This window comes from Mycolicibacterium pulveris, assembly GCF_010725725.1.
Taxonomy (GTDB): Bacteria; Actinomycetota; Actinomycetes; order Mycobacteriales; family Mycobacteriaceae; genus Mycobacterium; species Mycobacterium pulveris.
Map to the genome: position 1 here is coordinate 3,627,135 of NZ_AP022599.1, position 115,343 is coordinate 3,742,477.

General features: G+C 66.9%; 110 protein-coding genes and 2 pseudogenes (2 of these 112 cut by a window edge). 69 read left to right on the forward strand and 43 right to left on the reverse strand.

The annotated features are described in order from the left end of the window. Window positions 1–511: the 5' portion of a nitroreductase family protein gene (locus tag G6N28_RS17610; protein WP_163902445.1), read on the reverse strand. It extends 149 nt beyond the left edge of the window; only the first 511 of its 660 coding nucleotides appear in the window; the start codon lies at window positions 509–511; its stop codon lies off the left edge, out of view. Between the two features lie 48 nt (window positions 512–559). Between G6N28_RS17610 and G6N28_RS17615 the strand changes: the two genes are divergently transcribed. Further along, complete coding sequence (locus tag G6N28_RS17615) at window positions 560–706, forward strand: DUF1059 domain-containing protein (RefSeq protein ID WP_163902447.1); 147 nt, start codon at window positions 560–562, stop codon at window positions 704–706. Between the two features lie 81 nt (window positions 707–787). Here the strand turns inward: G6N28_RS17615 and G6N28_RS17620 are convergent, their stop codons facing one another. Then, a complete protein-coding gene (locus G6N28_RS17620; RefSeq protein WP_163902449.1) occupies window positions 788–1,771 on the reverse strand; it encodes an Rv1157c family protein in 984 nt (327 codons plus the stop codon). A 59-nt stretch (window positions 1,772–1,830) separates the two neighbouring features. Then, entirely contained in the window at window positions 1,831–2,403 is a 573-nt protein-coding gene (locus G6N28_RS17625) for a hypothetical protein (protein WP_163902451.1), read from the reverse strand. Between the two features lie 130 nt (window positions 2,404–2,533). Between G6N28_RS17625 and G6N28_RS17630 the strand changes: the two genes are divergently transcribed. Next, the gene (locus G6N28_RS17630) at window positions 2,534–3,748 is read left to right on the forward strand and encodes a mannosyltransferase (RefSeq protein WP_163906362.1); all 1,215 of its coding nucleotides are present in this window, start codon (window positions 2,534–2,536) and stop codon (window positions 3,746–3,748) included. Here the strand turns inward: G6N28_RS17630 and G6N28_RS17635 are convergent. Then, window positions 3,729–4,010, reverse strand: coding sequence for a 4a-hydroxytetrahydrobiopterin dehydratase (locus G6N28_RS17635; RefSeq protein WP_163902453.1), 282 nt, complete (start codon window positions 4,008–4,010; stop codon window positions 3,729–3,731). The genes G6N28_RS17630 and G6N28_RS17635 overlap by 20 nt on opposite strands. Before the next feature lie 27 nt (window positions 4,011–4,037). On the opposite strand from G6N28_RS17635, the gene G6N28_RS17640 reads away from it, so the two are divergent. Then, complete coding sequence (locus tag G6N28_RS17640) at window positions 4,038–4,424, forward strand: (deoxy)nucleoside triphosphate pyrophosphohydrolase (RefSeq protein WP_163902455.1); 387 nt, start codon at window positions 4,038–4,040, stop codon at window positions 4,422–4,424. 15 nt (window positions 4,425–4,439) lie between these two features. Here G6N28_RS17640 and G6N28_RS26760 read toward each other — a convergent pair whose 3' ends face one another. After that, window positions 4,440–4,607 carry a hypothetical protein gene (locus G6N28_RS26760; RefSeq protein ID WP_170307903.1) on the reverse strand — a complete coding sequence of 56 codons (168 nt, stop codon included), beginning with the start codon at window positions 4,605–4,607 and terminating at the stop codon, window positions 4,440–4,442. A 56-nt stretch (window positions 4,608–4,663) separates the two neighbouring features. On the opposite strand from G6N28_RS26760, the gene typA reads away from it, so the two are divergent. Further along, entirely contained in the window at window positions 4,664–6,553 is a 1,890-nt protein-coding gene (gene typA, locus G6N28_RS17645; protein ID WP_179962104.1) for a translational GTPase TypA, read from the forward strand. A gap of 3 nt (window positions 6,554–6,556) precedes the next feature. Here typA and G6N28_RS17650 read toward each other — a convergent pair whose 3' ends face one another. After that, the gene (locus tag G6N28_RS17650) at window positions 6,557–7,213 is read right to left on the reverse strand and encodes a GntR family transcriptional regulator (protein WP_163902459.1); all 657 of its coding nucleotides are present in this window, start codon (window positions 7,211–7,213) and stop codon (window positions 6,557–6,559) included. A 109-nt stretch (window positions 7,214–7,322) separates the two neighbouring features. On the opposite strand from G6N28_RS17650, the gene G6N28_RS17655 reads away from it, so the two are divergent. After that, window positions 7,323–9,212, forward strand: a complete 1,890-nt coding sequence (locus G6N28_RS17655) for an ABC transporter family substrate-binding protein (protein ID WP_163902462.1) — start codon at window positions 7,323–7,325, stop codon at window positions 9,210–9,212. A gap of 76 nt (window positions 9,213–9,288) precedes the next feature. Here G6N28_RS17655 and G6N28_RS17660 read toward each other — a convergent pair whose 3' ends face one another. Further along, a complete protein-coding gene (locus tag G6N28_RS17660; RefSeq protein WP_163902464.1) occupies window positions 9,289–10,584 on the reverse strand; it encodes a hypothetical protein in 1,296 nt (431 codons plus the stop codon). A gap of 500 nt (window positions 10,585–11,084) precedes the next feature. Next, window positions 11,085–12,176, reverse strand: coding sequence for a hypothetical protein (locus G6N28_RS17665; RefSeq protein ID WP_163902466.1), 1,092 nt, complete (start codon window positions 12,174–12,176; stop codon window positions 11,085–11,087). Window positions 12,177–12,991: 815 nt separating this feature from the next. On the opposite strand from G6N28_RS17665, the gene G6N28_RS17670 reads away from it, so the two are divergent. Beyond that, entirely contained in the window at window positions 12,992–14,320 is a 1,329-nt protein-coding gene (locus G6N28_RS17670; protein ID WP_163902469.1) for a hypothetical protein, read from the forward strand. A 432-nt stretch (window positions 14,321–14,752) separates the two neighbouring features. Here G6N28_RS17670 and G6N28_RS17675 read toward each other — a convergent pair whose 3' ends face one another. Further along, the gene (locus G6N28_RS17675; RefSeq protein ID WP_163902471.1) at window positions 14,753–16,135 is read right to left on the reverse strand and encodes a hypothetical protein; all 1,383 of its coding nucleotides are present in this window, start codon (window positions 16,133–16,135) and stop codon (window positions 14,753–14,755) included. A gap of 515 nt (window positions 16,136–16,650) precedes the next feature. Between G6N28_RS17675 and mshB the strand changes: the two genes are divergently transcribed. After that, the gene (mshB, locus tag G6N28_RS17680; RefSeq protein WP_163902474.1) at window positions 16,651–17,526 is read left to right on the forward strand and encodes an N-acetyl-1-D-myo-inositol-2-amino-2-deoxy-alpha-D-glucopyranoside deacetylase; all 876 of its coding nucleotides are present in this window, start codon (window positions 16,651–16,653) and stop codon (window positions 17,524–17,526) included. 107 nt (window positions 17,527–17,633) lie between these two features. Beyond that, window positions 17,634–18,062 carry a hypothetical protein gene (locus tag G6N28_RS17685; RefSeq protein WP_170307904.1) on the forward strand — a complete coding sequence of 143 codons (429 nt, stop codon included), beginning with the start codon at window positions 17,634–17,636 and terminating at the stop codon, window positions 18,060–18,062. Here G6N28_RS17685 and G6N28_RS17690 read toward each other — a convergent pair. Beyond that, on the reverse strand, window positions 18,059–19,051 hold the full coding sequence (locus G6N28_RS17690) for a hypothetical protein (RefSeq protein ID WP_163902478.1): 993 nt from the start codon (window positions 19,049–19,051) through the stop codon (window positions 18,059–18,061). The genes G6N28_RS17685 and G6N28_RS17690 overlap by 4 nt on opposite strands. Window positions 19,052–19,234: 183 nt before the next feature. On the opposite strand from G6N28_RS17690, the gene G6N28_RS17695 reads away from it, so the two are divergent. After that, window positions 19,235–21,814 carry a bifunctional FO biosynthesis protein CofGH gene (locus tag G6N28_RS17695; protein WP_163902480.1) on the forward strand — a complete coding sequence of 860 codons (2,580 nt, stop codon included), beginning with the start codon at window positions 19,235–19,237 and terminating at the stop codon, window positions 21,812–21,814. 22 nt (window positions 21,815–21,836) lie between these two features. Here the strand turns inward: G6N28_RS17695 and G6N28_RS17700 are convergent, their stop codons facing one another. The 4 genes from G6N28_RS17700 to G6N28_RS17715 form a co-directional block, all read right to left on the reverse strand. After that, window positions 21,837–22,244, reverse strand: a complete 408-nt coding sequence (locus G6N28_RS17700) for a hypothetical protein (protein ID WP_163902483.1) — start codon at window positions 22,242–22,244, stop codon at window positions 21,837–21,839. A gap of 296 nt (window positions 22,245–22,540) precedes the next feature. Further along, on the reverse strand, window positions 22,541–23,152 hold the full coding sequence (locus G6N28_RS17705; RefSeq protein WP_163902485.1) for a DUF1353 domain-containing protein: 612 nt from the start codon (window positions 23,150–23,152) through the stop codon (window positions 22,541–22,543). Between the two features lie 84 nt (window positions 23,153–23,236). Then, the gene (locus G6N28_RS17710; RefSeq protein ID WP_163902487.1) at window positions 23,237–25,246 is read right to left on the reverse strand and encodes an NADPH-dependent 2,4-dienoyl-CoA reductase; all 2,010 of its coding nucleotides are present in this window, start codon (window positions 25,244–25,246) and stop codon (window positions 23,237–23,239) included. Next, a complete protein-coding gene (locus G6N28_RS17715; RefSeq protein WP_163902489.1) occupies window positions 25,243–25,797 on the reverse strand; it encodes a PadR family transcriptional regulator in 555 nt (184 codons plus the stop codon). The genes G6N28_RS17710 and G6N28_RS17715 overlap by 4 nt, the downstream gene beginning before the upstream one ends. Before the next feature lie 212 nt (window positions 25,798–26,009). On the opposite strand from G6N28_RS17715, the gene fdxA reads away from it, so the two are divergent. Both fdxA and dapC read left to right on the forward strand, forming a co-directional pair. After that, window positions 26,010–26,333 (forward strand): ferredoxin, encoded by a 324-nt coding sequence (gene fdxA, locus G6N28_RS17720; protein WP_163902491.1) that lies wholly within the window; start codon window positions 26,010–26,012, stop codon window positions 26,331–26,333. 26 nt (window positions 26,334–26,359) lie between these two features. Next, on the forward strand, window positions 26,360–27,448 hold the full coding sequence (gene dapC, locus G6N28_RS17725) for a succinyldiaminopimelate transaminase (protein WP_179962106.1): 1,089 nt from the start codon (window positions 26,360–26,362) through the stop codon (window positions 27,446–27,448). A 72-nt stretch (window positions 27,449–27,520) separates the two neighbouring features. Here dapC and G6N28_RS17730 read toward each other — a convergent pair whose 3' ends face one another. Together G6N28_RS17730 and G6N28_RS17735 are read right to left on the reverse strand one after the other, a co-directional pair. Next, window positions 27,521–28,078, reverse strand: coding sequence for an MPT63 family protein (locus tag G6N28_RS17730; protein WP_235674615.1), 558 nt, complete (start codon window positions 28,076–28,078; stop codon window positions 27,521–27,523). A gap of 126 nt (window positions 28,079–28,204) precedes the next feature. Beyond that, window positions 28,205–29,776 (reverse strand): PucR family transcriptional regulator, encoded by a 1,572-nt coding sequence (locus tag G6N28_RS17735; protein ID WP_163902496.1) that lies wholly within the window; start codon window positions 29,774–29,776, stop codon window positions 28,205–28,207. Window positions 29,777–29,859: 83 nt separating this feature from the next. Between G6N28_RS17735 and pruA the strand changes: the two genes are divergently transcribed. Both pruA and G6N28_RS17745 read left to right on the forward strand, forming a co-directional pair. Next, on the forward strand, window positions 29,860–31,488 hold the full coding sequence (gene pruA, locus G6N28_RS17740; RefSeq protein WP_163902498.1) for an L-glutamate gamma-semialdehyde dehydrogenase: 1,629 nt from the start codon (window positions 29,860–29,862) through the stop codon (window positions 31,486–31,488). Continuing rightward, window positions 31,488–32,450, forward strand: coding sequence for a proline dehydrogenase family protein (locus G6N28_RS17745; protein ID WP_163902500.1), 963 nt, complete (start codon window positions 31,488–31,490; stop codon window positions 32,448–32,450). The genes pruA and G6N28_RS17745 overlap by 1 nt, the downstream gene beginning before the upstream one ends. On the opposite strand, the gene G6N28_RS17750 is transcribed toward G6N28_RS17745, so the two are convergent. The 4 genes from G6N28_RS17750 to G6N28_RS17765 form a co-directional block, all read right to left on the reverse strand. Further along, window positions 32,447–32,950 (reverse strand): Rv2253 family sensor-like surface protein, encoded by a 504-nt coding sequence (locus tag G6N28_RS17750; protein ID WP_179962107.1) that lies wholly within the window; start codon window positions 32,948–32,950, stop codon window positions 32,447–32,449. The two genes, G6N28_RS17745 and G6N28_RS17750, sit on opposite strands and share 4 nt — an antisense overlap. A gap of 58 nt (window positions 32,951–33,008) precedes the next feature. After that, complete coding sequence (locus tag G6N28_RS17755; RefSeq protein WP_163902502.1) at window positions 33,009–33,689, reverse strand: cysteine hydrolase family protein; 681 nt, start codon at window positions 33,687–33,689, stop codon at window positions 33,009–33,011. A 123-nt stretch (window positions 33,690–33,812) separates the two neighbouring features. After that, window positions 33,813–34,613 carry an SDR family oxidoreductase gene (locus G6N28_RS17760; protein ID WP_197745793.1) on the reverse strand — a complete coding sequence of 267 codons (801 nt, stop codon included), beginning with the start codon at window positions 34,611–34,613 and terminating at the stop codon, window positions 33,813–33,815. 5 nt (window positions 34,614–34,618) lie between these two features. Beyond that, window positions 34,619–35,326 carry a TetR/AcrR family transcriptional regulator gene (locus tag G6N28_RS17765; protein WP_163902504.1) on the reverse strand — a complete coding sequence of 236 codons (708 nt, stop codon included), beginning with the start codon at window positions 35,324–35,326 and terminating at the stop codon, window positions 34,619–34,621. Window positions 35,327–35,466: 140 nt separating this feature from the next. Between G6N28_RS17765 and G6N28_RS17770 the strand changes: the two genes are divergently transcribed. From G6N28_RS17770 to lipA, 19 genes are all read left to right on the forward strand, one after another. Then, window positions 35,467–35,742, forward strand: a complete 276-nt coding sequence (locus tag G6N28_RS17770; RefSeq protein ID WP_163902506.1) for a helix-turn-helix domain-containing protein — start codon at window positions 35,467–35,469, stop codon at window positions 35,740–35,742. Between the two features lie 3 nt (window positions 35,743–35,745). Beyond that, on the forward strand, window positions 35,746–36,528 hold the full coding sequence (locus G6N28_RS17775) for an IclR family transcriptional regulator (protein ID WP_163902509.1): 783 nt from the start codon (window positions 35,746–35,748) through the stop codon (window positions 36,526–36,528). A 94-nt stretch (window positions 36,529–36,622) separates the two neighbouring features. Next, the gene (locus G6N28_RS17780) at window positions 36,623–38,233 is read left to right on the forward strand and encodes an AMP-binding protein (RefSeq protein ID WP_235674616.1); all 1,611 of its coding nucleotides are present in this window, start codon (window positions 36,623–36,625) and stop codon (window positions 38,231–38,233) included. Continuing rightward, a complete protein-coding gene (locus tag G6N28_RS17785) occupies window positions 38,230–39,432 on the forward strand; it encodes a thiolase C-terminal domain-containing protein (RefSeq protein WP_170307905.1) in 1,203 nt (400 codons plus the stop codon). Before G6N28_RS17780 ends, G6N28_RS17785 begins: the two co-directional genes overlap by 4 nt. Before the next feature lie 28 nt (window positions 39,433–39,460). Then, the gene (locus tag G6N28_RS17790; protein ID WP_163902513.1) at window positions 39,461–40,684 is read left to right on the forward strand and encodes an acetyl-CoA acetyltransferase; all 1,224 of its coding nucleotides are present in this window, start codon (window positions 39,461–39,463) and stop codon (window positions 40,682–40,684) included. A 105-nt stretch (window positions 40,685–40,789) separates the two neighbouring features. After that, window positions 40,790–42,001, forward strand: a complete 1,212-nt coding sequence (locus tag G6N28_RS17795; protein ID WP_163902515.1) for an amidohydrolase family protein — start codon at window positions 40,790–40,792, stop codon at window positions 41,999–42,001. A gap of 29 nt (window positions 42,002–42,030) precedes the next feature. After that, on the forward strand, window positions 42,031–42,459 hold the full coding sequence (locus G6N28_RS27325) for a Zn-ribbon domain-containing OB-fold protein (RefSeq protein WP_264072913.1): 429 nt from the start codon (window positions 42,031–42,033) through the stop codon (window positions 42,457–42,459). Between the two features lie 97 nt (window positions 42,460–42,556). Continuing rightward, window positions 42,557–43,768: an amidohydrolase family protein gene (locus G6N28_RS17805; protein WP_163902519.1), complete on the forward strand. Its 1,212-nt coding sequence runs from the start codon at window positions 42,557–42,559 to the stop codon at window positions 43,766–43,768. A 38-nt stretch (window positions 43,769–43,806) separates the two neighbouring features. Next, on the forward strand, window positions 43,807–44,247 hold the full coding sequence (locus tag G6N28_RS27330) for a limonene-1,2-epoxide hydrolase family protein (protein ID WP_163902521.1): 441 nt from the start codon (window positions 43,807–43,809) through the stop codon (window positions 44,245–44,247). An 85-nt stretch (window positions 44,248–44,332) separates the two neighbouring features. Next, window positions 44,333–45,778: an aldehyde dehydrogenase family protein gene (locus tag G6N28_RS17815; protein ID WP_163902523.1), complete on the forward strand. Its 1,446-nt coding sequence runs from the start codon at window positions 44,333–44,335 to the stop codon at window positions 45,776–45,778. 25 nt (window positions 45,779–45,803) lie between these two features. Next, entirely contained in the window at window positions 45,804–47,459 is a 1,656-nt protein-coding gene (locus G6N28_RS17820) for a long-chain fatty acid--CoA ligase (RefSeq protein WP_163902526.1), read from the forward strand. Window positions 47,460–47,488: 29 nt separating this feature from the next. Then, on the forward strand, window positions 47,489–48,631 hold the full coding sequence (locus tag G6N28_RS17825; RefSeq protein ID WP_163902528.1) for an acyl-CoA dehydrogenase family protein: 1,143 nt from the start codon (window positions 47,489–47,491) through the stop codon (window positions 48,629–48,631). 165 nt (window positions 48,632–48,796) lie between these two features. Further along, window positions 48,797–50,122 (forward strand): aromatic ring-hydroxylating oxygenase subunit alpha, encoded by a 1,326-nt coding sequence (locus tag G6N28_RS17830; RefSeq protein WP_163902530.1) that lies wholly within the window; start codon window positions 48,797–48,799, stop codon window positions 50,120–50,122. Between the two features lie 48 nt (window positions 50,123–50,170). Beyond that, a complete protein-coding gene (locus tag G6N28_RS17835; protein ID WP_235674617.1) occupies window positions 50,171–50,479 on the forward strand; it encodes a 2Fe-2S iron-sulfur cluster-binding protein in 309 nt (102 codons plus the stop codon). Further along, the gene (locus G6N28_RS17840; RefSeq protein WP_163902535.1) at window positions 50,476–51,360 is read left to right on the forward strand and encodes an SAM-dependent methyltransferase; all 885 of its coding nucleotides are present in this window, start codon (window positions 50,476–50,478) and stop codon (window positions 51,358–51,360) included. Before G6N28_RS17835 ends, G6N28_RS17840 begins: the two co-directional genes overlap by 4 nt. Window positions 51,361–51,464: 104 nt before the next feature. Then, window positions 51,465–52,439, forward strand: a complete 975-nt coding sequence (locus G6N28_RS17845) for a thiamine pyrophosphate-dependent dehydrogenase E1 component subunit alpha (protein WP_163902537.1) — start codon at window positions 51,465–51,467, stop codon at window positions 52,437–52,439. 21 nt (window positions 52,440–52,460) lie between these two features. Further along, window positions 52,461–53,486 carry an alpha-ketoacid dehydrogenase subunit beta gene (locus tag G6N28_RS17850; protein WP_163902539.1) on the forward strand — a complete coding sequence of 342 codons (1,026 nt, stop codon included), beginning with the start codon at window positions 52,461–52,463 and terminating at the stop codon, window positions 53,484–53,486. A gap of 31 nt (window positions 53,487–53,517) precedes the next feature. Next, window positions 53,518–53,727: a biotin/lipoyl-containing protein gene (locus G6N28_RS17855; RefSeq protein ID WP_235674618.1), complete on the forward strand. Its 210-nt coding sequence runs from the start codon at window positions 53,518–53,520 to the stop codon at window positions 53,725–53,727. 8 nt (window positions 53,728–53,735) lie between these two features. Beyond that, window positions 53,736–54,674 (forward strand): lipoyl synthase, encoded by a 939-nt coding sequence (gene lipA / locus G6N28_RS17860; protein ID WP_163902543.1) that lies wholly within the window; start codon window positions 53,736–53,738, stop codon window positions 54,672–54,674. Between the two features lie 265 nt (window positions 54,675–54,939). Here lipA and G6N28_RS27375 read toward each other — a convergent pair whose 3' ends face one another. The 6 genes from G6N28_RS27375 to G6N28_RS17890 all read right to left on the reverse strand — a co-directional run bounded on the left by G6N28_RS27375 (window position 54,940) and on the right by G6N28_RS17890 (window position 62,942). Continuing rightward, a complete protein-coding gene (locus G6N28_RS27375; protein WP_163902546.1) occupies window positions 54,940–57,606 on the reverse strand; it encodes a PGRS repeat-containing protein in 2,667 nt (888 codons plus the stop codon). Between the two features lie 257 nt (window positions 57,607–57,863). Continuing rightward, window positions 57,864–60,011: a 3-hydroxyacyl-CoA dehydrogenase NAD-binding domain-containing protein gene (locus G6N28_RS17870; protein ID WP_163902548.1), complete on the reverse strand. Its 2,148-nt coding sequence runs from the start codon at window positions 60,009–60,011 to the stop codon at window positions 57,864–57,866. Between the two features lie 35 nt (window positions 60,012–60,046). Further along, window positions 60,047–61,258 (reverse strand): acetyl-CoA C-acetyltransferase, encoded by a 1,212-nt coding sequence (locus tag G6N28_RS17875; protein ID WP_163902550.1) that lies wholly within the window; start codon window positions 61,256–61,258, stop codon window positions 60,047–60,049. Window positions 61,259–61,412: 154 nt separating this feature from the next. Further along, window positions 61,413–61,916 (reverse strand): CAP domain-containing protein, encoded by a 504-nt coding sequence (locus G6N28_RS17880; RefSeq protein WP_163902552.1) that lies wholly within the window; start codon window positions 61,914–61,916, stop codon window positions 61,413–61,415. 14 nt (window positions 61,917–61,930) lie between these two features. Further along, window positions 61,931–62,437: an Rv1363c family protein gene (locus G6N28_RS17885; RefSeq protein ID WP_163902555.1), complete on the reverse strand. Its 507-nt coding sequence runs from the start codon at window positions 62,435–62,437 to the stop codon at window positions 61,931–61,933. Next, window positions 62,418–62,942 carry an Rv1363c family protein gene (locus G6N28_RS17890; RefSeq protein ID WP_163902557.1) on the reverse strand — a complete coding sequence of 175 codons (525 nt, stop codon included), beginning with the start codon at window positions 62,940–62,942 and terminating at the stop codon, window positions 62,418–62,420. The genes G6N28_RS17885 and G6N28_RS17890 overlap by 20 nt, the downstream gene beginning before the upstream one ends. A 279-nt stretch (window positions 62,943–63,221) precedes the next feature. On the opposite strand from G6N28_RS17890, the gene G6N28_RS17895 reads away from it, so the two are divergent. Genes G6N28_RS17895 through G6N28_RS17935 form a run of 9 tightly spaced genes read left to right on the forward strand, consistent with a single transcriptional unit; the run spans window position 63,222 to window position 73,007 of the window. Continuing rightward, window positions 63,222–63,989, forward strand: coding sequence for an MlaE family ABC transporter permease (locus G6N28_RS17895; protein WP_163902559.1), 768 nt, complete (start codon window positions 63,222–63,224; stop codon window positions 63,987–63,989). After that, window positions 63,989–64,843, forward strand: coding sequence for an ABC transporter permease (locus tag G6N28_RS17900; RefSeq protein WP_163902561.1), 855 nt, complete (start codon window positions 63,989–63,991; stop codon window positions 64,841–64,843). The genes G6N28_RS17895 and G6N28_RS17900 overlap by 1 nt, the downstream gene beginning before the upstream one ends. A 4-nt stretch (window positions 64,844–64,847) precedes the next feature. After that, entirely contained in the window at window positions 64,848–66,302 is a 1,455-nt protein-coding gene (locus G6N28_RS17905) for an MCE family protein (protein WP_163902563.1), read from the forward strand. 42 nt (window positions 66,303–66,344) lie between these two features. Further along, on the forward strand, window positions 66,345–67,373 hold the full coding sequence (locus tag G6N28_RS17910; RefSeq protein ID WP_163902565.1) for a virulence factor Mce family protein: 1,029 nt from the start codon (window positions 66,345–66,347) through the stop codon (window positions 67,371–67,373). After that, entirely contained in the window at window positions 67,370–68,668 is a 1,299-nt protein-coding gene (locus tag G6N28_RS17915) for an MCE family protein (protein WP_163902568.1), read from the forward strand. Before G6N28_RS17910 ends, G6N28_RS17915 begins: the two co-directional genes overlap by 4 nt. Next, window positions 68,665–70,008 carry an MCE family protein gene (locus G6N28_RS17920; protein WP_163902570.1) on the forward strand — a complete coding sequence of 448 codons (1,344 nt, stop codon included), beginning with the start codon at window positions 68,665–68,667 and terminating at the stop codon, window positions 70,006–70,008. The genes G6N28_RS17915 and G6N28_RS17920 overlap by 4 nt, the downstream gene beginning before the upstream one ends. Further along, the gene (locus tag G6N28_RS17925; RefSeq protein WP_163902572.1) at window positions 70,005–71,138 is read left to right on the forward strand and encodes a virulence factor Mce family protein; all 1,134 of its coding nucleotides are present in this window, start codon (window positions 70,005–70,007) and stop codon (window positions 71,136–71,138) included. The genes G6N28_RS17920 and G6N28_RS17925 overlap by 4 nt, the downstream gene beginning before the upstream one ends. A gap of 1 nt (window position 71,139) precedes the next feature. Beyond that, complete coding sequence (locus G6N28_RS17930; RefSeq protein WP_163902575.1) at window positions 71,140–72,621, forward strand: MCE family protein; 1,482 nt, start codon at window positions 71,140–71,142, stop codon at window positions 72,619–72,621. Between the two features lie 32 nt (window positions 72,622–72,653). Further along, window positions 72,654–73,007 carry a hypothetical protein gene (locus tag G6N28_RS17935; RefSeq protein ID WP_163902577.1) on the forward strand — a complete coding sequence of 118 codons (354 nt, stop codon included), beginning with the start codon at window positions 72,654–72,656 and terminating at the stop codon, window positions 73,005–73,007. On the opposite strand, the gene G6N28_RS17940 is transcribed toward G6N28_RS17935, so the two are convergent. Further along, the gene (locus tag G6N28_RS17940; RefSeq protein WP_276001373.1) at window positions 73,004–73,483 is read right to left on the reverse strand and encodes an NUDIX domain-containing protein; all 480 of its coding nucleotides are present in this window, start codon (window positions 73,481–73,483) and stop codon (window positions 73,004–73,006) included. The genes G6N28_RS17935 and G6N28_RS17940 overlap by 4 nt on opposite strands. Before the next feature lie 78 nt (window positions 73,484–73,561). On the opposite strand from G6N28_RS17940, the gene G6N28_RS17945 reads away from it, so the two are divergent. The 3 genes and pseudogenes from G6N28_RS17945 to G6N28_RS17955 all read left to right on the forward strand — a co-directional run bounded on the left by G6N28_RS17945 (window position 73,562) and on the right by G6N28_RS17955 (window position 75,931). Then, the gene (locus G6N28_RS17945) at window positions 73,562–74,962 is read left to right on the forward strand and encodes an acyl-CoA synthetase (RefSeq protein WP_163902582.1); all 1,401 of its coding nucleotides are present in this window, start codon (window positions 73,562–73,564) and stop codon (window positions 74,960–74,962) included. Next, window positions 74,959–75,309 carry a VOC family protein gene (locus G6N28_RS17950; protein ID WP_163902584.1) on the forward strand — a complete coding sequence of 117 codons (351 nt, stop codon included), beginning with the start codon at window positions 74,959–74,961 and terminating at the stop codon, window positions 75,307–75,309. Before G6N28_RS17945 ends, G6N28_RS17950 begins: the two co-directional genes overlap by 4 nt. 80 nt (window positions 75,310–75,389) lie before the next feature. Further along, window positions 75,390–75,931: pseudogene (locus G6N28_RS17955) on the forward strand (M15 family metallopeptidase). A gap of 85 nt (window positions 75,932–76,016) precedes the next feature. Here the strand turns inward: G6N28_RS17955 and dapD are convergent. Beyond that, the gene (dapD, locus tag G6N28_RS17960; RefSeq protein WP_163902586.1) at window positions 76,017–76,961 is read right to left on the reverse strand and encodes a 2,3,4,5-tetrahydropyridine-2,6-dicarboxylate N-succinyltransferase; all 945 of its coding nucleotides are present in this window, start codon (window positions 76,959–76,961) and stop codon (window positions 76,017–76,019) included. A gap of 121 nt (window positions 76,962–77,082) precedes the next feature. Between dapD and dapE the strand changes: the two genes are divergently transcribed. The 4 genes from dapE (at window position 77,083) to G6N28_RS17980 (ending at window position 81,629) form a co-directional block, all read left to right on the forward strand. Beyond that, entirely contained in the window at window positions 77,083–78,150 is a 1,068-nt protein-coding gene (gene dapE / locus G6N28_RS17965; protein WP_163902588.1) for a succinyl-diaminopimelate desuccinylase, read from the forward strand. A gap of 77 nt (window positions 78,151–78,227) precedes the next feature. Continuing rightward, the gene (locus tag G6N28_RS17970; RefSeq protein WP_163902590.1) at window positions 78,228–79,820 is read left to right on the forward strand and encodes an ABC-F family ATP-binding cassette domain-containing protein; all 1,593 of its coding nucleotides are present in this window, start codon (window positions 78,228–78,230) and stop codon (window positions 79,818–79,820) included. Between the two features lie 66 nt (window positions 79,821–79,886). After that, window positions 79,887–81,005, forward strand: a complete 1,119-nt coding sequence (locus G6N28_RS17975) for a hypothetical protein (RefSeq protein ID WP_163902593.1) — start codon at window positions 79,887–79,889, stop codon at window positions 81,003–81,005. A gap of 18 nt (window positions 81,006–81,023) precedes the next feature. Beyond that, entirely contained in the window at window positions 81,024–81,629 is a 606-nt protein-coding gene (locus G6N28_RS17980; RefSeq protein WP_163902595.1) for a hypothetical protein, read from the forward strand. A gap of 16 nt (window positions 81,630–81,645) precedes the next feature. Here the strand turns inward: G6N28_RS17980 and G6N28_RS17985 are convergent, their stop codons facing one another. Beyond that, window positions 81,646–81,948 (reverse strand): ESX-1 secretion-associated protein, encoded by a 303-nt coding sequence (locus tag G6N28_RS17985; RefSeq protein WP_163902597.1) that lies wholly within the window; start codon window positions 81,946–81,948, stop codon window positions 81,646–81,648. Window positions 81,949–82,006: 58 nt separating this feature from the next. Beyond that, the gene (locus tag G6N28_RS17990; protein WP_163902599.1) at window positions 82,007–84,097 is read right to left on the reverse strand and encodes an ATP-binding protein; all 2,091 of its coding nucleotides are present in this window, start codon (window positions 84,095–84,097) and stop codon (window positions 82,007–82,009) included. 28 nt (window positions 84,098–84,125) lie between these two features. Here G6N28_RS17990 and G6N28_RS17995 point away from each other — a divergent pair, with 28 nt between their 5' ends. From G6N28_RS17995 to G6N28_RS18025, 7 genes are all read left to right on the forward strand, one after another. After that, a complete protein-coding gene (locus G6N28_RS17995) occupies window positions 84,126–84,686 on the forward strand; it encodes a cytokinin riboside 5'-monophosphate phosphoribohydrolase (RefSeq protein ID WP_163902601.1) in 561 nt (186 codons plus the stop codon). A 57-nt stretch (window positions 84,687–84,743) separates the two neighbouring features. Beyond that, a complete protein-coding gene (fadD6, locus tag G6N28_RS18000; RefSeq protein ID WP_163902603.1) occupies window positions 84,744–86,522 on the forward strand; it encodes a long-chain-acyl-CoA synthetase FadD6 in 1,779 nt (592 codons plus the stop codon). A gap of 74 nt (window positions 86,523–86,596) precedes the next feature. Then, window positions 86,597–87,472, forward strand: coding sequence for a dihydropteroate synthase (gene folP / locus G6N28_RS18005; RefSeq protein ID WP_163902605.1), 876 nt, complete (start codon window positions 86,597–86,599; stop codon window positions 87,470–87,472). A gap of 28 nt (window positions 87,473–87,500) precedes the next feature. Continuing rightward, on the forward strand, window positions 87,501–88,460 hold the full coding sequence (locus G6N28_RS18010; RefSeq protein WP_163902607.1) for a glucosyl-3-phosphoglycerate synthase: 960 nt from the start codon (window positions 87,501–87,503) through the stop codon (window positions 88,458–88,460). Window positions 88,461–88,490: 30 nt separating this feature from the next. Further along, entirely contained in the window at window positions 88,491–88,850 is a 360-nt protein-coding gene (locus G6N28_RS18015) for a DivIVA domain-containing protein (protein ID WP_163902609.1), read from the forward strand. Continuing rightward, complete coding sequence (locus G6N28_RS18020; RefSeq protein WP_407664973.1) at window positions 88,847–89,476, forward strand: DNA-3-methyladenine glycosylase I; 630 nt, start codon at window positions 88,847–88,849, stop codon at window positions 89,474–89,476. Before G6N28_RS18015 ends, G6N28_RS18020 begins: the two co-directional genes overlap by 4 nt. Before the next feature lie 156 nt (window positions 89,477–89,632). Further along, the gene (locus tag G6N28_RS18025) at window positions 89,633–89,800 is read left to right on the forward strand and encodes a DUF3117 domain-containing protein (RefSeq protein WP_064891434.1); all 168 of its coding nucleotides are present in this window, start codon (window positions 89,633–89,635) and stop codon (window positions 89,798–89,800) included. Window positions 89,801–89,811: 11 nt separating this feature from the next. Here G6N28_RS18025 and glgA read toward each other — a convergent pair whose 3' ends face one another. Beyond that, window positions 89,812–90,975 (reverse strand): glycogen synthase, encoded by a 1,164-nt coding sequence (glgA, locus tag G6N28_RS18030; protein WP_170307906.1) that lies wholly within the window; start codon window positions 90,973–90,975, stop codon window positions 89,812–89,814. Window positions 90,976–91,088: 113 nt separating this feature from the next. Here glgA and glgC point away from each other — a divergent pair, with 113 nt between their 5' ends. Continuing rightward, a complete protein-coding gene (gene glgC, locus G6N28_RS18035) occupies window positions 91,089–92,303 on the forward strand; it encodes a glucose-1-phosphate adenylyltransferase (protein WP_163902611.1) in 1,215 nt (404 codons plus the stop codon). A 37-nt stretch (window positions 92,304–92,340) separates the two neighbouring features. On the opposite strand, the gene G6N28_RS18040 is transcribed toward glgC, so the two are convergent. From G6N28_RS18040 to G6N28_RS18065, 6 genes are all read right to left on the reverse strand, one after another. After that, window positions 92,341–92,943 carry a DUF4126 domain-containing protein gene (locus G6N28_RS18040; protein ID WP_163902613.1) on the reverse strand — a complete coding sequence of 201 codons (603 nt, stop codon included), beginning with the start codon at window positions 92,941–92,943 and terminating at the stop codon, window positions 92,341–92,343. A 61-nt stretch (window positions 92,944–93,004) separates the two neighbouring features. Then, window positions 93,005–93,679: a methyltransferase family protein gene (locus G6N28_RS18045; RefSeq protein WP_163902615.1), complete on the reverse strand. Its 675-nt coding sequence runs from the start codon at window positions 93,677–93,679 to the stop codon at window positions 93,005–93,007. A gap of 19 nt (window positions 93,680–93,698) precedes the next feature. Beyond that, window positions 93,699–95,315 carry an ABC transporter permease gene (locus G6N28_RS18050; protein WP_163902617.1) on the reverse strand — a complete coding sequence of 539 codons (1,617 nt, stop codon included), beginning with the start codon at window positions 95,313–95,315 and terminating at the stop codon, window positions 93,699–93,701. Then, window positions 95,312–96,226, reverse strand: a complete 915-nt coding sequence (locus tag G6N28_RS18055; RefSeq protein WP_163902619.1) for an ABC transporter ATP-binding protein — start codon at window positions 96,224–96,226, stop codon at window positions 95,312–95,314. Before G6N28_RS18055 ends, G6N28_RS18050 begins: the two co-directional genes overlap by 4 nt. Further along, window positions 96,201–96,863: a TetR/AcrR family transcriptional regulator gene (locus G6N28_RS18060; protein WP_163902621.1), complete on the reverse strand. Its 663-nt coding sequence runs from the start codon at window positions 96,861–96,863 to the stop codon at window positions 96,201–96,203. The genes G6N28_RS18055 and G6N28_RS18060 overlap by 26 nt, the downstream gene beginning before the upstream one ends. A 116-nt stretch (window positions 96,864–96,979) precedes the next feature. After that, on the reverse strand, window positions 96,980–97,639 hold the full coding sequence (locus tag G6N28_RS18065) for an O-methyltransferase (protein WP_163902623.1): 660 nt from the start codon (window positions 97,637–97,639) through the stop codon (window positions 96,980–96,982). Between the two features lie 199 nt (window positions 97,640–97,838). On the opposite strand from G6N28_RS18065, the gene sigE reads away from it, so the two are divergent. The 4 genes from sigE to tatB all read left to right on the forward strand — a co-directional run bounded on the left by sigE (window position 97,839) and on the right by tatB (window position 101,032). Then, entirely contained in the window at window positions 97,839–98,597 is a 759-nt protein-coding gene (gene sigE, locus G6N28_RS18070) for an RNA polymerase sigma factor SigE (RefSeq protein ID WP_163902625.1), read from the forward strand. 74 nt (window positions 98,598–98,671) lie between these two features. Next, a complete protein-coding gene (gene rseA, locus G6N28_RS18075; RefSeq protein ID WP_163902627.1) occupies window positions 98,672–99,067 on the forward strand; it encodes an anti-sigma E factor RseA in 396 nt (131 codons plus the stop codon). A gap of 68 nt (window positions 99,068–99,135) precedes the next feature. Continuing rightward, window positions 99,136–100,626, forward strand: a complete 1,491-nt coding sequence (gene htrA, locus G6N28_RS18080; RefSeq protein ID WP_163902629.1) for a serine protease HtrA — start codon at window positions 99,136–99,138, stop codon at window positions 100,624–100,626. 1 nt (window position 100,627) lies between these two features. Continuing rightward, window positions 100,628–101,032, forward strand: a complete 405-nt coding sequence (gene tatB, locus G6N28_RS18085) for a Sec-independent protein translocase protein TatB (RefSeq protein WP_163902631.1) — start codon at window positions 100,628–100,630, stop codon at window positions 101,030–101,032. Between the two features lie 15 nt (window positions 101,033–101,047). Here the strand turns inward: tatB and G6N28_RS18090 are convergent, their stop codons facing one another. The 5 genes from G6N28_RS18090 to G6N28_RS18110 form a co-directional block, all read right to left on the reverse strand. Continuing rightward, complete coding sequence (locus tag G6N28_RS18090) at window positions 101,048–101,695, reverse strand: VldE C-terminal domain-containing protein (RefSeq protein WP_163902633.1); 648 nt, start codon at window positions 101,693–101,695, stop codon at window positions 101,048–101,050. A 54-nt stretch (window positions 101,696–101,749) separates the two neighbouring features. Then, window positions 101,750–102,889: an Mrp/NBP35 family ATP-binding protein gene (locus G6N28_RS18095; protein WP_163902636.1), complete on the reverse strand. Its 1,140-nt coding sequence runs from the start codon at window positions 102,887–102,889 to the stop codon at window positions 101,750–101,752. A 33-nt stretch (window positions 102,890–102,922) separates the two neighbouring features. After that, a complete protein-coding gene (locus tag G6N28_RS18100) occupies window positions 102,923–104,368 on the reverse strand; it encodes a lytic transglycosylase domain-containing protein (RefSeq protein ID WP_163902638.1) in 1,446 nt (481 codons plus the stop codon). 93 nt (window positions 104,369–104,461) lie between these two features. Beyond that, window positions 104,462–105,007 carry a DUF1003 domain-containing protein gene (locus tag G6N28_RS18105; RefSeq protein WP_163902641.1) on the reverse strand — a complete coding sequence of 182 codons (546 nt, stop codon included), beginning with the start codon at window positions 105,005–105,007 and terminating at the stop codon, window positions 104,462–104,464. Then, window positions 105,004–106,296, reverse strand: coding sequence for a magnesium transporter MgtE N-terminal domain-containing protein (locus tag G6N28_RS18110; RefSeq protein WP_163902643.1), 1,293 nt, complete (start codon window positions 106,294–106,296; stop codon window positions 105,004–105,006). The genes G6N28_RS18105 and G6N28_RS18110 overlap by 4 nt, the downstream gene beginning before the upstream one ends. 25 nt (window positions 106,297–106,321) lie before the next feature. Here G6N28_RS18110 and G6N28_RS18115 point away from each other — a divergent pair, with 25 nt between their 5' ends. After that, the gene (locus G6N28_RS18115) at window positions 106,322–107,290 is read left to right on the forward strand and encodes an HpcH/HpaI aldolase/citrate lyase family protein (RefSeq protein ID WP_179962212.1); all 969 of its coding nucleotides are present in this window, start codon (window positions 106,322–106,324) and stop codon (window positions 107,288–107,290) included. A gap of 10 nt (window positions 107,291–107,300) precedes the next feature. Here the strand turns inward: G6N28_RS18115 and G6N28_RS18120 are convergent, their stop codons facing one another. After that, the gene (locus tag G6N28_RS18120) at window positions 107,301–107,948 is read right to left on the reverse strand and encodes a DUF4190 domain-containing protein (RefSeq protein ID WP_235674619.1); all 648 of its coding nucleotides are present in this window, start codon (window positions 107,946–107,948) and stop codon (window positions 107,301–107,303) included. A gap of 97 nt (window positions 107,949–108,045) precedes the next feature. On the opposite strand from G6N28_RS18120, the gene G6N28_RS18125 reads away from it, so the two are divergent. From G6N28_RS18125 to G6N28_RS18160, 8 genes and pseudogenes are all read left to right on the forward strand, one after another. Next, window positions 108,046–108,573 carry a general stress protein gene (locus tag G6N28_RS18125; protein ID WP_163902649.1) on the forward strand — a complete coding sequence of 176 codons (528 nt, stop codon included), beginning with the start codon at window positions 108,046–108,048 and terminating at the stop codon, window positions 108,571–108,573. 236 nt (window positions 108,574–108,809) lie between these two features. Then, the gene (locus G6N28_RS18130; RefSeq protein WP_163902651.1) at window positions 108,810–110,207 is read left to right on the forward strand and encodes an ABC transporter substrate-binding protein; all 1,398 of its coding nucleotides are present in this window, start codon (window positions 108,810–108,812) and stop codon (window positions 110,205–110,207) included. Beyond that, a pseudogene (locus tag G6N28_RS18135) lies at window positions 110,204–111,140 on the forward strand (carbohydrate ABC transporter permease). The gene G6N28_RS18130 and the pseudogene G6N28_RS18135 overlap by 4 nt, the downstream one beginning before the upstream one ends. 13 nt (window positions 111,141–111,153) lie before the next feature. Further along, window positions 111,154–111,978: a carbohydrate ABC transporter permease gene (locus G6N28_RS18140; RefSeq protein ID WP_179962213.1), complete on the forward strand. Its 825-nt coding sequence runs from the start codon at window positions 111,154–111,156 to the stop codon at window positions 111,976–111,978. A gap of 4 nt (window positions 111,979–111,982) precedes the next feature. Further along, complete coding sequence (locus G6N28_RS18145; RefSeq protein ID WP_163902655.1) at window positions 111,983–113,176, forward strand: ABC transporter ATP-binding protein; 1,194 nt, start codon at window positions 111,983–111,985, stop codon at window positions 113,174–113,176. Next, window positions 113,173–113,778, forward strand: a complete 606-nt coding sequence (locus G6N28_RS18150; protein ID WP_163902657.1) for a suppressor of fused domain protein — start codon at window positions 113,173–113,175, stop codon at window positions 113,776–113,778. Before G6N28_RS18145 ends, G6N28_RS18150 begins: the two co-directional genes overlap by 4 nt. Window positions 113,779–113,869: 91 nt before the next feature. Beyond that, window positions 113,870–114,859, forward strand: a complete 990-nt coding sequence (locus tag G6N28_RS18155; RefSeq protein ID WP_163902660.1) for a malate dehydrogenase — start codon at window positions 113,870–113,872, stop codon at window positions 114,857–114,859. A gap of 42 nt (window positions 114,860–114,901) precedes the next feature. Further along, a protein-coding gene (locus G6N28_RS18160; protein WP_179962109.1) for an NAD(P)-dependent malic enzyme crosses the window boundary here: on the forward strand, window positions 114,902–115,343 show its 5' end (the start). 743 nt of this gene lie beyond the right edge of the window; only the first 442 of its 1,185 coding nucleotides appear in the window; the start codon lies at window positions 114,902–114,904; the stop codon falls past the right edge of the window.

Here is a 115,343-nt window from a genome sequence, read left to right on the forward strand (position 1 = left end):
GGATGCGTGGTTCCTCGGCCACCGCGGCGGTGGTGAGCACGCCGCCGTAGCCCTCGTTGCGGGCCGCCAGCAGGATGTTCCAGACGAACGGATACACCGATGCGCCCGCGATCAGGCCGACGCGGTCGAGATGCTGGTCGAACGCCGCGACCACGCCGAGGTCGACGCAGACGACCAGCACGACGTCGGCCCCGCGCAGCGGGGATTTATTGGGCACCTCGACAGCGGCGATGGTCTTCTCGTCAACACCGGTCGGCTGCAACGGGTTCCACGGGCTCTCCCCGTTGCGCAGTTGGGCGATGTAGCGCTTGGTCCCCGGAATCGTGCATTCGATCAGCGATTCGCGAGTCTGGCGGTCGCGGACAGCGATGACGCGGTTGCCCTGCCGGTTGCCGCCACTCGGCGCGAACCGCGCGTTGTCGAGGATGCGGATCAGGACGTGGTCGGGCAGCGGATCGCCGGTGAACTCGCGGACGGCGAATGTGGAACGCATGACGTTATAGAGGTCCATGGCCTACATCTATACGTCGGCTGCACGGGCCTGTGCCAAAGTGATCATATGAAGACGCATCTGAACTGCCCGTGCGGCGAAGCGATCACCGGCAAGGACGAAGACGATCTGGTCGAGCAGGCGCAGGCGCATCTCGCCGAGAAGCACCCCGGTCTGGAATACGACCGCGACGCCATCCTCTTCATGGCCTACTGACCCACCCTTTGTCCGCGAAATAGCATTCCGGGCTGCGTAAGGGGCCCGGACGCGACCCGGAATGCTATTTCGGCGAAAAAGTCACGGCACCACCGTGGAGCCGATCGTCGGCATGAACTGACACTGCTTCTCGGTGGTGGTGACCTGCCCGAAGATCGTCGACAGGATGCTGCCCGAGCCGGTGTCGACGATCGCGGTCAGCGTGGTCGGCCCCTCGGGGTTGATGTCGGGACGCGGCGTGAGCGTCGCGGTGCCGGACTTGCCCGTCGACAGATTCACCCAGGTGACATTGAGCGGCAGTTCCTGCTTGGCCGCGGGGCCCGGGGTGCCGACCGCGGTGAACACGTAAGCGGTCTGGCCCGGCCCCGGACCGGGGGTCGGAATCGCGGCGGGCCCGGCCACCGAGATCGCGGTGGCGAGCACGTTTCCGCCGTCCTTCAGGCAGCCGTTGCTGATCGACGGATACAGGAAGTCCTGCGTCGGCGGCGCATCCGGGCCGAACGCCGGCGTCGACGCGGCTGCGGGGGCAGCCGCCGGCGGGGGAGCATCGGCGGGGGCCGGTGCCGGGGCGGGCGTAACCGCCCCCTCAGGCGCGGGCGCGGCTTCCGGCGCAGGCGCGGGCTCAGGCGCGGGCGCGGCTTCGGGCGCCGGGGCGGGAGCGGCCAGCTCGGCCGCGTCCGGGACCGGCCCGACCGCGTGTGCGGGGTTGACGCCGGCGGGCAGATGCGCCTGGGTACCCGGCACCGCGCCGGGAGCCGGAACGTGCGCGACGAACTCGTTGACCGCCGTCGCGACCTTCCGTGAATCAGCCGGGACCACGGCGTCACCCGCGAACACCGCCGCGGCGGCCATCAACGTCGACGCGGCATTGGTCGGATCGGCGGCGGCCTGCTGAATGGCCGGGCCGATATTCTGCACCGCCGACAACCCGGGGGCTTGCAGCCCGTCGATCGGTTGCGGTGGCGCGGGTTGGGCGTTGGCCACACCGGTCACGCTGCCGAACAGCAACGTGGCCGATGAGCCGAGCGCGGCGGCGACGGTAACGAACATCGTCCTAGATGACATGGTTCCCCCAAGCTGTGGTGGTCGTGGTCCGGTCGTGGGCTACCGTCGCCGCCGCTCCGTCAGGGCAGCGCCGAGAGCGGGGTGAACACCGGCGGAAGGCTCGCGCCAGGGGCAGGGGCCGCCGCGGGTGCCAGAGCGGCCGGCGCCGGAGCCACCGGCGCGGTCGCCGGTGCCGCGGTGGAACCAGGAGCAGGCAGCAGACCCACCAACGGTGTCCCCTCGGGCAGCAGCGACGCCAGGCTGGTCGGGATGGTGGTCAGCAGATCCTGCGGCGGCAGCGCCGTGGCCGTCGGCGGGACCGCGGTGGGCGCCGCCGGCATGCCGGGCAGGTTCGACGGCGGCTGCGGCAAGGTGACCGACGCGGTCGCCGACGGCGTGGTGGCTGTCGGTGCGGTCGCCGTCGCGGAAGGAGCCTGCGCGCTGCCGAGCAGGGACGTGACGCCCTGCATGATCTGCGACGCGGCACCCGGATTGGTGGCGAGTTGCTGAATGAACGGCAGGCCCGGCACGCTGGGCGCGGGCGCGGGCGCCGCCGGCTGGGCTCCGGCGGTGGCGCTCAGCGCGAGCGCCGCAGAAGCCGCCCCGGCAGCAGCGATCGTCGAGGTCGCGAACAGTTTTGCGATCTTGTGCATGGTTTATCCAATCCGTTGTGGGCACGCCTCCGCCCGAAGCTAGGCCTGTTACTACTGAGGCTTGTGTGACACGTGGGGCGTTTATTCAACCGTTACGGTTGCGAAGGGTTTTGGTGACCACCGATCGACGCTGGATAAAGTCGGACGGATCGACATAAAAAGCGCTCCACCACCGACCGCGTCGCGCATCGCAGCCCGACTGGCCGCCGCGGCGCCGGTCGTGCTTCTGCTCAGCATCGCCGCGCGGCTGGCGTGGACCTACCTGGTGCCCAACGGCGCCAACTTCGTCGACCTGCACGTGTACGTCGGGGGCGCTGGAACGCTGGACGGCCCCGGTGGGCTTTACGACTACGTCTACGCCGAGCAGACGCCCGACTTTCCGCTGCCGTTCACCTATCCGCCGTTCGCCGCGGTGGTGTTCTACCCGCTGCATCTGGTGCCGTTCGGGGTCATCGCGTTCGCGTGGCAGCTCGGGACCATCGCCGCGCTGTACGGCGTGGTGCGAATCAGCCAGCGGCTGTTGGGATCCGGTGACCGGCGCGTCGCAATGCTCTGGACGGCCGTCGGCATCTGGACCGAACCGCTGCGCAGCACCTTCGACTACGGACAGATCAACGTGCTGCTGGTGCTGGCGGTGCTGTACGCGGTCTACAGCACGCGATGGTGGCTGTCGGGGCTGCTGGTGGGCCTGGCGGCGGGGATGAAGCTGACGCCGGCGATCTCCGGGCTGTACTTCCTCGGCGCGCGACGCTGGGGTGCCGCGGTGTTCTCGGCCCTCGTCTTCTTTGCCACCGTGGGGGTTTCGGCGCTGGTGATCGGCGAACCGACGCGGTACTACTTCACCGAGCTGCTCGGCGACGCCGATCGTGTCGGCCCGATCGCGACGTCGTTCAACCAGTCCTGGCGTGGCGGCATTTCGCGAATCGTCGGCCACGACGCGGGATTCGGGCCCGCGGTCCTGATCGCGACCGCGGTGACGGCGGTGTTGGCGATCTTCGCGTGGCGCGCGATCGGCGGCGCCACCGACCGGTTGGGTGCGATCCTCGTCGTGCAACTGTTCGGTCTGCTGCTGTCGCCGATCTCGTGGACCCACCACTGGGTGTGGTTGATTCCGCTGATGATCTGGCTGCTGCACGGCCCGTTGGCAGACCGGCTGGGCGCGCGGATCCTGGGCTGGGGATGGCTGGTGCTGACCTTGATCGGAGTGCCTTGGCTGCTGAGCTTCGCCCAGCCGACCATCTGGGACATCCCCCGCCCGTGGTACCTGGCCTGGGCAGGGCTGGTGTACATCGTCGCGACGCTGGCGACTCTTGGGTGGATCGCCGCTAGCCGACGATCGCGTTGATCTCGCGGGCCATCTCGACGTCCTTGTCGGTGATGCCGCCCTCGGAATGCGTGACCAACGCGAACGTCACTGTCCGCCAACGGATATCGATATCGGGGTGATGATCCTTCTCCTCGGCCTTCCCGGCGACGCGCCGTACCGCGTCGATGCCGTCGAGGAATGCGGGGAATTTGATCGAGCGACGTAGGGCACCGTCGGCTCGTTCCCAGCCGGGAAGGTCGGGCAGTGCGGCGTCCACTTGTTCGTCCGTTAACACAGCCATGGTTTCGACCGTATACCGTCACCAGCGATGCGAAACCAGATCGTCGTCGCCGGTGCGCTGATCTCCGGTGCCTCGCTGCTGGTCGCCCAGCGCGCCCGGCCGCCCGAGCTGGCCGGGCTGTGGGAGCTGCCCGGCGGCAAGGTCGCCCTCGGCGAGACCGACGAGACGGCGCTGGCACGCGAACTGCACGAGGAGCTCGGCGTCGAAGTGTCGGTGGGCGCGCGCCTCGGCGCCGATGTCGCGCTCAATGCGACGACGACGTTGCGGGCCTACCGCGTCACGCAGACCGGCGGCACCCTGCATCCCAACGACCATCGCGCATTGCGCTGGATCGGCGCCGACGAGCTCGACGAGCTGGCGTGGGTGCCGGCCGACCGGACGTGGCTGGCGGAACTCCGGGAAGCATTGGGCTGAGGGCGCCCCGCTGAGTCACCGGCGCCGTGCCCGCTTGAACACCTTGACCAGGTCCTTACCCCGGACGCCGTGCCGCTCGGCCTTGCGCACCTTCGCGACCACCACAGGGCAGCGCTTGCATCGCGGGTTGCTGTCGCAGCACTTCTTCTTCGGTTTGAGGGCGGCGATCTTGCTGGCCTTCAAGTGAGCTGGCTCTCTCGTTTTCGCGATGGGCGGTTTGCGCTGGGACAATGTCTGACGTGAATTTTCGGAACGTCGCCATCGTGGCACACGTCGACCACGGCAAGACGACACTGGTCGACGCGATGCTGCGGCAGTCGGGGGCATTGACGCATCGGGGCGACGACTCCACCGAGCGCATCATGGATTCCGGCGACCTGGAGCGGGAAAAAGGCATCACGATCCTGGCCAAGAACACCGCCGTGCACCGCCACCACGCCGACGGCACGGTGACGGTCATCAACGTCATCGACACCCCGGGGCACGCCGACTTCGGCGGCGAGGTCGAGCGCGGGCTGGCCATGGTCGACGGCGTGGTGCTGCTGGTCGACGCGTCCGAGGGGCCGCTGCCGCAGACGCGGTTCGTGCTGCGCAAAGCGCTCAGCGCGCACCTGCCGGTCATCCTCGTGGTCAACAAGACCGATCGGCCCGACGCGCGCATCACCGAGGTTGTCAACGCCAGCCACGATCTGCTGCTCGACGTCGCCGCCGACCTCGACGACGACGCGCAGAAGGCCGCCGAACACGCGCTGGGCTTGCCGACGCTGTACGCCTCCGGTCGCGCCGGCGTGGCAAGCACCGTGCCGCCGGCCGACGGCCAGATCCCCGACGGGGACAACCTCGACCCCCTGTTTGACGTTCTGCTGGAACACATTCCGCCGCCCAGCGGGGACCCCGACGCACCGTTGCAGGCGCTTGTCACCAACCTCGACGCGTCGGCGTTCCTCGGTCGCCTTGCGCTGATCCGCATCCACAACGGCAGGTTGCGCAAGGGCCAGACCGTGGCGTGGATGCGTCAGGTCGACGGCGCGCCGGTCATCACGAACGCGAAGATCACCGAGTTGCTCGCCACCGTCGGCGTCGAACGCAGCCCCACCGATGAGGCCGTGGCCGGCGACATCGTCGCGGTGGCCGGGCTGCCCGAGATCATGATCGGCGACACGCTGGCCGACCCCGAGCACGCCCACGCGCTGCCGCGCATCACCGTCGACGAGCCGGCCATCTCGGTGACGATCGGCACCAACACCTCGCCGTTGGCGGGCAAGGTGTCCGGGCACAAACTCACCGCCCGGATGGTGCGCAACCGGCTGGATCAGGAACTGGTCGGCAACGTGTCGATCCGCGTCGTCGACATCGGCAGGCCCGACGCCTGGGAGGTGCAGGGCCGTGGCGAGCTGGCGCTGGCCGTGCTGGTCGAACAGATGCGCCGGGAAGGCTTCGAGCTCACGGTCGGCAAACCCCAGGTGGTCACCAAGACGATCGACGGCAAGCTGCACGAGCCGTTCGAGGCGCTGACCATCGACTGCCCCGAGGAGTTCGTCGGCGCCATCACCCAGCGGATGGCCGCGCGCAAGGGCCGGATGGAGGAGATGGCCAACCACGCCGCGGGATGGGTGCGGATGGACTTCATCGTGCCCAGCCGCGGGCTGATCGGGTTCCGCACCGACTTTCTCACCGAGACGCGGGGCACCGGGATCGCCAACGCCGTGTTCGACGGCTACCGGCCGTGGGCGGGTGAGATCCGCGCCCGCCACACCGGCTCGCTGGTGAGTGACCGCTCCGGGACGATCACACCGTTCGCGCTGATCCAGCTGTCGGATCGCGGGCAGTTCTTTGTCGAACCGGGCGATGACACCTATGAAGGCCAGGTCGTCGGGATCAACCCGCGCGCAGAGGATCTCGACATCAACGTCACTCGGGAGAAGAAGCTGACGAACATGCGTTCGTCGACCGCGGATGTGATCGAAACCCTCGCCAAGCCAATCCAATTGGATCTCGAGAAGGCGATGGAGTTCTGTAGTCCCGACGAATGTGTCGAGGTCACACCGGAAGTGGTCCGGGTGCGCAAGGTCGAGCTGAACGCCGCTCAGCGACTGCGCGCCAAGGCCCGCGCCAAAGCCCGGGGCTAGCCGTCAGCGCTGGGCGTCGAACACACCGGTGGCGGTCAGCTCGTCGACCATGATCTTCGCCATCAGCTCGGCGCGTTTCTCGCAGGCCAATCGGGCGGCGTCGGGGTCGCCGCGGCGGATCGCCAAGATTTCCTCCTCGTAGACCGGTCCGAAGTCCGTTCGGTTGCCGGGGTACTTCCAGAAACTGTTGGGCACGAAGCTCTGTGACGCGCGAATCGCCGCCTGCAGCCGCGGACCGGCGTACTCCGCGTTGAGGATGTTTCGGTAATCCCAACATGCCTGTTGGAATTGCAGCGAGTCCGCCGCCTCCCGGAACGCCCGCAGTGAGGAGTCGAGGTGGGCGAGGATCCGCGGGGTCGGGTTGGTCGCCGCCCTCGAAGCGACGACGCCGGTGAGAATGCCGTACAGCTCGTGGTGTTCGCGGACGGTCGCCTCGTCGAACCGCTCCACGAACGCGCCCCGGTGATAGCGCGTGGACAAAATGCCGTCGTGCTCGAGCTGCAGAATGGCTTCCTGCACCGGGATGCGACTCAGGCCGAGTTCCTTGGTGATCTTGGTGCGGTCGATCCGGTCCCCGGTGCGCAGCCGACCGCTGAGGATCATGTCGATGATGTGATCGACCACCTGATCCTTTTCCTTGACCCCGTAAACCTTCGGCATTTCACGATCCCCCAGGAGTAGCTGAGCAAGTTTCTCACCCTCGGGCCGACTTTGCGTCCCCAACGTCACCGAAAACGGGATTGCACCCCGTGCCGATACCCTGAACACCGTGCCGGGACCCGTACGCGTCATTGTCGCGATATCTGCGCTGGTGGCAGCGGTAGCGGCGTGCACGGTCAGCCCGCCGCCGGCGCCCCAGAGCACCGACACCACCGAGGTGGCGGCCCCGCCACCACCTCGGCTGACCCAGATCATCATGGCCATCGACTGGATCGGACCCGGTTTCAACCCTCATCTGTTGTCCGACCAGTCCCCGGTCAACGCGGCGATCAGTTCATTGGTGCTGCCCAGTTCGTTCCGCCCGATCCCGGACCCGAAGAGCCCGACGGGCTCGCGATGGGAACTCGACACCACCCTGCTCGAATCGGCGGAGGTGACCAACGAGGATCCGTTCACCGTCACCTACAAGATCCGGCCCGAGGCGTCCTGGACGGACAACGCCCCCATCGCCGCCGACGACTACTGGTATCTGTGGCGGCAGTTGGTCAGCCAGCCCGGGGTGGTCGATCCCGCAGGCTATGACCTGATCACCGGCGTGCAGTCGGTGGAGGGCGGCAAGACCGCGGTGGTGACCTTCTCCCAGCCGTATCCGGCGTGGCGCGAGCTGTTCAACGACATCCTGCCCGCCCACATCGTCAAGGACATTCCCGGCGGTTTCGCGGCGGGACTGGCGCGGGCGCTGCCCGTCACCGGCGGACAGTTCCGGGTCGAGACCATCGACCCGCAGCGCGACGAGATCCTGCTGGCCCGCAACGATCGCTACTGGGCTCAGCCCGCCAAACCGGATCAGATCCTGTTCCGCCGCGGCGGCGACTCCGCTGCGCTGGCCGACTCGATCCGCAACGGCGACACCCAGGTGGCCCAGGTGCACGGCGGGGCCGCCGCGTTCGCGCAGCTGTCCGCGATCCCCGACGTGCGCACCGCCCGCATCGTCACCCCTCGGGTCATGCAGCTGACGCTGCGGGCCCAGCAGCCCGCACTCGCCGACACCCAGGTGCGCAAGGCGATCCTGGGTCTGCTCGACGTCGATCTGCTCGCCTCGGTCGGCGCGGGTGACGACAACACGGTGACGTTGGCGCAGGCGCAGGTCCGCTCGCCGTCCGATCCTGGCTATGTGCCCACGGCGCCGCCGGCGATGAGCCGGGACGCGGCGCTGGAGCTGCTCTTCGACGCCGGCTACAAACTCGAGCCGAGCCAGCCCCCCTCGCCGGCCCCAGGCGCGCCGGCTCCCGACGAGGGCCGCGGACACATCACCAAAGACGGCGTGCCGCTTACCCTCGTACTCGGCGTGGCGGCCAACGATCCGACGTCAGTGGCGGTCGCCAACACCGCCGCCGACCAGTTGCGCAATGTCGGCATCACCGCGTCGGTGCAGGCGCTGGATCCGGTCGTGTTGTACGGCGAGGCGCTGGCCAACAACCGCGTCGACGCCGTGGTCGGATGGCGCCAGGCCGGCGGTGATCTCGCGACCGCGCTGGCGTCGCGCTACGGCTGTCGCGCGCTGCAGGCCACCGCGGTGGCGACGGCCCCCGAGAACCCAACCCCGGCACCGCCCACCAGGGGTGAACCGACCGAGCCGGCCACGACCGCACCGCCGCCGGAGCCGCCGTCGACCACGCCGACCGCCACGACCGCCGCACCGAGCCCGGAACCGCAACCGGAACCGGGTGAGCTGGTGCAGGCGCCGAGCAACATCACCGGCATCTGCGATCACAGCATCCAGCCGAAGATCGACGCGGCGCTCGACGGTGGGGAGGACATCGGCGACGTGATCACCGCCGTCGAACCGCGGTTGTGGAACATGGCGACCGTGTTGCCGATTCTGCAGGACACCACGATCGTCGCCGCGGGGCCCAGCGTGCGCAACGTCAGCCTGTCCGGTGCGGTGCCGGTGGGCATCGTGGGCGACGCCGGCAACTGGATGAAGTCACCGCAGTAGCCCGAGCCAGGTGACCGCCGAGTGTGCGCAGATCGGCCCCCGTCCGCGGGGGAGGGGGGCCGATCGGTTCCGCGGGCTACTCGCTGTCGGAACCACCCCTCGAGTCGCTGCCGCTGTCACTCGAGTCGCCGCTGCTGTCGGCGCCACTGCTGCTGGGGTCGGTGTCGTCGGCGGCGTCGGAGTCCGCAGACGAGTCACCGCTCTGAGTGCCGGAACCCGCACCGGTGGTGTTGCCCGGAGTCACCTTGTTGCCATCGGTGAGATCAGTTCCGCCGCTTGCCAACTCGGTTTCCTCCGTGGCCGCGGAATCATCGGTCTCGGCTTCCTCGTCGACGGCGGACTCGGTGGCCTCGTCGGCTGTTGCTTCCTCTTCCGTGACGTCTTCCTCGCTGGCATCGGTCGCCGTTGACGCGCCGTCCTCATCACCGCCGGCTCCCGATTCCGTGGCAGTCTCGACTGCGACAGCGTCTTCAGACGCCGCGGTGCTCGTGGACGCCGGGGTGACGTCGAGGCTCACCGTCCGGGCCGCCGAAGTCGCGGTCGCCGTGATGGCCGCCGTCTCCGCCGTCTCGGGCGTCGCCTCAGTCTCGGTTTCGGTTGCGGCCGCGGCCGTGGGCGGTGTGATCGCGTCGAGGATCCTGTCGCGAATACTCACGATCACGCCGATGGCGCCGCCGTTCGGGCCGATCAACCCCGGAAAACCATTGGCGGTATAGCCGTTGATCACACCGTCGAGGATGGTGGCCGGTGCGTTGATGAACGCGTTGACCACGCCGTTGAAGTCGCCTGCGGCGAAAGCGTTTACAGCGTCCTGTACCGCCTCCGCGGTGGCCTGGAAAAGGCCGAGCGGCGGACTGATCAGACCGATCCCGAGCAGAGGTATTGCTTGCGGGATGACGTTGATGACGGCCACCAGATTGTTGATCGGCGTTTGCAATGGCGGTAGCAGCGGCAGCGCGGCCAGGATGACGCCGGTCGACAATATTTCGGCGGCCTCTTGGAACTGTCCAGCGGCCAGTTGTTCAAGAGCCCTGTCGAAGGTAGCCGGGATACCGATGGGGTTGCTCGCCTCGAACAAGCCGTGTATCGCTGAGCCGAGATTCTGGACCATGGTGAGTTGGTTCACCGCGATCTGCTGCAGAATCGGCGCGATGCCTTCCTCGAAGATGTCGTTGTAGAGGAATCCCAGATTGGCCAGGGTGTTGTCCAGCAGCTCAGCGTATGTAGCGGTCAGGGTTACCGGCGCGGAGTAAACCGTTGCTGCACTCTCAGGAATATCCGTTGCGGGCGGCGCTACCGGCGATACTGCAATGACGCCGGCGCTAATTAATGCAACACCTGTGGTGACGGTTGAGCGAACAGCGACTTGCATAGTCATCTCCTTCTGATAGCGCCGGTGACTGAGGCTTCACGGGAATAGTCAGAAGCGTAGAGCAAATAGATGTAAATCGAAAGTGCAATGGGCTCTTAGAGTTTCGTTTATCCAGCCAATACCTGACACACCGTCCGCAGCATGCAATTTAGGCAAACAATCGCTGGAATTCGGGCGTACCCGCAGGGATGCTTGCGGGAAGGAATCTCATTCTTGGCGTTGAGTTGCTGGATTTGCACGACGCTTCGAAAATCAACAGCGGGTCCCGCAGTAGTGCGCTAAAGAATGAATTGCTGTCAGTGGAGCCTTCGGTGCTCGGGCAGGAGGTGTTCTCGACCTCGCGCTCACGGACAGTCAATATCGGCAATCGCGCGGAGGGGTGACTACGCCAACCGCCGACGAGGCGGGTTCGTGTGGATCAAGCCCGCTGGAAACGCGACCCACCCAGCAGTAGGCCTCCTCGCGATGCGAGGAGGCCTACCGTGGTCAGGATTGGGTGGTTATTCGCTTGCACCCGAACCGGATCCGCCGTCGTCGCCGGCGTTCTCGGTGTCGGTGTCGGCGTTACCCGTGTCGGCACTACTAGCGTTGCCAGCGGCGCCGACTTCGGCAAGCACTCTATTGGCCACATCGCCGAAGGTCACCTTGTCCGTGGAGTCGGCATCTTCAGGCGTACCGCTGATGCCGCCGCCCGGCACCGCTTTCAAGCTCTCACGGATGTCGGTTGTCGTTCCGTCAGTGGCGTCTTCGGCTGGTTCCTCACTGTCGAGGTCCTCGGCTTGGTCGACCGATAGGGCGCTGACGTCGTCCGAACCGCTATCGCCTGCTGCGCCCTCTTGCGCGGCGACTTCCTCGACGTCGCCGGTTTCTTGATCTTCACTGCCGGCGCTCTGTGTCAACGGTGCCGGATCCTCCTCCTGCACAGCCGGTGCTGCCAGCGGGAAGTCGAAATCGGGCGGGCCGCCGATCGCGCCGAGAATGGTGTCTCGGATGGTCACCGGCACGGTAAGCAGTCCGAGGTTGCCCAACAGTCCGGGCGTGAAGGTCGGGTCGTAACCGTTGATAACTGCGTTGGCGATCACTGCAGGCCCAGCGACAAGGGCGCCCAAGACCCCCGCCGGATCGTTGGCTTGGGCCGCGTCGATTACGCCTTGGATCGCTTGTCCTGTCCCCTGGAAGAGAGCGAAGGGCACCCCGATCAGTGGCAGCGCGCTGAGTGCGATCATTGTCGGGAGGGTGTCGACGACTGCGACCAGATTTAGTATCGGGTTGAGGAACAACGGAAGAACGGGGAACAGAAAGCCTGCGAACGCTGATGAGAGAGTTTCAAAGGCATCTTGGACCTCGGCGTTCTGGAGTTCGCCGATCGCGGTCTGCAGCTGAGCCGGGAAGCCGAACGGATCGTTGGGATCGAGGTAGTCAGCCAGGGCTGTTCCGGCGTCTTGCAGGTTTTCGATCTGGTTCTGCAAGATTCGCAGCGGAATCGGCAGCAGGCCCGGTTCGACGAAGTCTTCAAGTAGCGACTGCAGGTTGGCCGCGGTGTTCGTGAAGAGCAGCTCGTAGGCCTCGAGCGGGTTGGCCATCAGCGCCACGGGAGGGCAAACGATAGTGAGCCACATGGTGCGCGTTCGCTCCCATGTAGAGCACGTGATGTCCGACGCTTGAGGCCGCCACGACCGGTGTAGATTCCGGTCATGGCGCTTGATTGGCTCCCCTCACGCATGTCCTGCCGGTTACTTGGTTTGTAGGCGTGACACATGCGCAGCGCGCGGCGACAGCGAACAGGGCAAGCTTGCCAAGCCGGAATGGGGACCCGGCCAGTGAAGCGGGGCGTCTGCTGCCGATGGGGACGAATCAACGCGATGGCTTTTCGCGCGGACGAACTGGCCTCGTGCACGCGCTAGACCTGTCCCGCCCTGCAGGCGCCTCGCACCACACCGCGGTCTGATACGCGGCTGCAGGGGGCGGGATTCTCCCGACACTGGGGGCTTGCGTGGTGGGCAACGAGCATTCTCCGCACGCAGAGATCGGCGCACGCAGTCCTTTGCTCAGGAACGGATTATGGATTCAAGATTTTGTAAAGGCAACGGAAGAGCGGCGAAATTTTAAGCCGCATCCGGACGATCCCGTCTCAGAGCATTTGCTAGCGAACGACCTCGGCGGGGCCTACGGAGCAGAGGGCGACTTGAGCCACGAGGCCTGGAGGCGGGCAGGTTCACCGGATGATTCGGCAAGGCGGTCCGTACCTGCGCATAGCGAGGGCAAAAGCGACCGGTGAGGTGCCCCCACCCCGCCAAGACGGCTCGAGATAATTCCGAGAGGAAATTTTTACCAAAGCGTTAACAGTTAACTGACTCTGCGGTAACGTGTGCTTGACACAGTCGTCGTCTACGTAAAAGGAGAAGCCATGCAGGGAGCCATTCGCCCCTATCTCACCGCAGGGGTGGCTTTGGTTGGAGCCAGCGTGATCGCCGTCAGCCCGGTGGCGCCGCCGGTGCCAGACATCAAGGTTGGCGCAACGCCGAGCGTGAGTTCAGCGATGCAACTCGCCTCGGCCACCAACCCACTGGCCGCGTTGGGCGATCTCTTCGGGAACACCGGAAACAGTCTTAACGGGCTCGTGCAGCAGGTCGCCGCAGATCCGGCGCCCATCCTGGCGCAGTTGGTCATCAACCAGGGCCATGCCCTTCAATATTTCGTCGATTTGGCTCAAGAAGTCGGGGGGTTGCTTCCCGACATCGCCCAACTCATCCAACAAGCCGCCCAAACGATCGTCACGCAGCTGGGTGAGGGTGATATCACCGGCGCGGGACAGACGCTGAGCCAGACTCTGGTCTTCTCTGCACTTCCGCTGGCCGCCCTGTTAGTACCGCCGCTGAACTTCGCGTCGAACATCACGCAGAACATCGCCAACGTGGCCGCGGCTGTGAACGGCGAATTTATCTTCCAAGTGCTGTTGCCGGTCATCTATCCGGTCATGGGGTCGATCAACGGCGGGGCCGATATCCTTCAAACTGCCTACGATGCCGTCCGCGCGGGCGACCTCGTTGGCGCTGTCGGGGCGTTGGTCAGCGCCCCGATCGTCATGACCGACACCATTCTCAACGGCTTCGGCGATTTCGCGGGCCTGTTGACTCCGCACAACGCATTCGGTTTCAACGGCGGGATCGTCGCGTCGTTGTTGGGCTTCAGAACCTCGATCGCGGACGCGTTGAAGCCGATCTCGTTCCCTTACACGCCGCCTGATGTGCAATACCCGTCGGCGCTGGCCGCGGCGACGGACGTCACCCTCAGTACCGAGGTCGAAGAGAAGGCCCCAGAGGCCGTCGGTGCATCCTCGGGTGAAGCCGAGAGCGGGGTGACCTCGCTGGCCAACACCGGCGGCACCGACGAGTCCGGAGTAGCCGGCGCCGAAGAGCAGGAAGGCGAGGCGCCCGAGGCAGAGGCGCCCGAGGAAGAGGCGCCCGAGGAAGAGGCGCCCGTGGACGACTCGGACGTCGATGGCTCCGAGGAAGACGCGGACGAAGACGAGAACGCCGGCAGCGGACAGATCCGCGAGAGCCTGGTGGCCGTTCCCGGCCAGACGGGTCTGGGTACCGGCGGCGACGACGGCGGCGAATCGGAGACAGCCAACACGCCGGCGAACACTGCCGGCGGCTCCGGTGACGACGGCGGCTCGGAAAACGACGGTGACGCTGGCGGCTCGGAGTCCGGCGGATCCGGCGGCGACGAGTAACCACGACAGGAACAGATCGGTCCCCCTCCTGGTGACAGGAGGGGGACCGATTGCTGTGACCTGATCGGGTGGGCTGTGTAGCCCCCGACAGCTGTGATGCTCGGCTGAGCGTTTGCAGGGAGGTTGATGCCGCAAAGGGAAAGTCGGCACTACGCTGCGGCCTTCTTGATTGGTCACACTCGAAACGTCAGCTTCAACAGCAAAGTTCAAGTCCTCGAGTAAAAGGCTGCTAAGCCCACGCTTCAAGCACACGGCATCGCTGACGGCTACATAGCCATATCGCGCGTCGTCCAAAGCCAGCGGGTGAAGCCAGGGTATTCATCGACGATCCGTGCACGGCCAGCGGTGCGCTACGCGCCGCCGGAACACCGAAAAGTAGGGGCCCCAAGCTTCAAAAGGAAAGGGCCCCTACCTGTCTGCTACGGGATGCGGTTACTCGCCTCCGCCCGATCCGTCGTCGCCGCCGGAACCGGGACCGGAGTCGCCGCCCTCGCCGCCGTCAGTCGGTTCTGATGGGTCGGTGTCGACCGCGGTTTCGTCCAGATCGGCGCTCGCCTCGTCGGTGGGCGCAGAGTCCGACGTGATCGAACCGGCGTTCTCGGCGCCGGCCGGCGTCACCTTGTTGCCGTTGGTCAGCTTGTCACCGCCATTCGCAGTCTTGGTGGCGTCCCCGCGTTCCTCCTCGCCCTCGGATTCTGGCGACGCGGCGACGCCATCATCAGAGGACGTATCGTCCGCAAGACCGGCGTCGACGCTGGCGAACTTGGCGCCCTCATTGACCAGTGAATCTGCGGCCGTCAGGCCTTCGTTCGCGCCGGTATCGTCGGCGGCGGCGGGGGCCTCAGGCTCCGATGCGTTCGCCGTCGCCATGATCGTCGGGCTGATGGCGTCGGCGATGGCCTCACGCAGCGCGAGGAAATAGCCAATGGGTCCGGGTGGTGGTGCCAGCAAGAGGCCGGGAGGCGTGAGGAGCCCGGGCGTCTCGGGGAGGTAGCCCCCATTCAAAAAGCCGTCGGCCACCACGCCCGGCGCGTTGATCAGAGCGTTGACGATCTCCGTCGGATCGCCGCTTCCCGCCCCATCGATGACGCCCTGGATCGCGACCCCTACCGCGCTCGCCGTGCTGAGGAAGGGGCCGAACGTTGAAAGGAGGCTCCTAGCGCTGGTCAACTGACTTAGGGCGAGCTGGACGACGTTGTTCAGATTGTTCGAGGCGATCGCGAGCGGTGCCAACCCGGCGCCGACAACGGCGAGGAATGGCTCTGTGAGCAGCAAGGGCACGCCCAACAAGCGGTTGACTGCAACCGCGACATCACCCTGGGCGAGGTCATCGAGCACCGTCTGGAGCAGTGTCGGTATCGCCTGGGTCAGCAAGATCAAGTACTCATCGCCCGCCGTAATCAGGGCCTCGACAAAACGCTCGGCGTTTTCCTGTTGGTTGGTGAGGATCTGCAGAAGGACCGGCGTCGGGTTATCCAGGTACATCTCGGCCAGAGTCCCGACGTTGTCGATCGATCGTTCGAAGAGTTGTGTGTAGAACTCGACGGGATCAGCCATAAGGTTCACCGCGGTCGATGCCGCCGGGGGCGTCGCAACTTTGACGTCGGGCGGTGCGACTTGAATGGGTGCGACGGCGATGGCGCCGGCGCCGAGGAGCGCGACCCCCGTCGTCAGAAGTGGCTTCGTGGCAACTTGCATGATGTGCTCCTTGCTAGACACGGTCTCAGGTACAGCAAAATTTACTCGTTCGTAAGTGGCTAATAGGAAAAACACGCGGAGTTTGTTGATGAACTTTCGACGGTTCTGCTTGAACATAGGTAACTGACACGTTCGTTTGGAGGTCGTGGGCGAATTACTTGGTGTTGGTGCATGCCCTCTCGACCGCCTCTCGGGGCGCCGCCGGCGTGAAGTTAGTCATTTCGTCACAAAGCAGAAATCAGCCCTTCAAGTAGGTGTTCTGCGCTGAATGTGCGTGGCTAATGGTCGGGTCTGATCCGGCAAAGTTGGACCGCGCTTCTCCGGCTAGGCGACTGCTGGCCTAACAGGCAAAGCGCAGATCTGGCGAGTCGGCCTTTGCTTTCGTCGCACCCGGCCGTGGTGAACAATGTCGAAAGCTCCGGGTGGACTATCCGTCTCGGTCGTTAGTGCTAACGAGACATGTCTATCCGAGCTAGTTCACAGCCAACGTGGTGACGATGGTGCCGTGCTAGAGCCCGGAGGCTCCAGCGAATTGTTTCGGTGCATCGCTGCGGGGCGGCGCCCAGGCGGAACTCCGCGATGGGTCGTGACTACGGGTGAATCGATGTCGCTCAGCGGGCAAAGTGGTGCGAATGGAAACCCCGCGGTTGTTGTTTGTCCACGCTCACCCCGACGACGAGACCATCGCCACCGGCGCGACGATCGCCCACTACGTCGCGCGCGGAGCCCAGGTGCGGGTCGTCACGTGCACGTTGGGCGAGGAGGGCGAGGTGATCGGCGAGCGGTGGGCACAGCTTGCCGTCGACGAAGCCGATCAGCTCGGCGGCTTTCGAGTGGCCGAGTTGACCGCCGCGCTGCGCGCGCTCGGCCTCAACGAGCCGATCTATCTCGGCGGCGCGGGCCGGTGGCGTGACTCCGGCATGCCCGGTACGCCCCCGCGGCACAGGCAGCGGTTCATCGACGCCGATCCGCACGAGGCCGTCGGCGCGCTGGTCGCCCACGTCCGTGAACTGCGCCCGCACGTCGTCGTCACCTATGACCCCCAGGGCGGCTACGGCCACCCCGACCACATCCACACCCACGAGGTGACCATGGCCGCCGTCGCCGCCGCGGCCGGCCCCGACTACCCGGGCGAGCCGTGGAGCGTGTCGAAGGTCTACTGGTCGGTCTTCGCCAAATCCGCCATGGCCGAGGGCTTAAGCGCGATGGGCGACGTGCCGTCTGACTGGATCCGGGTCTCCGCCGACGACATGGGCTTCGGTTACCCCGATGAGGGGATCGACGCGGTCATCGACGTGGAGGAGCAGCTGCCTGCCAAGGTCGCGGCGCTGCGTGCGCATGCCACACAGGTCACCGTCGCCCCCGACGGGCGGTCCTTCGCGCTGTCCAACAACATCGCACTGCCGATCGGCGCGATCGAGCACTACATCCTCGCCGCCGGTACCGCGGGCGAGCGTGACGCCCGCGGCTGGGAAACCGATCTGCTCGCGGGACTCAACCTCCGATAGCCGAGACGGTAAGCTGCCGACATCGGCCGCGCGTGGAAGGGACGACACATGGACCAGGACCTCGATCCCAACCTGCAGCACTGGCAGGACCGGTTCGACAACTTCCAATGGGTGATCGGTTCCATGGTGTCGCTGCTCGACAGCATCCCGACCTGACCCCACCGGCCGCCACCACCGGCGCTCTGCGCGGGGTGGTTCTGACATTGCTCGCGCTCGACGGCGTGCTCTGCGCGATCGCCGCGGCGTTCTTCCTGCCCATGCGCATCGGTTCGATTCCGTTCCCCGTCAGCGCGGTCATCGCCGGCGTGGTCAACGCGGCGTTGGTCTGGGCCGCGCTGCCGTGGACGTCCTCGCCCCGGGTCGCCGCGCTGCCGCTGTGGACCTGGCTGGGCACGATCGCCGTGATGACCCTGGGCGGGCCCGGCGACGACATCATCTTCGGCGGCGCCGGCGTGATGGCATACGCGGTGTTGCTGCTCCTGGTGCTCGGTGCGCTACCGCCCGCCCTCGTGCTGCGGCGACATATGCGGCCCTAAGCCTGGCCGCCATCCCCGCCGTCGCCGGTGTCTCCGGCATCGGCGTCGTCGCTTGGCGTATCCCCAGCAGCGCCGCCGGCTTCGGCGCCGTTGTCGCCCACCGAGGTGTCGTCGGTGTCGTCGGTCGCCTCGTCGTCGGTGGCGTCGACGTCCGAACCGCGGACCTCGCCTTGGGCGGCCACCGTTCCGGTCGTGGACGTCGTCGGCTCGATCTCTGCGAGCTCGTCGGTCTCGTCGGTCTCGTCGAGTTCGGGGGTCTCTTCGCCCTCGACGGTCTCGGTGGTTTCCTCGGTCTCTTCGGTGGTGTCAGTGCCCTCGACCGCCGTCTCTTCGGTGGTGTCAGTGCCTGCGGTGCCTTCAGAGACCGTCGTCTCGTCCTCGGTTGCTGCGGCCGTCTGCGCCATCGCTTCCGTCGCGGGAGCCTCGACCGCCGTTTGCAGCGGTGGAATCGGCGGAAGGGGCGGGATGAGCCACCCGAAGAAGTACCAGAACTCGGCGACCGCGAAGTCCCGCACCGACATCACCGTCGTCGAGGTCACCGACTGCACACCGGTGATCCAGGTGTCGAGGTTGAACGGGTCGTTGACCACCGGGGCGACGAGATCCACGACGAAGCTGTTGGCGATCGGCCGAGTCAGCGTGTAGTAGACCATGTAGATCTGATCGGCGATTTCGAAGCCGAAGCCGAACGGGATGAAATCGACCAGGTACGCAGCGAGATCCACCCAGTAGTCCAGCCAGGGCAGCGCCCGGTACCACGCCTCGAGGATGGCGTCGCTGGCGGCGCTGAGCGCGACGGGTTCCGTGGGGGCGGGCACCGGTTGGGCCGCGGCCAGCAATTGGACGAACTGATCGGACACCGCGCGAACCGGACCGGCGGTGTGGGCGGTGGTCTCGGGTGGCGGCGCGTGTACGGGAGCAACCGCGATGGCGGTGGCTCCGATGACGGAGACCCCCGACATCAGGACAGACCTGACGGATACGGCCATGCGAGCTCCTAAGGTGCGTCGGCACGTCAACTGACGTTGCTGTAAATGTAGCGGGATTATTGCGCAGGACGGGGTGCGCGGCACGGCGAACTGGTGGGACTACTGTGGCCGGTATGTCAGGCGTAGGCGTTTCACGATGTGAGACACGCGGATGATCCGGACCGACGCCGGAGTTACACGAGAGTGGCTCTGAACCCTCAGCGCGGCACCGACCTGCCCGATCCGGTGGTCCCACCGAACCCCGACGTGCCGAGTGCCACGGCCCTGCGCCGGGTGTTGCGCCGCGCCCGCGACGGCGTGGCGCTCAACGTCGAGGAAGCCGCGATCGCCATGACTGCCCGCGGCGAGGATCTCGCGGACCTGTGCGCCAGTGCTGCCCGGGTTCGTGACGCGGGCCTCGAAGCCGCTGGTCGACGCGGGCCCAACGGGCGTCTGCCGGTGACGTATTCGCCCAAGGTGTTCATCCCCGTCACGCACCTGTGCCGAGACACCTGCCACTACTGCACCTTCGTCACCGTGCCCGGCAAGCTGCGCGCCGCAGGCATGGGCATGTACATGGAACCCGACGCGATCCTCGACGTGGCACGCCAAGGCGCCGAATTGGGTTGCAAGGAAGCGTTGTTCACCCTCGGTGACCGTCCGGAGGCGCGCTGGGACGAGGCTCGGCAGTGGCTCGACGAGCGCGGCTACGACTCGACGCTGGACTACGTGCGGGCCATGGCGATCCGGGTGCTGGAGGAGACCGGCCTGCTGCCACACCTGAACCCCGGCGTGATGAGCTGGTCGGAGCTGTCCCGGCTCAAGCCGGTGGCCCCGTCGATGGGCATGATGCTGGAGACCACGTCGCGGCGACTGTTCGAGACCAAGGGAATGGCGCACTACGGCAGCCCGGACAAGGACCCCGAGGTTCGGCTGCGCACGCTGGCCGATGCGGGTCGACTGTCCATCCCGTTCACCACCGGGCTGCTCGTCGGCATTGGGGAGAACCTGACCGAGCGCTCCGAGACCATCCACGCGATTCGCCGCGTGCACAAGGAGTTCGGGCACGTGCAGGAAGTCATCGTGCAGAACTTCCGCGCCAAGGACCACACCGCGATGGCGTCGTCACCGGATGCCGCCTTCGAGGACTTCATCGCGACGGTGGCGGTCACCCGCCTGGTGATGGGGCCCAAGATGCGCGTGCAGGCCCCACCGAACCTGGTGTCGCGCACGGAGTGTCTGGCGTTGGTCGGCGCCGGTGTCGACGACTGGGGTGGGGTATCGCCGGTGACACCCGATCACGTCAACCCGGAACGGCCGTGGCCGGGCTTGGACGAGTTGGCCGCCGTCACCGCCGAGGCCGGCTACGACCTGGTGCAGCGGCTCACCGCGCAACCGCAGTACGTGCAGGCGGGCGCGGCGTGGATCGACCCACGGGTGCGTGGGCACGTCGACGCGCTCGCCGACCCCGACACCGGGCTGGCGTTGGACATCAATCCAACCGGGCGGCCGTGGCAGGAGCCCGACGAGGCATGGGAGTCATTGGGCCGCACCGATCTCCATTCGGCGATCGACAGCACCGGCCGGCTGACCGACACCCGCAGCGACTTGGGCAGCGCGTTCGGTGACTGGGAGTCGATCCGGGAGAAGGTGAACGAACTCGCCGCCCGCGCACCTGAGCGCATCGACACCGACGTGCTGGCCGCGCTGCGCTCGGCCGAGCGGGATCCGGCAGGCCTCACCGACGACGACTACCTGGCGCTCGCCATGGCCGACGGGCCCGCACTGGATGCCGTTGCCGCCCTGGCAGATTCGCTTCGGCGCGACACCGTCGGCGACGACGTCACGTACGTCGTCAACCGCAACATCAACTTCACCAACATCTGCTACACCGGATGCCGGTTCTGCGCGTTCGCCCAACGCAAGGGTGACGCCGACGCGTACTCGCTGTCCGTCGAGGAGGTCGCCGACCGGGCGTGGGAGGCGCACGTGGCCGGGGCCACCGAGGTCTGCATGCAGGGCGGGATCGACCCCGAACTACCGGTGACGGGCTACGCCGACCTGGTGCGCGCCGTCAAGGCCCGGGTGCCGTCGATCCACGTGCATGCGTTCTCCCCGATGGAGATCGCCAACGGCGTGACCAAGAGCGGGCTTTCGATACGCGAGTGGCTGACCGCGCTGCGGGAGGCCGGTTTGGGGAGCATCCCGGGAACCGCGGCCGAGATCCTCGACGACGAGGTGCGCTGGGTCCTGACCAAGGGCAAGCTGCCGACGTCGATGTGGGTCGAGATCGTCACCACCGCACACGAAGTCGGCCTGCAGTCAAGCTCGACGATGATGTACGGGCACGTTGACAGCCCACGGCACTGGGTCGGGCATCTGCGGATACTGCGTGAGATCCAGGACCGCACAGGGGGATTCACGGAGTTCGTGCCGCTCCCGTTTGTGCACCAGAGCTCGCCGCTGTACCTGGCCGGCGGCGCACGGCCGGGGCCCACGCACCGCGACAACCGAGCTGTCCATGCGCTCGCGCGAATCATGCTGCACGGCAGGATATCCAACATCCAGACCAGCTGGGTCAAGCTGGGCACCGAGCGGACACAGGTCATGCTGCGCGGCGGGGCGAACGACCTCGGTGGAACGCTGATGGAGGAGACGATCTCGAGGATGGCCGGCTCGGAGTTCGGTTCGGCCAAGACCGTCGAAGAGCTCACGGCGATCGCCGCGGGGATCGGGCGCCCCGCGCGGCAGCGCTCCACGACCTACAAGCCGCTGGCGGCCTAGGGGTTTCGCGGCCGCGGCGGCCTCAATGCACGGCCAGGCAGTTCACGTCGTCGCCGGATCCGGCGGTGCCCTGCTTCTCGGTCACTACCCGGCCCGTGGCGTCCTCCACGACACGGCAGAACACGTTCGTTCCCCAGATCGCGTGTGGCTTCACCCCGACATGCGCGGGCGCGCCGGCGGGCACGACGTGATGAAACGTCTTGGGTGCCGGATCGTCGAAGTTACACTGATGGTCCGGGCGGGTGCCGCCGTTGACCTCGGCGACCTCGACGGCCATGCAACTCGGCGGGGTCCACGACAGTTCGGTGGTGTAGCTGCGCTCGATCCAGATGGGGTCGTCGGCACCGGCGATCGGGGCGGCGGCCATCGCGGATGAGGTGGCAAGCGCGCTGCAGGCCAACGCGAAGAATGCTTTGCGTGTGTTCGTCATTCGACCATTCGTATCGTGACCGGGGGGTCTGCCGTCAAGTCGGTGAACAGCCCAATTCGCTTGGACGGTCAGGCTTTTTCTTTGCCCTGTTCGGTGCGCGGCGAACTCTTCTTCGTAGCCCACGGCAGCCGGCTGCCGCCGCTTCGATTCGTGTGGGCTCGGCGTAAGTTGTGCGAGGCGGAAATAGCTGCGCGAACCGCGTGGCGTTTGCCGAATGCGGGTGCGCGAGCGTGCGCAAACTCGCGGAATTTCTCGGCGTGTCGGCCGCAGACCCGCACGCTCGGCGTATAGGGAGGTCAGGTTTTCAGCTGCATCCGCGGCATGGTCTCGTCGGGAACCACCAGGGCGACCACGGCTTCCAGCACCCAGAACACGAACGTCGACGCCAGGATCGCGATGCCGGGCAGCAACACCACCGGAATGGCGACGAGCACCAACAGCGCCAACGCGCCGGGCACGTCCTTACCCCATCCGGCGCCGCCCTTGCCCTGCACGATCGCCGCCATTCGCACCGCGGCCCACATGATCCAGCGCCGCAGCAGGCTGACGCCGTCGCGCTGCATCTGGCGGCGAAACCGGTAGTCGGCCTGCCGGCGGTCGCAGCCGGTGCGATCGGGGTAGCGCCACAGGTAGTCGTGGAGCACTGCTGCCCGGGCGTAACGGCCCGCGCGCGGAATGAACCAGGCGACCACGCCCGGCACCGAAACCAGGTCGGTGGCGAAGTCGTCGCACACCTCGAATTGCCGGTTGACACCGTCGAACTTCAGCGGCTGGGTGGTGCGCCACTCGTCCCAGGCGCTCTCCTTGAAGACCCTCTTGGTCGCGCGTAACGCGTCCAGCTCGTCGGCGGTGAGCTGGCGGACGTGGACGACGGCTTCTTTCTCGATCGGGGCACAGCGCTGCGTCATTCTGCAGGTATACCCGAAGCCAAGGCGCCGCGACGAGCGTCGTAACCCTCGTGAGTGTTCGCGAACGGTAAGACGCAGATCCGCCTACAGCCGGGCCGCCAACTCGGTGCCCTGCCGGATCGCGCGCTTGGCGTCCAGCTCGGCGGCCAGCGCCGCGCCGCCGATGACGTGCGGTGTGATTCCGTGGCGTTCCAGCCCGTCCTCGAGCTCGCGCACGGACTCCTGACCCGCGCAGATCACCACGTTGTCCACTTCGAGCAACCGCGGACCGGCGCGATGCGGACCGAAGCTGATATGCAGGCCGTCGTCGTCGACACGTTCGTAGTTCACGCCGGAGAGTTGTTGCACTCCTTTGGCTTTCAGCGAGGCCCGGTGCACCCAGCCCGTCGTCTTACCGAGCCGTTTACCTTGTGCTCCCTTGGTGCGCTGCAGCAGGAACACCTCGCGAGCCGGCGCGGCGGGCCGCGGTGTGGTCAACGCGCCGCGCGCCTCTTGCGGGTCGACGACGCCCCATTCGGCCTTCCACTCCTTGAGGTTCAGGGTGGGGGATTGGTCGGTGACCAGGAACTCGCTGACGTCGAAACCGATGCCGCCGGCGCCGATGACGGCCACGGTCCTGCCGACCGGGGCGCCCGTGATGACCTCGGGGTAGGGCAGCACCTTCGGATGGTCGATGCCGGCGATGTCCGGAATCCGCGGTCGCACACCGGTGGCCAGCACCACGTCGTCGTATCCGCGCAGCGCCGCGACGTCGGCGCGGGTGCCCAGCCGTACGTCGACGTCGTGCTTGGCCAGCATCGTCGTGTAGTAGCGGATCGTCTCGGTGAACTCCTCCTTGCCGGGAATTCTGCGGGCCAGATCGAACTGGCCGCCGATGGTCTCGCTGGCCTCGATCAACGTCACGCGATGACCCCGTTGCGCCGCGGTGACGGCCGCGGCGAGCCCGGCCGGCCCCGCGCCGACCACCGCAATGCGTTTGGGCCGCCGCGTCGGGGACAGCACCAACGTGGTCTCGTGTCCGGCCCGCGGATTCAACAGGCACGACACGGTTTTGTGGGCGAACGCGTGATCCAGGCAGGCCTGGTTACAGGAGATGCACGTGTTGATCTCGTCGGCGACACCGGACGCGGCCTTGCGCACCCAGTCCGGGTCGGCCAGCAGCGGGCGTGCCATCGAGATCAGCTGGACGTGACCGTCGGCAAGGATCTGCTCGGCGGCCTGCGGCATGTTGATCCGGTTGGACGCCACCACAGGGATGCTGACGTGTTCGGCCACCGCATTGCTGATGGCGACGAACGCGCTGTTGGGCACCGAGGTGACGATGGTGGGCACCCGCGACTCGTGCCAACCGATGCCGGTGTTGATGAGCGTCGCGCCCGCTGCCTCCACTTCGCTTGCCAGGGCCAGTATTTCGTCCCAGCTCTGGCCGTCTTCGACGAAGTCGGCCATGGACATGCGATAGCAGATGATGAAGTCGTCGCCGACGGCGGCGCGGGTGCGGCGCACGATCTCCACGGGAAAGCGGCGGCGGTTCTCCGGTGTGCCGCCCCAGGAGTCGGTGCGTTTGTTCGTCCGCGGAGCCAGGAACTGGTTGAGCAGATATCCCTCGCTGCCCATGATCTCGACGCCGTCGTAGCCGGCGTCTCGCGCCAGCACCGCGCACCGGACGAAATCGGCGATGGAGCCATTTACGTCACGCAGCATCCGCGGCCGAAACGGGTTGATCGGCGCCTTGATCGCCGATGCGCTGACCGAAAACGGATGGTAGGCATAGCGTCCGGCGTGCAGGATCTGAAGCAGGATTTTGGCGCCCTCGTCGTGCACCGCGCCGGTGATCCTGCGGTGCCGACGCGCGTCGGACGACGACAGCATCTGCGCGGCGAACGGAAGCAGCCAGCCGGTCCGGTTCGGCGCATACCCGCCGGTGATGATCAGGCCGACGCCGCCGCGGGCGCGTTCGGCGAAGTACTCGGCGAGCCGGCCGGTGTCGCGGGCGCGGTCCTCCAGGCCGGTGTGCATAGATCCCATCACGACACGGTTGCGTAGGGTGGTGAACCCAAGATCCAACGGCGACAACAGTTTCGGATAGCTCACGTGGCCTCCAATGCCGTGGCCACTTCATCGAGCCACTCGATTGCGCTCTCCTCGGCGCGGATGCCGCCGCGCAACACCAGGTACTGGTGCAGCGCGCTGCCGCGCAGGCTCGCCGGGTTGGGGAACTGCCGCTTCTCGAAACCCCGGTAGGTGTCGAGGAGGTCGGCCCGCTCGGCCCGCAGTGCGCACACCTGCGCACGCAGTACAGACACATCGCCATAGGCGGCGCCACGCATCTTCACCGCGAGCTCGCGGGTGCGGTTGTCGGCCACGGCGCTGCCCCGCCCGGACAACGGCTCGGAGATCCAGCGGGCCAATTCGGCACGGCCCGCGTCGGACACCGTGTAGACCTTCTTGTCCGGTCGCCCCTGTTGGACGACGGGCGTCACATGCACCCAGCCGTCGGCCTCCATGGTCCGCAGGGTGCGGTAGATCTGCTGATGCGATGCGGCCCAGAAGTAGCCGATGGAGCGGTCGAAGCGGCGGGCGAGCTCATATCCGGAGCCGGCCTGTTCGCACAGGGCCACGAGGATGGCGTGGGGAAGGGCCACGCCGCGAAACTCTAGAGCGCCGGCCAGCCATATGCAACTTGTTGCACTGCATCAAGATGCATAGGGAGGCACGCTAGGCGGCCTGTATGTGCAACGTTTAGTATCAGTAACCACGCGCCACCCTTAGCCGAGGGCGAGCGCGCCATAAGGCACACTGAGACAACCGTCCAAGAACTAGCAGCCCCGCTGGACAGGAGATCGAGGAGCAACCTGTGACGTACACGATTGCCGAACCCTGCGTCGACGTCAAAGACAAGGCGTGTATCGAGGAGTGCCCTGTCGACTGCATCTACGAGGGCGCACGCATGCTGTACATCCACCCGGACGAATGCGTCGACTGCGGCGCGTGCGAGCCGGTCTGCCCGGTTGAGGCCATCTACTACGAAGACGATGTGCCTGAACAGTGGAGCGAGTACACGCAGATCAACGCTGACTTCTTCGCTGAGCTGGGTTCGCCCGGCGGTGCGTCCAAGGTCGGTATGACCGAGAACGACCCACAGGTCGTCAAGGATCTGCCGCCCCAAGGCGAGGACTGATAACGGTTCGTCGGCCCCGAGAGCGCGTGTCGGCGTCACTGCCGGTGTTCCCGTGGGACACCCTGGCCGACGTCACCGCGCAGGCCCGGTCGCACCACGACGGCATCGTCGACCTGTCGGTCGGAACCCCGATCGATCCGGTCGCCCCGGTGATCCGTGAGGCGTTGGCGGCGGCCAGCGCCGCGCCGGGCTATCCGACGACGGCGGGCACCCCGGCGCTGCGGGAAGCGGCCGTCGCGGCGCTGGCCCGGCGGTACGGCGTCACCGGGCTGTCCGAAGCGGCCGTGCTGCCGGTGATCGGCACCAAGGAACTGATCGCTTGGCTGCCGACACTGTTGGGGATCGGGCCGCAGGACACCGTTGTGGTGCCCGAATTGGCCTATCCCACTTACGATGTGGGCGCTCGTCTGGCCCGAGCGCAGGTGCTGCGCGCGGACTCGCTCACGCAGTTGGGACCGCAGTCGCCTGCCCTGGTGTACATCAACTCGCCGAGCAACCCGACCGGCAAGGTCCTGGGCCTCGACCACCTGCGCAAGGTCGTCGGCTGGGCCCGCGAGCGCGGTGTGCTGATCGCTTCCGACGAGTGCTATCTCGGGCTGGGCTGGGACGCCGAGCCGCTGTCGGTGCTGCATCCCTCGGTGTGCGACGGCGACCACACCGGGCTGTTGGCGGTGCACTCGCTGTCCAAGTCGTCGTCGCTGGCGGGCTACCGGGCCGGATTCGTGGCGGGAGACCCGGTGGTCGTCGCCGAGCTGCTGGCGGTGCGCAAGCACGCCGGCATGATGGTGCCGACGCCGGTGCAGGCCGCGATGGTGGCCGCGCTGAGCGACGACGAGCACGAACGCCAACAGCGTGCCCGCTATGCGCGGCGCCGCGACGTGTTGCTGCCGGCGCTGCGGGCGGCCGGATTCACCGTCGACAACTCCGAAGCCGGGCTGTATCTGTGGGCGACGCGCGGCGAACCGTGCCGAGAAACCCTCGCGTGGCTCGCGCAGCGCGGAATCCTGGTCGCCCCCGGCGAGTTCTACGGCCCGGGTGGGTCGCACCATGTGCGCGTCGCATTGACCGCGCCCGACGAGCGGATCAACGCTGCCGCGCAGCGGCTTTCGGTGTGAACCGAAGTCGAAAGTGCGGTTTCATACGCGACATGCCGGGCTGCGCGTATGAAACCGCACAATCGCAACCGCCTACTGCTGCTCTTCGGTGATCTCCTCTTCGACGGTCACCTCGGTCTCGGTTTCGGTCTCTTCGGCGACGACCTCTTCTTCGACGATCACTTCGGGAGCGGCGGCGCCGTCGGTCCAGATCAACAGATCCCGGCCGCCGGCGTTGTAGACGATGCTGTTCGGAGCCGGGCCCGTGACGTCGAAGAACAGTTCGCCCTCCGATGATGCGCCCTCGGTGAGGGTGGCGGGGTTGACGCCCTCGGGGGTCGGGACGGTGAAGACCGCGCGATAGGTCTCACCGCTGGCGGCGCGAGCGTTGAAGTTGGCGATGATCGGCGTGACCGTGCCCCGGACCGCGGTGACGGTCGCGTCCGCCTCATACAGGGTGCCTACCGGCTGGTAGCCCGGCAGCACGTCGTCGCTGGGCTCCAGTTCGCCCACGGTCCAGCCCGTTACGACGGCGCCGTTGGCGTCGACGAGCTCTTGCGTCGCGCCGAACGAGGTGGTCGTCGGATAGCTGTCGGCGGCGGCCATTGGCGCCGTGGCGATTCCGAGCGCCGCGATACCCGCGACTGCCATTGGTGTCATAATGCTGGTTTTCATGTGTACTCCAAATCGGTCGAAGGGATGCTGACGAGAACACGGCCGCGCCAACCGCACTCGCGGCCGTCTACGCAAGCTTAGTATCCACGATTGGCGACATCGTCAAGCGGTAGCGCGCAGATTCAGTGACAACAGCAGTCGCGCATCGGGATCCGAAAGTGATGTCGACAACAATTGCTCGGCGCGGCGCACCCGGTAACGAACGGTGTTGGGGTGCACGTGCAACCGCTCGGCCACGGCGGCGACATCTCCGAAACCGTCGAGGTAAGCATGCAGCGTATCGGCGAGAACGGGGTCGTGGTCCCGTAATTCGCGCACCCGAGGGTCGAGCAAGCGGTCATCGGCGCTGATCAACGTCACGATCTCGTCGAGCAGCACGGCGGTGCGTGCCTCGGCAACGGAGGTCACCTCTCCGAACGCCACCGGATGGCGTTCCGCGCTGTCCAGGGCACGGTCGATCTCGGCGCGCGCCTGCGCCGCCGCCCCCAAACCCGCTACCGGAGCGGCGATCACGGCTCGCAGCGAAAGCCCCAACTCGGCATGCAGGCTCGCGATCGTTCCCCGCAACCAGGAGGTCACCGACGTGGTGCGACTGGTCTGGGGCAACAGCACATACACCCGTGAGCCGTTCGACGCGACCAAGGCGTCGCTGCGGAAAGCGCTGGCACTCAAGGCCAGGACATCGGCGAGCCGGCTGTGGTGGGACGCGGTGTCAAACCCGATGACGGCGACCCGGCCGTCGGCGACGACGTCGAGTTCGCGTGCAACAGCGCCGACGTCGACGTCGGCGCCGGTCAGCCCCAACAGTTCCTGGACGCGCCGTGTATGCGTCGACGGCCGCGCCGCCAGCCGGGACATGATCCGGGCCGCCAATACCGCGGCCCCGCGCAAGATTTCCTCGGCATCGTCCGACAGTGGCCGGGAGCCTTGTTGCACCCAGATCGTGCCCGCGAACTCCGGCGGCCGGCGTTGATCGACGGCGGGAAGATGTATCCCGATCGCCAGCCGCGGCCGCAGGCCCAATTCGGGGCGCGCGGCCACCGACACCACGTCGTCGCCGGCGCGCAGCGCGTCGAAAATGCCCCACTGGCTTAGCCATTCGAGATGCTCCGGCGGACCGGCGCGGCCCAGGATCGACAGCCGGCGCAGTTCGTCGGCCTCCTCGTTGGATGCGGAGTAGGCCAGCACGTGGGACTGCGCATCCTCGATGCTCACCATGCCGTGCACCCGGTCGGCGGTCGACTGCGCCAGCCCGAAAAGGTCGGTTCCGGAGTCGTACCAGGGGTCGGCGCGGTTGCCGTGGTGCTCGAAGACGTGGTCGACCAAGCGGTACAACCGCTCCCACCGGGCTCGCGGGTCGACAGCGACCACCGCGATGCCCGAGGCCGTCGCCCGCGCGATGAGCGCGTCGGACGGGTTCTTGACGAAAATTGCCGTCGGCGCCGCGCCCTGTCGGTCGATCCAGCGCACGGCGTCCGCGTCGTGCATGCCCAGCAGGAAAAACACGTCGGCCGCGCCGGCGCCTGCGGCCAGTCCCAGCGTGACGTCGTCCTGATCGATCAGCGCGGCCGAGGCGACGGGCAGATCCAGGCCGCGCGGCGCCTGGATCAACTGCACCAGCGTGGCGTCCAGCGCGAGCAGCAATTTTCCGAGGCTGACACCGTCGGCCCTCATATTGTGTGATCTTACTAGTCCAACCCGCTGTCTTTGTCTGATCGGCTAAGTCATGCCGCGCCAGATTCGGCCATCCTTGGCGCATGGATGCCATCACCGACGTGCCCCTGCCGGCCAACGAGGTCGTGCTCGACTACGCGCCGGGTTCGGCGGAACGCGCCGGCCTCACCAAAGCTCTCGAGACGGGGGCCGGCGAGCCGATCGACCTGCCGCACGTCATCGGCGGCACCCACCGGATGGGCGACGGGGACCGGGTCGCCGTCGTCCAGCCACACCGGCACGCGGCCCGGCTGGGCACCTTCACCAACGCCACGCACGCTGATGCCGCCGCCGCCATCGACGCCGCAATGGCCGCCAAACCGGCCTGGGAGGCCACTCCCTTCGACGAACGCGCCGCGGTGTTCTTGCGCGCCGCCGATCTGCTGGCCGGGCCCTGGCGGGCGAAGCTGTGCGCGGCCACCATGCTCGGCCAGTCCAAATCCGCCTACCAGGCAGAGATCGACGCCGCGTGCGAGCTGATCGACTTCTGGCGGTTCAACGTCGCGTTCGCCCGAAAAATTCTGGCGCAGCAGCCGATCAGCGGCCCGGGAGTGTGGAACCGCACCGACTACCGGCCGCTGGAGGGTTTCGTCTACGCGATCACGCCGTTCAACTTCACCGCGATCGCGAGCAACCTGCCCACGGCCCCGGCGCTGATGGGCAACACCGTGGTGTGGAAGCCGTCCCCCACGCAGACGTTCGCGGCCTATCTGACCATGCAGCTGCTCGAGGCGGCCGGCCTGCCCCCAGGGGTGATCAACCTGCTGACCGGTGATGGGATCGCGGTTTCCGATGTGGCGCTGGAGGACCCGAGGCTCGCGGGTATCCACTTCACCGGCTCGACGACGACGTTTCAGCACCTGTGGCGGTCGGTCGGCGCCAACATCGGCCACTATCACAGCTATCCGCGGCTGGTCGGGGAAACCGGCGGCAAGGATTTCGTCGTCGCGCATTCCAGCGCCCGCCCGGACGTCCTGCGCACGGCACTGATTCGCGGCGCGTTCGACTACCAGGGGCAGAAATGCTCGGCGGCGTCGCGGGCGTTCATCGCCCGCTCGGTGTGGCAGCAGATGGGCGACGACTTCCTCTCGGCCACCGAGGAACTGCGCTACGGCGACGTCGCCGACCTGAGCAATTTCGGCGGCGCGTTGATCGACGACCGCGCGTTCACCAAGAGCGTCAAGGCCATCGAACGGGCGAAGAGCGCTGCCCACGTCACGATCGCGGTCGGCGGCGAATACGACGACAGCGTCGGCTATTTCGTCCGCCCGACAGTGCTGCTGTCCGATGACCCGACCGACGAGGCGTTCAGCACCGAGTACTTCGGGCCGATTCTGGCGGTACATGTGTATCCCGACGACGACTACGACCGTATCCTCGACGTCGTCGACACCGGCGCCAAGTACGCGTTGACAGGGGCGGTGATCGCCGATGACCGCTCCGCGGTTCTGCGTGCCGAGCAGCGGCTACGCCACGCCGCGGGCAACTTCTACGTCAACGACAAGCCCACCGGAGCCGTCGTCGGCCAGCAGCCGTTCGGTGGGGGGCGCGCCTCGGGGACCAACGACAAGGCCGGGTCGATGCTGAACCTGCTGCGCTGGACGTCGGCCCGGTCGGTCAAGGAGACGTTCGTGCCGCCCACCGACCACAACTATCCCCACATGGAGCGCTGATGGGTGTCTTCGAACGTGTCGCGCGCCCGGCGATCCTGGCCGCCGGCCACTCAGAGCGGTTGCGTCGAAACGCCGAGCGGCTGCCCGTCGCGCGCGAGGTCGTGCATCGCTTCATCGCGGGTGAAACGGTCGAGTACGCGCTCGATACCGTTGCGCACCTGCGTAACTCGGGCCGCATGGTGTCGGTCGACTATCTGGGTGAAGATGTCACCGACATCGATGCCGCCAACCAGACAGTCGACGCGTACCTCAGGTTGCTCGACGCGCTCGGGACCCGTGTGGAGTCAGCGGACGAGGTTCGGCCGCTGGAGGTATCGGTGAAGCTGTCGTCGCTCGGCCAGGCGCTGCCGCGCGACGGCGACAAGATCGCACGGGACAACGCCCGCGTCATCTGCGCGCGTGCCCAACAGGTCGGAGTGTGGGTGACGGTGGATGCCGAGGATCACCGCACCACCGACTCGACGCTGTCCATCGTGCGCGACTTGCGCGTCGAATTCGACTGGCTCGGCACGGCGTTGCAGGCCTACCTCAAACGCACCGAGGAAGACTGCCGCGACTTCGTGGCGGCCGGTGCGCGGATCCGGTTGTGCAAGGGCGCCTACGACGAGCCCGCTTCGGTGGCGTACCGCGACCGCGACGACGTCACCGCTTCCTATCTGCGCTGTCTGCAGATACTGATGGCCGGCGACGGCTATCCCATGGTCGCCACCCATGACCCCGTGATCGTGAACGCGGTACCCGAAGTCGCAGCCCAGAGTGGCAGGGGTACAAACGATTTCGAGTACCAGATGCTCTACGGTGTCCGCGACCCCGAACAGCGTCGCCTGGCTGACGACGGCAACCGCGTCCGCATCTATCTGCCGTTCGGCACCCAGTGGTACCCGTATTTCATGCGCCGCCTGGCTGAACGGCCGGCCAACCTCGCGTTCTTCCTACGTGCGTTGGTCGAGCGCGGACACTAGACGGGGTATGCGGCGACCGGCATCGTGACGGTGCCGCGGCACGGTCCGGAAAGGATGTCGGTGCGCCACGTTCCGAACATCGACCCGTCGACATCGGGAGCGTAGAAGACGCGGGACTGCGCAGGCGCGTACTCCCTGGGTAACCCGTCACCGCGGAAGCACTCCCACTGCCAGTTGTACGAGTACTGCCACCGCGACCCGTCCCAGGTGTAGCGGACCGGTTGGGGGATGGTCGGATTGCTCGGTGCCGGACCCTCCACGACGGTGGCGACGCACAGCCCGCTCGAACAGTCGGTGGAGAGCACATACTGGGCGCTGAAGTCCGGCTCGGCCTGCGCGGCGGCCACACTGGTGCCCATCTTCTCGGACGCGAAGGTGACGATGTGATAGCGCCCGTTCCATTGCGCGTCTGCCGCCAGGGCGGCCGGCATCGCCGAAACGCCAAGCCCTGTCGCGCAGACAAGACCGAGCAGCACGCTGGTCAAGCGACGGGCAGACATGCCCGCCAGCCTATTTGGCACGCTCGTCAAAACGCGCCATGACACGGTTGGCCGGAGGCTACGAGAGGGTCACAGATTCGTATCGGCGCACAAGCGCCCTCGCGAGTTGGTTCGTTGTCAGAATCTCGGCTTGCCGGGATATCACCTGGAACAGGCTCAAGTCGTGCGCATGCAGGTCGGCGTCGCCGGTGCAGTCGCTCAACACGATAAGCCGGTAGTCCCGATCGGCTGCTTCACGGACCGTGGTAAGAACCGCACCGCTCGTGTGGACGCCGGCGAGAATCAATGTGGTGACGCCCAGGTTGGTCAGCTGCTCGTCGAGGTTCGTCGTCGAGAACACGCCCAGCCTGGTCTTGCGCAGAGCGATGTCCTCGTCGAGGATCGCGATCGCGGGATGCAGGTCGGTGCTCGGCATCCCGTTACGGAAGCGCCTGTCTTGTCGCCACTTTGAGGCTTCGGAGTTGGTTGACGGGATCGCGAGGTAGTCGAGTTCGTCCAAGGCTGTCCGGACGAAGGCCAGATGACCACCGTGGCGGCGGACCGCGTCGACCGCCGCGTTCGTCCGGAACAGCAGGTCGTCGGCATCCGCGACGCCATCCAATGCCTCTGGTTGACAGTCGATCACCACCAGTGCGCACTGGCTGGCGTCGATACCGTCGATCCAGGCGGGGGAGTGGGTCCGAACCAGAGACCGAGCCGGTCGCGATCGCCAGGTTCGCCATACCGCGGTGCCACGCATGAGTTTCCCTTTCGGAGGGGCCTTCTGTCAGGACGCTGAGAGTTCAGGTCCATTCCATCGGGTCGTGATCAGACGGACAACGGAGCGGAATTCAGATGATGACCGGTATATCCGTACCGTCGATCAGCGCGCGGTCCAGCCGCCGTCGACGGCGAGGACCTGTCCGGTGATGAAAGATCCCGCGTCGCTGGCCAGTAGTAGCAGCGCGCCGCACAGCTCGCCGGCCCGGCCGGCGCGTGCCATCGGGGTGTTACGCCTGATATAGGCACCGCCGGCGTCATCGTCGAGCAAGTCGGTGGTGAGTTCGCTGGGGAAGAAGCCCGGCGCCAGGGCGTTGACGCGCACATTGTGCCGCGCCCATTGCACAGCCAGCTCGCGGGTGAGGTTGATCAACCCGCCCTTGGACGCGCAGTAGGCGGCCTGTCGGTTGGGCGCCGCGGCGACCAGCCCGAGGATCGAGGCGACGTTGATGATGCTGCCGCGACCACGTTCGATCATGGTCCGGCCGACGAGCTGGGTGAGTTGGAACGCGCCAATCAGGTTGACGCCCAACACGTATTGGAAGTCGTCGAGATTCTCGTCTTCCGCCCGTGCGGGTACGCTCGTTCCGGCGTTGTTGACCAGGATGTCGACCGCACCCACACGCTGCTGCACCTCGTCGTGCGCGACTTTCACGGCGACGGGATCGGCGACGTCGCAGGACACGGCGGTCAGCTCGGGGTTCGCATCGCACAGGGCTTGGAGGCGGTCGGCACGGCGCGCGGCGACGACCACTTTCGCTCCTGCGGCCTGTAGCGCCAGCGCGAACTGTACGCCCAACCCGCTCGAAGCGCCGGTGACCAGCGCGGTGCGGCCGGAGAGATCGAACATCCGATCGGGTGGTAGCGCAGCGGGGAGCTCGACGATGGATGTTTGAACGGTCATCGAAATCAGTTGTCGCCCTTCATCTCTATGGCTATATCGATCCACGACTGCATTGGTAGGCCGGCAAGGGCCACCGCGGTATCGCCGAGCACGGCGCGGCCCATGACGAGAGCTCGGGTGGCGCAGCCGGCGTTATCGGCCGCGATCACCAGGGCGTCCGGTGACTCGCTGAACGTGCCACCGGGAAGGAAGGAGGCGTAACCGTGCGCGACGGCGGCCGCCGCGACGGCCAGACTGGTTGCGAGCTCGGGAGTTACGCCGGGAATCTCAGAGGCCGGGCCGAGAAATGCCTCGACGACAGGTCGCGCGGGCTCGGTCAGCCTGGTGTTGGTCCCCATGAAGACCTCCTTGGCGAAGAGGACCTCGAACAACGCCGGCTGCAGCGCGGCGAACTCGACATAGGCGCGGGCTGCACGCACCAATCGCTCGGTTGGATCCTTCTCGGTGCCGACCACGGAGGTGATGTGCGCCGCGAGTACCTCGCATGCTCGGACGGCGATCTCGGTGAGGAGGTCCTTGCGGTCGGCGAAGTGGCGGTATGGCGCGCCGGGGCTCACGTCGAGCCGTCGGCACGCTTCGGCGATCGAGAAGGTTGCGACGCCATCGCGGCTGATGAGCTCCACCGAGACGTCGATGAGTGCATCCCGCAAATTCCCGTGGTGGTATGAGCGGCGCTTCGAGTCGCTCGGTTGTCCGGTTGTGTCGCTGACCACCCCTGAATGTTAATGGCAATCACATTGCCCGGCAACCCTGACCGGACCTCGCGGACAGGGTGTCTTGCATCACATGTGAGAGTCACTTACAATCCGCGATGTAAGAACCCGTTACATCAGCACCGATGCCAGGAGGTCCCATGGGCAAGCCGGAAACGTCACTGGTCAGATCGCTCCAGCGCGGGCTGCAGATCATGAACATGGTCGCCGCCGAAGGCCCGGTGAACGCGAAAACCGTCGCTCGCGCGGTGGGGGTCCAGTTGCCGACGGCCTACCACCTGCTTCGGACGCTGATCCACGACAAATATCTTGTACGCCTCGACGACGGCACCTACGTGCTCGGTGAGATGTGTCGGGCCGACTTGCCGGCCGCTCGCGCGGTCAGCGGTCGCGACGTCCTGGCCGAGTGCAGCTAACACATGACGACCGAATCGGCAGGCTCGCCGACCCTGATTCAGAGCCTCCAACGCGGCATGCGTCTGGTGGAGGCTGTCGCCGAACACAGCGCGCTGACTGCGCGTGAACTCAGTGACCGCACCGGCATCGTGCTGCCGACCACCTATCACCTGCTGCGCACCCTCGTGCACGAAGGGTATCTGCAGCGGTCCGCCGACGGTCGGTACTCGCTGGGAGATCAAATGACCTCGGTCACCCAACTGGAAACCCGGGCCCGCAGTCTGCGGATGGTCCGCGCGGCGATGACTGAGCTCGCCGCACAGGCCCGCGGTGATGTGACCCTCGGCATGCTCCGCGGGGCCGACATCGTGGTGACCGACTTCGTGGCGGGTCCGTGTCCGCAACGGTTCGAATGCTGGCCGGGACTGATCATTCCGGGGCATGCCACCGCGATCGGCAAGAACATCTTGTCCCGGCTGCCCGGGCAGCGACGCGAACACTATCTCGCGACCCATCCGCTCGATGCGCTCACCACGCACACGGTTACGACGAGCTGGCGGCTGGAGCAAGAGCTCACACCCGTTGCCGTAAACCACAGCGACCAGCAATATCACTACGGAATAACCTGTGCCGCAACGGCTGTGCACGATGGTATCCAGTACCGCGCACTGGGCATCGCGTTCGGCTCCAATAGGGCGGCACGCGCCGTCGCACGGGTCGATGAGCTGATCGGCCAGGCGGCCGCACAGATCTCCGACGCGATGCTTCTCTCCGCGGCCGGCGACGACGCCGCCGTCGCCATCTGAAATAGCTCTGCTTGTCGCAAGCCCCGGTGCCGCAGTTCACTCGACAAGGGGCTGGTTTGCCCGACTTCGAGTGATGAACGGAGACGGAGTTGCAGTGCGCGACAACATGATCAAGAGTGAGTCCACCGTCGTCGGCTTGCTCCGGAAGTGTGTCGAAGACCACCCCGACTCCCGGTACCTCGACATCGCCGGAGATACCTACACGTACGCCCAGGTGTGGGAGAGGGCCCGCGATTTCGCCGGCATCCTGCACTCGTGCGGTGTGCGCCGGGGCCAGACGGTGGTGAGCATGCAAGACACCCACATCGACGCCGTCGCATCGTGGTTCGGCGCCAACATGCTCGGGGCGGTGTGGGTCGGAACGAACACGGCACTGCGCGGAGAGTTCCTTCGGCATGTCCTCGCCGACACCGGTGCCGCGGTGGTGGTCGCCGAACCGGACCTGATCGACCGAATCGTCGCGATCGGCCCAGAGTTGTGCCACGTCGATCTGGTCCTGCAACGCGGATGTGAACCACCCCGGGTTTCGCCGGACCTGCGGGTGGAGGGTCTCGACGATTATCGCGGGCGGCCGGCGCCGGAGCCGTACCTCGGCACCGCCGACGACCTCATGTGCCTGACGTATACGGGCGGCACGACCGGCCCCTCGAAGGGCTGCATGATCACTCACGGTTATGCGATCAACATCGCTCGATGCGGACTCATCCAGACTCAACGGCGCAGTGACGAGGTGAACTGGAATCCGCTGCCGATGTTTCACCTCAATGTGCTGTCGATGACCCTGATCGCGACCATGTTGATCGGCGGGAGTGCGGCCCTGGCGCAACGGTTTTCCGCATCCCGGTTCTGGCCGGAAATCGAGCGGACAGGTGCGCGCGTCGTCAACCTGATCGGTGGGCTGCCCGCCATCATCGCCCAGCTTCCGGACACCCCCGAGATGGCCCGCTGCTTCGGCCAGATCCGCATGGTACACGCGGTGCCCTTCCCGGAAACCCTGCAGCAGGTGTGGCGGGAGCGGTTCGGCGTGAAGACGCCTGGTGCGAAGGGCTACGGCATGACCGAAGTCTTCCCCATCACCTACCAGGCGCCGGACGAGCAAGCGCCGGCGGAATCGGCAGGCCGGGTCAATCCGGATCTGGAGGTGCGCATCGTCGACGACCACGACAACGAGGTCAAGACCGGTGAGGTCGGCGAAGTGGTGTGTCGACCACGGCGCAGCAATGTGATGTTCCAGGGGTACTGGCGTCGGCCGCAGGCCACCGTGGATGCCACCCGCAACCTCTGGTTTCACACCGGGGATCTAGGCCGCTTCGACGCGGCCGGCTACTTCTACTTCGCTGACCGCAAGAACGACTATCTCCGCAGGCGCGGTGAGAACATCTCCAGCCAGGAACTCGAGGCCACGTTCCTGGCGCACGACGACATTGTGGCCGTTGCGGTGCACGCCGTGCCCTCCGAGTTGACCGAGGATGACGTCAAGATCACCGCAGTGCTGCGCCGGGGTGCCCGGCTCACCCCGGACGAACTCTTCGAATGGTGCAAGGAGCGAGTGCCGTATTTCGCGCTGCCGCGGTACATCGAGTTCCGCGACGGCTTACCCGTGAGCCCGCTGGGCCGGGTGCACAAACACCTCCTGCGGGACCAGGGTTGCACGCCGACGACCTGGGACCGTGACGCCGCAGGCGCGTCATGGGAGCGACGATGAGCGACCAGTTCGCGGCGTCAGCGCCCAGACAGCGCGATCAGTGCGCGATCGTCGGCGTCGGCACCACGGACTACAGCTTCAACTCCGGACGGTCCACCCTGACGTTGGCCGCTCAGGCCGGCAGCGCCGCCATCGCCGACGCCGGGCTCGAACCCGCGGACATCGACGGCATCGTGCGATGCGAGATGGACGAAGTGCTGCATGCCGATCTGGCCGCGACGCTCGGCCTGCCCAACGTCGCCTTCTGGGCCGCGGGCAGCTGGGCCGGTGCCGCGCCGTGCGGCATGGTCGGGTTGGCCGTCAGCGCGATCTGCGCTGGACAGGCCAACAACGTGTTGGTGTTCCGGTCGCTCAACGGACGGTCGGGCCGCCGGTTCGGGCGCGAATGGGCCAGCGGTGACGCCGTCGGGGGAGGGGGCTCGTATCTTGAGTTTCTCGCTCCGTACGGGCTGCAGTCACCCGGCATGGCCTATGCGCTGTTCGCCCGCAAACACATGCTCGACTTCGGAACCACCAGTGAGCACCTCGGCCACATCGCCGTCACCTGCCATCGGCGCGCGAACGAGAACCCGGCCGCCCAACGCTACGGGCGTCCCCTGTCCATGGCGACCTACCTGCAATCGCGAATGATCGCTGATCCGCTGCGCCGCTTCGATTTCTGCTTGGAAACCGATGGTGCGGCCGCGGTCGTCGTCTCCGCGGCCGAGCGGGCTCGCGATCTCGCCAAGCCCACCGTATTGATTCGAGCAGTGGCCCAGGGTGACGAATCGACGCCACGCCAGGGCGGGCTATGGGGCAACCTCCTCACGGGACCGCTCACGAACGCCAGTAGCACGCTGGCAAAGCGGCTGTATCGTCTGGCCGGTCTGGGGCCGCACGACATCGACGTCGCACAGTTCTACGACTGTTTCACCATCACCGTGCTGATGCAGCTCGAGGACTACGGATTCTGCAAGCGCGGCGAAGGCGGTCCATTCGCAGCGAGCGGAGCGCTCGACATCGATGGCACATTGCCCATCAACACCTCCGGCGGAAACCTGGCCGACGGCTACATACACGGTCTCAGTCACATCGTCGAAGGCGTCCGCCAGTTGCGTGGCGAGTCGACAGCACCGGTCGCCGGTGCCGAGACCTGCCTGGTCACATCCGGCATGCCAGGTCCCGGCTCCAGCGCGCTGATTCTGCGGAGAGACCAATGAGCACGCCCTGCGACACAGGAGAACGATTGTGAGTCAACCGATTTACATTCTGGGCGGATGGCAGTCCGACTTCGCGCAGAAGGCCCCGGGCGGTGAGTTCTTCCCGCTCATCGAATCCGCTGTGACCGGAGCCCTCGACGATACCGGTGTCGATGCATGTGATATCGACGTCAGCCACGTAGGGAACTTCGCTGGCGAAATATTCACCGGCCAAGGCCAACTCGGTGGATTGGTGGCGGCGGTCCACCATGGCCTCGCAGGCAAACCGGCGTCGCGGCACGAGGCGGCATGCGCATCAGGCAGCATGGCGGCGCTCGCGGCGATGGCCGACCTCGAAAGCGGCCGTTACGACTGCGCACTGGTAGTCGGCGCCGAGGTGCTGCGCAACGTGGGTGGTCAGGACGCCGGTCTGAGGCTGGGCGCAGCAGCCTGGGTCGGACGCGAGGTGGTGGACGAACCCTATCCGTGGCCGTCGATGTTCGGTCGGATCGGTGAGGAGTACGACCGGCGTTACGGACTCGACCACGCCCATCTCGGCCGTATCGCCGAGATCAATTTCGATAACGCCAAACTGAACCCACGCGCACAGACTCGGAGTTGGGAGGTGGCCACCGAATCCTTCTACGAGGACGACGAACTCAACCCAGTGGTGGCCGGGCCGCTACGGCGCCAGGACTGCAGCCGCATCACCGATGGTTCGGCCGCGGTGATTCTGGCCTCGCACCGGTTTGCGCAGAGTTGGGCCCGCCACCACAGCGTCGACCTCGCCGAGGTGCCACGCATCCTCGGCTGGGGACACCGCACGGGAACGATGCTTCTCGAGGACAGGCTCGCCGGGAGCGCCGACGATGAGTACGTTTTTCCACATCTGCGTCAGGCGATTTTGGATGCCTACCGCAGAGCGGGTATCACCGGGCCCGACGACCTCGACGTGCTGGAGACCCACGACTGCTTCTCGGTGTCGGAATACGTCGCCATCGACCACTTCGGAATCACCCCGGCGGGTAAGGCGTGGCAGGCAGTGGAGGACGGGACGATCGAACGCGACGGGTCCCTGCCGGTGAATCCCAGCGGGGGCCTCTTGGGCCTCGGTCATCCGGTGGGCGCCACCGGGATCCGGATGCTGCTCGACGGTGCTCGGCAGGTGACAGGTCGAGCCTGCGATTACCAGGTGCCGGCTGCCGGCAAGGTCGGTTTGCTCAACATCGGTGGAGCGGTGACCACGGTCGCCACCTTTGTGGTCGGCACCTGAGGCGCTCACCATCTGAATTCGGCGGCGTTGTCCCATCTTCGGCGACGGTGAATCCTTCGAGGAGAGCAACGATCTGACTATTGCACGATCCAAATGTGAGGAACTATGGGATCTTCCACGTTGATCATCGACACCGACACGCATATCACCGAGCCTCCCGACCTTTGGACCAGTCGGATGTCGAGAAAGCGGTGGGGCAACCTCATTCCCGAGGTCCGGTGGATCGAGGAGCAGCAGGCCGAGTTCTGGTGCATGAACGGGCAACCGATCTTCACGGTCGGTACCTGCATCATGGTTCCCGATGAGGACGGCAGACCCGTCCGCTCCCCGCGGTTCCCCGACTACGCGGACTCGTTCAAATCGATGCATCCCTCCGCGTTCGACGCCAAGGAGCGGCTGGCGGTGATGGATGCGTACGGGATCCAGGCCGCCGCGATCTTCCCGAACCTCGGGTTCGTGGGCCCCAACATCTTCGCCGCGGCGGGCTCGGATGCACTCGAGTTCCAGACCGCAGCATTGCAGGCCTACAACGACTTCCTGCTGGACTGGAGCTCGATCGCACCGGAGCGGTTGCTGGCGCTGGCGCTGATCCCGTACTGGGATGTCGAGGCGGCGGTCAAAGAGATCGAGCGATGCGCCGCGGCCGGGCACAAGGGCCTGGTCTCGACGGGTAAGCCCCACGAGCACGGACAGCCCCTGCTGGCCGACCGGCACTGGGACCCGATGTGGGCCGCGGCCCAGGACGCCGGCTTGTCGATCAGCTTCCACGTCGGCGGCGGCGATCTGGGCAGGCACATGAACGACGAGCGCACCAATGTCGAGGGATGGCGGGCCACGCTGGCGCGGCTGACGACCTCGTTCTTTCTGGAAAGTGGGATCACCCTGGCAGACCTACTGATGTCGGGCGTGCTTGCGCGCTTCCCGACACTGCGGTTCGTCTCCGTGGAGAGTGCAATCGGCTGGATCCCGTTCCTGTTGGAGTCATTGGACTTTCACTTCAAGAAGTACGAGCCCTGGCATGAACGTCCCGAATTCACCGCCGACGGCATGCTGCCCAGCGACTACTTCCGCCGCCAGGTCTACGCCAACTACTGGTTCGAGGACCTCCAACCGTGGCACATCGACGCCATCGGCGAGGACAACCTGCTTTTCGAGACCGACTATCCCCATCAGACGTGTCTGGACAAGCGTGAGATCGCCGAAGCGATCGACTCCGGCTTGAGCGGGGTCAGCGAAGTCGCCAAGGAGAAGATCCTGTGGCGCAATGCTGCCTCGTTGTTCAACATGGACGTCGCAGCGCTCGAGAAGCTCGCCTGACGGTGGTCTTCGGCGAGGCACCCCTGCCGGTGACCAACGACCCCGACACCGCCGGCTTCTGGCTGGCGGCTGAGCGCGGCGAGGTCGTCGTCTGCGTATGTGCAAATTGCGGTGCGGTTTTGCACCTGCCACGATCACACTGCCACATCTGCCGATCGTGGACGGTCGAGTGGAAGCCTGTGGCCCCAGCGGGGCGACTGATGTCGTGGACCGTCGCCGAACACCAGGTGCATCCCGCCTTCCCGGTGCCGTACACGGTGGTGCTCGTCGAACTCGACGACGCGCCCGAGGTTCGGCTGGCCGGCCACCTCCGAGGTCGGCCCGAACTGACGGCAGGCATGCCGATGCGAGCTGAATTCGTGACCAGAGCGGGGAGCGTGACCCTGGTGAACTGGAGACCGGACGTGGTGCGACGCCGGATCAGCGCCCACGGCAGTCCACCTGGACGCACCATCTGAACACTCAGCGGTTACCCGGAAGTGAGTCCGCTCACTACCGTTGAACCGTCAACGCGGTTACCAAAGGCTCTGAACAACCGCGGATTTGGAGGAAACCATGATCTTCGACTTCGACCAGCACCTCTTCGAGTACCCGACGATGTGGATGGACTACATCGACCCGGACAAGAAGGACTTGGCATTGGAGGTCATCCGCGACGACCTCGGATACCCCTGGGTGGCGTCGCGGCTGACCAATCAGCGTTGCTACATCTACTCGAATACCGTGCCGGAGGACGGCTTCGTGTCGCAGTTCAGCCCGTGGCAGCGGTGGAAGGACGGGTTGGCGGCCGACGTCGACTACGTGGCTGAAATGCCTGCGGAAACCACGGACCCGAAGGCTCGAGTGGCGAAGCTCGACGACATCGGTGTTGACAAGACCCTTCTCTTCCCGCATTTCGGCGCGGTCTGGGGCCGGTTCTTCGCCGACCGGTTGGAGATCATCCGGGCCAACCTGACCGCATGGAACCGGTGGGCCGTTGCGGTCCGCCAGGAGGGTGGGGGCCGCCTCGAACCGGTCGGTCACGTGACCCTCGCCGGCGGCAGCTTCGACTGGCTGGACAAGGAACTCGCGTACCTCAGTGCAAACGGTGTGCGCGCGGCCACGTTGTCCTACGGGCTGGTCAGCGGGCGGCGGATGGCACACCCCGATCACGACCACGCGTGGAAGGCCTTCGTGGACAACGGGATCACACCGATCTTTCACATTCAAGATGCGGACATCCGAGCCAGCGGCCTCGATGACCGATGGTTCCCCGACGACGCAGATCCGCTCTTCGGTGCCCTCGACATGGCGTTCTCCCACCTCGGTGTCCAGGTGGCGATCGCCGACCTGATCTTCAGCGGTGTCTTCGACCGGTTCCCGACGCTGAAGTTCGCCACCGTCGAACTGACCGCTGCGTGGTTCCAGGCGATGCTGGGTGCCGCCGAGGGATTTCCGGGGTCGGCGGCGGCCGGCGCGATCAACGGTCCGGGCCTGGACATCTCGTATCGGGTGGAAGGCTTCCTGCGCCGCAACATTGTCGAGCTGAAGAAGAACCCGAGCGAATACCTGTACGAGAACTTCCGGTTCACCGTCAATCCGATGGAACCGGTCAAGTCGTACATCGACGGTGGGCTGGAGGACAACCTCATGCTCGGCAGCGACTTCCCGCACTGCGAAGGCTTCCACAAGCCACTGGATACCTTCGCCGGTCCCCTGACCGGCACCACCGACGAGCAGAAGCGAAAATTCCTCGGCGGCAACGCCGTCAACCTGCTCGGGCTTTGAGTTTCGGCTCGATCAACCAGTGAAAAAGGAGTGCACAGATGAGTAACCAAGCCGTTGTCCAAGCCTTCCTCAAGGGTATGGAGCAACCGATTTCCCGGATTCCCGAGCATCTCCGCAAGTCGATGACCGATGACGCGGTCTGGGGTAATTCCGGATTCCCGCCCTGCGTGGGGATCGACGACATCATGTCCAAGCACGAGATGAGCGCGAAGGTGTTCGGCGATTACATACTGACGGCCGACATTCTGCACATCGCCGAGAGCCCGGACGGGGTCGTGTTCACCGAACGAATCGATGTCGGCCGAACCCAGGCCGGTGAAGAGATCCTCACCGTACCCGTCGTCGGGGTTTTCGAGGTCCGTGACGGCAAGATCGCCCGGTGGACCGACTACTTCGATCCTCGCGGACTTCTTGAGGGGTTGTCCGTGCTTCCGGACGTCGAAGCCTTCTTCACGGGGAAGGCCCCTTCGACCAGCTGACCCTGGGGGTGCGGTGGCGGGGCCGTTCTGCCAACGGCCCCGGCGCTGCGCCGGTTTGAGACGATTCCGCGAGCAAAGGTGTGCAATGACCGGTCTGCTGATCGACGGCGTACTTCGAGGTGCCGCCGACGACCGCACCTATCCGAACATCAACCCGGCGACCGAGCAGAGCATCGGCACGGCGCCCGACGCGGACCGAGCCGATCTCGACGCGGCGGTCGGGGCGGCGAGACGGGCCTTCGACCACACCGAGTGGTCCCGCGACCACGAGTTCCGGGCGCATTGCCTACGGCAGCTGCGAAACGGACTTGAGGCGGAGAAGGGCCGTCTCCGCGACGTCCTGGTTCGTGAAGCGGGCGTCCCTGTCGCGTTGACGTATTCGATCTGGCTGGACACGATCCTCGATGCCGTTTCGTACTGGGCCGATCTCGCGGTGTCCTATCCGTACCAGACCGAGCTGGCCGCGCGCGAGACCCTGGCCGGCGCGGCGGCTAGGCGGATGGTGCTGCACGAGCCGATCGGTGTCGTCGCAGCGATCACGCCGTGGAACTATCCGTTGGCGTGCAACATCTTCAAGGTGTCTGCCGCGTTGGCTGCCGGCTGCACGGTCGTGCTCAAACCAGCACCGGACACCCCCTGGAGCGGCTCGGAGTTGGGCCGCGTGATCGTGGAGCACACCGATATCCCTGCCGGCGTCGCCAACGTCGTCACGGCCGCGGACCCGCTGCTCGGCGAAGCGCTGGTCCGTGATCCCCGCGTCGACCTCGTCCACTTCACCGGATCGACGCAGGTCGGCAAGCAGATCATGGTGTCAGCCGCCGACGCGGTCACCCGGGTCTGCCTTGAACTCGGCGGCAAGTCGGCGAACATCGTGCTGGACGACGCGGACATCCCGTCACTGGGCGCAGCGTTCGCCGGAGTGTGCGCACACGCCGGGCAGGGCTGTGCGCTCACCACCAGGCTGCTGCTACCTCGCAGCCGATACGACGAGGGGATTGCGGTGGCGCAAGCCGCATTCGAAGCTCTCAAATGCGGTGACCCCAGCGACCCCGAGGTCGTGGTCGGTCCTGTCATCAACGCGCGCCAGCGGGCCCGGATTTTGGACCTGATCGGACAGGGCAAGCAGGAGGCCCGGATTCTGGTCGGCGGCGGAACACCGCAGGCATTGACAACCGGTTACTACGTGGAACCAACATTGTTCTGCGACGTCGACCCCGACGCCGTCATCGCCCAGCAGGAGATCTTCGGCCCGGTGCTGGCGGTCATCCCGTACGACGACGTCGACCACGCCGTACAGATCGCGAACAACAGCATCTACGGTTTGTCGGCCGCCGTGCACAGCGGTGACCTCGAGCGGGCGATGACGCTCGCACGGCGGATTCGGACCGGCACCGTGAGTGTCAACGGTGCGGTCTGGCTGGCTGCCGACACCCCGTTCGGGGGATACAAGCAAAGCGGGCTGGGTCGCGAACTCGGCGTCGAGGGCTTCGCGGAGTTCTTGGAAACCAAATCCGTCGCGCTACCCGGTTGATTGTCGACAGGAGAAAGGAACTGCCGTGCTTGGCTTGATGCAGGATCGACCGCTTACGCTGCCTCATCTGCTCCATCGCGCCGAGCGGTACTTCGGCCACAAGGAGATCGCCACCGCCGGCGCGGACGGGGCTGTGTCGGTGTCCACGATCGGTGAGGTCTGCCAGAAGGTGCGACGCCTAGCCACGGCGTTCGATGCGTTGGGACTGGCCGCCGACGCGCGGATCGGTACGTTCTGCTGGAATACCGTCGACCACCTGGCCCTGTATTTGGCCGCGCCGTGTACCGGACGGGTGTTGCACACCATCAACATTCGGCTGTTCGGTGACCAGATCATTTACATCGCCAACCATGCACAAGATGAAATCCTCTTCGTCGACCGGTCGTTGCTCGGCATCCTGTGGCCACTCGCCGACGAGCTGTCGAGCGTGAAGTACTTCGTCGTCATCGAAGACGGTGCATCCAACGAGCTCCCCGACGATCCGCGCGTGCTCACCTTCGACGGTCTGCTGCAGAACCGACCGTACGACGGCGAATTTCGCGTCACCGACGAGCACCGCGCGGCAGCGATGTGTTACACGTCGGGTACCACCGGCAACCCCAAGGGTGTGGTCTATTCACACCGATCCACCGTGCTGCATTCCTTGGCCGCACTCGCCGCCGACGTGACGGGCCTCTCCGAAAGCGACGTCGTGATGCCGATCGTGCCGATGTTTCACGCCAACTCGTGGGGCCTGCCGTATGCGGCGCTGCTGGCGGGTGCGTCGCTGGTGCTCCCCGGCCCCAACATGGACCCGGCCGCGTTGCTGGGTTTGTTGGCCGACCATCGCGTCACTGTGACCGCGGCCGTGCCGACGATCTGGATGAGCCTGGTGCCGATGCTCGACGATTACGACCTGTCCTCGGTGCGATTCATTCTCAGCGGAGGGTCGGCAGTTCCCAAAGCGCTGTCGCAAACATACGTACATTCCATCGGGGTTCCGCTGACCCATGTCTGGGGGATGACCGAGACCAGCCCGTTGGCCACAACCGGTACGCCCCGTTCGCACCACGCTCGGCTGTCAGAGGACCAACTGGCCGCGACACGGGAGCGCCAGGGGCCGCCCGTTCCGCTGGTGCAGCTCCGGCTTGCTGACGACAACGGCGCCGAACAGCCCTGGGACGACCGCTCCGCCGGAGAGGTTCAGGTCGCCGGACCCTGGATCGCGGGTGCTTACTACCGCAGCGACGCCAACGATTCTGCCTTCACCCCCGACGGCTGGCTGCGCACCGGCGACGTCGGGGTGTGCGACGAATTCGGCTCGTTGCTCCTCGTCGACCGCACGAAGGATCTGATCAAGTCCGGCGGCGAGTGGATCAGCTCCGTGCAACTGGAGAACGAGATCATGGCTCATCCCAAGGTCGCCGAAGCGGCGGTGATCGCGGTTCCTCACGAGCGCTGGGGCGAGCGGCCGCTGGCTTGTGTGGTGGTGCAGCCGGGGGAATCACTGAGCGTCGAGGAACTCATCGAACACCTGACGCCGCGGGTGTCCAGATGGTGGCTTCCGGACGGCGTCGAGTTCATCGATTCGATACCCAAAACGAGCGTCGGCAAGTTCAGCAAGAAGACCTTGCGGGCCCGGTTCGAGAACTACCGATTCATCGGGCCTTCCGCCGCGCAACCCGCCGAGCACTCGACCTAGCGAGCAGTACTGATCACGAGGAATCCAGCATGAGACGGTCGATCTTCGAGCCGGAGCACGAACAGCTCAGGCAGACGGCCCGACGCTACATCGAGCGCGAAGTGGCGCCGAACGCCAAGAGGTGGGAGGCGAACGGCATCGTCGACCGGTCGGCGTACAGCGCGGCAGGGCGCTACGGTCTGATCGGCTTCAACATGCCCGAGGAGTATGGCGGCGGGGGATCTGACGACTTTCGGTTCAACGCCGTGATCGTCGAGGAACTCGCCAAGTTCGGGTTTCTGACCCCGGCACTAAGCGTGCACAACGACATCGTCGGTCCATACTTCAAGTCCCTGGCCACACCCGAACAGAAGGAGCGGTGGCTGCCGGGTTACACAACCGGGGAGCTCATCGGGGCGATTGCGATGAGTGAACCGTCCGCCGGCAGCGATCTGGCTGGCATGCGTACGACCGCGGTTCGGTCCGGGCCGGACTGGATCCTCAACGGGTCCAAGACGTTCATCTCCGCCGGCATCAACAGCGACTTGGTGATCGTGGTGGCGCGCACCGACCCGGCCGCCGGCCATAAAGGCTTCTCATTGTTGGTCGTGGAACGCGGTATGGCCGGCTTCGAGCGTGGTCGCAAACTCGACAAGATGGGGCAGCCAGCGCAGGACACCGCCGAACTCAGCTTCACCGACGTCCGCATTCCGGCCGCCAACCTCCTCGGTGAGGAGAACCGCGGCTTCTATCACCTCATGGAAAACCTGCCGTACGAACGGCTCTCGATCGCTGTCGCGGCCGTTGCGGGTGCACGTGAGACATTGCGAACCACCCTGCAGTACGCCAAGGACCGCACCGCGTTCGGGCAGCCGATCGGGAGTTTCCAGCACAACCGGTTCGTCCTTGCAGAACTCGACACCGAGCTCGACATCGCACAGCAGTATGTCGACCGATGTCTGCAGGCGGTGACCGACGGGGATTTCAACGCTGTCGACGCGGCCAAGGTCAAATGGTGGAGCACCGAACTGGCCAAGCGTGTGGTGGACGCCTGTTTGCAGCTCCACGGCGGATACGGATACATGAACGAGTACAAGGTGGCCAAGGACTTCGTCGACACCCGGATCCAGACGATATACGGCGGGACCACTGAGGTCATGAAGGACCTCATCGGTCGCAGCCTCGGGCTATGAGCGTAGAGCCGAAAAGCATTGGTACGAGGCGTGATCGAATGAATCTTACTGCGGTCGTCATTTGAAAATTCGCGTGTTGTATGGCAGACGGGAATCGGGTGAACTTGAGGCGACATCGGATCCGGAACAAGAACCGGCGCCGGTGAGTGATAGGAGAACCTTTCGATGACAGCCACCGCTCAACCCGGGACACAGCGCGACTACCATAGTACTGGACCGGAACTCGGGATTCGTGACCGGTACACCTCGGCCGACTTCGCCAGGCTGGAGAACGAGAAGCTGTGGCCGCGAGTCTGGCAGGTGGCTTGCCGGATCGAAGAAGTCCAGAATCCCGGCGACTTCTGTGAGTATCAGATCGGTGATCAGTCGATCCTGATCGTGCGCACCGAGGCCGGGGAGATCAAGGCCCTGCACAACGTGTGCCAACACCGCGGCATGCGCCTCAAAGACGGCAGGGGATCGACCCGCGAGATTCGGTGCCGGTCGCACTCCTGGTGCTGGAATCTCGATGGGTCGCTCAAGGAAGTCATCGACCCGCAGGACTTCGACCAGAACGCCATCTCGCCACAGGCCCTACGACTGCCCGAGTGCAAGGTGGAAGTGTGGGCGGGCTTCGTCTTCATCAACATGGACCAGAACGCGGCGCCACTACACGAGTTTTTGGGTCCGGTGCGGGAACGGGTGGAGCACTATGGAATTCACAAGATGGTGTGCACACGGCTGAGATCCGCGGTGGTGGACTGTAACTGGAAGCTGGGCCACGAAGCGTTCATCGAGACCTACCACGCCGTCGGTACCCATCCGCAGGCCCTACGGTACCTCGACGATACGGGGATGATCTACGAGCAGCACGGCGATCATGGAATGCACCGCATCAAGCCGGGCAACGTTGGCCGACCCAGCGCCCGGCTTGGTGATGATGTCGGGGACCGCAAGGACATCCTGCTGGCTCTGACGGCTGACCTGGCCGAGTTTGATTACTACAACGAGGCCGATGTCGAGATGGCCAACGCGCTGCTGGACACCGCGATGGCGCTGCCCGAAGACGTCAGCATGGGTACCTTTTTTGCCGACGTTCGGCGTCAGCAAGCCAAGGCCGAAGGCATTGATCTCAGCGGCTTCGACGATTCCGAGCTGCTAGCCGGTGAACTGTGGAACATCTTCCCGAACTTCACCATTCCGTGCAACGCGGGCAACGCGCTGATCCTGCGGTTCACCCCCAACGGCCTCAACCACGAACAGTGCATCATCGATATCTATTACATGAAGCTCTTCGCCGACGGTGCCGAGCGTCCGCCTATGGAGTTCGAGTTCTACGAAGACTGGCGTGACACCAAGGCCTGGGGCACTGTGGCGATGCAGGACTTCACGAACCTGCCGTTCTGGCAGCGCGGTGTGCACTCCCGTGGCTTCCGCGGCCCGCTGTGGGGACGGCCGGACGGCAACGTGAGCAACCTGCACCGGGCTCTGTCCGAATATCTGGCGAAGTGACGGTGGATGGCCCGCCGCTCGGCACCGACTGAAAACCACTGCGTTCGGGTGGATCCCGTCGGTGCCGTGCTCACCATCGCCGAGGGCGAGACGATCATGGACGCGGCGGTGCGCAGCGGATACCGCTGGCCGACAATGTGTCACGGCGACGGTACGTGCTCGATCTGCTGGGTGGAGGTGACGACGGGGGAGGAACACCTGTCCCACCCCGGTTCCCGGGAAATCGAAACGGTCGAGATGCTGTTGGCTCGCAGGGGATCGGCGGGTCGCATCCGGCTCGCCTGCCAGGCCCGGGTCAGCGGGGATGTCACGGTGCGAAAGAACGGTGTCCGTCCACTGCAGGGCGACGCACGATGACCCAGTCCCGCGCTGATTGGGACCCCGGATCCGGTCTCGGACTGACCGCCACCGAGGCGGCCGCCGCCCGAGCCGCCGCGGCCAGAAGACAAGACCCACTGATCATCGACCCCTACGCCGAGCCATTGGTATCAGCCGTCGGCGTCGAGTTCTTCACACGGCTCGCCGCCGGAGAACTCGACGAGTCCGGCTTCGCCCTGCCAGGCATGGTGGACTGGGTCGCCACGCGGAGCAGGTTCTTCGACGACTTCCTCACCGCGAGCCAGCACGCCGGAACGACCCAGGTCGTGATCATCGGAGCGGGACTCGACTCCCGGGCCTACCGGTTGCCCTGGTCGTCCGGTGCCACGCTGTACGAGTTGGACCTCGCCGAGGTGTTGAGCTTCAAGACCCGGACGATGACCAATCTCGGCGTGCACCCTCGAGTCGACCACCGTGTCGTCGGGGTGGACCTGCGCGATGATTGGGTCACGGTTCTCCGCCACAACGGCTTCGACGACACGGTGCCCACCGCATGGAGTGCCGAAGGGCTCATGCCCTATCTGCCGGCGACGGCCCGCCACCGGCTCCTCGACGGGATCTCGGCGCTCAGCCCCGCTGGCAGCAGGTTCGCCGCAGATACGGTGGTCGACGTCGACAAACTCAGGGAAAGGATCGCGGGATCACCCGGTACGAACGTGCGACCCGTCGAGCATCGGCTCGACACGTCCACGGCGGCAGCTGGTTCGGGACGCGAGATGGTCGCAGTTCATCTCCAGGCGCATCGATGGGCAGCGACGAGCTTCACCGCCGCCGCGGTTTTCGCCACCTATGGAGTCCCGACTCCCACCGTGGACGTCATCACGGATATCGAATTCGTGACAGCGATTCGCAGTACCTGATCACACCGCCGTCATCTGGAAGCATTTGAAATTCGGTGCGTTGTCTCGCGTTCCGTCGGCCACGAAGGTGTACATGCGAACCACGACGTGAAGGAGACCTGGGCATGGACAGCGCGACGCGACTCGACCTGTACCGGATGATGCGGTTGATCCGAACCTACGAGGAGGCGATCCTTCGCGAATACCACCTCGACAAGAAGCCAAGCTTCAACATCGCGATGGGACAGATTCCCGGCGAGATGCACCTGTCGACCGGGCAGGAACCGGTGCCGGCAGGCTTCTGCGCGCATCTGAGGCGAGAGGATGCCGTCACCGGGCCGCACCGCCCGCACGGCTGGGCGCTTGCCAAGGGCGTCGACATCGACAAGATGACCGCCGAGATATTCGGGCGCGTAGACGGTCTCGGCAAGGGCCGAGGCGGCCACATGCACCTGTTCGACCAGGAGACACACTTTTCCTGCTCGGGAATCATCGCCGAAGGGCTGCCAACCGCCCTCGGCATCGCAATGGTCTTCAAACGGGAGGGAGCCGGACGGGTGGCGGTGGCCACCACCGGCGATGGCGCAGCGAACCAGGGTGCCTTCCACGAGTCGCTCAACCTCGCGGCCCTGTGGAACCTTCCGGTCGTCTTCGTGATCGAAGACAACGGCTGGGGGGTCTCTGTGGCCAAGAAGCAGTCGACCGCGATTGCCTCCAACGCCGACCGCGCCGTGGCCTACGGAATGCCCGGGGTCCTGGTCAAGGACAACGACGTAGAGGCCATCTATGACGCGGCCGGCGACGCGATCACCCGCGCCCGCAACGGCGGCGGACCCACCTTGATCGAAGTCGAGACGCTGCGACTGTGGGGCCACTTCGAAGGCGACGCCCAAGTGTACCGGCCTGACCTCGAAGGCGTCGCCGCAGCCGATCCCCTTCCGGCATATGAGAAACGGCTGCGCGATTCCGCTGTGCTCAGTGCCGACACGGCGGCTGAAATCGAAGCGTGGGCGGTCGAGAAAGTCGAGAGCGCAATCCGGTTCGCCAAAGGCTCGCCGGTCCCTGATCCGGCCACAGCCCGTGACTACCAGTTCGTCTAGACCCCACGCAAAGGAGCAGACATGACCACCAGCGTACGCGCAACGCGGAAGTTGACAGTCTCCAAGGCGATGGTCGAAGCCATCTCCTCGGAGATGGAGCGCAACCCATCGGTGTTCGTAATGGGCGAGGATATCGGCCCGTTCGGTGGGGTCTTCGACCAGACTGCCGGCTTGATCGACCGGTTCGGTCCGGAGCGGGTGATCGACACGCCGATCTCGGAGACCGGCTTCATCGGTGCCGCCGTCGGTGCGGCCATCGAGGGAATGCGGCCGATCGTGGAGTTGATGTTCGTCGACTTCTTCGGTGTCTGCATGGACCAGATCTACAACCACATGGCCAAAATTCATCTGCTTTCCGGAGGCAACATCAAGGTGCCTCTGGTGCTGATGTCGGCCGTCGGCGGCGGTTATTCGGATGGCGCACAACATTCGCAGTGCCTGTGGGGCACCTTCGCGCACCTGCCGGGAATGAAGGTCGTGGTACCGAGTTCGCCCGCCGACGCCAAGGGCATGATGATCGCGGCGATCCGCGATGACAACCCGGTCGTCTACATGTTCCACAAGGGCATCATGGGGCTGTCCTGGATGGCCAAGACCAGTCGCTCCCTTGGCCCGGTCCCTCGGGACTCCTACGAGATCGACTTGGGCAAGGCCAACGTCGTCCGGCCTGGCACCGACATCTCGATCGTCACCCTGTCGCTGTCGGTGCACCATGCCCTCGATGTCGCCGACGAACTGGCCAATGACGGGATCGACTGCGAGGTGGTGGATCTGCGCAGCCTGGTGCCGCTCGATACCGACACCGTCCTCGAGTCGGTAGCCAAGACCGGCCGCCTGCTCGTGGTCGATGAGGACTATGAGTCATTCGGGCTCTCCGGTGAGATCATCGCCCGCGTCACCGAACGCGACCCGAAACTGTTCACGGTTCCGCCGGCCCGTGTTTGCGTCCCCGATGTGTCGTTGCCCTATGCCCGGCCACTCGAGCTGGCCGTGCTCCCCACCCCTGAGCGCATCCGCGCCGCTGTGGTCGAGATGATGAGGAAATAGAGAATCCATGACAGACGTATTGTTCCCCCCGATGTCGGAGAATGACCCGGACGCCGAGGGGGTGGTGTCCACCTGGTTCGTCGCCGACGGGGACGAAGTCATCGAGGGTGACCTGATCGCAGAAGTGGCCGTAGACAAGGCCGACATGGAAATCGTTGCCCCCCAGTCAGGCACGATCACGCTGCTGGTCGCCGAAGACCAGGGTGTGCAACAGGCCAGCCCGATCGCCAGGATCTCCTAGCCGGGGCCGTGGCCGTCACCCCGGGCGGACGCCGGTTGTTGCGGTTGGAGGTGCGCAACGCACACACCCCGATCGAGGACAAACCGCCGTGGATCAGAATCCGGGCCCACATGGGACCGGAGTACACCGAGCTGCGCGAACTGGTGCGCCGCGAAAACCTGCATACCGTGTGCCAGGAAGCGGGCTGCCCTAACATCTTCGAATGCTGGGAGGACCGGGAGGCGACGTTTCTGATCGGCGGCAATCAATGCAGTCGGCGCTGCGACTTCTGCCAGATCGACACGGGCAGACCGGCGCCGCTCGATCGCGACGAACCGCGCCGGGTGGCCGAGAGCGTGCAGGCGATGGGTCTGCGGTATGCAACGGTCACCGGCGTCGCGCGCGATGATCTGCCCGATGGCGGCGCGTGGCTCTACGCCCAGACTGTCCGCGAGATCAAGACGCTGAACCCCGCCACCGGTGTGGAGTTGCTCATCCCTGACTTCAACGCCGAGGCAGCCTTACTCGATGAGGTATTTCGGACGCGACCAGAAGTGCTGGCACACAACCTGGAAACGGTTCCGCGGATCTTCAAGCGGATCCGGCCGGCGTTCGGCTACCGGCGCAGCCTCGACGTCCTTGCAGCCGCCCGCGACGCCGGGTTGGTCACCAAATCGAACCTCATCCTCGGACTCGGGGAAGCCACCGGTGAGGTTCACCAGGCTTTGCGGGACCTGCGAGGAACGGGATGTGACATCGTCACCATCACCCAGTACCTGCGACCGTCACCGCGGCATCATCCGGTCGACCGCTGGGTACACCCGGACGAGTTCGCCGACTTCGCCACCTATGCTGAGGGTCTCGGATTCGCTGGTGTGCTAGCCGGACCGCTCGTGCGGTCGTCCTACCGCGCCGGCCGACTGTACGCTCGGGCGGTGCAACTGCGTGAGGAAAACTCAACAGGCTAGCCTCGATTTCTTCGGACCGCACCATCCATCTGGTTATGGGCGGTCACCAGGCGGCGTTCGGGTCGACGATCACCCAGCTGCCCACCCCGGGTAGCGGCAATTCCAGGTTTTGCCAAGTAGGACAAATACTTCCGTGCATTACAGACCCATGTCACGGGCCAATTCATGGCATGTCGACTATCGTCCGCGACACCACCTTCTGTACCAGAGCTACGGGTTCGGGCCCCCGCAGTTCCGGTACAGAAGGTGGTGTGGACGACGTTGGCTACGGCTGCTCCGGCGGAACCGGAATCGCGAAGACGTTCAACGTGGCCGAGGCGCCGAGATAGGTGCCGGCCAGGTTGACCAGGTCGACGAGCCCGCGTTGCCCGAATGCCGCTTCAGCTGCGTGGTAGGTGTCATTGCTGACACGGTAGGTCGACACCAGTTCCTGGACGAACTGGGCGGCGATCAGCTCGTCGCCGGACAATCCCACCGCCGGCTCTCCGCTGGCAAGCGCGTCGATCGCATCCTGAGGAACCCCGACCATCTGCGCGGCAAGCTTGTGGGCGTAGAGCTCATATCCCGAACCCCACTGCCCGCCGACGGACAGAATGATGATCTCCTTGACCCTCGGCGACAGCGTCGAGGCGGCGAATGCGTTGCCGACGTCGAAGAGCGCCCCACCGATCGTCGGGTTGTACAGATAGGAGTTCAGCGGGCCGATCAGCTGTCCCTCCGGGGACAGCAGTTGAATCCCGGTGGCCTGCTGCGTCGGGATCGCGACCGCCTTGATCTGCGCCGCGAGCTCGAGTTGTGCCGGGGTTGCCGTGCTCAGGTCGAGCAACGGCAGCCGCCCGCCCAGACCGTACTCGTCGCTGGGCGGCACCGGTGACGGCGGAGCCGGCGGGATCGGGGCGGCGAACTGGTCCGGCCCCTGCACCTCGAATGCGTTGAGCAGTGCCGAGGCGCCGAGGTACGTACCGGCCAGATTGGCCATGTCGACCACGCCCGCCTGCCCGAATGCCTCCACCGCCGCGGCGTAGGTTGCGTCGCTGACCCGGTGCGTCGACACCAGTTCCTGAACGAACTGGGCGGCGACCAATTCGTTGCCGGTGAGGCCCGCCGGGGCCTGGCCGTTGGCCAGGGAGTCGATCGCCTCGGCATCGATGCCGTACAGCTGCGCGGCCTTCACATGTGCATAGAGCTCGTACTCGGATCCCCACTGTCCACCGACGGACAGAATGATGATCTCCTTGACGCGCGCAGGCAGACTCGACGAGGCAAAGGTGTTGCCCACGTTGAAGATCGCCTGGCCGATCACCGGGTTGTACAGATAGGCGTTGAGCGGTCCGACGAGTCGTCCGTCGACATCCTCGAGTTGAATGCCGGTTACCGCTTGGATCGGAAGCCCGAGCTCTTTCATCAGCGCAATCAATTTCAGCTGTTCGGGCGTGGCGGTGTCCAGGTCGATGATGGGCAGCCGACCACCCAGGCCGCCGGCACCGCCGATACCGCCGTCGGCACCGACCGTACCGAACGCGCCGATGGCACCGTCGAGACCGGCCTGGCCGAACAGGCCGCCCGCACCTCCGGATCCGCCGATGCCGGCAAGCCCGGCCGCACCGCCGATACCGCCGGCGCCACCCGCCGCGCCGCTGTCGGTGAGCTTGCCGCCGGGCAGCGTGATCACGCTCGCGCCCCCTGTGCCACCGAACCCGCCGGCGCCCCCGGAGCCGGCCGCGCCGCCCGCGCCGCCGTCGCCGCCGTGGCCGAACATCAGCGACCCCGTGCCGCCCGCGCCGCCCGCGCCTCCGGTTCCGCCCGTGCCCCCGTTGCCGCCGACGCCACCGTCATCGCCGCTGTCCTCTGCCGCGTCGACGCCATGTGCCCCGGCACCGCCGTTGCCTCCGGCGCCGCCGGATCCACCGTTGCCGCCATATCCCCACCACAGGCCGGCGTTTCCGCCGGCGCCACCATCGCCGCCCGCGGTGCCGTCCCCGCCGCGGCCCCCGTTGACTCCGGTGACACCAGCGGTGCCGCTCAACCCGGCGCCGCCGGCGCCGCCCGTGCCGCCGTTGCCGAACAGCAGGCCCGCGTTGCCGCCCCTGCCGCCCGCCGCGCCCGCACCGCCGTTTCCGCCGTTGCCGCCGTGCCCCCAGAACAGGCCGCCGTTGCCACCATTGCCGCCTGCGACGCCGGGGGTGGTGCTCGACCAACCGGCACCGCCGTTGCCGAACAGCCAGCCGCCGCCGACGCCGTGCGGGTTGGCCTCGGTGCCCGCAGCACCGTTACAGATCAACCCGCACCGACCGCCCACGGCGAACATCGTGTTGACGTGAAAGAGAATCCCGGCGCCGACGGACGGCGACGCCGGGTTGCCGATCGACTGCGCACCGAGCTGGTGCGCCGCCTGCAGCAGAGGATTCAGAGGTGAGGAGTACTGTGCTGTACCGGGTTTGCTGTCCGATCCGGCGAATCTCAGTGCGTTCGAAGGGACAGGCGACGTGGCTGCCCCTGTCGTGTCGTCGTGCGACGCACTTGCCGACGTGGGGGTTGATCGTGATCGAGAATTCAGCGGGGGTGCTGTGTTTGTGTCGTCCTGATCGTCGACCTCGATGCCCGGTTCGACGTCATCTGTGTCCGTATCGGTGTCTTCCGTCTCCTCGACATCGTCGGTGTCCGAGTCGGTTTCGTCCTCCGCTTTTGCATCGGTTTCGTCGCTGGAGCCGCCGCCGTTCTGCTGTGCCGACACCATCGATTTCGGGCCCTCGTCCGGCGATGAGGTGGTCGTGCTGTGCTGCGCTGAGCCGGTCGACGAATGATCCTCATCCGAGGAACCCGCCTTAGGCGCGACTTCGGAAGCCGTAGCGGAGTCTGTGCCGGTGTCCGACGGCTCTGCTGCGGCGACTCCTTGGCCCGCGACCAGGGCGACACTCAACCCGGCGGCCACCGCGCCTGCTCGCACCCAGCGCCTGCGAGTCCGGTGCCCATCCTCACCGGCGGCCATAACCTCCGCCGCCTCGCCGAAAGCTGTTGAGCACAAGATGGTGTCATCGTCAGAGCGGACGATTCGATCGGTGTGGCGCACGGGTCCAGTCGTCGCAGAAATGGTGATCAACTCCTCGTTCGATGAGCAGTGCCTCGCGGGGTCGCGGGGATCACCCCTTATTAACGGGAGCGTCGGTCTGGGTTTCAACGGGAGGTTATTCAAATGGTCAGCGGTGCGACCGCGCCGAGTGACGGCGGGCACGCGAAGCGAAACCCGAACTTGTTCTCGAGCTCGCGGGCGCGGGCGACGAACCCGGCTGGTCCTCCGGGATATCCGCCGACGAACTGGGCGGCGCCACCGGTCCAGACCGGAAATCCGATGCCGAGAATCGAGCCGACGTTCGCGTCGGCGGTCGAGCGCAGCAGCCCGCTTTCCAGGCACCGGGCGGTGTCGATCGCCTCGGCGAACAACAGCCGGTCGATCAGCTCCTGCAGGTCGTCTGCGGGCCGGCTCGGGCCGAAGCGCTCCTCGAGCCCCTGCCACAGACCCGCCCGTCGCCCGTCGGTGTAGTCGTAGAACCCCGCCCCGGCAGCCCGCCCGGGCCGGCATGCACCGTCGATCATCACTCCCAGCACCGCATCGCCGGGGTGCTCGACAAACGCGGCGCCGGTCGTCTGCGCCTCGTCGCGGAACTGGCCGAAGATCTTGTGCGGCAGGGTGAGGGTGAGCTCATCCAGCAGCGCAAGTGTGCCGACCGGGTATCCGGCCTGTAGGGACGCCTGCTCGATCGACATCGGCGAGAGCCCTTCACCGACCATCGCGGCGGCTTCGAGCAACCGGGCCAGGATGACACGGCTGGTGAAGAATCCGCGCGCGTCGCCGACCACGATCGGTGTCTTGCCGAGTTGCCGCACGATGTCGAACGCCTTGGCAAGGGTGGCGTCGCTGGTTCGGTGCCCGACGATGATCTCGACGAGATCCATCCGTTCGACGGGGGAGAAGAAGTGTAACCCGATGAAATCGGCTGGCCGGTCGACGCTTTCAGCCAACCCGGTGATCGGAAGTGTCGAGGTGTTCGAGGCGATGACCGCGTCATCGGCGACGACCTCGATGATCTCTGCCAACACGTCGGCTTTGAGCTCGGGATCTTCAAACACCGCCTCGATGACCAGATCACATCCGGTGAGGTCGGCCAGATCGCCGGTGGCGGTGATCCGGGCGAGTACCGCATCGGCGTCGTCCTGGCTGCGCCTGCCCGCAGAGACCTGCTTGGCGAGCACCCTCTCGGCGTACCCTCTGCCCTTGCGTGCGCGATTCGCGTCGACGTCCTTGAGCTTCACCTGCAGCCCCGCCAACGCGCACGTCAGCGCGATACCTCCGCCCATCATGCCCGCGCCGACCACGGCCACCGAGCGGGCCGTGTGTCGCGGAAAGCCTTGCGGCCGACTGGCACCCGAACGCACGGTCTGCCGGTCGAAGAACGTGCCCTGGATGATGTTGGTGGAGATCTGACTGGTCGCCAGTTCGACGAAGTAGCGCGTCTCCACCGCCAGCGCGGTGTCGACGTCGACGGCTGCGCTCTCCACCGCGGCGGCCAGGATCGCCGACTGTGCGGGCATCGGCGAACCCTTGTGCTCTGCGCGTAATCTCGCCGGTCGCGCGCTCAAGGTGGCTTGCACGGCGTCATCGCGGGTATGGCCACCGGGTACCGCGTCGTCGCCGTCCCAAGGCTGGCGGGCGTCGGGATGAGCCAGGATCCAGGCACGCGCCCGATCTGCCAGGTCCTCCGTATCGGAGGCGAGTTCGTCGATGATCCCAAGCGCCAGCGCTTCTGCCGGACTGAACCGCTTCCCGGGCAGCAGCACCTTGTCCAGTGCGACGTCGAGGCCCAACATTCGGACCGTGCGCACCACTCCGCCCGCGCCGGGCAGCAGGCCCAGCGTGACCTCCGGCAGACCGAGGCGGATCGCCAGGTCGTTCAGGGCGATGCGGTAGTGACAGGCCAGCGCAAGTTCGAGGCCGCCGCCGAGCGCGGTGCCGTTGAGGGCAGCGACCACTGGGACGCCGATCCGTTCCAGGTCGCGGAGCTGGCCCTTGATTCTGGCGGTCGATGCGGCGAACCGAGCGGCGTCACCGGGCGTGGCCGCCAGCAGGTCGTGCAGGTCGCCGCCGGCGAAAAACGTCGGCTTGCCGGAGGTGACGATGACACCGGTGAGCGAATCGCCCATCTCGGACAGTTTCGAAAGGACACGGTCGAAAGAGGCGAGGTAGGCGGCGTTCATCGTGTTGACAGCCTGTGTGGGATCGTCGAACGTTAACGTGACGATGCCGTTGTCTTGGGACCAGCCGATTATGTTATCGGGCACGTGTTTCCTCTCGGGCAAAGGGTAAGTGAGGGGGGTCAAGCCAGTTCGACGATCGTGGCGATCCCCATTCCGCCACCTACGCACAACGTGATCAGGCCGCGGCGTTGATCGCGGCGTTCGAGTTCGTCGACGATGGTCGAGATCAGCATCGCCCCGGTGGCGCCGAGGGGATGGCCGAGTGCGATGGCACCGCCGTTCACGTTGACGATGTCGTGGGGCACACCAAGGTCTTTCATGAATCGCAGGACCACCGACGCGAATGCTTCGTTGATCTCGACGAGGTCGATGTCGTCGATGGTCAATCCGGCGACGGAGAGGGCCTTGCGGCTCGCCGGGGCAGGTCCCGTCAACATGATGGTGGGGTCGGCTCCGCTGACTGCGGTGGCGACGATACGGGCCCGCGGTGTCAAACCCAGTCTCGCGCCGACGCTCTGACTTCCCAGCAGCACCAGTGCCGCCCCGTCCACGATGCCCGAACTGTTGCCACCGGTGTGGACATGGTCGATGCTCTCGACCCAGTGGTACTTCTGCAGTGCCACCGCATCGAAACCGGCCTCCCGGCCCAGGGTCGCGAACGCCGGCTTCAGCGATGACAGCGATTCCACGGTCGTTCCGGGCCGCAGGTGCTCGTCGTGGTCGAGAACGGTCAGGCCGTTGCGGTCCAGAACGGGAATGACAGACTTCTCGAACGCCCCGTTCGCCCAGGCCTTGGCGGCTCTGGCCTGTGATTCGGCGGCATAGGTGTCCACGTCGTGGCGGCTGAATCCATCCAAGGTGGCGATGAGGTCGGCGCCGATGCCCTGTGGGATGAAGCCGGTGGCGAGGTTGGTCTCCGGATCGTGGGCCCACGCGCCGCCGTCGGAGCCCATCGGCACCCGCGACATGCTTTCCACCCCACCGGCGAGCACCAGGGACTCCCACCCGGAGGCGATCTTCTGCGCTGCAACGTTGACCGCCTCCAGTCCGGATGCACAGAACCGGTTCAACTGCACACCGGCGACAGTGTCCGGGAGCCCTGCCGCCAGCGCCGCGATGCGCGCGATATCGGCACCCTGGTCACCCAGCGGTGTCACGCAGCCGAGCACGATGTCATCGATCAGCCGTGGGTCGAGACTCGCGTTGCGACGCCGAAGCGCCTCGAGGAGCCCGATAACCAGGCTGATCGGTTTGACTCCGGTCAGCGCGCCTCTGCGGTTCTTCCCGCGTGGCGTGCGGATCGCATCGTAAATGAAGACCTCGTTCGGCACGTCGAGCCTTTCACATCGGAGCAGCCGGAAACGTCGGCGCTCCGCGTCGATGCGGTCAGCCGACCGGTGTCGAGCATCGAGATCCCTTATGGGTCATGTCAAGTGAATGATGGCTCGGCTAGCAGTATCTGAAAACATTGCCGTGCAATCTGATTCACTTGGCTTCGGGTTGTCCATACACGGCAACCACCACGGTCCGATCGAGGCTGTTCTCCGACCACACCCCGATTTCGGTGTTGGCGCAGTTCTGCATGGTGGCCAGCTTGCGCGGATCGGCATGCCACTGCTTGATCAGTTCAAGGCTGCTGATCGCCAGCGCCGGGTTGATGGCCACGGTCTCCTCGACGTTCCCGCGGTAGCCGGCGGCGGCCGCTCTGTCCCGAGGCGTCGATCCGTCTGATCCGATGTCACCGTCCAGCCAGCGCGAATTAAGCACATCCAGGCTGTGTCGTTGCGCGGCCGACTCCAACTGCGGACTGGCTTTGACGTGGCCAGGACATCCCGCCTTGTACTGCACGATGCTGACCATCTGCCGAACGCTCTTGTTCAGCCGGCTGTTGTCGGCGTGTGCATGCGCGGGCCCGGTCGCTGCGAGCGCAACTGTCACCACGGCGACGGCGGACAGCCCTCGAATTGCGGTGCGGGATGCGAAGTTCATCGATGTCGTCCTCGTCACAGTGGGGTGAAATCGGAGACCAGCCACTGTTTGCCGATCTTGTCCAACGTGACCTTCACCGTGGACGTAGTCTGCGTCGGAGGGTCGGTGCCGACGATGGTGGTCTGGTCCACGAACACGAGCACCACCGCGTGCTTGTCGGTCGCTTCAATCGACGCGGCCGCGGGCACCGTCGCCGAGGAGATGATCTGCTTCTGGCGCGCCCCGGGAATCACCGTGTCGGCGGTCAGCGACGTGAATACATCCCGGAACCCACCGGTGAGCCGGTCGCGGACCGCGACGAGGGTCTCCTCGACCGTGTCCGGCCGGTAGGACAACAACGCGACTGTGGTCTCGCTCGCCGCCTGTACCGACTCCGTGCTGGCGGTGAGTGCCGCGCGTGCCTCAACGGTTCGCCACTTCAGGTAACCGACGCCAACGGTCAGCAAGAGCGCCACACCGGGGATGAGGACGAAGACCAGGAGCCGCGCCGGTGCATGTCGTTTACGGAATGAATTCCACATCGGACACCTTGGCTTCCCCGTTCACGTCCTGAAGACTGATTCGCATGCGCCACAGTCGCGCCGGCGCCTGCGTGCCGGTGAGCGATGTCTTGACCGAAACCGCGACCAGCACCTCGGCACGGTCGGTGTCGACGGTTTCCAGGCCGACCTCTAGAACCGTACCAACGGTTTTCGACTTGGAACGCTTGACCGTGTCGATGAACCACGCCGACCGCTGCTGAAAGTCCTCGTGGAACTCGCCTGTTGACGTGTCGAGGATCTGCTCGACCTTCGCTTCCACGTCGGTGTCGCTGATCGTGGTCAGTCGTAGCACGCCGTCCCGCCCGGCCGCGAGGAACCGGTCCCGCTGCTTGTGTTCTCGGGCGATCTCGAAATCTTGAACTCCGAACCAGCAGAACAGCGCAGTCAACGCAGCGAGGAGGCCGAGCCCGAACGCCAGGGCCCGCGCCTGCGGGTGTGGCCCGGAGCCGAGCGGCCCCGCCCGATACATCGATCGTCGCCTCACGCTGGTATCCCGTTACGCCTGCCATTATAGTTTGCTGACACTTCAACCCGACCATCCGGTATGTTCCGCGTTCTGATCAAGCCCGCAGATCTTCATATGGTGCAACGACCGCCCGCCCGACCGCCCAGAAGCCCAAATGAACTGCGAATATCGGGAGACTTCACCATATGAAACTACCGGTATTGTCCGTCGGGAGCGGCGGTGATGGACTCGCTCCACGATGAAGAGGCTTGCGCCCCTGCGGCGAATGAAGGTTGCTGAAGCCGGGAGGAGCAGGTGATGACCACCGTCGACGTGATAACCAGGCCGATGCGATCGGTGGGCGGGTTCTTCGCCACCGCCGTCGACACCCTGGCCCTGATCCCGAAGCCGCCATTCGCGTGGCGGGAATGGATCTTTCAAATGTGGTTCGTGGCCCGGGTCTCCATCATGCCCACGATCATGTTGTCGATCCCGTTCACCGTGCTGTCGGTATTCATCTTCAACATTCTTCTTGTCGAGTTCGGTGCGGCGGATTACTCGGGTGCGGGTGCCGCGTTCGGAGCGGTCACCCAAATCGGCCCTCTGGTAACGGTTCTCGTGGTCGCAGGTGCGGCGGCCACAGCGATGTGCGCGGACCTCGGCGCACGCACCATTCGCGAGGAACTCGACGCGATGCGCGTGATGGGGATAAATCCGCTGCAGGCCTTGGTGGTGCCGCGGGTGTTGGCGACCGTGGTCGTGGCGTTGCTGCTCAACTCCGTTGTCGCCGTCGTCGGTGTCGTCGGCGGGTTCTTCTTCTCCGTGTTCGTCCAGAACGTCACGCCGGGGGCCTTCGTCGGCAGTATGACCCTGTTCACCGGGCTCGCCGAAATCGTGATCTCGCTGACCAAGGCGGCGCTGTTCGGCCTCGTGGCCGCGCTGATCGGTTGTTACAAGGGGATATCCGTCGGTGGCGGACCGGCGGGAGTGGGTACCGCGGTCAACGAGACGGTGGTCTTCTCGTTCATGGCGCTATTCGTCATCAACGTGATCGTGACCGCCGTCGGCGTGAAGGCGACGATGTGATGACCAGCAGCCGGCCCAGTACCCTGATGCCTCGGATGCGACGTGCCACCGACGACTTCGTCGCCGGATGGGACCGCATCGGGGTGCAGACCCGGTTCTATGTGAAGACGGTCAGGTCGATCGGTGACGCGGTGGTGCACTACCGGACCGAGATCGCTTGTCAGATCGCGCAAATGAGTCTCGGTGCGGGCGCGCTCGCGGTCGTCGGTGGGACGATCGTGATCGTGGGGTTTCTCACCCTGTCGGCCGGTGCGCTGATCGCGGTGCAGGGATACAACACGCTGGCCGGAGTCGGCGTCGAGGCGTTGACCGGGTTCACGTCCGCCTATCTGAACGTCCGCATCATCGGGCCGCTGACAACGGGAATCGGGCTGGCCGCAACGATCGGCGCCGGTGCCACCGCCCAACTCGGCGCCATGCGCATCGCCGAGGAGATCGACGCCCTCGAGGTGATGGGTGTTCGCGCAATCGCCTACCTGGCGTCCACCCGACTGCTGGCCGGAATGATCGTGGTGATCCCGCTGTACTGCGTTGCCGTGCTGATGTCCTTCATCGCCGCGCGGGTGGGCACCACCGCGATCTACGGGCAGTCGACCGGTGTCTACGACCACTACTTCACCACCTTCCTCAACCCGGTGGATCTCATCTGGTCCTTCGTGCAGGCGATGGCGATGGCGATCACCGTCATGGTGATCCACACCTACTACGGGTTCACCGCGGCGGGCGGGCCCGCCGGCGTCGGAGAAGCCGTCGGCCGGGCGGTGCGCGCCTCGCTGATCGTGGTGGTGTTCGTGACCCTTGTCATCTCGCTGTCCGTGTACGGACAGTCGGGCAACTTCAACCTCTCCGGGTAGCCCAGTGACACTCGACGACGATTCGCGTATCGGTCCTGCGTGGTACACCGGCGTCCTCCTGATCGCCGTGGTGGCGATAAGCTTCACCACCGCAGCACTTTTCGGTGGGTGGTTCCGCAGCTCGATCCCGGTCACCCTGACCTCGGATCGCGCAGGTTTGATCATGGAACCGGGCGGCAAGGTCAAACTGCACGGGATGCAGGTGGGGCGTGTCGCGCGGGTCGACGTCGACGGCGATGCGACACTGCAACTGGAGATCGATCCCAAGTTCATCCAGTACATTCCGGCCAACGTGGGTGCCGAGATCACCGCGACAACGGCGTTCGGGGCCAAATACGTCCGGCTGATCTATCCGGACGATCCCGCCCCGCAGCGGCTCAGAGCGGGGCAGGTGCTGCGCTCGCGCAACGTCACCGCCGAGATCAACACGGTGTTCCAGAACCTCGTCGACCTTCTCGACATGGTGGACCCGGCGAAGCTGAACTCGCTGCTGTCGGCGCTCGCCGAGGGCGTGAGGGGTCAGGGCGACGCCGTCGGCCAGGCCACCAGCGCCGCGAACGAGGTACTGCTCGCCCTCAATCCGCGCAGTGAGAGGGTGCGTGCAGACTTTCGGTCGTTGTCTGAGTTCAGCGATGCCTTCGGCGCCGCGGCCGTGGACATCCTCAACGCGGTGAGTTCTTTCAGCACCACCGCGGTCACGGTGAGCGATCAAGCGCTTGCGTTGGATACCTTGCTGATCAACGTGATCGGACTCAGCGACAGCGGAACCAGCCTCCTGGGGTACAGCAAGGACGACCTCGTGCGCACCGTCACCGCGCTCGCACCGACCAGCGCGCTGCTGTTCAAGTACAACCCGTCGTTGACGTGCCTGCTGGTCGGTGCGAAGTGGTTCATCGACAACGGCGGCGCGCAAGCCGTAGGTGGCAACGGCTATTCGATCATCCTCGATGCCGGGCTGACCTGGGGCCAGGACAACTACCGGTATCCCCGCCATCTGCCGGTCGTCGGCGCGAAGGGCGGTCCCGGCGGCAAACCGGGCTGCGGATCGCTGCCCGATCCCAGCAAGAAATTCCCGGTGCGCCAACTTGTCACCAACACCGGCTGGGGCGTCGGCGACGACATCCGGGTCAATCCCGGCATCGGGTTCCCCGGCTGGGCCAACTACTTCCCAGTCACCCGTGCCGCGCCGGAACCGCCGAGCATCCGGAACCTCGACGGGCCCGCCCCGGCGCCGCTCCCGTACCCGGGTGGCCCGCCGTACGGTGCACCGCAATACGCACCCGACGGCACGCCGCTCTATCCGGGTCTGCCGCCTGCACCGCCCCCGGGGGCGCCGCGCGAACCGGGGGTCAGACCCGGGTCTGAACCGTTCGTCGCGCCGGTTCCGGCGCACACCCGGCCGACGCCACCGCCGCCGATACCCGGTCCATCGGTGGCCTCGCTGAGTCCGCCGTCCTGATCCGGACAACAACCGCCTGAACCAGCTGTCAAAGGGGACATGATGAAAGACCGTCTCACCACCGTCATCTGGCGTCTCGCGATCTTCGTGTCCGTCTGCCTGATGGGCCTTTTCGTGCTGATCGCGGTCTTCGCGCAGTTGCGGTTCGAACCCAAACGCAGCTACATCGCGGAGTTCACCAACGTGGGCGGCCTCAAAGGTGGTGATTTCGTGCGGATCGCCGGCGTCGAGGTCGGCAAGGTCGGGCACATCGCCATCCGCCCGGACGCCACCGTGGCCGTCGAGTTCAACGTCGACGACACCGTGGCGCTCACCGACACCAGTCGGGCAGTCATCCGGTTCGACAATCTCTACGGTGACCGCTATCTGGCCCTGGAAAAAGGCGAAGGTGTCGGTGCACCGCTCGCGCCCGGCGCCACTATCCCGTCGTCGCGCACGGAACCTGCGCTGGACCTGGACACCCTGATCGGGGGTTTCCGGCCACTGTTTCGGGCGCTGGACCCCGACCAGGTCAACGCGCTGTCATCGCAACTGATTCAGGCCTTCCAGGGCCAGGGCCAGGCGATAGGCTCGCTGCTCACTCAGACGGCCGCGTTGACCAACACGCTGGCCGATCGCGACGAGTTGATCGGAGAGGTCATCGAAAACCTCGATATCGTGCTGGGCGCACTGAGCCGGCACAGCACGGAATTCGGTCAGGCGCTCGACTCGATCGCAGCGCTCACCAAATCACTTGCGGCGCGCAAGAACGACATCGGCACCTCAGTGGCTCACGCCGACGCCGCCGCCGGATCGGTAGCCGATCTGCTGGCGCGTTCACGATCACCGGTGCGAAAAGTCGTCACCGAAGCCGATCGGACCGCCGGTCTGGTGCTCGAGGAGCGTGACTATTTCGACGATCTGCTCAATACGCTTCCCGACGCGTACCGCATCCTCGGCCGTCAGGGACTCTACGGCGACTGGTTCGCCTTCTACGTGTGTGAGGCCATCATCAAGGTCAACGGCAAAGGCGGGCAACCGGTCTATATAAAGGCGGCTGGTCAGTCTTCAGGCAGGTGTACCCCGAAATGAGGCCACTGACTGAACGTAACCCCCTGCTTGTCGGCATCACCGGATCCGTGCTCACCGCCGCGGCCGTATTAGGTACCCTCAACTACGACCGGTTGCCATTGATCGTCGGAACCCGTGAGTACTCCGCGTATTTCGCCGATGCGGCGGGTCTGCGTCCGGATTCGCCCGTGGAGGTGGCTGGACTCCGGGTGGGCCAAGTGGCCAGCATCGCGCTGGACGGCGACCGGGTCTTCGTCCGGTTCGATGTCGACAAGGACGTACAGGTGGGTGAGCGGACGGAGGCCGCCATCAAAACCAAGACTGTCCTCGGTGCCAAGTTCATTGAAGTCACCCCGCGAGGTGGCGGTCGTCAATCCGAACCGATCCCGCTCGAGCGCACGAGTTCTCCCTACCAGCTGGCTGATGCGCTCGGCGATTTGTCGACGACGATCAGCGGTCTCGACACCGAAGAGCTGTCTGCGTCCCTGGCCACCCTGGCCGAGACGTTCTCAGACACCCCACCGGACCTACGGGCTGCGGTGCAGGGGGTTTCACGGTTTGCCGACACGCTCGCCGAACGTGATCAGCAGCTGCGTTCGCTGCTGTCGAACGTCAGCAAGGTAACCGGTGTGCTGTCCGAACGCACCGAGCAGATCGCCGGCTTGATCGCCGACACGAACGTACTGCTGGCCCAACTGAGAACGCAGAGCAGCGCACTCGACCGCATCTCGGGCAACATCTCTGCGATCAGTCGAGAACTCCGCGACTTCATCGAAGAGAACCGCGCTTCGTTCAAACCGGCTTTAGACAAGCTCAACGACGTGCTCACTGTCGTCGACAACCGCAAAGTCAAGCTTCAGGACGCGGTCAAGCGTCTCAACGGCTATGCGATGTCGCTGGGCGAATCCGTCTCCTCCGGACCGTATTTCAAGGGGTTCATCGTCAACCTGCCGCCCGGTCAATTCATCCAGCCGTTCATCGACGCAGCGTTCTCCGACCTGGGTCTGGATCCGAACGTCCTGGCGCCGTCGCAGCTGACCGATCCGCCGGAGGGGCAACGCGCGACCCCGGCGCTGCCGGTGCCGTATCCGCGTACCGGGCAGGGCGGCGAGCCGCACTTGACGCTGCCCGACGCCATCACCGGCAAGCCGGGTGATCCGCGGTATCCCCACCGTGAGCCGCTGCCCGCCCCGCCGCCAGGTGGCCCGCCGCCGGGGCCGCCCGCAGCTCCGGGCGGACCGCAACCCCCGCCGACCCACGGCCCGGTCTTTCTGCCCGCGCCCGGCGAGGCACCAGCATCCGAGGGGCAACCATGACCAGACGTACGTTTACGATCGGCCTGGCGGCGGTGTTGGTGCTGACCGTCATCGCCGGCCTCGTCGTCGCGATTCCGTTGGCAAACGAGGCGCAGAAGATCAGGGTCACCGCTTATTTCGCCAATGCCAACGGCATCTACATCGGTGACGACGTCCGCATACTCGGGGTGCGAGTCGGGGAGATCGACACCATCGAGGCCCAGCCGCAGCAGGTGAAGATCACCTTCAAGATCGACCACGGAATCCGGGTTCCCGCCGACGCGAAGGCGGTGATCCTGTCACCGTCGCTGGTCTCGGCGCGCGCGATTCAGCTGGTGCCGGCGTACACCGGGGGGCCGGTGCTGGCCGACCAGTCGGTGATCCCGAGGGACCGAACGGCGGTGCCGGTGGAGTGGGACGACCTTCGCGAGCAGCTGTCGAAGCTCGCCGCGGCATTACAGCCCACCGAACCCGGTGCCGTCAGCACACTGGGCGCCTTCGTCAACACCGCCGCGGACAACCTACGCGGTGAGGGGGCCAACATTCATCACACCGTCCTCAAGCTCTCGCAGGCGTTCTCGGCGCTTGGCGACCATAGTGGCGACATCTTCGGCACCGTCAACGACCTGTCACTGGTGGTGTCGGCGCTGCAGGACAGCAGGGATCTGATGCGCCGGCTCAACCAGAACCTCGCCGCGACCACGGCGCTGATCAGTAACCACCCGAACGAGATCGGTCAGGCCCTGGCTGACATCGACGCGGTGGCCGAGAAAGTGTCCGACTTCGTCGCGGAGAATCGGGAGCCGGTCGGCGTGACCGCGGATAAGCTCGCGTCGATCAGTGGCGCGCTGCGCCAGAGCCTCGACGATCTCGAGCAAACGCTACACGTAGCGCCGACCGGATTGTCGAACTTCGTCAATATCTACCCGCCGGCTATCGGTGGCTTCGCCGGCGCGTTCAGCCTGAACAACTTCGCCAACCCAATTCAATTCCTCTGCGGCGCAATTCAAGCAGCCTCCCGGCTCAATGCGGAACAGTCGGCGAAGCTGTGCGTGCAGTACCTGGCCCCGATCGTGAAGAACCGGCAGATCAACTTTCCACCGCTTGGTGTCAACCCAGTCGTCGGCGCGTACGCCCGCCCCAACGAGATCACCTACAGCGAGGATTGGCTGCGCCCCGATTACATCCCGCCGTCGCCAGAGCACGCATCGCCGCACGAGGCGTCGGTCGAAACCCCGGGCGCCAATGCACCCCCGCACGCGCCGCTGGCCGTCGACCCGCCACTGCTTTCCGCCGAGAACCCCCTACCAGGACCGTCGGACCTTCGCGACATGATGCTCCCGACGGGGGTGGCACCGTGAACCCGCGTCAACTGCGGGCGGTCACCGCCGCCGTGGTCGCCGTCGTCCTCGCTGCCGCGGGATGCGGCTGGAGGGGCGCCAACTCGATGCCGCTGCCCGGCACCGAAGGCGGCGGGCCCGGCTCCTACACCATTCAGGCGCAGCTGCCCGATGTCGGCAACATCCAGCGGAACTCGAGGGTCCGCGTCGGCGACATCAACGTCGGAACCGTGACCGACATCGAACGCCAAGGCTGGAACGCGTTGCTGACGATGACGATCAACGGCGACGTCGTGCTGCCCGCCAACACGACCGCGAGCATCGGCCAGACCAGCCTGCTGGGCACATTGCACGTCGAACTGGTACCACCGCAAATCGTCGCGCCGCAAGGCAGACTCCACGACGGATCGCTGATCCCGTTGGCCTCGGGTTCTGCTTATCCCTCTACCGAACAAACCCTCGCCAGCCTCTCGCTGTTGCTCAACGGGGGCGGTATCGGTCAGATCCAGGACATCACAACAGCATTGAGCACCGCCTTTGCGGGGCGCGAGAAGGATCTACGGAGCCTGATCGAGCAACTCGGCGTCTTCATTTCCCGGGTCAACGAACAGAAGCAGGACATCATCGGCGCCACCGAGAGCGTCAACCGGTTGGCCGGGCAGATCGCCGCGCAGAAGCCGGTGGTGGACAGGGCGTTCGAGACGATTCCGCAGGCGTTGGCGGTGCTATCGGAGCACCGCGAAAACCTCGCCACCGCGCTGGACAAGGTCGGTGAGCTCAGCGCGCTGACCACCGACGCGGTGACCCAGACCAAGGAAAACCTGATCGCCGAGCTCAATGAACTCGGACCCGTTCTCGAATCGCTGGCCAACGCCGGGCCGGCCATGGTGCGCTCGCTGAGCTTCTTGACGACGTTTCCGTTCGTCAAGGAGAACGTCGGCAATTTCTTCCGGGGCGACTACGCCAACCTCACCGGGATCTTCGACCTCACGCTGAGCCGCATCGACGCAGGCTTTTTCACCGGCACTCGCTTCGAGGGCACCCTCACCGAGTGGGAGCTGCAGTGGGGCCGGACCATCGGCCAGTACCCTAGCCCCTATACCAACGGCAACCCGTTGACGGCGCCCTACCACTTCGACCAGGGCCGCTGACATGAGGCTGACGCGACGGATCAGATTGCAGCTGCTGTTGTTCGGTGTGGTCTCAGTGCTCGCCGGCGCGGTCATGAGCATCGGCTATATCGGTCTGCCCAGCCTGCTTTTCGGCATCGGACGCTATGAGGTGGTCGTGCAGCTACCGGCGACCGGCGGCCTCTACAAGAGCGGCAACGTGACCTACCGCGGGCAGGAGATCGGGCGGGTCGTCGATGTGCGAATGACCGACGGCGGAATCGAGGCCTTACTGTCGCTCGACTCGAAGGTCGCGGTGCCCTCGGATCTGACCGCGGAGGTGCACAGTAGGTCCGCGATCGGCGAGCAGTACGTCGACCTCATTCCGCGGCCCGGCGCTACCGACACAGCCACGTTGAGCAACGGTGATGTCATCCCCGTCGACCGGACGTCGGTGCCGCCCAGCATCAACGAACTGCTCGACGCCACGAACCGTGGCCTGCGGGCGATCCCAGGCGACAATCTGAAGGTCGCCATCGACGAAGGAGCGGCAGCCGTAGGTGGTCTCGGGCCTGAGCTGTCCCGGTTGGTCAAGGGCTCGACGAGGCTGTCCATCGACGCCGACAAGAATCTCGGCGAGCTCACCAACCTAATCGACTACGCCAAGCCCGTACTCGACACCCAAAGCGAGACATCGGATTCCATCGCTAGCTGGGCGGCCAACATCGCCGACATCACCCGTCAGGTCGAACAGCAGGACAGCGCCGTGCGAGGCATCTTCATGGACATGCCCTCGACGGCGGGTGAAGTCAAACAGCTCCTCGACCGGCTGCATCCGTCGTTGCCCATCATGCTCGCGAACCTGACTGGCGTCGCCGACCTCGCCGTCACCTATAACGCCAGCCTCGAACAGTTGCTTGTGCTATACCCCCATGCTGTCGCGATTTTGGGTAGCTCGCTGGTCCCCGACATGGGGTTGACCACTGCGTACAAGGGCCCATTCGTCACCTTCGACCTGAACCTCAACGTGCCGCCTCCATGCCTGACCGGCTACCTCCCGCCGAGCCAACAGCGTTCACCGGTCTTCGAGGACTATCCCGACCGGCCCGAAGGCGACCTGTATTGTCGTGTGCCGCAGGACTCTCCGTTCAACGTCCGCGGCGTCCGCAATACGCCGTGCGTCACCAAGCCGGGTAAGCGGGCCCCCACCGCCGCGATGTGCAAGAGCGACGAAGAATACGTGCCGCTCAACGACGGCTACAACTGGAAAGGCGACCCGAACGCGACACTGTCGGGGCTGGACGTTCCGCAATTGCGTCCGGGCCAGACCGCGCCGACCGGAGAGGCTGGCGCGGGACCGGCCGCAGAACTTGGAGAACACCCGCCGTCAATGGCTTTTGCCGAATTCGACCCCCTCACCGGCGCGTACGTGGGGCCGGACGGTCGCGTGTACACGCAATCCAACCTGGTCGCCCCGGCGACGGACCGGACCTGGCAGTCGATGCTGGTGCCGCCCGGGCCGTGACGGGGCTGAACGAAGTGATGAGGAGCATTGCCATGCATCGAGCCGACGAATTGTCCCTTGCCTGGGCTCTGGCGGACTCGGCGGCCGCGTTCGTGACCGCCGACAGGTTCGCCCTGGTATGCGTGAAGATCGGTGCCGGAGAACTCCAGAGCGCAATCGCCACCCTGCTCGATCATCATGCCCGCTTCGGCGCGGAACTGCCGGATCACCTGGCGCAGGCCGTGCAGGCATGGTTGCGTGGTTACCGCGGTACCGACGAGGAGCCGAAACTGGGTCGCCTCGCCGCACGCATCCGCGTAGCCGCGGGATCCGATCGGCCGGCTCCGCGAATGGTCGCACGGTGCAGTCCGGTAGTCCGCCGGGCGGGCGCGCACCGGGCCCGCTAGCGTCCGGCGAGCAACAACAACGTCCACGCCGCAACCGACTGGGCGTCGGTGATCTCTCCGGCACGGATCATCCGCTCCACCTCGGCGCGCGAGAACCACTCGCTGTGCATGTCCTGCTCTTCGTGCTCGCGTTCGTGTTCGCCTTCGGTGATCCCCGTCGCCAGAAACACCCAGCCGCGTTGGCTGCTCATGCCCGGGGCCACGTCGAGCCGGCCGAGCACCTCCATGTGGGACGCTCGCAGCCCCGTTTCCTGGCGGAGTTCGAGCGCGGCGAGTTCGGCGGGATCGAGGTCGTCACCGCCGGGCGCCGTACCTTGGGGAAATTCCCAGCGCCGCAGGCCCAGTGGATACCGGAACTGCTCAACGAGGTGGAAACGGTCGCCGTCGCATGCCATGACCAGCGCATACGACGGTTTGTCGATGACGGCGTAGATGCCGGGGCTGCCGTCCGGGTGGCGGATCGCGTCCTCGCGCATCGTCAACCAGTTGTTGCGGTACACCTCACGCGTCGCGATCGTCTGGATGGAAGTCACGCGCCCAGTATCCTCACGCACGTGTTGCTCACCTCGCTGAACCCCGCGGCCGTCGCCGCCGGCGCGGACATCGGCGATGCCGTCCGCATCGACGGAGCCGCGTTGAGCCGCAGCGATCTGGTGGGGGCGGCGACCTCGGTGGCCGAGCGGGTCGCCGGCGCGACCCGCGTCGCGGTGCTCGCCACGCCGACCGTGTCCACCGTCCTGGCGGTCACCGGCTGCCTGATCGCCGGGGTGCCCGTCGTCCCGGTGCCCGCCGATGTCGGCGCCGCCGAGCGCAGGCACATCCTGGCCGACTCCGGCGCGCAGGCGTGGCTGGGGGAGAAGCCCGCCGACGACGAGGGGCTGCAGCACGTGCCGGTGCGGGTGCACGCGCGGTCGTGGCACCGCTACGCCGAACCGCCCGCCGAGGCGCCCGCGCTGATCATCTACACCTCGGGCACCACCGGGCCGCCCAAGGGCGTGATCGTGAGCAGGCGCGCCGTGGCCGCCGACATCGACGCGCTCGCCGAGGCCTGGCACTGGACTGCTGATGACACGCTGGTGCACGGCCTGCCGCTGTATCACGTGCACGGGCTGGTGCTGGGGCTGCTGGGCTCGCTGCGGGTCGGTAGTCGATTCGTGCACACCGGGAAACCGACGCCGGAGGCCTACGCCGCCGCGGGTGGTTCGTTGTACTTCGGTGTGCCGACGGTGTGGTCGCGGGTGGCCTCCGACCGCGCCGCGGCGAGCGCGCTGGCGTCGGCGCGGCTGCTGGTGTCGGGTAGTGCGCCGCTGCCGGTTCCGGTGTTCGACAAGCTGGTCGCCGTCACCGGGCACCGCGCGATCGAACGGTACGGCGCCACGGAGTCGCTGATCACGGTGAGCACCCGGGTCGGCGGCGAGCGTCGCCCCGGCTGGGTCGGTCTGCCGTTGACAGGGATCGAGACCCGCCTTGTCGACGAGGACGGTGCGGAGGTTCCGCACGACGGCGAAACCATTGGGCGACTGCAGGTTCGGGGACCGACCCTGTTCGACGGCTACCTCAACCGGCCGGACGCCACCGCCGAGGCGTTCGACGCGGACGGTTGGTACCGAACCGGCGATGTCGCGGTGATCGACGCCGGCGGTATGCACCGCATCGTCGGCCGGGAATCCGTCGACCTGATCAAGACCGGTGGGTTTCGGGTCGGCGCGGCCGAGATCGAGACCGCGCTGCTCGGACATCCCGGCGTGCGCGAGGCCGCGGTTGTCGGAGTTCCCGACGACGACCTCGGTCAGCGCATCGTGGCGTTTGTCGTCGGCGACGCCGAACCTTCGGCGCTGATCGAGTTTGTGGCGCAGCAACTTTCGGTGCACAAGCGACCACGTGAGGTGCGGCTGGTTGACGCACTGCCGCGCAACGCCATGGGCAAGGTGCTGAAAAAGGAGCTGGTACAGTGACTTTGAAGTTCGACGAGATCTGCATCGACGCTCACGACGCCACCATGTTGGGCCGATGGTGGTCGGAGGTGCTCGGTTGGCCTCACGACGTCGACGCGGACGGCGACGTGGTGCTGCGCGCCCCCGCCGGCGCCGGGCCGAACTGGTTGTTTCTGGCGACGCCCGACGCCAAAGTGGTCAAGAACCGCATCCACTTCGACTTCCGGCCCGACGACCAACAGGCCGAGGTGCGGCGGGTGATCGGCCTGGGCGCCCGGCGCGTCGACATCGGCCAGGGCGATTCCAGCTGGGTCGTGCTGGCCGACCCGGAAGGCAACGAGTTCTGCATCCTGGCCGCCGAAGATTGACCCGCGCCTTTTCTCCGCGAGCGTGCGTGTCTGAGGGCGACACGCCGATCAAAACCCGGAGTTTACGCACGCTCGTCACCCTGGCAGCCGCGGTGGCGTTGTCACTGTGTGCGTGCGGGTCCGCGCCGTCACCGCCGCCGCAACCCACGGTTCCCGTCGAGCCGTTGCGTATCGGTGACGCGGCAACGGACACGGTGGGCGGCTGGCTGCCGGCGGGTGTGACGCTTTCCCCCTTCGACGTGTCCAATCCCATTGTGGGATGGTTGGATCCGGCGTTGCTCAAGGCGGTTCAGGACGCCGCGGATGCCGCCGCGGACGACGGTATCGACATGCGGATCACCTCAGGCTGGCGAACGACAGGCTTTCAGCAGCGGCTCTTCGACATGGGTGTACAGCAGCACGGCAGCGTCGAGGCCGCCAGCGAATTCGTCGCGCCCGTGGAGGTTTCGAAGCATGTCACCGGTGAGGCCGTGGACATCGCGCCCGTGGGGCCGATATGTGGTTGATCCGCAACGGCTCTCGGTTCGGGCTGTGTCAGGTATTCGCCAACGAGATATGGCACTTCGAACTCGCGGCGGTCGACGGCCGCTGTCCGCCGTTGAAGCCGAACGCGGCGAGCTAACGCCGCGAGCGTGCGCAAACTCGCGCATTTGCTCGGCGTGTCGCCCTCAGACACGCACGCTCGCGCAAAAGGGTGACCAACGCGTTTAGTTCTGGTGCAGGGCTTCGTTCAGCGTGATGCCGCTGCCGTCACGCTTGACCACCTCGACGGCGCCCGACAGTGAATTGCGCCGGAACAACAGGTTGTTGGCGCCCGACAGTTCACGCGCCTTGACGGTCTGGCCGTCGCCGGTCTGCACCTTGGTGCCCGCGGTGACATACAGTCCCGCCTCGACCACGCAGTCGTCGCCCAACGAAATACCAAGGCCCGCATTGGCGCCGAGCAGACACCGCTCGCCCACCGAGATCACCTCGGTGCCGCCGCCGGACAGCGTGCCCATGATCGACGCGCCACCGCCGACGTCGGAGCCGTCGCCGACCACCACGCCCGCCGAGATCCGGCCCTCCACCATCGAGTTGCCCAGCGTGCCCGCGTTGAAGTTGACGAAGCCCTCGTGCATGACCGTGGTGCCCGACGCGAGATGGGCGCCCAGCCGCACCCGGTCGGCGTCGGCCACCCGCACCCCCGACGGCAACACGTAGTCGACCATCCGCGGGAACTTGTCGACGCCGTAGACGGTCACCGGGCCGCGCCGGCGCAACCGGGCCCGTACGGTCTCGAACCCCTCGACCGCGCACGGGCCGTGGTTGGTCCACACCACGTTGGTCAACAGGCCGAAGAAGCCGCCCGCGTTGAGGCCGTGCGGGGCCACCAGCCGATGGGACAGCAGGTGCAGCCGCAGGTACACGTCATACGCATCGGTCGCGTCGTCGTCCAGCGACGCGATGACGGTGCGCACGGCGACCATCTCGACGCCGCGGTCGTCGTCGCGGCCGGTGAGCACACCCAGTTCCTCGGGGACCTCGGCCGCCGAGAGCCGGGTGGTGCCGGACGGGCCGTTCCCGCTGAGTTCAGGGGACGGGAACCAGGTGTCGAGGACGGATCCGTCGGCGGCGATGGTCGCAAGGCCGACGCCAGAAGCAGCAGTCACGTTCGTAGAGGCTACGTTCTCCGGCGAGCAGACGTGAACACCCCCCGAAACGGCGGAAAATGGGGGTCCACGCGTCTGCTCGCCGGGGGGCCGCCGACGTGACCGACTAGCCTCAACCAACGTGGGCCTGGACTTGCACGCCGATCCGATCGCGCTGACCGCGGCACTGGTGGACATTCCCAGCGAATCGCGCGACGAGCAGCGCATCGCCGACGAAATCGAGACCGCGTTGCGCGAGCAGACCAGCGGCTTCGAGATCATCCGCAGCGGCAACGCGGTGCTGGCGCGCACACACCACGGCATGCCGTCGCGCGTGCTGCTGGCCGGCCACACCGACACCGTGCCCATCGCCGGCAACCTGCCCAGCCGGCTCGAGGGCCCGTATCTCTACGGGTGCGGCACCTCCGACATGAAATCGGGGGACGCGGTCTTTCTGCATCTGGCCGCGACGGTCGCCGCGCCGCGACACGACATCACGCTGGTGATGTATGACTGCGAGGAAATCGAAGCGAGCGCAAACGGATTGGGCCGTATCGAACGCGAACTGCCCGACTGGCTGGCCGCCGACGTCGCCATCCTCGGCGAACCGTCGGGCGGATACATCGAGGCCGGCTGCCAGGGCACGCTACGCGTGATCGTCACCGCGTCGGGAACCCGCGCGCATTCCGCACGATCCTGGCTGGGCGACAACGCGATTCACAAACTCGGTGACGTACTGGCGCGACTCAAGGACTATCAGGCCCGCAGCGTCGACATCGACGGCTGCGTCTACCGCGAAGGGCTGTCGGCGGTCGGCATCGACGGCGGCATCGCGGGCAACGTCATTCCCGACGCCGCGTCGGTGACGATCAACTTCCGTTTCGCGCCCGACCGCACCCCCGACCAGGCCCTGCGGCACGTGCACGAGGTGCTCGACGGCCTCGACGTGCGCATCGAGCTGACCGACTCCGCGCCGGGCGCGCTGCCCGGCCTGACCAAGCCGGCCGCCGCGGCACTGGCGGCCGCTGCCGGCGGCCGGGTGCGGGCCAAATACGGGTGGACCGACGTCGCGCGGTTCGCCGCGCTGGGCATCCCGGCGGTCAACTACGGACCCGGCGACCCGAACCTGGCGCACCGCGCCGACGAGCGGGTGGAGACCGCGGCCATCACGGCCGCCACCGACACGCTGCGGCGGTATTTAACCGCTTGACCGCACCCCTACGCTGAAAGCATGCGGTGAGACGACGACCCCGGTGTTCAGTCGTTCTGTCATGAGAGCTCACCCCCATGTCTTCCATCGTCTTTTCCGACGTGTCGTTCGCCTGGCCGGACGACGACACGCCGCTGTTTCATGACCTTTCGGTGACCGTCGGCCCCGGCCGCACGGGCCTCGTCGCGCCCAACGGTGCCGGCAAGAGCACGCTGCTCAAGCTCGTCACCGGCGAGTACCAGCCCACCACCGGATCGGTCACTGTCGACGGCACGATCGGCTACCTGCCGCAGACGCTGCCGTTCGTCGCGGAGCGCACCGTCGCCGAAGTGCTCGGCGTCGCGCCGATCATCGCCGCGCTGAACGCCCTGGCCGACGGCGACGCCGGCGACGACGTGTTCGCCGCGATCGGCGACGACTGGGACGTGGAGGAGCGCACCCAAGCCCAACTCGACCGGTTGGGGCTGGGCCACATCGAGCTGGGCCGCGCGCTCGGTTCGTTGTCCGGCGGCGAGGTGGTCTCCCTCGGGCTGGCCGCTCAGCTGCTCAAGCGCCCCGACGTGCTGCTGCTCGACGAGCCCACCAACAACCTCGACGTCGACGCGCGCCGCCGACTCTACGACGCCCTCGACGACTTCACCGGATGCCTGCTGCTGGTCAGTCACGACCGCACGCTGCTGGACCGGATGGAGCGCATCGCCGAGCTGCACCGCGGCAAAATCCTGTTGTACGGCGGCAATTTCACGATGTACACCCACGCCGTGCAGGAGGCGCAGCGGGTCGCCGAGAACGCCGTGCGCAGCGCCGAACAACAGCTCGAACGCGAGAAGCGCGACATGCAGCTGGCCCGAGAACGTGCCGCGCGAAAGGCCTCGACCGCGGCGCGCAACGTCAAGAATGCCGGGCTGCCCAGAATCGTCGCGGGCGCGATGAAGCGGCGGGCCCAGGAGTCGGCGGGCAAGGCTGACGACGTGCACTCCGCCCGGGTCGGCGACGCCAAGGCGCGGCTCGACGACGCCGAGCGCAGGCTGCGCGACGACCACGCCCTCGTGCTCGACCTGCCGCAGACCGACGTGCCCGCCGGCCGCAACTTGCTGACGCTCGACGGCGTGACCGCGCGTCGCGGCGGGCGCACCCTGTTCACCAGCGTCGACCTGAGCATCCGCGGGCCCGAACGGATCGCGCTCACCGGACCCAACGGCGCAGGCAAATCCACCCTGCTGCGGATCATCGACGGCACCGCGGCCCCCGACGCCGGCACCGTTGGGCGCGCTGACGGCCGGGTGGCCTACCTGTCCCAGCGGCTGGACCTGCTGAATCCGCAACGCTCGGTCGGCGAAAGCCTCGCCTTCTGTGCGCCCGGCCTCTCGCAGACCCGGCGCAGGCATGTGCTCGCACAGTTCCTGTTCCGCGGCGACCGGATCCACCTGCCGATCGGGGCGCTGTCGGGTGGTGAGCGGCTGCGCGCCACGCTGGCCTGCGTGCTTTACAGCGAACCCGCACCGCACCTGCTGCTGCTCGACGAGCCCACCAACAACCTCGATCTGGTCAGCGTCGGGCAACTGTCCTCGGCGCTGAACGCCTACCGCGGCGCGTTCGTCGTCGTCAGCCACGACGAACGATTCCTCGACGAGATCGGGGTGCAACGGCGGCTGCGGCTGCCGGCCTGAACCGTGCTGACCGGCGCGGAGTTCAGCGGGTCGCCAGCAACCACGGACACGGTAGGTTTGACGACCATGGGGATCATGCCCGACGTCAGCCCCTACGGGTCGCAGACGGTGACGGGCCCCGGCTGGCCGAACGTCGACGAAGAGGTGCTGGCGTCGGCCGCGGCGGCCTATGAAGCGCTGGCGGCGAAGTTGACCGGCACCGTGGTGCCCCGGCAGCAGGGCCAGCTCATGCAGCTGTCCGACAGCTGGGAGGGCGCCGGGTCGCTGGCCGCGGCGGGGGAGGCCAGCGCGATCATCGGCGGTCATGAGGCAAATGCCGCGCAGGCCGCCGCGATCGCGGCCAAACTGCGGGCGATGGAGGCCACCGTCATCAAGACCAAGATGCTGGCCAACACGATCGCCCAAGAGGTGCAGCACGAGTGCGAGGCGATCGCGGCGATGCCGTTCGGCAACGCCCAGCAGCTGGTGCAGAGCCGGATCAAGCTGGGGCTGTCGCAGAACATCGCCAACGTGACGACGAATACCACCGAGTTGGCCAACACGCTCGGGGTGCCGCCCAGCATCCCCTTCGTCGGCGCCCCGGTACCCGGCGGCAAGGAAGCCCAGGACAGCGGGGAAGAGGCCGCCGAACAGGCCGGCCAAGGACCGCAGCAGGCGATGCAGATGGCCGGCCAGATGGGATCGATGGCGGCCCAACTGCCCATGCAGATCGGTCAGTCGCTGATGGCGGTGCCGCAGCAGATGGGCCAGCAGCTCTCGCAGCCGTTGCAGCAGCTCACGTCGCTGTTCGGTCAGGGCGGCAAGGCCGACGCGCTTGGCGCGGCAGGGCTGCCGTTCTCGTCGTTCTCCAACCATCCGCTGGCCGGCGGCTCCGGTGCCGGCGGCGGCTCCGGCATGGTGCGGGCGGCCGGGTTGCCGGGCTCCGGCGGCGTGCCGTTGCAGACCCCGCAGATGGCGAACCTGGTCGGCAGCAAGCCGGTGAGCACCGCGCCCGCGGAAGGAGCCGCGGCCGGGTCCGCGGTGGCGGGCGGTGTCGCCCCGATGGCGGCGGGGGCGGGCGGCATGGGCGGCATGGCGCCGATGATGGGTCAGCGCGCACCGAGCGGGGGCACCACGACGGGATTGTCGGTGCCCGCGCCGCTGGAACACGACCTCGACGAAGACGACGTCGACGACGACTGGTGAGGGCAGGGGAGATTCGCGATGTCTAGTCCGCTGAGAAAGCCCGACGGCATCAGTTGGGCCGCGGCGGCGGTCGAATTGCCGCAGATACCAACGGTTCCCGCGGGGCAGGACGCGATGAGCTCGACCATCTCGGCGGTGCTGCCCACGCTGAGCGCCTCGCTGGCCGCCAACGTGGCGGCGCTGTCGGCCAAGGAGAACACGTTCTCCGCCAAGGTCGGGGCGGCGCAGGCGGCGTATACGAACTCCGATGAGGCCGGCTCGCAGTCGGTGGGCCAGGTCGTCGGGATGCTCGGCCAGCTCGGCCAACAGGCCGGTCAGATGGGGCAGTCGGCGGGCGCGCCCGCCCAGGCGCTCGGCGGGCAGACCGGCATGTTCGGCTCGCTGATGCAGCAGGCGATGCAGGCGGGCCAGGGCTCAGGAACGCAGACGACGGCCGGTTCGGGTGCCGTCGGTGCGACGGGCGCCGCCGCACCGCACCCGGGGACAGGTGCCCCGCCGCCACCGCGCGACGAGGACGACGAGGTCGCCGCGCCCGACGAGAGCCGAGCGGGCTCGGGTCCTGCACCGGTGACACCGCCGGATGTCGTGGATTCCGGCGACGACGGCATCGCGCGTCGGCTGTAACCGCTCGGCGCGGAATTCAGTCGGTCAGGCGTTCCGCACCCGCGTGATCACCCTGCTCGTACAGCTGGGCCGACGCCCGGAGTAGTTCGGCGATGGTGGTGCCCGCGGCCGCGGCGGCCCGCAGGCTGTCGTGGCGGGCGTCGAGCACACCGGACAGCGCGGTGCTCACCGCCGAGCCGATCGTGCCGTGGATGGCCTGCACACCGGCCGCCTCCGACGGGCCCGCGTTCATCAACTGCGACAACCCGGCCACGACCCGGTCGTGCACCTCGGCGTAGGACCGCACACCGTCGGGGTGTACGTGCAGGTTGTCGCTCATCGAATACCTCCGTCGCCTTGCAGTCTAGGGCCGCGACGGAACGGTCCCCCACACCAATTCAGCGCTGGGCCCTGCTCTGCGCCGATGCGTCCGCGGCCGCGCGGGCCATTCCGATCGCGGCGTACCGCTGCGACACCTCGGCCAGCGCCGCCGAGTCATGGCCGGCCAACGCGCGCGCGTGCGCCAACACCAACTGTCCTGCCGGGCAATCGCATTCGGCGCTGACACGAACGACGGCGTCGACGGCGCGGATGTCGGCGAGCCGTACCGCGTCGAGCAGCGCCCGCAGCGCCACCGCTGACTGTCCGCCACGTTCGGCGCTGCGCACCGCATCGCGCGCGGCGGCCACCGCGCCGTGCTGGTCGCGGCGCGCCGACATCGTCCAGGCCCGCGCCAGCGCGAGTTCGGGGGCGAACAGCATGGACTTCAACCCGTGCCGGGATTCCGCGCGCGCCAACGCCTTTCCCGCTTCGATCGTCGCGCCGAGCTGGCCGAGCGCCTGGGCGAGCAGCATCCACGCCAGCGGTCCCCACGAGTATCCGGTCGGTGCAAGCGCGGCGGCCGCCGGCCGCAACAGCCGCACCGCCTCCTCCAGGTCGCCCTTGGCGATCAGCACGTCGGCGACCAACACCTCGCCGATCGCGCGGCCCGGCTGCTGCAGCTGCGCGAAATCGGCGAGCTGTTGCCCCAGCGCCCGCGCCTCATCCAGCGCACCGCTGAGCACCAGCGCGGTGGTCTGACCGAACCCGCTGGTGAACCGCAGCAGCCCCGGATGCCCGGCGGCGATCGCGCGCTCGGCCAGGGCGTCGACCTCGCCGAAGCGTCCCATCCGCGCCGCGCTCAACGCGCCGGCGGCCGCCGCCCAGCCGATCGCGGTGTCGTCGGCGGCCGGTGCGGACAGCACGTCGTCGGCGATCTGCTTGGCGCGAGCGGGACTGCCCGCGTTCATCGCGAACGTCGCCGACAACGCATCCAGCGTGGTCCTGGCCGTCGGCGAGCTCACCCGGTTCCGCGTCGCCTGCAGGAACGCGGTGGCCCGCTCGGGTTCGGACAGCATCCAGAACTGGTTGGCCGCGCGCGGCAACGCCCACGCCATCAATTCGGTCTCCGACAACGTCGACGGATCCACCGCGCCGAGCACCGCGTCGGCGTCGCGGCCCCTGCCCTGCCACGCCAGCGCGTAGCCCAGCGTCAGCCGGGTGCGCAGATCGGGCGCACGCGCCAGCGCGACCCGGCCGAGCCGTTCGGCCAACCCCAGATCGCCGAGCCGCAGCGCCTCCTCGGCCGCGGCGACGATGTCGGCGGGCGGCTGCGGGCTGTCGCAATCCAGCGCCAACACCGCGCGCCGCAACCGCTCGACCACACCGTCGTCGGCCGCGGCGACCAGCCGGTCGAACACCTCGGTGCGCAACCGGCGCAGCTCGGGCCCGCCCAAGGCGTCACGCACCGCGTCGACGAACAGCGGATGAGCCGGCCGCACCAGCTGCCCGTCCACCACGACCGCGCCGCAGGACCGCGCCTCGGACAGGGCATCGGGGCCGAGCAGGTCGGTGACCGAGGCCAACGGCAGCGGGTCGTCCACGGCCAACAGCTGCAGCGCCCGCCGCCCCGACTCCGGAAGCGAACCCACGAAGTCGTCGACCACGGTGGCCAGCCGGCTGTCGTCGTGCCCGGGTGGCTGCATGACGACACGCTCGAGCAGCCCGTCAACCCATAGCGTCGAGATCTGTTCGGCGACAACACCGTTCGGTGCGATCGTCAGGATCAACGCGGCGGTGCCGCTGACCGCCAACTGGTAGATCAGCGCCGCCGACAGCCGGTCCAGCAGATGCGCGTCGTCGACCACCAACAACCGCCCGTCGCCGAGGGTTTCGCGGGCCGTGCGCAGAACCTCCGCGGTCTTGCCGGCGCTGGGGATGTCGATCAGGTGGCTGACCGCGGCGAACGGCACCGCGGCCATCGGCGTCGTCGCGGTGACCCAGTCGACCCGGCCGAACCGTGAGCCGAACCGGTCGACGGCGGCGCGGGCCAGCGTCGTCTTGCCCACCCCCGCCGGGCCGATCAACACCGCCCCTGCGCGCTCGGAAACGCCGGTGGAGATGGCGTCCAGTATCGGTTCGGGCGCCGCGGTGACCCACTCAACTGGCACGGCCGGATCATATGGTCAGCTTGTCTTCGTGTCCGCAGAACCCTTCCGCGAATGGGCGGTATGTGTCTACTGCGCGTCCGGGCCGACGCACCCAGAACTGCTCGACCTGGCCACGCGCGTCGGCGAGGCGATCGCCATGCGCGGCTGGACCCTGGTGTCCGGCGGCGGAAACATCTCGGCGATGGGCGCGCTGGCCAACGCGGCCAGGGCGCGCGGCGGCTGCACCGTCGGTGTCATCCCCAAAGCGCTGGTGCACCGGGAGATGGCCGACGTCGAGGCCGACGAGCTCATCGTCACCGACACCATGCGGCAGCGAAAACAGGTCATGGAGGCGCGCGCCGACGCGTTTCTCGCGCTGCCCGGCGGCATCGGCACGCTCGAGGAGTTCTTCGAGGCCTGGACAGCGGGCTATTTGGGTATGCATGAAAAACCCGTGGTGATGCTGGATCCCGGCGGGCACTACGACGGCTTGATCACGTGGCTGTACAGCCTGGTCGACAAGGGTTACGTCGCCCAGCAGGCCATGGATCGCCTGGTGCTCGTCGACGACATCGAGGTGGCGCTGGAGGTCTGCGCACCCCGCGGGTGAAAGTTGGCGTCGGTAGCTAGGGTGATGCGCCATGAGGCATCTGAAGGGGAGCCGAGCATGACTGACGACACGTCGGGAACCCGCACCAGCGTCGGGCTGCTCGACATCGCCAGAGGGTTGCCGGGCCTGCTGCTGGACGCGCCGATCATCCTTCGCGGCGTGATCACCGGGTTCGGGGCCCGGCCGACGGCCAAGACGTCCATCGGCAAGGTGTTCCAGGAACGCGCGGAGAAGTACGGCGACAAGGTGTTCATCAAGTTCGCCGACGAGCAGATCACCTACCGCCAGGCCAACGAGACCGCCAACCGCTACGCCGCGGTGCTGGCCGCGCGGGGGGTCGGGCACGGCGACGTCGTCGCAATCATGTTGCGCAACTCGCCGGAGACGGTGCTGCTGATGCTGGCCGCCGTCAAGTGCGGCGCCATCGCCGGGATGGTGAACTACAACCAGCGCGGCGACGTGCTCAAGCACAGCTTCGAATTGCTGGGCGCCAAGGCCGTCGTCGCCGCCACCGACTTCGTCGACCCCATCACCGAAAGCGGCGCGGACACCAGCGGTCTGATGACCGACGACGAGCTCCAGCGCCTCGCGGCCACCGCGCCCACGGCCAACCCGCCGGCGACCGCGGCCGTGCTCGCCAAGGACAAGGCGTTCTACATCTTCACCTCGGGCACCACCGGCATGCCCAAGGCCAGCGTGATGACCCACTACCGGTGGCTGCGGGCCCTGGCCGGGTTCGGGGCGCTGGGCATGCGGCTCAAGAGCCGCGACACCCTGTACTGCTGCCTGCCGCTGTATCACAACAACGCGTTGACCGTGGCGCTGTCCTCGGTGCTCAACTCGGGCGCGACGCTGGCGCTGGGCCGCTCGTTCTCCGCGTCGAGGTTCTGGGACGAGGTGATCCGCTACGACGCCACCGCGTTCGTCTACATCGGCGAGATCTGCACCTACCTGCTCAACCAGCCGCCCAAGCCCGCCGACCGCCAGCACAAGGTCCGGGTGATCTGCGGCAACGGGCTGCGCCCGGCGATCTGGGATCAGCTCACCGCGCGGTTCGGCATCGAGCGCATCTGCGAGTTCTACGCGGCCAGCGAGGGCAACACGGCGTTCGTCAACGTGTTCGACATCGACAAGACCACCGGGATCTGCCCATCGCCGGTGGCGTTCGTCGAATACGACCCCGACACCGGCGAACCCGTGCGCGGCGCCGACGGCCGGGTGCGCAAGGTACGCAAGGGCGAGCCGGGCCTGCTGCTGTCCAAGGTCAGCAGCTTCCAGCCGTTCGACGGCTACACCGATCCGAAGGCCAGCGAAACGAAGTTGGTGCGCAACGCTTTTCGGGATGGTGACGTCTGGTTCAACACCGGCGACCTGATGCGTTCGCAGGGTTTGGGTCACGCGGCGTTCATCGACCGGCTCGGCGACACGTTCCGGTGGAAGGGGGAGAACGTGGCCACCACCGAGGTGGAGGCGGCGATCTCCACCGACCCGCAGGTCGAGGAAGCCACCGTGTTCGGCGTCGAGGTGCCGGGCACCGGCGGGCGCGCGGGCATGGCCGCGATCCAGCTCAAGAAGGGCGAGAAGTTCGACGGGATGTCGCTGGCCAAAGCGGCTTACGACAAGCTGCCGACCTACGCGGTGCCGTTGTTCGTGCGGGTGGTCGAAGAACTCGCCTACACCTCGACGTTCAAAACCCAGAAGGTCGACCTGCGCAAGCAAGGCTACGGGGCGGACGTCGAGGACGCGATCTACGTGCTGGCCGGGCGCGACGAGGGCTACGTGGAGTTCTACGACGACTACCCCGACCACGTGAAGGCCGGCAAGCGACCCAAGTGATGGTGATTTCGGCGTAGTTCGTCACGGTGGGCGTGACGAAACGCGCCGAAACCGCACGACCGTAGCCTGGAAGCGTGCAGTCGACTTTTCTGGGCCGTCCGGTGGCGGGTGATCGAGCGTTGATCATGGCGATCGTCAACCGCACACCCGACTCGTTCTACGACCGCGGTGCCACCTTCTCCGACGAGAACGCCAAGGCTGCCGTGCACGCGGTGATCGAAGACGGCGCAGACGTCGTCGACGTGGGCGGCGTCAAAGCCGGTCCGGGCGATGCGGTCGACGTCGACGAGGAGATCGCGCGGGTCGTGCCGTTCATCGAATGGGTGCGCAGCGCCTACCCCGACCAGCTGATCAGCGTCGACACCTGGCGCGCGACGGTGGCCAAGCAGGCCTGCGCGGCCGGCGCCGACCTGATCAACGACACCTGGGCCGGGCACGACCCCGCGCTGCCCGAGGTGGCCGCCGAGTTCGGGGCCGGGCTGGTCTGCTCGCACACCGGCGGCGCGGTGCCGCGGACCCGGCCGTTCCGCGTCAGCTACGGCACGACCGAGCGTGGCGTCGTCGACGACGTCATCGCCGAGGTGACGGCGGCCGCCGAACACGCGGTGAGCCTCGGCGTGGCGCGCGACGCCGTGTTGATCGACCCGACCCACGATTTCGGCAAGAACACTTACCACGGCCTTAGTTTGTTGCGCCACGTAAAAGACCTTGTAAACACTGGATGGCCAGTGCTGATGGCGCTGAGCAACAAGGATTTCGTCGGGGAAACTCTGGGTGTGGGTTTGACCGAGCGCCTGGAGGGCACGCTTGCTGCGACGGCACTTGCCGCCGCGGAAGGCGCAGCCATGTTCCGAGTGCATGAGGTGGGGCCCACACGGCGCGTGCTCGAAATGGTCGCGTCGATTCAGGGCGCGCGTCCACCGGCGCGCACGGTGAGGGGACTGGCATGACCCGTATACGAGCGCGAGGAGGCGAACAATGACAGTGCTTTCGCAGCTGACACCGGACACGGCAGGCACTGACGTCACCGCGCGGTGGCTGGCCGAACGAAGCTGGAACCGGCCGTCGTGGACGATCGCCGACCTCGAGGCCGCGAAGGGCACCCGCACCGTGTCCGTGGTGCTGCCCGCGCTCAACGAAGAGGAGACCGTCGGCGCCGTCGTCGAGACCATCGCGCCGCTGCTCGGTGGTCTGGTCGACGAGCTGATCGTGCTGGATTCCGGCTCGACCGACGACACCGAGATCCGCGCGGTCGCCGCGGGCGCGCGGGTGATCACCCGCGAAGCCGCGCTGCCCGAGGTCGAGCCGCAGGCCGGGAAGGGTGAGGTGTTGTGGCGCTCGCTGGCCGCCACCACCGGCGACATCGTGGTGTTCGTCGACTCCGACCTGATCGACCCCGACCCGATGTTCGTGCCCAAGCTGCTCGGTCCGCTGCTGACCACCGACGGCGTGCATCTGGTCAAGGGCTTCTACCGGCGACCGCTGAAGGTCAGCGGCAGCGAGGACGCCAACGGCGGAGGCCGCGTCACCGAACTGGTGGCCCGGCCGCTGCTGGCCGCGCTGCGCCCCGAGCTCAGCTGCCTGTGCCAGCCGCTGGGCGGCGAGTACGCCGCCACCCGTGAGCTGCTGATGTCGGTGCCGTTCGCGCCCGGCTACGGCGTGGAGATCGGCCTGCTCATCGACACCTACGACCGCCTCGGGCTCGACGCCATCGCCCAGGTGAACCTCGGGGTGCGCAGCCACCGCAACCGGCCACTGACCGAACTGGCCTCGATGAGCCGCCAGGTCATCGCCACGCTGCTGTCCCGCTGCGGGGTGCCCGACTCCGGGGTGGGGCTGACGCAGTTCTTCGCCGACGGCGACGACTACACCTCGCGGACGTCGACCGTGTTCTTGGACGACAGGCCGCCGATGATCACGTTGCGCCCGTACGGCTGATTGTCGGGGTGTTGAGGCAGTATCGACACCGTGACGCTGGTTCTGGTGTATCTGGTGGTGCTGGTCCTCATCGCGATCGTGCTGTTCGCGCTGGGCAGCGTGTTGTTCGGGCGCGGTGAGCCGTTGCCGCCGCTGCCTCGTGGCACGACGGCCACCGTGCTGCCGGCCTCCGGAATCACCGGCGCCGACGTCGACGCGGTCAAGTTCACCCAGACCTTGCGCGGCTACAACACCAGCGAGGTCGACTGGGTGCTCGACCGGCTGGGCCAGGAGCTGGATCTGCTGCGCGGCCAGTTGGCGGCCGTGCGTGCGGCCCACGGGGTCGACGACGGCGAGGACGCCGGGTCCGAGGGCGTGCACGCGGCGCCGTCATCGCAGGACGACGCGTGACCGCCGCCGTGGACGACGACGGCCGGGTCCGCTGCGCCTGGATCGACCGGTCTCGGCTGGCACCCGCCGACTACGTGCTGTACCGCGAGTATCACGACACCGAGTGGGGCCAACCGCTGCGTGACTCGGCGGCGCTGTTCGAACGGATCAGCCTCGAGGCCTTCCAGAGCGGGCTGTCGTGGCTGGTCATCCTGCGCAAACGGGACAACTTCCGGCGCGCCTTCCACCGGTTCGACGCCGAGCGCATCGCCCGCTACACCGACCGTGACGTCGAGCGGTTGATGGCCGACACCGGCATCGTGCGCAACCGCGCGAAGATCGAGGCCACCATCGCCAACGCGCGCGCGGTCGCCGACCTCACCGACTCCGGGGTGGACCTGGCCGAGCTGCTGTGGTCCTTCGCGCCCGCTGACCGGGCCGAGCGAGCCCGCCCCGTCGACATCGCCCACGTCCCGGCGGCGACCCCGGAATCGACCGCGATGGCCAAGGAACTCAAGCGTCGCGGCTTCCGCTTTGTGGGTCCGACGACCGCATACGCCTTGATGCAGGCCACCGGAATGGTCGACGATCACACCGCCGACTGCTGGGTTCCGGCGACCTGTCCAGCGCCTTCGTCACGGCCTTAAGCCGGGTCTTTGCACACCAACCCGCCACGATAGGGAAGAATAGAGGCGTTCAGTAGCAGTTCAGTGCCGGGAGCTGTCAACGGGTGGGCACTCTCGGCCCCGACCGAGAGCCCGCTGGATGCACCGGCGGGCGGCTCATTGTGGAGGGAGCACTCGATGGCGGCGATGAAGCCCCGGACCGGCGACGGTCCTCTGGAAGCGACCAAGGAGGGGCGCGGCATCGTGATGCGAGTACCACTAGAAGGTGGTGGGCGACTCGTCGTCGAACTGACTCCCGAAGAAGCCGCAGCGCTCGGCGACGAGCTCAAGAAGGTCACCAGCTAGTTCTTCGCGGCCTACGCGCACACCTTGCGGTAGATCTCCAGGGTCTGCTCGGCGATATGGGCCCAGGCGAATTCCTGGATGCAGCGCTGCCTGCCCGCCTGGCCGTAGCGGCGCGCCGTGTCGGGGGCGGCCACCAGCTCGTTGACGGCCTGGGCCAGCCGCTCCTCAAACCCGGCCTGGTCCGGGGGGTCGTAGCGCACCAGCAGGCCGGTCTGGCGGTCGGCCACCACCTCGGGGATGCCGCCGACGTCGGAGGCCACCACCGCCGTCGCGCATGCCATCGCTTCGAGGTTGACGATGCCCAGCGGTTCATACACCGACGGGCAAACGAAAACCATGGCGGCCGAGAGTATTTCGCGGATCTTGCCGATCGGCAGCATCTCGCGGACCCAGAACACGCCGCTGCGGGCTGCGGCCAGCGCCTGCACCGCCTCGGTCACCTCGGCGGCGATCTCGGGGGTGTCGGGTGCGCCCGCGCACAGCACCAGTTGCACGTCGGGGGCGAACCGGTGGGCCGCGGCGACCAGATGCGCGACGCCTTTCTGCCGGGTGATGCGGCCGACGAACGCCACGATCGGACGTGAGGTGTCCACGCCCAACTCGGCCAGCACCGACTCACCCGGCTCGGGCGCCGACGGGTACCAGACCTCGGTGTCGATGCCGTTGCGCACCACGTGCACTCGGTTGGGATCCAACGCGGGATAGGTGCGCAGCACGTCGTCACGCATCCCGGAGCTGACCGCGATGACCGCGTCAGCGGCCTCCACCGCCGTCTTCTCCACCCACGACGACACCCGGTAGCCGCCGCCGAGCTGTTCTGCCTTCCACGGCCGCATCGGCTCCAGCGAGTGCGCGGTCAGCACGTGCGGGACGTCGTAGAGCAGCGCCGCGAGGTGCCCGGCCAGCCCGGTGTACCAGGTGTGCGAATGCACGACGGTGGCCTGCGCGGCGGCGTTGGCCATGTTGAGGTCCGCCGACAGCATCGCCAACGCGGGGTTCGCGCCCGCCAGGGCGGGATCGGGTTTCGCGACAACGGCATCCGAGCGGGGCGCGCCCATGCAGTGCACGTCGACCTGGCACAGATGGCGCAGCTGCGCGACGAGCTCGGTGACGTGCACCCCGGCCCCGCCGTAAACCTCGGGTGGGAACTCCCGGGTCATCATCGCCACCCGCATGTCACCGACGATAGTGACGACGGCCGCCCGCCGCAGCCCCCGATGTGGGACCGCAGGCGAAACGATGGTGTGAATGGCTGGCCGTTCACAGAACCGGCCGATAGGTTTGAAACATGAGGGAATTGCCACACGTGCTGGGCATTGTCCTGGCCGGCGGCGAGGGCAAGCGGTTGTATCCGTTGACCGCTGATCGAGCCAAACCGGCGGTTCCCTTCGGCGGCGCATACCGATTGATCGACTTCGTGCTGTCCAATCTGGTCAACGCCCGATACCTGCGGATCTGTGTGCTCACCCAGTACAAGTCGCATTCGCTGGACCGCCACATCTCGCAGAACTGGCGACTGTCCGGCCTGGCGGGCGAGTACATCACCCCGGTGCCCGCCCAGCAGCGGCTCGGGCCGCGCTGGTACACCGGTTCCGCCGACGCCATCTACCAGTCGATGAACCTCATCTACGACGAGGACCCCGACTACATCGTCGTGTTCGGCGCCGACCACGTCTACCGGATGGACCCCGAGCAGATGGTCCGGTTCCACATCGAGAGCGGCGCGGGTGCGACGGTCGCAGGCATCCGGGTCCCTCGGGCCGAGGCCACCGCGTTCGGGGTCATCGACGCCGACGAGTCGGGCCGCATCCGCAGCTTCGTCGAGAAGCCCGCCGACCCGCCGGGCACACCCGACAATCCCGACGAGGCGTTCGTGTCGATGGGCAACTACATCTTCACCACCAAGGTGCTCATCGACGCGATCCGCGCCGACGCCGAGGACGACCACTCCGACCACGACATGGGCGGCGACATCATTCCGCGGCTGGTCGCCGACGGCATGGCCGCCGTGTACGACTTCAACAACAACGAGGTGCCCGGGGCCACCGAACGCGATCACGGCTACTGGCGCGACGTCGGCACGCTCGATGCGTTCTACGACGCGCACCTCGACCTGGTCTCGGTGCACCCGGTGTTCAACCTGTACAACAAGCGCTGGCCGATCCGCGGTGAGATGGAGATGCTGGCACCGGCGAAGTTCGTCAACGGCGGCTCGGCGCAGGAGTCGGTGGTCGGTGCGGGCCGCATCGTTTCGGCGGCCTCCGTGCGCAATTCGGTGCTGTCGTCCAACGTCGTCGTCGACGACGGAGCGATCGTGGAGGGCAGCGTGATCATGCCCGGAGCCCGGATCGGTCGCGGCGCGGTGGTACGCCACGCGATCCTGGACAAGAACGTCGTGGTCGGGCCCGGCGAGATGGTGGGCGTCGACCTCGACAAGGACCGCGAGCGTTTCGCGATCAGCGCGGGCGGTGTGGTCGCGGTCGGCAAGGGCGTCTGGATCTAACCCCCGGGCCCCGCGAAATAGCATTCCGGGTCGCAAATCACCCGGGTTGGCTGCCGTGGCTGCTGTCTCGGCGCTCGCGGCGTCGACGTCGTAGCCGCCACATCGCCCACACCACGGCGGCCACGGCCACCAACGCCAGGACCGGCACCAGGATCGCCAGGAACACCAGGCCGACGCTGGCGGCATCCTCGACGGTGCTCAGCACGGGTGCGGCCACACCGGCGGTCGCGACGTTGGCGGCGGGGCGCACCGTCGACTTGGTGAGCGAAACCCCAAGCGCCACAACGACACCGATCAATACTGGAATCCACTGCCCGGACTGGGCGAACGCGCCGGGATCGGTGACCGCGGAGGTCTGCGCCGCGGTGCCCGACCCGAACACGATGCCGCCCGACGTCGGCCGCACGAACGTCTGGACGGCGTCGTTGACGGTGTCGAGCGCGGGGACCTTGTCGGCGACGATCTCGACGACCAACAGCACCGCGACGATCGCCATGACCCAACCGTTCTCCAGCCACGCCCAGCCGTGCGGCAGCGTGACCAGATCGGTGAAGCGCGACAACAAGCCAAGGGCCAGCAGCGGGATGTAGGCGTTGAGTCCCGCGGCGGTGGCCAACCCCAAGCCGGTCAGCACTTCCACATCGGCATTATGCGCGCCGGTCAGCCCAACACGGCCAGTTCGAACCGATGAAGGCGCGGGCTCACCAGACGTACGGCACCAACCGGTAGCGCACCTTGCTCGTGTACTGGTTGTAGCCGGGCAGCTGCTGCTTGAGCATCTTCTCCTCGTCGTCGATCCGGGCCGCGAGGATCAGCAGGGCCGGCACGATCGACAGCAGCCCCCAGTACGAGTCGAGGGCGAGCGGTGTGCCGATCATCATGATCAGCGTCCCGAGGTACATGGGATGGCGCACAAGGCCGTACAGCCCGGTCGACACGAGCCTCTGGTCATCCTCGACGGTGATGGTGGCCCCGGCGTAGTTGTTCTGGATGACCACGATCTGGGCGACGGTGAGCCCCGTCCACACGAGCACGTTGCCGACGACGACCACCGGCGTCGCAACCGTCGACCATTCGAATCGATGGTCGAACGCGCTGATCACCAGCACGGCGGCCACCGAAAGTATCGTGGCGGCGATGATGACTTTCTGCACCATCCTGGTTTCGGCGAACGGGCCCGCGCGCATGCGCCGCCGCAGCGCGTCCGGCATCTTCACCATCAGGTAGATGCTCGGTCCCAGCGTTCCGATGATGAACACCGCGATGAAAACCCAAGCCTGCCAGTAGTCAAACGTGCCAGCGGGCCAGAACAACGCCAAGCCGAAGAACACGAACCCGACGACCATGGATGCCAGTGTCTGAAGAGCGATCTTCATGACGTGCTCCGTTTCGGGGTCAGATCGCGTCGCGGCGGCGATAGGCCAGGCCGCCGAGCACTGTGAGAGCCGCGGCGGCGACGACCATCACCGTCATCGCCGTCACAGGCGTGTCCATCGGCACCGTCGTCTGGCCGACCGGTGACAGATCGAGTAGCCACTGCGGAAGCCGCAGCAACGCACCGAAATACAGCGACACGATGACGAACGCGACCACCAGCCAGGCGATCCACGTCTGCCGCAGCGCGAACGCGATGGCGGCGATGCCCGCGATCGCGGCCATCGCCGGAAGATGCGCCAGCGCGGCGACCGTCAGCCGAACGATTGTCTCGGGTTCGCCGAGCGCGATGCCAGCGCCCAGACCGTTGCCCAGGCCCGCGCTGAACAACAGCACGAACGCACCGACCAGCGCCGCCGCGACCGTCGAAAGCAGCCAGTGCCACCGCGACACGGACCCGGCCAGCACCGCCTCGGTGATACCTGACTGCTCGTCGGCGTTGAGTCGCAACACGGCGATCGCGACGAACGCGGTGACCGCGGCGGCCAGGAACTGGGTCATCGAGGTGTAGATGCCGTCGTAGCCCTGCGCGGAGAGCATGCGGGCGACCAACTCGTTCTCCTCGGCCATGTCCAACAGCGACTGGGTCAGCGACCCGAACGACAGGCCGGCGAGAAAGAGCCCGACCGACCAGCCGATGACCTGGCCACGCTGCTGCAGCAGGCTCAGCCCGAACACCCCACGGACCCGCGGGGCGTCGGGATTCTCCCCGCCGGAGGGCAGCCTGCCTGCGTCGTACTCGCGGGACCGCTGCAGCGCGGCGGCCGCCACCAACAGGGCACCGGCCAGCGCGACGAGCATCGCCAGCGGCCACCACCGCAGCTCGACGAACGCCCGCATCTGCTGCGCCCAGGCGATCGGGGAGCACCAGCTCAGCGCGCTGCCTGAATGATCGATCACATCCCCGACCCCGCGGACCATCGCCGCGGCGGCCAGCACCGCCATCGCCGCCCCGCTCGCGATCCGTGCCGTGCGCCACAACTGGGCCGTCACTGCCGCGACTCCGCCGAACACCATTGCGACGCCGGAGATCCCGAGGCTGACCGCTGCGGAATCGATCGGGTCCAGACCGGTGGCGGCCGTTGCGAGGGTCATCGTCAGCGCTAGCACCGCGTTGAGCCCGGCGACGAGCAGAAACGCCGCGCCGGTCCGGGCGTACCGGCCGACCGGCGCGGCCAGCACCAATTCGGCGGCGCCGCTTTCCTCTTCGGCGCGGGTATGGCGCACCACGGTGAGGATGGCAAGGATCGAGGCGGCGATGATGACGCTGAGCATCACCTCGTTGGCGAACATCGCGCCGATGTCGGTTTCGTTGTGGCCGAACATCGGACCGCTGAACATGATCCCCGCCGGGGTCTTGATCAGGTGGGCCCGCGCGATGCGGTCGGCCTCTTCCGGGTATGCCAATTCGAATGCGGCGGGCGTGTACCACATGGTCAGCGTCAACGCCGCAATCCACACCGGCAGCCGGATCCGGTCACGGCGAAGCGCGAGGGCGGTGAGGCGTCGGATGCCGGTCAGCGACGACTCCGATTGGCGCGCATGGCGGGCACTGACCGCGGTTGCGGTGGCCGTCATCGTTGGGCCCCTTGGTATTCCCGTAGGAACATGTCTTCGAGGGATGCCGGTGAGACCGAGAGTTCGTCGATGCCCAGCGCGGTCAACTGGCCCATCGCGCGGTCCAGGTCGTCACGGTCGACCGAGAAGGTGCTCAGGCCGTCGTCGACGGTGAAGTCGTGGACGAACCCCGCCGAGCGCAGCCCGTCGGCGGGCGAGCGGGTGCGAACCTTCACCGTCGTGCGCATCAGGTGTCGCAACTCGGCGAGGCGGCCAGAGCGCACGGCGCGTCCGGCGCGGATGATCGTCACCGAATCACACAACCGCTCCACCTCGGCGAGGATGTGGCTGGACAGCAGCACCGATGCGCCATTGTCGGCTGCCTCCCGAACGCATTGCTGAAACGCCCTGTCCATCAACGGGTCCAGCCCGGAGGTGGGCTCGTCGAGAATGTAGAGCTCGGCGTTGGTGCTGAACGCGGCGACCAGCGCGACCTTCTGCCGGTTGCCTTTCGAATAGGTGCGGGCCTTCTTGTCGGGGTCCAGTTCGAAGCGTTCGATCAGCTCGTCGCGCCGTTTGGTGTCGAAATCGTCGCGAAGGCTGGCCAGGAAGTCGATCGCCTGCCCGCCGGTCAGATTGGGCCACAACGTCACATCGCCGGGCACGTAGGCGATCCGCCGGTGTAGTGCCACCGCGTCGTGCCACGGGTCCCCGCCGAGCAGCCGCACCGTGCCGCCGTCGGCGCGCAGCAAGCCGAGCAGGACGCGGATGGTGGTCGACTTGCCGGAGCCGTTCGGGCCCAGAAATCCCGCGATGCTGCCGGGCTCGACGACCATGTCCAGGCCGTCGAGCGCCCTGGTGTTGCCGAAACGCTTCTTCAGTCCGTGAATTTCGACGGCTGGGTCGTCAGCTCGTGGCGACGTCGTAGTCATGTGGCTCTCCCTGGGTTTGGTCCTGGCTGAGAAACGCGTCGTACATGGTGGAGTCGACCATGAGGCCCTCGGTGAACACCTCGAGGGCGGGCAACATCATCTCCTCGCTGTAGTCACGCAGCACGGCGCGCAAATCGGTTGGGGTGTCGTGCAATTGCAGATACATCAGGAAACTGCCTGCGCCGCTGAGCGCCACGTACTTGGCCCTCGCCGCGGGGTCGCGGCTGGGTTTGAGGACGCCGTTGCGCACGCCCTCGTCCATGTACTCCTCGGCGTCGACGATCATCTTGCGCCACAGCATCTTTGCCAGCTCACTGCCGGACTGCATGCTGCGCACGAGGTAGGCCATCAGCGGGGCGTAGGACTCGAGCTCGGCCATCTGCGCGAACCACGTCGCCGGATCGTTGGCCCGCATCGACTCCAGCTTGCCGCTGCGCACCTCCTCGGCGATGTACTCGTCGCAGGCCTTGCGCAGACCCTCTTTGGAGCCGAAGTGGTGGATCACCAACGCGGCGGAGACGCCTGCCGCCTCGGCTATCGCCCGCAGGGCGACATCGAACCCGTGCCGACCCCACTGGTCGATCGCGGCATCGCGGATCCGCGCGATGGCCGTGCGATCGTCCGAGGCTGAACGCATGTTCAATATATTAAACGTGCGTTTAGTCGATGGTCAAGCCTCCACGGTGAGCAGACGCGTACACCCCCCGAATCCACAGAAAAAGGGGGTATTCGCGTCTGCTCGCGGGAAAAGAGTCAGTCGCGGGCCGCGGCGAGCAGGCCGTCGCCGAGCGGGATCAGCACCGGCGTGAGCCGCTCGTCCTCGGCGATCAGCCGCGCGGCCTCGCGCACCGCGGTCACCTCGGCGTCGTTGGCGCGGGCGTCGCCGGCGCGGCCGCCCAGCGCGGCGCGGTGCACCACGATCGCGCCGCCGGAGCGCAGCAGCCGTATGCCCTCGACGACGAACTGTGGCTGATCGATCGGGTCGGCGTCGATGAACACCAGGTCGTAGGACTCGTCGGCCAGTCGGGTGAGGACTTCCTGCGCCCGGCCGCTGATCAGCCGGGTGCGGCCCGGCCCGATGCCCGCCTCGGTGAACGCCTGCTTGGCGATGCGCTGATGCTCGGGTTCGACGTCGATGGTGGTGAGCACACCGTCCTCGCGCATGCCCGACAGCAGCCACAGCCCACTGATGCCCGCGCCGGTGCCCACTTCGACCACGGCTTTGGCGCCCGTCAGCTTCGCGAGCACGCACAGCAGCGCCCCGACCGCCGGGGTCACCGCGCCGGCTCCGATGTCCTCGGCGCGTTCGCGGGCCGCCGCGACGATCGCGTCCTCGGAGATCGACTGCTCGGCGTGCGCGACGATCGACTCAGCGCGGCTTTGCTGACCGCTGCTGTCGTCGGTGCTTGCCATGCCCGCAGCGTAGAGCCAACCCGCGCGGCCCGACAGTCCGACACGCCCGGCCCGACAGCCCGACACGCCCGGACCGCCAGGGCAGTCTTGCGTCGGAGCAGCGCGGTTTCCGCAGGTGAAAAACGGGTAGAAAGCATTCTCAGGAAACGTTCAGTTTGCTCATATGCGAACCACACCAGGGTCGGAGACCGTATTGCCCATGGACGACGGCACCCGCTGGCTTTCCGGGAATAACCACCCCGACTTTCGCGTTTTCGCGGACATCGAGCCGTCGATTCGTGATGACGGCTGTGACCAGGAGGATTTGACGATCAATTCACGTGCTCTCAGCGCTCCGGTTTCCATGGCCCACCTTCCGCAGTACACGGACGGGTCGTGGGTCGAGCCTGCCGACGAGCTGACTGGAACCGCGGTGTTCGACGCCACCGGTGACAAGTCGACGATGCCGTCGTGGGACGAGCTGGTGCGTCAGCACGCCGATCGGGTGTACCGCCTGGCCTACCGGCTCTCGGGCAACCAGCACGACGCCGAGGACCTCACGCAGGAGACCTTCATCCGCGTCTTCCGGTCCGTGCAGAACTACCAGCCCGGCACGTTCGAGGGCTGGCTGCACCGCATCACCACGAACCTGTTCCTCGACATGGTGCGCAGGCGCGGCCGCATCCGGATGGAAGCGCTGCCGGAGGACTACGAGCGCGTGCCCGCCGACAGCCCCAACCCCGAGCAGATCTACCACGACTCACGGTTGGGTCCTGACCTTCAGGCCGCCTTGGACTCGCTGCCCCCGGAGTTCCGCGCCGCGGTCGTCCTGTGCGACATCGAGGGTCTGTCCTACGAGGAGATCGGCGCCACGCTCGACGTCAAGCTGGGCACCGTGCGCAGCCGCATCCACCGCGGCCGCCAGGCGCTGCGCGATTATCTGGCCAAGCACAGCAACGAGACGGCAACAACAGCCTGACTCGCAGGTGCTCGGCGCACGCGCCGCGCTACATTCGAGGTAAGCACCGACACGCGAACGGAAGGAGCTCGGTGATGGTCGACCGGGGACACGTGTTCCGTCGGGCGTTTTCGTGGCTGCCTTCTCAGTTCGCCTCGCAGAGCGACGCGCCGGTCGGCCCGCGACAGTTCAGCTCCACCGAGCACCTGTCCACCGAGGCCATCGCGGCGTTCGTCGACGGGGAGTTGCGGATGAACGCGCACCTGCGCGCGGCCAGCCACATGTCGCTGTGCCCGCAGTGCGCGGCGGAGGTGGACGCCCAGCGGCAGGCGCGTGCGGCGTTGCGGGAGTCGCGGCCCGTCGATATGCCGACCGAGTTACTGGGCCTGTTGTCAGAGATCCCGCGGCATGCTCCGCGCCAGCCCTCCCCGGAGGCTGACTCGACGCAGTTTGCTGAGGGCGTCACGCGATCCTGGCGTAAGCGCCGGTAGGGTAGTGCGGACAGAAGCAGCAGCCTGCGTCGGCGATCGCGGGCGCTTCCACAGAGGATGATTGACGCGTGACCAATCTGGACCAGTCCGGCCGTGAGCGCCTCGAACCGCGTCCGATTTCGCGTCCGCCGGTGGATCCGGCGGCGCGCCGCGTGTTCGGTCGCCCCGACGGGGTCAGCGGATCGTTCGTCGGGCTGGACCGGTTTCGGGCTGACGGCGAGTTCACCCCGGAGGACCACACCCCCGACCCCGTGTTGGCCGAGGCGTTCGCCAGGCCTCACCCCACTGTCGAATCGCTGCAGCGTCATCCCGCCGACCGCGGCGCGCTGGAGGCCGAACGCGACGGGCAGGGCCCCGACCCGGCCGCCGATCCGTGGCGCGATCCGTCGGCCCCGGTCGCCCTGGGCACCCCGGCACTGCGCGAGGCTCCGCACCCGCCCGCCAACGTCAGCATGGGCAAGCTCGGCGTGCGAGACGTGCTGTTCGGCGGCAGGGTGTCCTACGTCGCGCTCGCGGTGCTCGGCATCGCCGCGATCGTCATCGGGTTCGCCGGGGGTTGGGTGGGCCGGACGACGGCGGAGGTGGCCGAGGCCTTCACCACGTCGAAAGTGACGTTGGACGTCAGCGACACCGGCCGGCCGCCCGAGGGTCGGTTCGCCGAAGTCGCTGCGGCGGTGGCTGATTCGGTGGTCACGATCGAAGCCAAGAGCGACCAGGAGGGCTCGCAGGGCTCCGGCGTCGTCGTTGACCCCCGCGGCTACATCGTGACCAACAATCACGTCATCTCCGAGGCCGCCAACAACCCGAGCAAGTACAAGATGACCGTGGTGTTCAACGACGGCAAGGAAGTGCCCGCCAACCTCGTCGGGCGCGATCCCAAGACCGACCTGGCTGTGTTGAAGGTCGACAACGTCGACAACCTCACCGTGGCCAAGATGGGCGACTCCGACAAACTCAAGGTCGGTGACGAGGTGATCGCCGCCGGCGCCCCGCTGGGCCTGCGCAGCACGGTGACCGCGGGCATCATCAGCGCGCTGAACCGGCCGGTGCCGCTGTCGGGCGACGGTTCGGACACCGACACCGTCATCGACGGGCTGCAGACCGACGCGCCGATCAACCACGGCAACTCCGGTGGGCCGCTGATCGACATGGACGGCAACGTCATCGGTATCAACACCGCGGGTAAGTCGCTGTCGGAGAGCGCCAGCGGCCTCGGCTTCGCGATCCCGGTCAACGAGGTGAAATCCGTTGTGGAGACGTTGATCCGCGACGGCAAGATCGCCCATCCGACGCTGGGCCTGACGGCCCGCTCGGTGAGCAACGAGTTGGCGTCCGGAGCGCAGGTGGCCAACGTCAAGGCCGGCAGCCCCGCGGAGAGAGCCGGCATCCTGGAGAACGACGTCGTGGTCAAGGTGGGGGACCGAAAGGTCGCCGACGCCGACGAGTTCGTCGTCGCGGTCCGCCAACTCAAGGTCGACCAGCCGGCCCCGATCGAGGTGCTGCGCGACGGCCGGCCCGTCACGCTGACGATCACGCCGATCCCCGACAACACCGTCTGACATGTTCGCCAACGTCGGCTGGGGCGAGATGCTCATCCTGGTCATCGCCGGGTTGGTGATTCTCGGACCCGAACGGCTGCCCGGGGCGATCCGCTGGACGGCCGGCGCGCTGCGGCAGGCCCGCGACTACATCAGCGGCGCCACCAACCAGCTGCGCGAAGACCTCGGCCCGGAGTTCGACGATCTGCGAGAGCCGTTGGGGGAGCTGAACAAACTGCGCGGAATGTCCCCGCGCGCCGCCCTCACCAAACACCTGCTCGACGGCGACGATTCGATCTTCACGGGTCGATTCGACCAGCCCTCGGTCGACAAGCCCGTCAGTTCACCGGCGCCCACCCCGCAGGCGCCTCCGGCCGCCCCGCCGCCACCGCCCGCGGTGACGCCGTTCGACACCGACGCCACCTGAGCGCGCACCCGATGCTCAGATGAAGTACTTTTCGTCCCCGGTCGGATATCCCCCGCCGTTGGTGGCGATGTGGACGTGGTCGAAGTGGTTGGCGGTCTCGTTGCCGTAGTCGGCGGTCCAGCTCGGCGCGCCGACACCGGGATAGAACCCCTGCCGCCAGATGACGTGAATGACGCCCCACCGCTTGGCGTTCGCCAACGCGAAGCCGGCGACCTGGTTGCCGAGTTCGATGCCCTTCTCGCTGCCGTGGTTGGGAATCATCACGTCGATGGCCAGGCCGTTGGGATGCCACCTCAGGGGGTCCTGGCGGTAGCCGCCGATGGTGGTCACTTCCGGAAACAGCACGGACAGCGCACGGGCCACTCGAATGGTGTTGACCTGCAAGCCTTCCTCGGGCGCGACGCCGGACGGCAACTCGAAGGGGACCGCCGCAGCGGCCACCGGCGCGCTGGCGGCCATCAGCTCGGCCTCGGTGGGGGTGTAGACCGGCGGGGCATCGGGCGGTTTGGCCACCGGGCCCGCCGGCGCGGGGTCCGCGGGCGTGTGGGCGGGACGCTCGGCGGTCTGGGCATAAATCAGGCCCGCGGACAAGACAACCGAGGCGGCCAGCGCCAACCATCGGCCGCGGCCGTTGGCTAACCGGTCTTTACCCACAAACAGCACTGTAACGCCGCGAAATGCGCCCTGTGGCGATGTTCAGCATCGGGCACTCGACCGTTATTGGCGGCCCGAGGGATCCAGACCGAGCGACATGCCTGCCAATCCGCGCTTGCGGCTCGCCAGCGCATCGGCGATGCGGCGCAACTCCTTGCCGGCCGCCGAATCCGGCGCCGAGAGCACCAGCGGCACCCCCGAGTCGCCGGCCGTCACGAGCGCAGGATCCAGTGGCACCTGGCCGAGCAGCGGCACGTCGGCGCCGACGGCCCGGGACAGCCGCTCGGCGACCTGCGCGCCGCCGCCCTCACCGAAGATCTGCATCGTGGTGCCGTCGGGCAGTTGCAGCCCGGCCATGTTCTCCACCACGCCGACGATGCGCTGCCGGGTCTGCAGGGCGATCGCCCCGGCGCGTTCGGCGACCTCGGCGGCTGCCAGCTGCGGGGTGGTGACCACGAGGATCTCCGCACCCGGGATCAGCTGGGCCACCGAGATGGCCACGTCGCCGGTGCCCGGTGGCAGGTCGAGCAGCAGCACGTCCAGATCGCCCCAGTAGACGTCGGCCAGGAACTGCTGCAGCGCACGGTGCAGCATCGGTCCGCGCCACACCACCGGGGTGTTGCCCTTGGTGAACATCGCGATCGAGATCACCCGGACGTCGTGGGCGACCGGCGGCAGGATCATCGATTCGACCTGGGTCGGGCGGTCGGTGGTGCCCATCATCCGCGGAACGGAGTGGCCGTAGATGTCGGCGTCGAGCACGCCGACCGAGAGTCCCCGCGCGGCCATGGCGGCCGCGATGTTCACCGTGACACTCGACTTGCCGACCCCGCCCTTCCCGGAGGCGACTGCGTAGACCCGGGTCAGCGAGCCCGGCTGCGCGAACGGGATGACCGGCTCGCGCGCGTCGCCGCGCAGTTGCTTACGCAGCTCGGTGCGTTGCTCGTCGCTCATCACGTCGAGGCTGACCTTGACCGCCCCGGTGCCGGGCACATCGGTGACCGCGCGGCTGACCTCATTGGAGATCTCGGTCTTCTTCGGACACGCGGCGGTGGTCAGATACACCTCCACGTGTACACCGCCGTCGGCTTCGACGGTGACGTTCTTCACCATGCCGAGCTCGGTGATCGGCCGCCGGAGTTCGGGGTCGATCACCTTGCTCAGCGCGGCGCGGACCGCGGTTTCCAGGTCAGATCCGGACACGCCTCCGAGTCTAGGCCGACGTGAAAAGCGTGATTAAGCGGCCGGTCCCGGCAGCGGTCCGGGAGCAGCAGGCGCGCCGACCGGTCCTGGCGCCGGACCGGGAGCCGGCCCGGGCAGCGGGCCGGGGGCGGGCGGCACCGGCCCCATCGGGGCGGGCGGCGCCCACGGTGCCGGCGGTGCCGGCGGGCCCAGCAGAGGCGGTCCCGGCGGCAGCATCGGCTGCGCCTGGGGCGGACCGGCGAGCGCGGGCTGCAACGGAGGTGGCGGAACGTTGTCCTCGATGCAGAACACCGCGCACTCGGGCTGCGGCTGGGGCTGCTGCAGCCACGGCGGCGTCCACGGCGGAGGCACCGGCGCCTCCGGCTTCGGCGGCAGCTGCGGCACCGGCCCGGGCAGCGGTCCGAGCCGTTGGCCTGGGGCGAAGCCGGGCACGCTGGAGATCTGGTTGGCGACGCTGTCGCGCTGCAGCAGCGACATGAGCGCCATCGGGTCGCCCTCGGGCAGCGCCAGCGCGTTGATCGGCAGCCCGGGGCCCAGCCCTTCGTACTTCTCCAGGTGCGGGTCGCCGACCCCGAGCGAGGGTACCGAGCCGGTGATCGGGGGCAGGTCCATCGGGACGACGCCGGTGGCGTAGGCGGCCGCCCAGCCCAGCACGTTGCGCGCGTAGGCCACCGAGTTGTTGTAGCGCAGGATCGCGGCCATCACGTCGGCCTGGTCGCGCAGGTTCATCCCGCCGCTGCACAGGTAACGGGCCGCGGCCAGGGTCGAGTCGAACAGGTTCTGCACCTCGGCCTTGCCGTCGCCGTCGCCGTCGGAGGCGTACCGCGCCCAGGTGCCCGGCAGGAACTGCATCGGTCCCATCGCGCGGGCATAGGTGACGCGGTCGGCGGTGCGGCTCTGCACGATGATCTCGTTTCCAGGCAGGCTGCCGTCCAGCGTGGGGCCGTAGATCGGGCGGACCGCGGTGCCGGCCGCGTCGGTGGCGCCGCCGTTGGCGTGCATCGACTCGATGCGCCCGATGCCCGCCAGCAGGTTCCAGCTGACACCGCAATCCGGTTGGGCCGCGGCCATGATCCGCTCGGCGTTACGGTACGCCGACAACGCCATTCCCGGAATGCCCAGTGCCCCAGGTGAATTCACCACAGCAGCGGGTGGGGGCGAGGACATCGAGGTGGAGGCGATGTGGAAGGGCGACGGCGATTTGGTGACGGCGACGACGGACGCTCCCGCGCGGTTCCCCGGTGAGGGTTCGACGGCGGCCAGCGGCGTCACCGCCGCGTCGCGCACCTGGGTCCGCGTGGACTGCGCGGACGCGCCGACACTGCCCGCCAGCACGACGGGGGTGATGATGGCCACCGCCATGCCGGCCCGCACCCGGGTCGGGGACAACACGTCATGCACACGCGGGCTCGGCTCTTTCAGCACGCGCCCCGCCTGGCGCCGCACGGCCTTGAGGGCGGCGACTCCCCGTATGTGCACTCAACCGTCCTGTCTGCGATCGCTTGTGAACCAGGTCACCATACCTAGTCGATAACGGAAGTGTTACAGCAATGGCGTTAGCCGATGCAAGCGTTATCTTCGGGCGCGCCGCTCACCCGTCTCGGTCCGGCCGGTGTCGTCGTCGTCGGCAACGGTCCCCGGTTGCTGTAATCGCGACAGCGCGTCGCGCAGCTCGTCGAGCTCGCGGCGCAGATAATCGCGGGTCGCGACCTCCCCGACCGCCAACCGCAGAGCCGCCAGCTCACGAGCCAGGTATTCGGTGTCGGCCTTGGTCTGAGCGGCTCGGCGACGGTCCTCGTCGAGCGACACACGGTCGCGGTTCTCCTGCCGGTTCTGTGCCAGCAGGATCAACGGCGCCGCGTAGGCCGCCTGCGTCGAGAACGCGAGGTTGAGCAGGATGAACGGATACGGGTCCCAGCGCAGCCCGACAGCAAACAGATTCAGGGTGATCCAGACCACCACGAGGATCGTCTGCCAGGCCAGATATCGGCCGGTGCCCAGGAACCGGGCGATCGCCTCACTGACCCGGCCGACGGCCTCCGGGTCGTAGTTGAGCCCGAACCGCCGCCGCGACGTCAGCGGCGTGTCCAGCCGGCCCCGCGGTGACGGCTCGGTCATGTCACCCCCTCGGCGCCGGACAGCTCCGGTTCTTCGGTCTCGCGCCAGTCCTCGGGCAGCAGGTGATCGAGCAGGTCGTCCACCGACACCGCGCCCAGCAGATGGTTCTCGCCGTCCACCACCGCCCCGCACACCAGGTTGTAGGCCGCGAAATACCGCGTCACCGCCGACAGGGAGTCCTCGGGCGCCAGGTTGGGCAGGTCGGTGTCGACGATTCCGCTGACCAGGTCGGCCGGCGGCTCGCGCAGCAGCCGCTGCAGGTGCACACAGCCGAGGTAGTGCCCGGTCGGGGTGGCCGTGGGCGGACGCACCACGAACACCAGCGAAGCCAGCGCGGGGGTCAGGTCCGGGTCGCGGACCCGGGCCAGCGCCTCGGCCACCGTGGTGTCGGGCGCCAGCACGACCGGTTCGGAGGTCATCAACCCGCCCGCGGTGTTGGGCGAGTGCGACAGCAACCGGCGCACATCCTCGGAGTCCTCCGGGTCCATCCGGCGCAGAAAGTGTTCGGCCTCCGACGGGTTCATCGCGCCCAGCAGGTCGGCGGCGTCGTCGGGGTCCATCGCCTCCAGCACGCGGGCCGACCGCTCGGCGGGCAGCCGCTTGACCACGTCGGTCTGGTCGTCCTCGGGCAGTTCCTGAAGCACGTCGGCCAGCCGCTCGTCGTCGAGGGCGTTGATGACCTCGTAACGCCGCTTGGCGGGCAGTTCGCGGATCGCCTCGGCGACCTCGACCGCGCGCTGTCCCTCGAATTGTTCGAGCAGCTGCGCGACGCCCTGGTCGGGCATCGCCAACCCCGAGGGGGTCAGTCCGTGCACGCGCCGCCAGTCGACGACATGGACGTTGCTGCGGCGGCCCAGCCGGCGGTGCTGGCGCACGGCTACCTTGGTGACCACCCAGTCCCGGGTGCGGGTCTGCTCGATGCCCAGATCCACGACGATCACGTCGATTCCGGCCAGGTGTTCCAGCTCGGGATCATCGACGCGGACCCGGGTTTCGATGATCTGGCCCAACACCAGCACCTCACCGGGGCGCTGGGCGAAGCGGCGCAGCGAGACGCTGCCGGTCGCCAGCGTCACCGCGCCCGGCTCGATCGACGTCACGCGCAGAATCGGAACGAAAATCCTTCGCCGGGTGAGTAATTCGACGACAAGGCCAAGCACCCGCGGTTGTTGGCGCACGATGCTGATGCTGACCACCACATCACGGACGCGGCCGATGGACTCACCGTCGGGGCCCAGTACCACCATCCCCGCGAGTCGGGCCGCATAGACCCTGTTCACCGCCGCCATGAGTCAAAGGGTAGAGAGTGTGGTTGTGGAAAACCGGTATCGACCCCGCAGAACGGTGCTGTCCGTCCCCGGCAGCAGCGCGAAGATGATCCAGAAGGCGAAGTCACTTCCCGCCGACGAGGTGTTCCTCGACCTGGAGGACGCCGTCGCACCCGATGCCAAGGCCGAGGCCCGCACCGCCGTCGCCGCGGCGTTGGCCGAGCCCGGCTGGTCCGGCCAGCTGCGCGGGGTGCGGGTCAACGACTGGACCACGCCGTGGACCCACGCCGACCTCATCGAGGTGGTGTCGGCCGTCGGGTCGGCGCCCGACGCGTCACTCGACATCGTCGTGCTGCCCAAGGTGACCGACGTCTCGCACATCCAGGCCATGGATCTGTTGCTGACCCAGCTGGAGACGACACACGGTCTGCCGTTGGGCGGCATCGGGATCGAGGCCCAGATCGAAAATGCACAGGGCCTGACCAACATTGACGCGATCGCCGCCGCCCCGCGGGTGCAGGCGCTGGTGCTGGGACCGGCCGACATGGCGGCCAGCCTGAACATGCGCACCCTCGAGGTCGGTGAACAACCCGAGGGCTACGACGTCGGCGATGCACATCACTACGTGCTGATGAGGATCCTGATCGCCGCGCGCACCCACGGCATCCTGGCCATCGACGGACCGTTCCTGAAGATCCGTGACGTCGACGGGTTCCGCCGAGTGGCGGGTCGTTCGGCGGCGCTGGGTTACGACGGCAAGTGGGTGCTGCATCCCGACCAGATCGCCGCGGGCAACGAGATTTTCAGCCCCCGTCAGGCGGACTACGACCACGCCGAGCTGATCCTGGAGGCCTACGAGTGGCACACCTCGCGCGCGGGCGGCGCCAGGGGAGCGGCGATGCTCGGCGACGAGATGATCGACGAGGCCAGCCGGAAGATGGCGTTGGTGATCGCGGGCAAGGGTCGCGCGGCGGGCATGGTCCGCAAGGAGCCGCCGTTTCAGCCGCCGTCCTGACCGGAGCAGGTCAAGCGCTCAGAAACGCGATGCCCGTGACCACGCTGATGAGGAAGGTCACCGCGCCGATGGCGATGCCGGCGATGGCCAACCCGCGCCCGCCCTCGCCGGAGGTCTTGATCTGGTTGAGCGCGATGATGCCCAGCACGATGCCGATGATCGACCCGATGCCGCACAGGAACGGAACCACCCCGATGACCGAGGCCACCAGCGAGCCGATCGCCAGCGAGTTGACCTTCTGACCCGGGGTGCCGTACGCGCCGCCGTATCCGGGCGGCGGATAGCCCGCGGGCCCGTACCCGGGCGGGGGCGGGCCGTACCCCGGCGGCGGGGCACCGTAGCCCGGCGGCGGGGCACCGTAGCCCGGCGGCGGAGGTGGATAGGGCGGGGCGCCTAACCCCGACGCGTCCGGATACGGCGGCGGAGGCGGGTAGCCGCCCGGCGGTGGATAACCAGACGGGCCGGGGGGATAGGTCGGGGCCTGGTACGGCTCACCCGGCGGGCCGAACGCCGGCGGCGGCCAGTAGCCGGGTTGGTCGGTCTGGCCTTGCGTTTCCGACGACGATTCGGTCGACTGGTCCTGTGCCTGCTCGACCGGCGTCGGCTCGGAAGGCGTCGATTCTCCTGAGTCCTCGCCGGGATTTGTCATGCTGTTCAACCTAGCGCAAGTGTTCGGCACGACTGCGGCCGCTCATGCGTTGATCTGGGTGGGAGAATCACCTGATCAGGCGGTTGATTAAGGAGATCGAGGACCGATGACCAGCCCGTTTCAACCTGGACCGAACCCTAGCGCGGCGCCGGGAACGCCGAATGTGAGACGCGGTGCTCCTCCGTCCCTGCCGACGCCGCCGAAGGGGTGGCCGATCGGGTCGTATCCCACGTACGCGGAGGCCCAACGAGCCGTCGACTACCTGTCGGATCAACAGTTCCCGGTGCAGCAGGTGACGATCGTGGGTGTCGACCTGATGCAGGTGGAACGCGTCACCGGCAGGCTGACATGGCCGAAGGTGCTCGGCGGCGGTGTCCTGACCGGCGCGTGGCTGGGGTTGTTCATCGGCTTGATTCTGGGCTTTTTCAGCCCGAACCCGTGGAGTGCACTGGCCACCGGTCTGATCGCGGGCGTGTTCTTCGGGCTGATCACCTCGGCGATCCCGTATGCGATGGCGCGCGGCACAAGAGATTTCAGCTCGACGATGCAGCTGGTCGCGGGACGCTATGACGTGCTGTGTGATCCGCAAAGTGCCGAACGCGGCCGGGATCTGCTGGCGCGCTTGACCATCTAGCCTCCCCCTCAAGCGCGAGCGTGCGTGTCTGCGGGCGACACGCCGTCTGATTCCGCGAGTTTGCGCACGTTCGCGATTGCGTAACGGTGTGCGACGCGCGCACCCATGGTGTTGCAAATCACGCGTAACTCGCCATACGGTTTGCGCGCGGGAGATTCCCGCCGGAGCCGCCCAGCGGCGACGTTGAAGAGTGGCGCCGCTCGGGCGGCGACATCGACGCGGACTGGAGGCGGGTGGTGCACGCACGGCGGCTAGGTGCTGCGGTAGTGGCCGCGTTGACGACGGCGTCCACCGTGGCGGCGTGTGGTTCGGACAGCGACGGAATCGTCATCAACTACTACACCCCGGCTAACGAGGCGCAGACGTTCACGGCGGTGGCCAACCGGTGCAACAAACAGTTCGACGGCCGGTTCACCGTGCGGCAGGTCAGCTTGCCCAAGGGCGCCGACGACCAGCGGCTGCAACTGGCCCGGCGGCTGACCGGTAACGACAAGTCACTCGACGTGATGGCGCTTGACGTGGTGTGGACGGCCGAGTTCGCCGAGGCCGGTTGGGCGCTACCGCTTTCCGATGATCCGTCAGGGCTGGCCGAGGCCGACGCCGCCTCCAACACGTTGCCCGGGCCCTTGGAGACGGCCAGGTGGCAGGGCCGGCTCTATGCGGCACCGATCACTACGAACACCCAATTGCTTTGGTACCGAGCGGATTTGATGGATGAGCCGCCGACCACCTGGGACGCCATGGTGGCCGAGGCGACACGGCTGCACGCCGCGGGCAAGCCGAGCTGGATCGCCGTGCAGGGCAAGCAGTACGAGGGTTTGGTGGTGTGGTTCAACACGTTGCTGGAAAGCGCTGGCGGTCAGGTGCTTTCCGAGGACGGCGAGACCGTCACGTTGACCGACACTCCCGAGCATCGCGCCGCCACCGTCAAGGCGCTGCAGATCATGAAAGACGTAGCTACCGCGCCCGGTGCCGATCCGTCGATCACCCAGACCGATGAGACCACCGCACGGTTGGCGTTGGAGCAGGGCAAAGCCGCGCTGGAGGTGAACTGGCCCTACGTGCTGCCGTCGCTGTTGGAGAACGCCGTCAAGGGCGGCGTGACCTTCCTGCCGCTCAACGAGCGGCCCGAACTTCAGGGCAGCATCAGCGACGTCGGGACCTTCTCGCCGACCGACGAACAGTTCGAGGCCGCCTATCAAGCCAGCAAGGACGTGTTCGGCTTCGCGCACTATCCCGGTGTCTTTCCCGGCCAGCCGGCCAAGGTGACGCTCGGCGGGCTGAACCTTGCGGTCGCCAAGACGACCCAGCACCGCAAGGAGGCATTCGAGGCGATCCGCTGCCTGCGCAACATCGAAAACCAGCGCTACACCTCGGTGGAGGGCGGGCTGCCCGCGGTGCGCGCCTCGCTCTACGACGATCCGACGTTCCAGGCCAAGTACCCGCAGTACGAGATCATTCGCGACCAGCTCACCAACGCCGCGGTTAGGCCGGCCACGCCGGTCTATCAGGCGGTGTCGACGCGGATCTCGGTCACGCTGGCGCCGATCACCGCGATCGACCCCGAGCGCACGGCCGATGAGCTGACCGAGCAGGTGCAGAAGGCCATCGACGGCAAGGGGCTGATTCCATGACCGCGACGGCCCCGGCGGCTTCGACGGCTTCGACGTCGAAGGCCCCCGCCGGCACCGACGACCGCAAATCGGAGCGGCGGCTGGCGTTCTGGTTGATCTCGCCCGCGGTGTTGCTGATGCTGGCGGTCACTGCCTACCCGATCGGCTACTCGGTGTGGTTGAGCCTGTTGCGCTACAACCTCGCCACCCCCGACGACACCGCGTTCGTGGGGCTGGAGAACTACGTCACCGTGCTGACCGACCGCTATTGGTGGACGGCGTTCGCGGTCACGCTGGCGATCACGGTGGTGTCGGTGGCGATCGAGTTCGTCCTCGGCATGGCGCTGGCACTGGTGATGCACCGGACGATCTTCGGTAAGGGCGTGGTGCGCACCGCGATCCTGGTGCCCTACGGCATCGTCACCGTTGCCGCGTCGTACAGCTGGTACTACGCGTGGACGCCGGGCACCGGCTATCTGGCCAACCTGCTACCGGAGGGCAGTGCGCCGCTGACACAACAGATTCCGTCACTGGCCATCGTGGTGCTGGCCGAGGTGTGGAAGACGACGCCGTTCATGGCGCTGCTACTGCTGGCGGGTCTGGCGCTGGTGCCCCAGGACCTACTGAACGCCGCGCAGGTGGACGGTGCCGGCGCCTGGAAGCGTCTGGTCAAGGTGATCATCCCGCTGATCAAAACCCGCGATCCTGGTGGCGCTGCTGTTCCGCACCCTGGACGCGTTTCGCATCTTCGACAACATCTACATTCTGACCGGCGGCGCCAACGACACCGGTTCCGTCTCGATCCTGGGTTACGACAACCTGTTCAAGGCGTTCAATCTCGGCCTGGGGTCGGCGATCTCGGTGCTGATCTTCCTGTCGGTGGCGATCATCGCGTTCATCTACATCAAGATCTTCGGTGCGTCCGCGCCCGGATCCGACGAGGAGCGACGCTGAGATGGCTGAGCGGATGGATGCCCGGCGGGTGACGGGCTGGACGGTCGTCAACGTCGCGGTGATCGTCTATGCACTGCTTCCGGTGCTGTGGATCCTGAGCCTGTCGTTGAAGCCGACGTCAACCGTCAAGGACGGCAAGTTGATTCCCGACGGGATCACGTTCGACAACTACAAGGGCATCTTCCAGGGCGACGTGTTCACCTCGGCGCTGGTCAATTCCATCGGCATCGGGCTGATCACCACGTTGATCGCGGTGGTCATCGGCGGCATGGCGGCCTACGCGGTGGCCCGACTGGACTTCCCCGGTAAGCGGCTGCTCATCGGTGTCGCGCTGTTGATCGCGATGTTTCCCCAGATCTCACTGGTGACACCACTTTTCAACATCTGGCGCAACATCGGTCTGTTCGACACCTGGCCCGGCCTGATCATTCCCTACATCACGTTCGCGTTGCCGCTGGCGATCTACACGCTGTCGGCGTTCTTCCGGGAGATCCCATGGGATCTGGAGAAGGCCGCCAAGATGGACGGCGCCACCCCGTGGCAGGCGTTCACCAGGGTGATCGCACCGTTGGCCGCGCCCGGCATCGTCACCGCGGCGATCCTGGTGTTCATCTTCGCGTGGAACGACCTGCTGCTGGCCTTGTCGCTGACCGCGACAGAGCGCGCGATCACCGCGCCGGTCGCGATCGCGAACTTCACCGGCAGTTCGCAATTCGAGGAGCCGACCGGGTCGATCGCGGCGGGGGCGATGGTCATCACCATCCCGATCATTATCTTTGTTCTCATCTTCCAACGACGGATCGTCGCGGGCCTGACGTCCGGTGCGGTGAAGGGGTAGTTCGATGGCCGAAATCGTGTTGGACCGGGTGACCAAGAGTTACCCCAACGGCGCAACGGCCGTTAAAGACTTGTCGCTGACCATCGCCGACGGCGAGTTCATCATCCTGGTCGGGCCGTCCGGTTGCGGAAAGTCCACGACGCTGAACATGATCGCCGGGCTGGAGGACATCACCTCCGGGGAGTTGCGCATCGACGGCGAACGGGTCAACGAGAAAGCGCCCAAGGACCGCGACATCGCAATGGTTTTCCAGTCCTACGCGCTGTATCCGCACATGACCGTGCGGCAGAACATCGCCTTCCCGCTGACCTTGGCGAAGATGAAGAAGGATGAGATCGCGCGCAAGGTCGACGAAGCCGCCAAGATCCTCGACCTGACCGAATTGCTGGACCGCAAACCCGCGCAGCTGTCCGGCGGGCAGCGGCAGCGGGTGGCCATGGGCCGGGCGATCGTGCGCAATCCCAAGGCATTTCTGATGGACGAGCCGCTGTCGAACCTGGACGCCAAACTGCGCGTGCAGATGCGCTCGGAGATCGCGCGTCTGCAGGACCGGCTGGGCACCACGACGGTCTACGTCACCCACGACCAGACCGAGGCGATGACGTTGGGCGATCGCGTGGTGGTGATGCTGGCCGGCGTGGCCCAGCAGGTCGGCACCCCTGATGAGCTCTACAGGTACCCGGCCAACCTTTTCGTCGCGGGCTTCATCGGTTCCCCGGCGATGAACTTCCTGCCGGCCACCATCACCGACGTGGGCCTGCGGCTGCCGTTCGGCGAAGTGACGCTGCCCCCGGAGGTTCACGATCTGCTGATCCGGCGGCAGGCGCCGACCAACGTCATCGTGGGCATCCGGCCGGAGCACCTCGAGGACGCCGCGGTGCTCGACGTGTACGCGCGGATCAGCGCGCTGACGTTCGACGTGAAAGTCGACCTGGTGGAGTCGCTGGGCGCCGACAAATACGTGCACTTCAAGGCCGAGGGCGCCGGTGCCCAGTCGGCGCTGCTCGCGGAGTTGGCGGCGGAGTCCGGCGCCGGTGAAAACGAGTTCGTCGCACGGGTTTCCGCCGAGTCCACCGCCAAGCAGGGCGACACCATCCAATTGGCGGTCGACACGTCGAAGCTGGTGATCTTCGATCCGGAGTCGGGTAAGAACCTCACCCTTCCCGACGACGACTCCGGCGCCGCGCCGGCCGAGTGATCGACGTCCTCGAGCGGGTGCGCGGACACGTCCGCGAACACTTCGCCGGGGCCGGCATCGCCGCCGAACCCGACGAGGCCAGCGTCACGTTTCTGGGCACCGAGAAGATCGACGTGCTGCGTTTCGGGCCGGACAGTCGGCCAGGTCTGGAGGACGTCGTTCACTATGTCTCCCTTGGCTGTTCGCGGCATCCGATGTTCGAGCCGACGGAGATGGTCACCGACCCGCTGCACGGTCCACGTGCCGAGATCTGCGTCGCGCTGCGCGGAGCGTCGCCGCCCGGTCTGGTGCGCTCCATCGCGATCGTCGCGGCCGCACCGGCGGTGGAAGGGTTGGTCCTGGAACCCGACGCGCTCATCGATCTCGAGACCCCGCTGTGGGACGGCGCGCCGTTCACCGCGTTCCTGCTGGACACCAGCGACATCGACGACGTCGCGTTGACGCCGCCGCTGCCGCCGGTGACGGTGTTGTCGGCGACGCCGATCACCGCGACGGAGGCGGCCTGGGTGCGGCTCAAGGGTGCCGATGCGATGCGTGAGGCGTGGCAGCAGGATGGGGTCGACGTGCTGGACCCGGGGCGGCGAGCCGCCCGTCCAACCTGAGCGGCGAGGCGTCGTCGGCACCGATACGAGCAGGCTGACGGCGGTGCGCTAGGTTCGTGCGGAAACCATCTGGATCCAAGGAGCATCTGACGTGAGCACAACACCCCTCAAGGTCGCCGTCACCGGTGCGGCCGGCCAGATCGGCTACAGCCTGCTGTTCCGCATCGCCAGCGGTTCGCTGTTGGGGCCGGAGCGCCCGGTCGAGCTGCGCCTGCTCGAGATCGAGCCCGCGCTCAAGGCGCTCGAGGGTGTGGTGATGGAGCTCGACGACTGCGCGTTCCCGCTGCTGGCCGGTGTCGAGATCGGCGCCGACGCCAACAAGATCTTCGACGGAGCCAACCTCGCCCTGCTCGTCGGCGCCCGGCCGCGCGGCCCGGGTATGGAGCGCAGCGATCTGCTCGAGGCCAACGGCGCCATCTTCACCGCCCAGGGCAAGGCCCTCAACGAGGTGGCCGCCGACGACATCCGCATCGGGGTGACCGGTAACCCGGCCAACACCAACGCGTTGATCGCGATGTCCAACGCCCCCGACATCCCGCGCGAACGGTTCTCCGCGCTGACCCGCCTCGACCACAACCGGGCGATCAGCCAACTGGCCCGCAAGACCGGCGCCAAGGTGACCGACATCAAGAAGATGACGATCTGGGGCAACCACTCGGCCACCCAGTATCCCGACCTGTTCAACGCCGAGGTGGCGGGCAGAAACGCCGCCGAGGTGGTCAACGACCAGGACTGGATCGAGAACGATTTCATTCCCACGGTCGCCAAGCGTGGCGCCGCGATCATCGAAGCCCGCGGTGCCTCCTCGGCCGCGTCGGCGGCGTCGGCGACCATCGACGCCGCACACGACTGGCTGCTGGGCACGCCGAAGGACGACTGGGTGTCGATGGCGGTGATCTCCGACGGCAGCTACGGCGTGCCCGAAGGGCTGATCTCGTCGTTCCCGGTGACTACCGAGAACGGCAACTGGACGATCGTGCAGGGGCTGGAGATCAACGACTTCTCCCGCGCCCGCATCGACAAGACGACGGGTGAACTCGCTGATGAACGAAAGGCGGTCACCGAACTCGGCCTCATCTGAGGCGATTAGGTTACCTACCGGTTCGTCGCTACCCTCGACCCCGTGTCGCACGCGGTGGAAGAGCATTCAGTGACGGAATCGAACATCGTCCTTCATGACGACGAGATTTTTGCCGCCCACGTCGGCGGCAAGCTCGGCGTAGCGCTGAAGGCGCCGCTGGACACGCAGCGCGCGTTGTCGATCGCCTACACCCCCGGGGTGGCCCAGGTCAGCCGGGCGATCGCGGCGGATCAGACGCTGGCCGCCCGCTACACGTGGGCCAACCGGCTGGTGGCTGTGGTCAGCGACGGCAGCGCGGTGCTCGGCATCGGCGATGTGGGCCCGGCGGCGTCGCTGCCGGTGATGGAGGGCAAGTGCGCGCTGTTCAAGGCGTTCGCCGATCTCGACTCGATCCCGATCGTGCTGGACACCAAGGATCCCGACGAGATCGTGGAGACGCTCATCCGGCTGCGCCCGACGTTCGGCGCGGTCAACCTCGAGGACA

Excerpts from the sequence above, each read along its gene's own strand:
- G6N28_RS17615 (WP_163902447.1), top strand. The coding sequence starts at position 560 with ATGAAGACGCATCTGAACTGCCCGTGCGGCGAAGCGATCACCGGCAAG.
- G6N28_RS17620 (WP_163902449.1), bottom strand. The coding sequence starts at position 1,771 with ATGTCATCTAGGACGATGTTCGTTACCGTCGCCGCCGCGCTCGGCTCA.
- G6N28_RS17625 (WP_163902451.1), bottom strand. The coding sequence starts at position 2,403 with ATGCACAAGATCGCAAAACTGTTCGCGACCTCGACGATCGCTGCTGCC.
- G6N28_RS17635 (WP_163902453.1), bottom strand. The coding sequence starts at position 4,010 with ATGGCTGTGTTAACGGACGAACAAGTGGACGCCGCACTGCCCGACCTT.
- G6N28_RS17640 (WP_163902455.1), top strand. The coding sequence starts at position 4,038 with ATGCGAAACCAGATCGTCGTCGCCGGTGCGCTGATCTCCGGTGCCTCG.
- G6N28_RS17650 (WP_163902459.1), bottom strand. The coding sequence starts at position 7,213 with ATGCCGAAGGTTTACGGGGTCAAGGAAAAGGATCAGGTGGTCGATCAC.
- G6N28_RS17660 (WP_163902464.1), bottom strand. The coding sequence starts at position 10,584 with ATGCAAGTCGCTGTTCGCTCAACCGTCACCACAGGTGTTGCATTAATT.
- G6N28_RS17670 (WP_163902469.1), top strand. The coding sequence starts at position 12,992 with ATGCAGGGAGCCATTCGCCCCTATCTCACCGCAGGGGTGGCTTTGGTT.
- G6N28_RS17675 (WP_163902471.1), bottom strand. The coding sequence starts at position 16,135 with ATGTTCAAGCAGAACCGTCGAAAGTTCATCAACAAACTCCGCGTGTTT.
- mshB (WP_163902474.1), top strand. The coding sequence starts at position 16,651 with ATGGAAACCCCGCGGTTGTTGTTTGTCCACGCTCACCCCGACGACGAG.
- G6N28_RS17685 (WP_170307904.1), top strand. The coding sequence starts at position 17,634 with ATGGGTGATCGGTTCCATGGTGTCGCTGCTCGACAGCATCCCGACCTG.
- G6N28_RS17690 (WP_163902478.1), bottom strand. The coding sequence starts at position 19,051 with ATGGCCGTATCCGTCAGGTCTGTCCTGATGTCGGGGGTCTCCGTCATC.
- G6N28_RS17700 (WP_163902483.1), bottom strand. The coding sequence starts at position 22,244 with ATGACGAACACACGCAAAGCATTCTTCGCGTTGGCCTGCAGCGCGCTT.
- G6N28_RS17705 (WP_163902485.1), bottom strand. The coding sequence starts at position 23,152 with ATGACGCAGCGCTGTGCCCCGATCGAGAAAGAAGCCGTCGTCCACGTC.
- G6N28_RS17730 (WP_235674615.1), bottom strand. The coding sequence starts at position 28,078 with ATGGCAGTCGCGGGTATCGCGGCGCTCGGAATCGCCACGGCGCCAATG.
- G6N28_RS17735 (WP_163902496.1), bottom strand. The coding sequence starts at position 29,776 with ATGAGGGCCGACGGTGTCAGCCTCGGAAAATTGCTGCTCGCGCTGGAC.
- pruA (WP_163902498.1), top strand. The coding sequence starts at position 29,860 with ATGGATGCCATCACCGACGTGCCCCTGCCGGCCAACGAGGTCGTGCTC.
- G6N28_RS17745 (WP_163902500.1), top strand. The coding sequence starts at position 31,488 with ATGGGTGTCTTCGAACGTGTCGCGCGCCCGGCGATCCTGGCCGCCGGC.
- G6N28_RS17750 (WP_179962107.1), bottom strand. The coding sequence starts at position 32,950 with ATGTCTGCCCGTCGCTTGACCAGCGTGCTGCTCGGTCTTGTCTGCGCG.
- G6N28_RS17755 (WP_163902502.1), bottom strand. The coding sequence starts at position 33,689 with ATGCGTGGCACCGCGGTATGGCGAACCTGGCGATCGCGACCGGCTCGG.
- G6N28_RS17760 (WP_197745793.1), bottom strand. The coding sequence starts at position 34,613 with ATGACCGTTCAAACATCCATCGTCGAGCTCCCCGCTGCGCTACCACCC.
- G6N28_RS17770 (WP_163902506.1), top strand. The coding sequence starts at position 35,467 with ATGGGCAAGCCGGAAACGTCACTGGTCAGATCGCTCCAGCGCGGGCTG.
- G6N28_RS17775 (WP_163902509.1), top strand. The coding sequence starts at position 35,746 with ATGACGACCGAATCGGCAGGCTCGCCGACCCTGATTCAGAGCCTCCAA.
- G6N28_RS17785 (WP_170307905.1), top strand. The coding sequence starts at position 38,230 with ATGAGCGACCAGTTCGCGGCGTCAGCGCCCAGACAGCGCGATCAGTGC.
- G6N28_RS17795 (WP_163902515.1), top strand. The coding sequence starts at position 40,790 with ATGGGATCTTCCACGTTGATCATCGACACCGACACGCATATCACCGAG.
- G6N28_RS17805 (WP_163902519.1), top strand. The coding sequence starts at position 42,557 with ATGATCTTCGACTTCGACCAGCACCTCTTCGAGTACCCGACGATGTGG.
- G6N28_RS27330 (WP_163902521.1), top strand. The coding sequence starts at position 43,807 with ATGAGTAACCAAGCCGTTGTCCAAGCCTTCCTCAAGGGTATGGAGCAA.
- G6N28_RS17815 (WP_163902523.1), top strand. The coding sequence starts at position 44,333 with ATGACCGGTCTGCTGATCGACGGCGTACTTCGAGGTGCCGCCGACGAC.
- G6N28_RS17825 (WP_163902528.1), top strand. The coding sequence starts at position 47,489 with ATGAGACGGTCGATCTTCGAGCCGGAGCACGAACAGCTCAGGCAGACG.
- G6N28_RS17830 (WP_163902530.1), top strand. The coding sequence starts at position 48,797 with ATGACAGCCACCGCTCAACCCGGGACACAGCGCGACTACCATAGTACT.
- G6N28_RS17840 (WP_163902535.1), top strand. The coding sequence starts at position 50,476 with ATGACCCAGTCCCGCGCTGATTGGGACCCCGGATCCGGTCTCGGACTG.
- G6N28_RS17845 (WP_163902537.1), top strand. The coding sequence starts at position 51,465 with ATGGACAGCGCGACGCGACTCGACCTGTACCGGATGATGCGGTTGATC.
- G6N28_RS17850 (WP_163902539.1), top strand. The coding sequence starts at position 52,461 with ATGACCACCAGCGTACGCGCAACGCGGAAGTTGACAGTCTCCAAGGCG.
- G6N28_RS17855 (WP_235674618.1), top strand. The coding sequence starts at position 53,518 with ATGTCGGAGAATGACCCGGACGCCGAGGGGGTGGTGTCCACCTGGTTC.
- G6N28_RS17880 (WP_163902552.1), bottom strand. The coding sequence starts at position 61,916 with ATGAACTTCGCATCCCGCACCGCAATTCGAGGGCTGTCCGCCGTCGCC.
- G6N28_RS17885 (WP_163902555.1), bottom strand. The coding sequence starts at position 62,437 with ATGTGGAATTCATTCCGTAAACGACATGCACCGGCGCGGCTCCTGGTC.
- G6N28_RS17895 (WP_163902559.1), top strand. The coding sequence starts at position 63,222 with ATGACCACCGTCGACGTGATAACCAGGCCGATGCGATCGGTGGGCGGG.
- G6N28_RS17900 (WP_163902561.1), top strand. The coding sequence starts at position 63,989 with ATGACCAGCAGCCGGCCCAGTACCCTGATGCCTCGGATGCGACGTGCC.
- G6N28_RS17910 (WP_163902565.1), top strand. The coding sequence starts at position 66,345 with ATGAAAGACCGTCTCACCACCGTCATCTGGCGTCTCGCGATCTTCGTG.
- G6N28_RS17915 (WP_163902568.1), top strand. The coding sequence starts at position 67,370 with ATGAGGCCACTGACTGAACGTAACCCCCTGCTTGTCGGCATCACCGGA.
- G6N28_RS17920 (WP_163902570.1), top strand. The coding sequence starts at position 68,665 with ATGACCAGACGTACGTTTACGATCGGCCTGGCGGCGGTGTTGGTGCTG.
- G6N28_RS17930 (WP_163902575.1), top strand. The coding sequence starts at position 71,140 with ATGAGGCTGACGCGACGGATCAGATTGCAGCTGCTGTTGTTCGGTGTG.
- G6N28_RS17935 (WP_163902577.1), top strand. The coding sequence starts at position 72,654 with ATGCATCGAGCCGACGAATTGTCCCTTGCCTGGGCTCTGGCGGACTCG.
- G6N28_RS17940 (WP_276001373.1), bottom strand. The coding sequence starts at position 73,483 with ATGCGCGAGGACGCGATCCGCCACCCGGACGGCAGCCCCGGCATCTAC.
- G6N28_RS17970 (WP_163902590.1), top strand. The coding sequence starts at position 78,228 with ATGTCTTCCATCGTCTTTTCCGACGTGTCGTTCGCCTGGCCGGACGAC.
- G6N28_RS17975 (WP_163902593.1), top strand. The coding sequence starts at position 79,887 with ATGGGGATCATGCCCGACGTCAGCCCCTACGGGTCGCAGACGGTGACG.
- G6N28_RS17980 (WP_163902595.1), top strand. The coding sequence starts at position 81,024 with ATGTCTAGTCCGCTGAGAAAGCCCGACGGCATCAGTTGGGCCGCGGCG.
- G6N28_RS17985 (WP_163902597.1), bottom strand. The coding sequence starts at position 81,948 with ATGAGCGACAACCTGCACGTACACCCCGACGGTGTGCGGTCCTACGCC.
- fadD6 (WP_163902603.1), top strand. The coding sequence starts at position 84,744 with ATGACTGACGACACGTCGGGAACCCGCACCAGCGTCGGGCTGCTCGAC.
- G6N28_RS18010 (WP_163902607.1), top strand. The coding sequence starts at position 87,501 with ATGACAGTGCTTTCGCAGCTGACACCGGACACGGCAGGCACTGACGTC.
- G6N28_RS18025 (WP_064891434.1), top strand. The coding sequence starts at position 89,633 with ATGGCGGCGATGAAGCCCCGGACCGGCGACGGTCCTCTGGAAGCGACC.
- glgA (WP_170307906.1), bottom strand. The coding sequence starts at position 90,975 with ATGCGGGTGGCGATGATGACCCGGGAGTTCCCACCCGAGGTTTACGGC.
- glgC (WP_163902611.1), top strand. The coding sequence starts at position 91,089 with ATGAGGGAATTGCCACACGTGCTGGGCATTGTCCTGGCCGGCGGCGAG.
- G6N28_RS18045 (WP_163902615.1), bottom strand. The coding sequence starts at position 93,679 with ATGAAGATCGCTCTTCAGACACTGGCATCCATGGTCGTCGGGTTCGTG.
- G6N28_RS18050 (WP_163902617.1), bottom strand. The coding sequence starts at position 95,315 with ATGACGGCCACCGCAACCGCGGTCAGTGCCCGCCATGCGCGCCAATCG.
- G6N28_RS18055 (WP_163902619.1), bottom strand. The coding sequence starts at position 96,226 with ATGACTACGACGTCGCCACGAGCTGACGACCCAGCCGTCGAAATTCAC.
- G6N28_RS18060 (WP_163902621.1), bottom strand. The coding sequence starts at position 96,863 with ATGCGTTCAGCCTCGGACGATCGCACGGCCATCGCGCGGATCCGCGAT.
- G6N28_RS18065 (WP_163902623.1), bottom strand. The coding sequence starts at position 97,639 with ATGGCAAGCACCGACGACAGCAGCGGTCAGCAAAGCCGCGCTGAGTCG.
- sigE (WP_163902625.1), top strand. The coding sequence starts at position 97,839 with ATGGACGACGGCACCCGCTGGCTTTCCGGGAATAACCACCCCGACTTT.
- rseA (WP_163902627.1), top strand. The coding sequence starts at position 98,672 with ATGGTCGACCGGGGACACGTGTTCCGTCGGGCGTTTTCGTGGCTGCCT.
- tatB (WP_163902631.1), top strand. The coding sequence starts at position 100,628 with ATGTTCGCCAACGTCGGCTGGGGCGAGATGCTCATCCTGGTCATCGCC.
- G6N28_RS18105 (WP_163902641.1), bottom strand. The coding sequence starts at position 105,007 with ATGACCGAGCCGTCACCGCGGGGCCGGCTGGACACGCCGCTGACGTCG.
- G6N28_RS18110 (WP_163902643.1), bottom strand. The coding sequence starts at position 106,296 with ATGGCGGCGGTGAACAGGGTCTATGCGGCCCGACTCGCGGGGATGGTG.
- G6N28_RS18125 (WP_163902649.1), top strand. The coding sequence starts at position 108,046 with ATGACCAGCCCGTTTCAACCTGGACCGAACCCTAGCGCGGCGCCGGGA.
- G6N28_RS18140 (WP_179962213.1), top strand. The coding sequence starts at position 111,154 with ATGGATGCCCGGCGGGTGACGGGCTGGACGGTCGTCAACGTCGCGGTG.
- G6N28_RS18145 (WP_163902655.1), top strand. The coding sequence starts at position 111,983 with ATGGCCGAAATCGTGTTGGACCGGGTGACCAAGAGTTACCCCAACGGC.